This is a genomic window from Gordonia sp. L191 (genome assembly GCF_030077625.1).
Taxonomy (GTDB): domain Bacteria; phylum Actinomycetota; class Actinomycetes; order Mycobacteriales; family Mycobacteriaceae; genus Gordonia; species Gordonia polyisoprenivorans_A.
Window position 1 is genome coordinate 629,884 of sequence record NZ_CP125996.1, and the last position, 115,023, is coordinate 744,906.

106 protein-coding genes and 1 riboswitch (1 of these 107 only partly in view) are annotated in these 115,023 nt (G+C 67.5%); of the genes, 54 read left to right on the forward strand and 52 right to left on the reverse strand.

Going from position 1 to position 115,023, the window contains the following annotated elements; all coding sequences use genetic code 11:
* Positions 1-333, forward strand: partial view of a molybdenum cofactor biosynthesis protein MoaE gene (locus QNM97_RS02975; RefSeq protein WP_283821522.1) — the 3' portion only. Its footprint begins 114 nt before the window's first position; 333 of the gene's 447 nt are visible here — the last part of the coding sequence; the start codon falls outside the window, past its left edge; it ends in the stop codon at positions 331-333.
* 117 nt (positions 334-450) lie between these two features.
* On the opposite strand, the gene QNM97_RS02980 is transcribed toward QNM97_RS02975, so the two are convergent.
* The 5 genes from QNM97_RS02980 to QNM97_RS03000 form a co-directional block, all read right to left on the reverse strand.
* On the reverse strand, positions 451-1,062 hold the full coding sequence (locus QNM97_RS02980; RefSeq protein ID WP_006367763.1) for a transglycosylase family protein: 612 nt from the start codon (positions 1,060-1,062) through the stop codon (positions 451-453).
* Between the two features lie 7 nt (positions 1,063-1,069).
* Positions 1,070-1,244, reverse strand: a riboswitch (cyclic di-AMP (ydaO/yuaA leader).
* A 261-nt stretch (positions 1,245-1,505) separates the two neighbouring features.
* Complete coding sequence (locus tag QNM97_RS02985) at positions 1,506-1,754, reverse strand: MoaD/ThiS family protein (RefSeq protein WP_208792459.1); 249 nt, start codon at positions 1,752-1,754, stop codon at positions 1,506-1,508.
* A 4-nt stretch (positions 1,755-1,758) separates the two neighbouring features.
* A complete protein-coding gene (gene moaA, locus QNM97_RS02990) occupies positions 1,759-2,874 on the reverse strand; it encodes a GTP 3',8-cyclase MoaA (protein WP_283821523.1) in 1,116 nt (371 codons plus the stop codon).
* A complete protein-coding gene (locus QNM97_RS02995; protein WP_283821524.1) occupies positions 2,871-3,449 on the reverse strand; it encodes a flavin reductase family protein in 579 nt (192 codons plus the stop codon). Before QNM97_RS02995 ends, moaA begins: the two co-directional genes overlap by 4 nt.
* Positions 3,450-3,480: 31 nt before the next feature.
* On the reverse strand, positions 3,481-3,702 hold the full coding sequence (locus tag QNM97_RS03000) for a hypothetical protein (protein WP_208796306.1): 222 nt from the start codon (positions 3,700-3,702) through the stop codon (positions 3,481-3,483).
* Positions 3,703-4,078: 376 nt separating this feature from the next.
* Here QNM97_RS03000 and QNM97_RS03005 point away from each other — a divergent pair, with 376 nt between their 5' ends.
* Entirely contained in the window at positions 4,079-4,492 is a 414-nt protein-coding gene (locus QNM97_RS03005) for a cold-shock protein (protein WP_006367768.1), read from the forward strand.
* Between the two features lie 22 nt (positions 4,493-4,514).
* Here the strand turns inward: QNM97_RS03005 and QNM97_RS03010 are convergent, their stop codons facing one another.
* Positions 4,515-5,042, reverse strand: coding sequence for a DUF2771 family protein (locus QNM97_RS03010; protein WP_283821525.1), 528 nt, complete (start codon positions 5,040-5,042; stop codon positions 4,515-4,517).
* A 3-nt stretch (positions 5,043-5,045) separates the two neighbouring features.
* Positions 5,046-7,040: an MFS transporter gene (locus QNM97_RS03015; RefSeq protein WP_283821526.1), complete on the reverse strand. Its 1,995-nt coding sequence runs from the start codon at positions 7,038-7,040 to the stop codon at positions 5,046-5,048.
* A 119-nt stretch (positions 7,041-7,159) separates the two neighbouring features.
* Between QNM97_RS03015 and QNM97_RS03020 the strand changes: the two genes are divergently transcribed.
* Positions 7,160-8,002, forward strand: a complete 843-nt coding sequence (locus QNM97_RS03020) for a DUF3027 domain-containing protein (RefSeq protein ID WP_283823083.1) — start codon at positions 7,160-7,162, stop codon at positions 8,000-8,002.
* A 26-nt stretch (positions 8,003-8,028) separates the two neighbouring features.
* Entirely contained in the window at positions 8,029-10,839 is a 2,811-nt protein-coding gene (locus tag QNM97_RS03025; protein ID WP_283821527.1) for a sacsin N-terminal ATP-binding-like domain-containing protein, read from the forward strand.
* Between the two features lie 39 nt (positions 10,840-10,878).
* On the opposite strand, the gene QNM97_RS03030 is transcribed toward QNM97_RS03025, so the two are convergent.
* On the reverse strand, positions 10,879-11,484 hold the full coding sequence (locus QNM97_RS03030; RefSeq protein WP_283821528.1) for a TetR/AcrR family transcriptional regulator: 606 nt from the start codon (positions 11,482-11,484) through the stop codon (positions 10,879-10,881).
* Between the two features lie 107 nt (positions 11,485-11,591).
* On the opposite strand from QNM97_RS03030, the gene QNM97_RS03035 reads away from it, so the two are divergent.
* Positions 11,592-12,734: an acyl-CoA dehydrogenase family protein gene (locus QNM97_RS03035; RefSeq protein ID WP_283821529.1), complete on the forward strand. Its 1,143-nt coding sequence runs from the start codon at positions 11,592-11,594 to the stop codon at positions 12,732-12,734.
* A 348-nt stretch (positions 12,735-13,082) separates the two neighbouring features.
* Here QNM97_RS03035 and QNM97_RS03040 read toward each other — a convergent pair whose 3' ends face one another.
* Entirely contained in the window at positions 13,083-14,372 is a 1,290-nt protein-coding gene (locus QNM97_RS03040; RefSeq protein WP_283821530.1) for an HNH endonuclease, read from the reverse strand.
* Positions 14,373-14,996: 624 nt separating this feature from the next.
* On the opposite strand from QNM97_RS03040, the gene QNM97_RS03045 reads away from it, so the two are divergent.
* The 5 genes from QNM97_RS03045 (at position 14,997) to QNM97_RS03065 (ending at position 21,195) form a co-directional block, all read left to right on the forward strand.
* Positions 14,997-15,575 carry a phosphatase PAP2 family protein gene (locus QNM97_RS03045; protein WP_283821531.1) on the forward strand — a complete coding sequence of 193 codons (579 nt, stop codon included), beginning with the start codon at positions 14,997-14,999 and terminating at the stop codon, positions 15,573-15,575.
* Between the two features lie 46 nt (positions 15,576-15,621).
* A complete protein-coding gene (locus QNM97_RS03050; RefSeq protein WP_283821532.1) occupies positions 15,622-18,150 on the forward strand; it encodes an outer membrane protein assembly factor BamB family protein in 2,529 nt (842 codons plus the stop codon).
* 3 nt (positions 18,151-18,153) lie between these two features.
* A complete protein-coding gene (locus tag QNM97_RS03055) occupies positions 18,154-19,275 on the forward strand; it encodes an FAD-dependent monooxygenase (RefSeq protein ID WP_283821533.1) in 1,122 nt (373 codons plus the stop codon).
* A gap of 81 nt (positions 19,276-19,356) precedes the next feature.
* Positions 19,357-20,049 carry a hypothetical protein gene (locus QNM97_RS03060; protein WP_208792448.1) on the forward strand — a complete coding sequence of 231 codons (693 nt, stop codon included), beginning with the start codon at positions 19,357-19,359 and terminating at the stop codon, positions 20,047-20,049.
* 27 nt (positions 20,050-20,076) lie between these two features.
* Positions 20,077-21,195 carry a phosphotransferase family protein gene (locus QNM97_RS03065; RefSeq protein WP_502874982.1) on the forward strand — a complete coding sequence of 373 codons (1,119 nt, stop codon included), beginning with the start codon at positions 20,077-20,079 and terminating at the stop codon, positions 21,193-21,195.
* Positions 21,196-21,220: 25 nt separating this feature from the next.
* On the opposite strand, the gene QNM97_RS03070 is transcribed toward QNM97_RS03065, so the two are convergent.
* The 7 genes from QNM97_RS03070 to QNM97_RS03100 form a co-directional block, all read right to left on the reverse strand.
* Positions 21,221-21,898 carry a TetR/AcrR family transcriptional regulator gene (locus QNM97_RS03070; protein ID WP_283821534.1) on the reverse strand — a complete coding sequence of 226 codons (678 nt, stop codon included), beginning with the start codon at positions 21,896-21,898 and terminating at the stop codon, positions 21,221-21,223.
* A gap of 68 nt (positions 21,899-21,966) precedes the next feature.
* Positions 21,967-23,112: an acyl-CoA dehydrogenase family protein gene (locus QNM97_RS03075; RefSeq protein ID WP_283821535.1), complete on the reverse strand. Its 1,146-nt coding sequence runs from the start codon at positions 23,110-23,112 to the stop codon at positions 21,967-21,969.
* Positions 23,113-23,123: 11 nt separating this feature from the next.
* On the reverse strand, positions 23,124-24,332 hold the full coding sequence (locus QNM97_RS03080; RefSeq protein WP_283821536.1) for an acyl-CoA dehydrogenase family protein: 1,209 nt from the start codon (positions 24,330-24,332) through the stop codon (positions 23,124-23,126).
* Complete coding sequence (locus QNM97_RS03085) at positions 24,329-26,044, reverse strand: class I adenylate-forming enzyme family protein (RefSeq protein WP_283821537.1); 1,716 nt, start codon at positions 26,042-26,044, stop codon at positions 24,329-24,331. Before QNM97_RS03085 ends, QNM97_RS03080 begins: the two co-directional genes overlap by 4 nt.
* A gap of 29 nt (positions 26,045-26,073) precedes the next feature.
* Entirely contained in the window at positions 26,074-26,823 is a 750-nt protein-coding gene (locus QNM97_RS03090; RefSeq protein WP_283821538.1) for an SDR family NAD(P)-dependent oxidoreductase, read from the reverse strand.
* Positions 26,824-26,884: 61 nt separating this feature from the next.
* Positions 26,885-27,679 (reverse strand): enoyl-CoA hydratase-related protein, encoded by a 795-nt coding sequence (locus tag QNM97_RS03095; RefSeq protein WP_283821539.1) that lies wholly within the window; start codon positions 27,677-27,679, stop codon positions 26,885-26,887.
* A 128-nt stretch (positions 27,680-27,807) separates the two neighbouring features.
* Complete coding sequence (locus tag QNM97_RS03100) at positions 27,808-28,056, reverse strand: DUF2530 domain-containing protein (RefSeq protein WP_283821540.1); 249 nt, start codon at positions 28,054-28,056, stop codon at positions 27,808-27,810.
* Positions 28,057-28,079: 23 nt separating this feature from the next.
* On the opposite strand from QNM97_RS03100, the gene QNM97_RS03105 reads away from it, so the two are divergent.
* On the forward strand, positions 28,080-29,627 hold the full coding sequence (locus QNM97_RS03105) for an NCS2 family permease (RefSeq protein ID WP_283821541.1): 1,548 nt from the start codon (positions 28,080-28,082) through the stop codon (positions 29,625-29,627).
* A 264-nt stretch (positions 29,628-29,891) separates the two neighbouring features.
* A complete protein-coding gene (locus QNM97_RS03110; RefSeq protein ID WP_283821542.1) occupies positions 29,892-30,332 on the forward strand; it encodes a MarR family winged helix-turn-helix transcriptional regulator in 441 nt (146 codons plus the stop codon).
* Positions 30,333-30,362: 30 nt separating this feature from the next.
* Here QNM97_RS03110 and QNM97_RS03115 read toward each other — a convergent pair whose 3' ends face one another.
* Positions 30,363-31,604, reverse strand: coding sequence for a GNAT family N-acetyltransferase (locus QNM97_RS03115; RefSeq protein ID WP_283821543.1), 1,242 nt, complete (start codon positions 31,602-31,604; stop codon positions 30,363-30,365).
* Positions 31,605-31,771: 167 nt separating this feature from the next.
* Here QNM97_RS03115 and QNM97_RS03120 point away from each other — a divergent pair, with 167 nt between their 5' ends.
* The gene (locus QNM97_RS03120; protein ID WP_283823085.1) at positions 31,772-32,638 is read left to right on the forward strand and encodes a TrmH family RNA methyltransferase; all 867 of its coding nucleotides are present in this window, start codon (positions 31,772-31,774) and stop codon (positions 32,636-32,638) included.
* Positions 32,635-33,021, forward strand: a complete 387-nt coding sequence (locus QNM97_RS03125; RefSeq protein WP_283821544.1) for a DUF2537 domain-containing protein — start codon at positions 32,635-32,637, stop codon at positions 33,019-33,021. The genes QNM97_RS03120 and QNM97_RS03125 overlap by 4 nt, the downstream gene beginning before the upstream one ends.
* Before the next feature lie 50 nt (positions 33,022-33,071).
* Here the strand turns inward: QNM97_RS03125 and QNM97_RS03130 are convergent, their stop codons facing one another.
* From QNM97_RS03130 to QNM97_RS03150, 5 genes are all read right to left on the reverse strand, one after another.
* The gene (locus QNM97_RS03130; protein WP_283821545.1) at positions 33,072-33,857 is read right to left on the reverse strand and encodes a DUF6928 family protein; all 786 of its coding nucleotides are present in this window, start codon (positions 33,855-33,857) and stop codon (positions 33,072-33,074) included.
* Between the two features lie 8 nt (positions 33,858-33,865).
* Positions 33,866-34,936, reverse strand: a complete 1,071-nt coding sequence (gene sepH, locus QNM97_RS03135; protein ID WP_283821546.1) for a septation protein SepH — start codon at positions 34,934-34,936, stop codon at positions 33,866-33,868.
* A 199-nt stretch (positions 34,937-35,135) separates the two neighbouring features.
* Positions 35,136-35,903, reverse strand: coding sequence for a class I SAM-dependent methyltransferase (locus QNM97_RS03140; RefSeq protein ID WP_283821547.1), 768 nt, complete (start codon positions 35,901-35,903; stop codon positions 35,136-35,138).
* A gap of 23 nt (positions 35,904-35,926) precedes the next feature.
* Positions 35,927-37,069 (reverse strand): phosphoserine transaminase, encoded by a 1,143-nt coding sequence (serC, locus tag QNM97_RS03145; protein ID WP_283821548.1) that lies wholly within the window; start codon positions 37,067-37,069, stop codon positions 35,927-35,929.
* Positions 37,070-37,158: 89 nt separating this feature from the next.
* Positions 37,159-37,512, reverse strand: a complete 354-nt coding sequence (locus QNM97_RS03150; RefSeq protein WP_283821549.1) for a hypothetical protein — start codon at positions 37,510-37,512, stop codon at positions 37,159-37,161.
* 300 nt (positions 37,513-37,812) lie between these two features.
* On the opposite strand from QNM97_RS03150, the gene QNM97_RS03155 reads away from it, so the two are divergent.
* From QNM97_RS03155 to QNM97_RS03165, 3 genes are read left to right on the forward strand one after another with little or no spacing between them, the layout of a single operon-like run.
* A complete protein-coding gene (locus tag QNM97_RS03155; RefSeq protein ID WP_283821550.1) occupies positions 37,813-38,496 on the forward strand; it encodes a TetR/AcrR family transcriptional regulator in 684 nt (227 codons plus the stop codon).
* Entirely contained in the window at positions 38,493-39,431 is a 939-nt protein-coding gene (locus QNM97_RS03160) for an ABC transporter ATP-binding protein (protein WP_283821551.1), read from the forward strand. Before QNM97_RS03155 ends, QNM97_RS03160 begins: the two co-directional genes overlap by 4 nt.
* Positions 39,428-41,014 carry an ABC transporter permease gene (locus tag QNM97_RS03165; protein ID WP_283821552.1) on the forward strand — a complete coding sequence of 529 codons (1,587 nt, stop codon included), beginning with the start codon at positions 39,428-39,430 and terminating at the stop codon, positions 41,012-41,014. The genes QNM97_RS03160 and QNM97_RS03165 overlap by 4 nt, the downstream gene beginning before the upstream one ends.
* Positions 41,015-41,034: 20 nt before the next feature.
* Here QNM97_RS03165 and QNM97_RS03170 read toward each other — a convergent pair whose 3' ends face one another.
* The gene (locus tag QNM97_RS03170; RefSeq protein ID WP_043456694.1) at positions 41,035-41,280 is read right to left on the reverse strand and encodes a hypothetical protein; all 246 of its coding nucleotides are present in this window, start codon (positions 41,278-41,280) and stop codon (positions 41,035-41,037) included.
* Positions 41,281-41,346: 66 nt separating this feature from the next.
* On the opposite strand from QNM97_RS03170, the gene QNM97_RS03175 reads away from it, so the two are divergent.
* A complete protein-coding gene (locus tag QNM97_RS03175) occupies positions 41,347-43,404 on the forward strand; it encodes a LuxR C-terminal-related transcriptional regulator (RefSeq protein ID WP_283821553.1) in 2,058 nt (685 codons plus the stop codon).
* Here QNM97_RS03175 and QNM97_RS03180 read toward each other — a convergent pair.
* The 3 genes from QNM97_RS03180 to QNM97_RS03190 form a co-directional block, all read right to left on the reverse strand.
* Entirely contained in the window at positions 43,385-44,005 is a 621-nt protein-coding gene (locus tag QNM97_RS03180) for a hypothetical protein (RefSeq protein ID WP_283821554.1), read from the reverse strand. The genes QNM97_RS03175 and QNM97_RS03180 overlap by 20 nt on opposite strands.
* Positions 44,006-44,038: 33 nt before the next feature.
* The gene (locus QNM97_RS03185; RefSeq protein ID WP_283821555.1) at positions 44,039-45,298 is read right to left on the reverse strand and encodes a pentapeptide repeat-containing protein; all 1,260 of its coding nucleotides are present in this window, start codon (positions 45,296-45,298) and stop codon (positions 44,039-44,041) included.
* Between the two features lie 287 nt (positions 45,299-45,585).
* Positions 45,586-46,713 carry a citrate synthase 2 gene (locus QNM97_RS03190; RefSeq protein ID WP_006368225.1) on the reverse strand — a complete coding sequence of 376 codons (1,128 nt, stop codon included), beginning with the start codon at positions 46,711-46,713 and terminating at the stop codon, positions 45,586-45,588.
* 213 nt (positions 46,714-46,926) lie between these two features.
* On the opposite strand from QNM97_RS03190, the gene pdxH reads away from it, so the two are divergent.
* From pdxH to QNM97_RS03220, 6 genes are all read left to right on the forward strand, one after another.
* Positions 46,927-47,622, forward strand: a complete 696-nt coding sequence (gene pdxH, locus QNM97_RS03195; protein WP_283823086.1) for a pyridoxamine 5'-phosphate oxidase — start codon at positions 46,927-46,929, stop codon at positions 47,620-47,622.
* Positions 47,619-48,248 (forward strand): PadR family transcriptional regulator, encoded by a 630-nt coding sequence (locus tag QNM97_RS03200; RefSeq protein ID WP_283821556.1) that lies wholly within the window; start codon positions 47,619-47,621, stop codon positions 48,246-48,248. Before pdxH ends, QNM97_RS03200 begins: the two co-directional genes overlap by 4 nt.
* A gap of 9 nt (positions 48,249-48,257) precedes the next feature.
* Positions 48,258-49,526: an MFS transporter gene (locus tag QNM97_RS03205; RefSeq protein WP_283821557.1), complete on the forward strand. Its 1,269-nt coding sequence runs from the start codon at positions 48,258-48,260 to the stop codon at positions 49,524-49,526.
* A gap of 46 nt (positions 49,527-49,572) precedes the next feature.
* The gene (locus QNM97_RS03210) at positions 49,573-50,658 is read left to right on the forward strand and encodes an isopenicillin N synthase family dioxygenase (RefSeq protein ID WP_283821558.1); all 1,086 of its coding nucleotides are present in this window, start codon (positions 49,573-49,575) and stop codon (positions 50,656-50,658) included.
* Positions 50,659-50,945: 287 nt separating this feature from the next.
* A complete protein-coding gene (locus tag QNM97_RS03215) occupies positions 50,946-51,119 on the forward strand; it encodes a hypothetical protein (RefSeq protein ID WP_283821559.1) in 174 nt (57 codons plus the stop codon).
* Positions 51,120-51,307: 188 nt separating this feature from the next.
* Positions 51,308-52,894, forward strand: coding sequence for an HNH endonuclease signature motif containing protein (locus tag QNM97_RS03220; protein ID WP_283821560.1), 1,587 nt, complete (start codon positions 51,308-51,310; stop codon positions 52,892-52,894).
* A gap of 213 nt (positions 52,895-53,107) precedes the next feature.
* Here QNM97_RS03220 and QNM97_RS03225 read toward each other — a convergent pair whose 3' ends face one another.
* Positions 53,108-54,106 carry an oxygenase MpaB family protein gene (locus tag QNM97_RS03225; protein ID WP_283821561.1) on the reverse strand — a complete coding sequence of 333 codons (999 nt, stop codon included), beginning with the start codon at positions 54,104-54,106 and terminating at the stop codon, positions 53,108-53,110.
* Positions 54,107-54,297: 191 nt separating this feature from the next.
* On the opposite strand from QNM97_RS03225, the gene QNM97_RS03230 reads away from it, so the two are divergent.
* Positions 54,298-54,774, forward strand: a complete 477-nt coding sequence (locus QNM97_RS03230) for a hypothetical protein (RefSeq protein ID WP_283821562.1) — start codon at positions 54,298-54,300, stop codon at positions 54,772-54,774.
* A 24-nt stretch (positions 54,775-54,798) separates the two neighbouring features.
* On the opposite strand, the gene QNM97_RS03235 is transcribed toward QNM97_RS03230, so the two are convergent.
* Positions 54,799-55,671, reverse strand: a complete 873-nt coding sequence (locus QNM97_RS03235; RefSeq protein ID WP_283821563.1) for a 5-oxoprolinase subunit C family protein — start codon at positions 55,669-55,671, stop codon at positions 54,799-54,801.
* On the reverse strand, positions 55,668-56,333 hold the full coding sequence (locus tag QNM97_RS03240) for a 5-oxoprolinase subunit B family protein (RefSeq protein WP_283821564.1): 666 nt from the start codon (positions 56,331-56,333) through the stop codon (positions 55,668-55,670). The genes QNM97_RS03235 and QNM97_RS03240 overlap by 4 nt, the downstream gene beginning before the upstream one ends.
* 135 nt (positions 56,334-56,468) lie before the next feature.
* Here QNM97_RS03240 and QNM97_RS03245 point away from each other — a divergent pair, with 135 nt between their 5' ends.
* The 4 genes from QNM97_RS03245 (at position 56,469) to QNM97_RS03260 (ending at position 60,622) form a co-directional block, all read left to right on the forward strand.
* A complete protein-coding gene (locus QNM97_RS03245) occupies positions 56,469-57,413 on the forward strand; it encodes a carbohydrate kinase family protein (RefSeq protein ID WP_283821565.1) in 945 nt (314 codons plus the stop codon).
* 67 nt (positions 57,414-57,480) lie between these two features.
* Positions 57,481-58,803 (forward strand): citrate synthase, encoded by a 1,323-nt coding sequence (locus tag QNM97_RS03250; protein ID WP_079929088.1) that lies wholly within the window; start codon positions 57,481-57,483, stop codon positions 58,801-58,803.
* Between the two features lie 82 nt (positions 58,804-58,885).
* Positions 58,886-59,254, forward strand: coding sequence for an FKBP-type peptidyl-prolyl cis-trans isomerase (locus QNM97_RS03255; protein ID WP_283821566.1), 369 nt, complete (start codon positions 58,886-58,888; stop codon positions 59,252-59,254).
* 78 nt (positions 59,255-59,332) lie between these two features.
* On the forward strand, positions 59,333-60,622 hold the full coding sequence (locus QNM97_RS03260; RefSeq protein WP_283821567.1) for a cryptochrome/photolyase family protein: 1,290 nt from the start codon (positions 59,333-59,335) through the stop codon (positions 60,620-60,622).
* On the opposite strand, the gene QNM97_RS03265 is transcribed toward QNM97_RS03260, so the two are convergent.
* The gene (locus tag QNM97_RS03265; RefSeq protein ID WP_283821568.1) at positions 60,574-61,638 is read right to left on the reverse strand and encodes an AsnC family transcriptional regulator; all 1,065 of its coding nucleotides are present in this window, start codon (positions 61,636-61,638) and stop codon (positions 60,574-60,576) included. The two genes, QNM97_RS03260 and QNM97_RS03265, sit on opposite strands and share 49 nt — an antisense overlap.
* A 66-nt stretch (positions 61,639-61,704) precedes the next feature.
* Between QNM97_RS03265 and QNM97_RS03270 the strand changes: the two genes are divergently transcribed.
* Positions 61,705-63,147 (forward strand): MFS transporter, encoded by a 1,443-nt coding sequence (locus tag QNM97_RS03270; RefSeq protein WP_283821569.1) that lies wholly within the window; start codon positions 61,705-61,707, stop codon positions 63,145-63,147.
* A 19-nt stretch (positions 63,148-63,166) separates the two neighbouring features.
* Here the strand turns inward: QNM97_RS03270 and QNM97_RS03275 are convergent, their stop codons facing one another.
* The 4 genes from QNM97_RS03275 to QNM97_RS03290 are packed head-to-tail and all read right to left on the reverse strand — an operon-like array spanning position 63,167 to position 66,172.
* Positions 63,167-64,396, reverse strand: coding sequence for an ABC transporter permease (locus QNM97_RS03275; protein WP_283821570.1), 1,230 nt, complete (start codon positions 64,394-64,396; stop codon positions 63,167-63,169).
* The gene (locus tag QNM97_RS03280) at positions 64,393-65,289 is read right to left on the reverse strand and encodes an ABC transporter ATP-binding protein (RefSeq protein ID WP_014361232.1); all 897 of its coding nucleotides are present in this window, start codon (positions 65,287-65,289) and stop codon (positions 64,393-64,395) included. Before QNM97_RS03280 ends, QNM97_RS03275 begins: the two co-directional genes overlap by 4 nt.
* Positions 65,286-65,888 carry a hypothetical protein gene (locus QNM97_RS03285; protein WP_283821571.1) on the reverse strand — a complete coding sequence of 201 codons (603 nt, stop codon included), beginning with the start codon at positions 65,886-65,888 and terminating at the stop codon, positions 65,286-65,288. The genes QNM97_RS03280 and QNM97_RS03285 overlap by 4 nt, the downstream gene beginning before the upstream one ends.
* Complete coding sequence (locus QNM97_RS03290; protein ID WP_006368244.1) at positions 65,888-66,172, reverse strand: helix-turn-helix transcriptional regulator; 285 nt, start codon at positions 66,170-66,172, stop codon at positions 65,888-65,890. The genes QNM97_RS03285 and QNM97_RS03290 overlap by 1 nt, the downstream gene beginning before the upstream one ends.
* Before the next feature lie 206 nt (positions 66,173-66,378).
* Between QNM97_RS03290 and QNM97_RS03295 the strand changes: the two genes are divergently transcribed.
* Positions 66,379-66,846, forward strand: a complete 468-nt coding sequence (locus QNM97_RS03295; RefSeq protein ID WP_283821572.1) for a hypothetical protein — start codon at positions 66,379-66,381, stop codon at positions 66,844-66,846.
* Positions 66,847-66,856: 10 nt separating this feature from the next.
* Here the strand turns inward: QNM97_RS03295 and QNM97_RS03300 are convergent, their stop codons facing one another.
* Entirely contained in the window at positions 66,857-67,996 is a 1,140-nt protein-coding gene (locus QNM97_RS03300; protein WP_283821573.1) for an NAD(P)-binding domain-containing protein, read from the reverse strand.
* Positions 67,997-68,073: 77 nt separating this feature from the next.
* Between QNM97_RS03300 and QNM97_RS03305 the strand changes: the two genes are divergently transcribed.
* Both QNM97_RS03305 and QNM97_RS03310 read left to right on the forward strand, forming a co-directional pair.
* Entirely contained in the window at positions 68,074-68,805 is a 732-nt protein-coding gene (locus QNM97_RS03305; protein ID WP_208792412.1) for an enoyl-CoA hydratase, read from the forward strand.
* A gap of 141 nt (positions 68,806-68,946) precedes the next feature.
* Entirely contained in the window at positions 68,947-70,785 is a 1,839-nt protein-coding gene (locus tag QNM97_RS03310; RefSeq protein ID WP_208792411.1) for a purine-cytosine permease family protein, read from the forward strand.
* On the opposite strand, the gene QNM97_RS03315 is transcribed toward QNM97_RS03310, so the two are convergent.
* The 4 genes from QNM97_RS03315 to QNM97_RS03330 form a co-directional block, all read right to left on the reverse strand.
* Positions 70,759-71,838, reverse strand: a complete 1,080-nt coding sequence (locus QNM97_RS03315; RefSeq protein ID WP_283821574.1) for an XdhC family protein — start codon at positions 71,836-71,838, stop codon at positions 70,759-70,761. The genes QNM97_RS03310 and QNM97_RS03315 overlap by 27 nt on opposite strands.
* A 202-nt stretch (positions 71,839-72,040) precedes the next feature.
* Entirely contained in the window at positions 72,041-73,360 is a 1,320-nt protein-coding gene (locus QNM97_RS03320; protein ID WP_502874983.1) for a D-arabinono-1,4-lactone oxidase, read from the reverse strand.
* Positions 73,348-74,607, reverse strand: a complete 1,260-nt coding sequence (locus tag QNM97_RS03325) for an alanine racemase (RefSeq protein WP_283821575.1) — start codon at positions 74,605-74,607, stop codon at positions 73,348-73,350. Before QNM97_RS03325 ends, QNM97_RS03320 begins: the two co-directional genes overlap by 13 nt.
* Entirely contained in the window at positions 74,604-75,230 is a 627-nt protein-coding gene (locus tag QNM97_RS03330; protein ID WP_283821576.1) for a TetR/AcrR family transcriptional regulator, read from the reverse strand. The genes QNM97_RS03325 and QNM97_RS03330 overlap by 4 nt, the downstream gene beginning before the upstream one ends.
* A 142-nt stretch (positions 75,231-75,372) precedes the next feature.
* Here QNM97_RS03330 and QNM97_RS03335 point away from each other — a divergent pair, with 142 nt between their 5' ends.
* The 3 genes from QNM97_RS03335 (at position 75,373) to QNM97_RS03345 (ending at position 79,401) form a co-directional block, all read left to right on the forward strand.
* Complete coding sequence (locus QNM97_RS03335) at positions 75,373-76,554, forward strand: MBL fold metallo-hydrolase (RefSeq protein WP_283821577.1); 1,182 nt, start codon at positions 75,373-75,375, stop codon at positions 76,552-76,554.
* On the forward strand, positions 76,551-79,064 hold the full coding sequence (locus QNM97_RS03340; RefSeq protein ID WP_283821578.1) for an HAD-IC family P-type ATPase: 2,514 nt from the start codon (positions 76,551-76,553) through the stop codon (positions 79,062-79,064). The genes QNM97_RS03335 and QNM97_RS03340 overlap by 4 nt, the downstream gene beginning before the upstream one ends.
* An 88-nt stretch (positions 79,065-79,152) precedes the next feature.
* Positions 79,153-79,401 (forward strand): antitoxin, encoded by a 249-nt coding sequence (locus QNM97_RS03345; protein ID WP_283821579.1) that lies wholly within the window; start codon positions 79,153-79,155, stop codon positions 79,399-79,401.
* Here QNM97_RS03345 and QNM97_RS03350 read toward each other — a convergent pair.
* The gene (locus QNM97_RS03350) at positions 79,398-80,051 is read right to left on the reverse strand and encodes a DNA-3-methyladenine glycosylase (RefSeq protein WP_502874984.1); all 654 of its coding nucleotides are present in this window, start codon (positions 80,049-80,051) and stop codon (positions 79,398-79,400) included. The genes QNM97_RS03345 and QNM97_RS03350 overlap by 4 nt on opposite strands.
* A 21-nt stretch (positions 80,052-80,072) precedes the next feature.
* On the opposite strand from QNM97_RS03350, the gene QNM97_RS03355 reads away from it, so the two are divergent.
* The 5 genes from QNM97_RS03355 (at position 80,073) to QNM97_RS03375 (ending at position 85,453) form a co-directional block, all read left to right on the forward strand.
* The gene (locus QNM97_RS03355) at positions 80,073-80,510 is read left to right on the forward strand and encodes a type II toxin-antitoxin system Rv0910 family toxin (protein WP_208792403.1); all 438 of its coding nucleotides are present in this window, start codon (positions 80,073-80,075) and stop codon (positions 80,508-80,510) included.
* Between the two features lie 73 nt (positions 80,511-80,583).
* Entirely contained in the window at positions 80,584-82,314 is a 1,731-nt protein-coding gene (locus QNM97_RS03360; RefSeq protein ID WP_283821581.1) for a substrate-binding domain-containing protein, read from the forward strand.
* Between the two features lie 109 nt (positions 82,315-82,423).
* A complete protein-coding gene (locus tag QNM97_RS03365) occupies positions 82,424-82,924 on the forward strand; it encodes an FMN-binding protein (protein ID WP_208792401.1) in 501 nt (166 codons plus the stop codon).
* Positions 82,925-82,928: 4 nt separating this feature from the next.
* On the forward strand, positions 82,929-83,870 hold the full coding sequence (locus QNM97_RS03370; protein ID WP_283821583.1) for an FAD:protein FMN transferase: 942 nt from the start codon (positions 82,929-82,931) through the stop codon (positions 83,868-83,870).
* A complete protein-coding gene (locus QNM97_RS03375) occupies positions 83,867-85,453 on the forward strand; it encodes a ferredoxin--NADP reductase (RefSeq protein ID WP_283821584.1) in 1,587 nt (528 codons plus the stop codon). Before QNM97_RS03370 ends, QNM97_RS03375 begins: the two co-directional genes overlap by 4 nt.
* A 16-nt stretch (positions 85,454-85,469) precedes the next feature.
* Here QNM97_RS03375 and QNM97_RS03380 read toward each other — a convergent pair whose 3' ends face one another.
* Positions 85,470-86,360, reverse strand: coding sequence for a LysR substrate-binding domain-containing protein (locus tag QNM97_RS03380; RefSeq protein ID WP_283821585.1), 891 nt, complete (start codon positions 86,358-86,360; stop codon positions 85,470-85,472).
* A gap of 93 nt (positions 86,361-86,453) precedes the next feature.
* On the opposite strand from QNM97_RS03380, the gene QNM97_RS03385 reads away from it, so the two are divergent.
* Genes QNM97_RS03385 through QNM97_RS03400 form a run of 4 tightly spaced genes read left to right on the forward strand, consistent with a single transcriptional unit; the run spans position 86,454 to position 89,998 of the window.
* A complete protein-coding gene (locus QNM97_RS03385; RefSeq protein WP_283821586.1) occupies positions 86,454-87,695 on the forward strand; it encodes an acetyl-CoA C-acetyltransferase in 1,242 nt (413 codons plus the stop codon).
* Positions 87,692-88,468 (forward strand): 3-oxoadipate enol-lactonase, encoded by a 777-nt coding sequence (gene pcaD, locus QNM97_RS03390; RefSeq protein WP_283821587.1) that lies wholly within the window; start codon positions 87,692-87,694, stop codon positions 88,466-88,468. The genes QNM97_RS03385 and pcaD overlap by 4 nt, the downstream gene beginning before the upstream one ends.
* Positions 88,465-89,247, forward strand: coding sequence for a CoA transferase subunit A (locus tag QNM97_RS03395; RefSeq protein WP_208792395.1), 783 nt, complete (start codon positions 88,465-88,467; stop codon positions 89,245-89,247). The genes pcaD and QNM97_RS03395 overlap by 4 nt, the downstream gene beginning before the upstream one ends.
* A 52-nt stretch (positions 89,248-89,299) precedes the next feature.
* Positions 89,300-89,998: a CoA transferase subunit B gene (locus QNM97_RS03400; RefSeq protein WP_283821588.1), complete on the forward strand. Its 699-nt coding sequence runs from the start codon at positions 89,300-89,302 to the stop codon at positions 89,996-89,998.
* Here the strand turns inward: QNM97_RS03400 and QNM97_RS03405 are convergent.
* The 5 genes from QNM97_RS03405 to benA form a co-directional block, all read right to left on the reverse strand.
* Complete coding sequence (locus tag QNM97_RS03405; protein ID WP_283821589.1) at positions 89,944-92,466, reverse strand: helix-turn-helix transcriptional regulator; 2,523 nt, start codon at positions 92,464-92,466, stop codon at positions 89,944-89,946. The genes QNM97_RS03400 and QNM97_RS03405 overlap by 55 nt on opposite strands.
* A gap of 283 nt (positions 92,467-92,749) precedes the next feature.
* Positions 92,750-94,333 carry an HNH endonuclease signature motif containing protein gene (locus QNM97_RS03410; protein WP_283821590.1) on the reverse strand — a complete coding sequence of 528 codons (1,584 nt, stop codon included), beginning with the start codon at positions 94,331-94,333 and terminating at the stop codon, positions 92,750-92,752.
* 438 nt (positions 94,334-94,771) lie between these two features.
* Entirely contained in the window at positions 94,772-97,576 is a 2,805-nt protein-coding gene (gene benC, locus QNM97_RS03415; protein WP_283821591.1) for a benzoate 1,2-dioxygenase electron transfer component BenC, read from the reverse strand.
* A 16-nt stretch (positions 97,577-97,592) separates the two neighbouring features.
* Positions 97,593-98,135, reverse strand: a complete 543-nt coding sequence (gene benB, locus QNM97_RS03420) for a benzoate 1,2-dioxygenase small subunit (RefSeq protein WP_283821592.1) — start codon at positions 98,133-98,135, stop codon at positions 97,593-97,595.
* A gap of 50 nt (positions 98,136-98,185) precedes the next feature.
* Positions 98,186-99,610, reverse strand: coding sequence for a benzoate 1,2-dioxygenase large subunit (gene benA / locus QNM97_RS03425; protein WP_283821593.1), 1,425 nt, complete (start codon positions 99,608-99,610; stop codon positions 98,186-98,188).
* Positions 99,611-99,844: 234 nt separating this feature from the next.
* Between benA and QNM97_RS03430 the strand changes: the two genes are divergently transcribed.
* The 6 genes from QNM97_RS03430 to QNM97_RS03455 all read left to right on the forward strand — a co-directional run bounded on the left by QNM97_RS03430 (position 99,845) and on the right by QNM97_RS03455 (position 105,311).
* A complete protein-coding gene (locus tag QNM97_RS03430; protein ID WP_208792388.1) occupies positions 99,845-100,768 on the forward strand; it encodes a LysR substrate-binding domain-containing protein in 924 nt (307 codons plus the stop codon).
* Positions 100,765-101,868 carry a mandelate racemase/muconate lactonizing enzyme family protein gene (locus QNM97_RS03435; protein ID WP_283821594.1) on the forward strand — a complete coding sequence of 368 codons (1,104 nt, stop codon included), beginning with the start codon at positions 100,765-100,767 and terminating at the stop codon, positions 101,866-101,868. The genes QNM97_RS03430 and QNM97_RS03435 overlap by 4 nt, the downstream gene beginning before the upstream one ends.
* A gap of 9 nt (positions 101,869-101,877) precedes the next feature.
* A complete protein-coding gene (gene catC / locus QNM97_RS03440; protein ID WP_283821595.1) occupies positions 101,878-102,162 on the forward strand; it encodes a muconolactone Delta-isomerase in 285 nt (94 codons plus the stop codon).
* A 70-nt stretch (positions 102,163-102,232) separates the two neighbouring features.
* Positions 102,233-103,108 (forward strand): catechol 1,2-dioxygenase, encoded by an 876-nt coding sequence (gene catA / locus QNM97_RS03445; protein WP_208792385.1) that lies wholly within the window; start codon positions 102,233-102,235, stop codon positions 103,106-103,108.
* 45 nt (positions 103,109-103,153) lie between these two features.
* Positions 103,154-104,737, forward strand: a complete 1,584-nt coding sequence (locus QNM97_RS03450) for an AAA family ATPase (RefSeq protein ID WP_283821596.1) — start codon at positions 103,154-103,156, stop codon at positions 104,735-104,737.
* Between the two features lie 31 nt (positions 104,738-104,768).
* Positions 104,769-105,311 (forward strand): molybdenum cofactor biosysynthesis protein, encoded by a 543-nt coding sequence (locus tag QNM97_RS03455; RefSeq protein WP_283821597.1) that lies wholly within the window; start codon positions 104,769-104,771, stop codon positions 105,309-105,311.
* A gap of 15 nt (positions 105,312-105,326) precedes the next feature.
* Here the strand turns inward: QNM97_RS03455 and QNM97_RS03460 are convergent, their stop codons facing one another.
* The 6 genes from QNM97_RS03460 to QNM97_RS03485 all read right to left on the reverse strand — a co-directional run bounded on the left by QNM97_RS03460 (position 105,327) and on the right by QNM97_RS03485 (position 111,915).
* Positions 105,327-106,289: a proline dehydrogenase family protein gene (locus QNM97_RS03460; protein WP_283821598.1), complete on the reverse strand. Its 963-nt coding sequence runs from the start codon at positions 106,287-106,289 to the stop codon at positions 105,327-105,329.
* Positions 106,290-107,921, reverse strand: coding sequence for an L-glutamate gamma-semialdehyde dehydrogenase (gene pruA, locus QNM97_RS03465; protein WP_283821599.1), 1,632 nt, complete (start codon positions 107,919-107,921; stop codon positions 106,290-106,292).
* An 88-nt stretch (positions 107,922-108,009) separates the two neighbouring features.
* Positions 108,010-108,807 (reverse strand): ABC transporter permease, encoded by a 798-nt coding sequence (locus QNM97_RS03470; RefSeq protein WP_283821600.1) that lies wholly within the window; start codon positions 108,805-108,807, stop codon positions 108,010-108,012.
* 3 nt (positions 108,808-108,810) lie between these two features.
* Positions 108,811-109,695: a 2-aminoethylphosphonate ABC transporter permease subunit gene (locus QNM97_RS03475; RefSeq protein ID WP_208792379.1), complete on the reverse strand. Its 885-nt coding sequence runs from the start codon at positions 109,693-109,695 to the stop codon at positions 108,811-108,813.
* Positions 109,692-110,870 (reverse strand): ABC transporter ATP-binding protein, encoded by a 1,179-nt coding sequence (locus QNM97_RS03480; RefSeq protein ID WP_283821601.1) that lies wholly within the window; start codon positions 110,868-110,870, stop codon positions 109,692-109,694. Before QNM97_RS03480 ends, QNM97_RS03475 begins: the two co-directional genes overlap by 4 nt.
* 1 nt (position 110,871) lies before the next feature.
* Positions 110,872-111,915, reverse strand: coding sequence for a 2-aminoethylphosphonate ABC transporter substrate-binding protein (locus QNM97_RS03485; protein ID WP_283821602.1), 1,044 nt, complete (start codon positions 111,913-111,915; stop codon positions 110,872-110,874).
* 125 nt (positions 111,916-112,040) lie between these two features.
* Here QNM97_RS03485 and QNM97_RS03490 point away from each other — a divergent pair, with 125 nt between their 5' ends.
* The 3 genes from QNM97_RS03490 (at position 112,041) to QNM97_RS03500 (ending at position 114,856) form a co-directional block, all read left to right on the forward strand.
* On the forward strand, positions 112,041-112,616 hold the full coding sequence (locus QNM97_RS03490; protein ID WP_283821603.1) for an HD domain-containing protein: 576 nt from the start codon (positions 112,041-112,043) through the stop codon (positions 112,614-112,616).
* The gene (locus tag QNM97_RS03495) at positions 112,600-113,298 is read left to right on the forward strand and encodes a GntR family transcriptional regulator (RefSeq protein ID WP_283821604.1); all 699 of its coding nucleotides are present in this window, start codon (positions 112,600-112,602) and stop codon (positions 113,296-113,298) included. The genes QNM97_RS03490 and QNM97_RS03495 overlap by 17 nt, the downstream gene beginning before the upstream one ends.
* Positions 113,299-113,506: 208 nt before the next feature.
* Positions 113,507-114,856 (forward strand): HNH endonuclease signature motif containing protein, encoded by a 1,350-nt coding sequence (locus QNM97_RS03500; RefSeq protein ID WP_283821605.1) that lies wholly within the window; start codon positions 113,507-113,509, stop codon positions 114,854-114,856.
* Positions 114,857-115,023: the final 167 nt, after the last annotated feature.

The following is a 115,023-nucleotide window of genomic DNA, read 5'->3' on the forward strand; positions in this document are numbered from 1 at the left end:
GTGGGGTTCGTCGGCGCGGTCCGCGACCACGACGGCGGCCGCGCGGTGACGAGCCTGTCGTATTCGGCGCATCCGGACGCCCCGCGCGTGCTCACCGAGGTGGTCACCGAGGTCTGTGCGGCCGCCGACGGCGTCCGGGCGGTCGCGGTCTCCCATCGGGTGGGTGACCTGTCGGTCGGCGACGTCGCCTTCGTCGTCGCCGTAGCCGCCGATCACCGGGCCGAGGCGTTCGCGTTGTGCGCGCGACTCGTCGATGAGGTCAAGGCGCGCATACCGGTGTGGAAACACCAGTTCTTCGGCGACGGAACCGACGAGTGGGTCGGGTCGGCCTGATCACGGTCACCACCTGATACCGGTCACCACCGACACAGCCCCCCGACAATTGGAAAAGGGCCCCGCACGGCGTCGAGCAACGTGCGGGGCCCTTCGTCAGGGCTGAACCGATCGGGTTCAGGGGAGCGGGACGAGTCCCTTGTTCTCGTTGAACAGACGCAGCTGATCCGGGGTGAGCTGGTAGCCGCTGTCCTTGGCGGCCTTGAGCAGGTTCTGCACCTCCGGGCTGACTCCGGCCTGGCTGACCTGATCGATCGCCTGGTCGGTGCTGGTGGCATTCGGGGTGTTCGCGAGACCCTTGGCGGGCGCCTGGGGCGCATCCAGGCGCGGGGTGTCGGCGGGAGCGGTGCGCGGGGTGGCGCCCGACAACCCGGTGCCGCAGACCGGCCATGCGCCCTTGCCCTGGGTGGCCAGGACACGCTCGGCGACGGTGATCTGCTGCTCCTTGGAGGCCTGGTCGGCGCTCGGCGCGAACTGGGTGCCACCGTTGGCGGCCCACGTGCTCGGGCTGAACTGGAGTCCGCCCTGGTAGCCGTTGCCGGTGTTGATGGCCCAGTTGCCACCGGACTCGCACTGGGCGACCTGATCCCACTCGGAATCGGAGGCGGCATGTGCCGAGCCGGTGCCCAGCAGGGCCGCGCCGCCGCCGAGAACGGCTCCGGTCAGCGCGATCTTCGCGAAGGTCTTGGTTGCGGTGGTGGTCGACGGCTTGCGGTGACGTCCGGACATAAGTCGAATTACCTCTCTCCACGCGCCTGCGAGGTCAGCTGTCGGGTTCGAGCGAGAGGTGCTCGGTCACGATCGCCGTGCGGCGACCGGACTTAACCCCAAGGGCGTCTGTCGACGTCCGTTCTTCCTTGCGGAAGAGGGTGGGTCCCCCGTCCTCGTTCCAAGATGTGTGCTCGTCATTCCACCGGAGGAACGAGGCTCGGCGCGACCGGTGGAAATCTTGGTGTGTTGTTTGCTGTGCTGTGACCTTCTGTGAAGGACGCTTCGTACAGTACGACGTCTGAGAGCGGGAATCACCCCGTCCTGACAACCCATTTTCGGCGTGCCGGTGGGCCTTTGGGCCCTGTTTCGGTGTCCGTGCAGTTCACGGGCGTGACGCCCGGTTCGTGTCCATCTCGTTATTGACTCGTGATGTGAGCAAGGTCACAAGCGGGTCAGGTGTGTCAACCCCCGGCGAACGGGGGGAGAACGTCGATCGTGTGCGTCGGACCGAGGCGCCGCGTGCGGTCGCACAGCGCGATCTCGTCGCGCAGATACGAGCACCGCTCCAGCACCCGCGCCAACTCCGGATTGTCGGCTGCCAGAATGTGTTCGAGCTCACCGAGGGTGATGTTCTCGGCAATGTCCAGCACGTCGGATTCGGTCTTCGCGGCGGCGGACGCGGCAGCGAAATAACGGACCGTCACACGCATCCGCTCAGCCCCCGATCGCCGACATCGGACGGTCCGGCTGGCGGAATCCGGCGGTGTTGACCGCGTGCCCGGCGCGCTTGGCCCAGGTGTTCTCCCGCCACAATTGCGCGATCCGACGATCGACATCGCGCTCGTCGTCACCACCGCCCCGCAGCACGGGCATCAGCGAGGTCTCGGCGTCGGCGAACAGGCAGTTGCGCAGCGCCCCGTCCGCGGTCAGCCGGGTCCGGTCGCAGTCACCACAGAACGGACGCGTCACCGACGCGATGACGCCGATGCGCGCAGGTGCTCCGCGGGCGTCGGTGTGGCCATCGACGAGGAAGGTCTCCGCAGGCGCACCTCCACGCGGCACGGTGTCGGGACGCAACCGGAGATGCGCCGACAGCACGTCGAGGATCTCCGTCGCGGTGACCATCCGCGACCGATCCCACCGATGTCCGGCGTCGAGCGGCATCTGCTCGATGATCCGCAGCTGATATCCGGCGTCGAGGCAGAACCGGGCGAGGTCGACCAGTCCGTCCAGGTCCCGACGATCGGGGACGACCGCGTTCACCTTGATCGGATACAACCCCGCGCGACGCGCGGCGTCGAGGCCGGCGAGGACGTCGGGCAGCCGGTCACGTCGGGTGATCTCGGCGAACCGGGCGGGATCGACGGTGTCCAGCGAGACATTGATGCGCGTCAGCCCGGCCTCGACCAGACCGGCGGCACGGCGCGTCAACCCGAGGCCGTTGGTCGTCATCGCGATCTCCGGGCGCTGCGGCAGCGAGGTGACGGCAGCGATGATGTCCTCGAGATCACGGCGCAGCAGCGGCTCGCCGCCGGTGAACCGGACGGTGCGGATGCCGAGGTCGGCCACCGCGATCCGCAACACCCGGATGAACTCGGCGGTGGTCATCACCGACGCGGTCGGCAACCAATCGAGGCCCTCGGCGGGCATGCAGTAGTCGCAGCGTAGATTGCAGCGGTCGGTCACCGACACCCGCAGGTCGGTGGCCACCCGTCCGAACGTGTCACGCAGCGGCCCGGACGTGGGTGCGGTCGACGCCCCGGACCGCGACTCGTCGGCGGAGCGTGTCAGCACCGACGGGAGTGGTAGGCCCAGGTCGACGACGGTCATCGCCGCGTGGGGTCGTCGTCGGGTATCCGTGCCTGCAGAGCACGAAAAGTGCTGGCGTGGAACACGAGTGGCTCGACCTCCGGGTCGGCGTCGAGGCGCCGGATGCGCAGCAGCACCAGCAGGTGATCGCCGGCGGGGATCTCACTTTCGATCGTGCACGACAGGTGAGCGGCCGCGCCCGGGATGAACAGGGCTCCGTCGTCGGAGCCGAGCGGCTCGATACCGTCGAACCGTCGCGGTGCCGGACCGGCGAGCTGGCGGCACAACTGCGCCTGGTCGTGGGCGAACACGCTGACACCGACGGTCCCGGCATCACGCAGCCGCGGCCACGTCGTCGAGGTGTTCTGCACGCACACGCTCACCAGCGGCGGATCCAGCGACACCGACGTGAACGCGCTCGCGGCCATCCCGACCAGTTCCGGGCCGGCCGAGTCGGTGGGCTCGTGGGACTCGGAGGACTCGGGCGCGCAACGATGGCAGCAGACCGCGACCACCCCGGACGGAAAACAGCTGTACGCCCGTTTCAGCGCACCCTCGTCCGATGCCGGCGCGAGAGCGGCGTGGGTAGCGATCACCGAGGGTCGATCGACGGAAGCCGACACACGATCACCGGGCCCCGCGGCCCGACCGCAACGCATAGACCACGCCCAGCAAGAAACCCAGCGGGGCGCACATCGTCAACAGATACACCGCGGTCGGGGCGGTCTCGCCGTGATCGGCCACGGGGGTGACGAACAGCGCGATGATCGCGAGTACCCCGATCACAAAGACCACACCCGCCACCTGCAGCAGCCGCGAAGGCGACGACCCGCCTACTCCCGGCGTCAGCGAGCGACGGGCGCCGCGTGCATCCGGCCCGCTCGCTTCGCTCCCGGCGCCGACCACACCCGGCCCGCTCGCTTCGCTCCCGGCGCCGACCACACCCGGCCCGCTCGCTTCGCTCCCGGCGCCGACCACACCCGGCCCGCTCGCTTCGCTCCCGGCGCCGTGCTTCCTCTCCATGGTTTCCACGGTAGAGCACCCCGGGCGAACATGACGGTGTCGTGCCCGGTCAGAGCGGGCCTCACGCTGCCTCGAGAAACCGTTTTGCCCATTGGTTAGACTGGCATCACCAGGCGCCTTGCTCATTGTCGTGGGTCAGGGCGCCCTTTCATGTGGTGGATCGACCACATGCAACAACGACGTTCGAGTGAAGGTGAGCACAGTGCCGAGCGGCAAGGTGAAGTGGTACGACGCCGAGAAGGGCTTCGGTTTTCTCGCACAAGAGGGCGGCGAGGACGTGTACGTGCGTTCGTCGGCGCTGCCCGACGGCGTCGAGGCGCTCAAGCCCGGCCAGCGGGTGGAGTTCGGGATGGCCGCCGGCCGTCGGGGCCCGCAGGCGTTGACCGTCACCGTGCTCGAACCCGCGCCCAGCGTCACCAAGAACACCCGCGAAGCCGCGCGCAAAGAGGTCAAGCGGCACAGCCCTGACGAACTGCACGGCATGGTCGCCGACCTCATCACTCTTCTCGAGGGCAAGGTGCAGCCGGATCTGCGCAAGGGCCGCTACCCGGATCGCAAGACCGCACAACGCATTTCCGAGGTCGTGCGCGCCGTCGCCCGCGAGCTCGACAGCTAGGGCATGTCTCCCTGGCTCACCCTCACTTGGGCGGAGCCGTGTCGGCGGCGATGATCCCGCGCGCGATGTCGGTCGACCCGTCCGGGTTGGTCGCCACCGCCGATGCCGCGGTGATCGTCACGCCGAGCAGCACCCGGTCCGGGCGCGACCGCAGGGCGACCGTGTAGGTGGTGTTCGACGCCTGCGGTGATTCCTCCTCCACCAGGCCCTGCGGGGTCCAGTAGAGGGTCGTGAGATTCCACGGCGCCTTGGCGACCGTCTCCGACACCGACAGCAGCGCCGTCGAGTTCAGGGGGATCGGTACCCGCGGGGTCGTGCGTTGCGGCTGATCCCGCGGCGGGGTGCACTCGCGCACGAACACATCACACCAACGGGCCGGTTGCACCGTGTGGAGGTCGCCGCCGACGGCGAGCTGGATGTATGCGTCGTCCTTGTCCTTGCCGGTGTTGCCGGCCACCAGGATGCCGACACCTGCTGCGACGACGACCACGAACGCGACGGCCACTGCGACGATGATCGCGATCGCCTTCTTCTCACCGGGGTTGACCACGCTCTAGTGATATCCCATCCGCTTGGTGGGCTGAGCACCCGGTCCGGAAGCGTCGCGGGACGACGGACCCCGCGCCGGGCCCGCCGGCCGGTGCGGGCGGGCCGGCGCCGACCCCGGATCCGCCGGTGGGCCTCCCGGATGACCGTCCGGGCGATCCGGACGGACCGCCGCATGTCGCTGCGTCGGATGGCTGTAGGCCGGTGTACCGAGATCGGCGAACGACATGGTCGGCTCGGCGTGCTCGGGACGCTCACCGCCGAGGCCGGGGACCAGGGAGCGTCCGCGGTCGGTCATCACCGTCTGCGCGAGTCCGAGCCCGAGGAGCACCGAGACGACGGTGAACCCCACCCACAGCGTCGTCGGCAACAGCACACCCAGAGCGGCGCCGAGGACCCAGCACAGCTGCAGCACCGTCTCCGACCGGCCGAACGCCGACGCCCGCGACTGCTCGGGCAGATCGTCCTGGATCGACGAATCGAGGCACACCTTGCCGATCGCGCTGGTGCCGGAGGCGACCAGTGCGGTCGCCGTCGCCAGCACGATGTTGCCGAACACCGCCGCAAGTACGGCCATCACAAAACATGCGGCCGTCGAATACAGCACGATCTTCGACGGGTCGCGCAACTGCAGACGCGTGCCGACCCCGTTGCCGATGGCGTTGCCCACCCCCGCCGCCGCACCGACCGCGCCGATCGTCGCGAGCTGCTTCCAATCGGAGTGCACGCCCTGCTGGGACTTGGCATAGAAGGCGATGTAGAGCGTCAGGAAGCCGGTGAGGATGCGGATGGTGCCGTTACCCCACAGCGCGGCGACCACCTTGCGTCCGAGGGGCTGGCGCATCTTCGCGGCCAGCGCCTTGGCCCCGCCGCGCACGCCCGCCCGTCCCGGCGCCGCGGTTGCGTTGTGCGGGGCGTGATAGGTCAACGTCGCCGGGATCTCGCCCTCGGTGACCTCTACCCACGAGGGGATACGCATGCACAGGTACGCGCCGAATGCGGCGATGACCGCCAGCCAGAGCATGGCGCCGGGCAGGTGCCACGGCAGCGCCTTCGCCAACAACACCTCGAACAGTGCGGCCACCGCGCCGCCGACGATGGTGCCGCCGACCAGCCCGAACATCGTCAGCCGGGAGTTCACCCGTGGCAGGTCGATCGTCGGGGGCACCACCCGTGGGGTGACCGCCGACTTGAGCACCCCGAACGATTTGGACAGCACGAGCAGACCCAGCGCGCAGGGATAGAGGACCCACGGGTCGTAATTGAGCTGATCGGCAACCGGATCCCAGCTGACATTGGTCATGATCAGCAGGGCCAGCACCACCCGGGCACCGAAGGTGGTGGCCATCGCGATCCGACGCCCCTGCTGCAGTCGGTCGAGCAACGGCCCGATCAACGGCGCGATCAGCGCGAACGGTGCGATGGTGAGCGCCAGATACAGCGCCACCGACACCTTGGACTGTCCGGTGGCCGCCGAGAAGAAGAGGGTGTTGGCCAACGCGACCGCCATCGCCGCGTCGACGGCGAAGTTCACGATCACCGGCAGGGTCAGCGCGGTCAGCCCGGACTGATCGGCGCCGTCGGCGGTGGCCGCCTGATGGATCTTGCCGAGCCCCTTCGCGGTCAGCTGCCTGCTGCGCATCGCGGCCACCCGCGCGACCGTGATCTTCTTCGGGGCCTCCGGCGTCGGATCGGTCGGCAGGGCCTGCGTCCGATGACCGCCCGCACCCGACGCGTGGTGGGGATCGGTCGGCGCGTCGTCGAGGGGCGGCAGGTGCGGATTATGGGTCCGCGGCGGCAGATACGCCTCGCCGCGATTGCCGCCCGGCGGATTGCCGTGCGACGGGATTCGCGTCGGGGTGGCTCGGCGGCGGGCGCCGTCGGCCGGATAATTCGCGGCCCCGGGGTGGTCGACAGGGTCGCGTCGGGTACGCGCGGCGGCCGCAGGGCCCGTGGTGCCCGCGGGCGCGGCGGCGCTGTCCTTCGACTTCCGTCCGATCACGCGTCAATTGTTCCTCATCGGCGGACCGGCCCGCCGTATGTGTCGTTCGGAAGTGTCGCGCGCAGCCGCTGTGACCCGCGGTCCCCGGGTGAGGCACACTGGAGGGCGTGACTGGAGTAATGGACGGCCCGCGGTTGCTCGACGCCGTCGAGGTCGCCCGTGCCGCGCTCGTCGAGGACGGGCATGAGCCGGGTGCCCACCGTCAGGCGATCGCCGAAGGTGAGTGGGCTGCAGCGCACTACTTCGACGCCGATCTCACCGGATATCGCGGCTGGCAGTGGTGCGTGGTGGTTGCCGGGGCGCCCGGAACCGACGCGGTCACCGTCAGCGAGGTGGTCCTCCTGCCGGGCGAAGGTGCGCTGCTCGCGCCCGAATGGGTGCCGTGGAGCGAACGCGTCGCGCCCGGCGATCTGACGGCAGGCGACATGCTCGCCGCCGACGCCGACGATCCGCGGCTCGTGCCCAACCATGTCGACACCACGAGTGCCCTGCTCTCCGCGACCGCTGTGCCGGAGGTGGCCGACGACTATCCGGCCGACGACGTCGAGGCATCGGCCCCGGACCCCGAGGACCTGGCCGAGGTGGCCGGCGTACTCGGACTCGGACGTAAGCGGCTGCTCAGCCGGGAGGGCCGCGACGTGGCCGCCCAGCGCTGGTACGACGGCGAGCACGGGCCCGGCGCAGAGATGGCGGTGGCGTCCCCTTTTCCGTGTTGCACCTGCGGTTTCTACATCCCGCTGTCGGGTGCGTTACGGGTGGCTTTCGGCGCGTGCGCCAACGAGTATTCCGCCGACGGCCAGGTGGTCTCGGCCGAATACGGATGCGGGGCGCACTCCGACGTCGTCGCCCCGAGCGGTGAGGGATCACCGGCGTACGACGCCTTCGATGACGGCGTGCTCGAGATCGTTGCGGTCGGCGCCGGTATCGCCGGTGCCGACGGTGAGCCGGACGCGCGGGCCTGACGCCGGAGTTGCCCGGCCCCGATCCGGTGAACACCGATCCCTTCGGTACCGCTGACCTCGCTGCGGCGACGCTGTCGGCGTGGCGGGACTCACCGACCCGTCTGGCCGAAGACGTTGCCGCCGAAGATGATCTGGCCAGTGTCGGCTACCGCGACCGCCTGTTCGTCGAACTCGTCACCAACGCTGCCGATGCGGCCCGCCTCGGAGGGGTGGACGGCGAGGTCGCGATCTGGTCGGATGCCGACGGCTTGCACGTTGCCAATACCGGTGCGCCGCTGACCGAAGCGGGGGTGCGGTCGCTGCTGGCGCTACGTGTCTCGGCCAAACGGCCCGACGACACCGGAGGCGTCATCGGCCGGTTCGGGGTGGGATTCAGCGCCACCGCTGCCGTCGCGCACACCGTCGAGATCCGCTCGACGAGCGGGACGATCCGCTTCGATCGTGCACGCACCGCTGCGGCAGTTGCCGACGCGGGAATCGTTGACGCACAGCGGGTTCCGCTGCTGCGGCTGGCATGGCCGGACGAAGGCGTGCCCCGTGCCGGATTCACGACCGAGATCGTACTCGGCCTGGTCGAGGGACTCGACCCGCAAGCGATCCTCGACGCAGCTGCCGCGCAGGCCCCCGATCTGCTTCTGGCGCTGACCGCGCTGCGGTTGATCACCGTGGAGGACAACGCTTTCGAGATCGGCCGAACCGAACTCGCCGACGACGAACTGTCCTCCGGTTCCCGAGTTCGTCGGCTCACGGTGACCGTGACGGGCCGGGACGATCGGCGGAGTTGGGACTTCGCCGAAATCGAGCACGGGCCGTCACGATGGTTGCGCGCCGACGATGGTCGGCCGGTCAGTGCCGGGGCGGACGCGTCGGCGGCCGATGTTCTCTGGGCGCCGACGCCGACGGACATCGAACTGTCGTTGCCGTGTCGGCTCATCGCCCGTCTCCCGCTCACCCAGGATCGTCGCCACGTGCACCCCGATGCCGACATCGCCGCGGCCGCAGCGGGTTACGTGGACGTGTTGCGTCTTGCCGAGCCCGGCGACGGCGTGGCACTCGTTCCTCGCGCGCATCGCGCGCGTAACGGTGACGATGCCCGGTTGATCGACGCGGTACTCGACGAACTGCGCCGTACCGCATGGCTTCCCGGTATCGCGGGGACTCCGCTGGTGCCGGATCGCGCGGCGGTGCTGATCGGGCTCGGTCCCGATCTCGCGGAGGTTCTCGGTGAGTTGCTCGCCGATCTCGTCCATCCGGATCTGTCTCTCGCACATCAACTGCCGGTGCTCGAATCGCTCGGGGTCACCCGGATCGGGTTGGCGTCGTTGGCGGAGCGGCTGACCGGTGTGGAACGTGACGCGGCGTGGTGGGGGCGGTTGTACGCGGCGCTCGCACCGCTGGTGTCGACGGCCCTCGATGCCGAAGAACTTGCCGTGCTGCCCATCCCGCGTTCGGATGGTCGGATGAACATCGGTGCGCGCGGATTGTTCACCGCGCACGCCGTGCAGACGCCCCTGCGCTGGATTCGTACCGTCGCGGCCGAAGCCGACCATCCACTCCTGGAACGACTCGGTGTGCAACGGCTTTCGATCACCGATGCGCTCGCCGATCCGGCGCTACGCATGCTCGTCGAGGAGGCTGCAGACCTCGTCGAGGACGGTGCGGGTGAGGAGGTCGACGCCACCGGTTTGGCCGAGGAGGTGCTCGCGCTGCTCGGCGCAGACACGGAAGCCGATGTGCCCGAATGGCTGTCGCGGCTTCCGCTACTCGCCGACGATGGTGAGTTACGCAGTGCCGACGAGTTACTGCTCGCCGATTCGCCGTTGGCCGCGGTGCTCGTCGAGGACCATCCCTTCGGTCTGCTCGACGGCGCCGTCGCCGAGCGACACGGGGTCGCGGCGCTTCGCCGGCTCGGGGTGGGATGGTCGTTCGCGGTGATCGGCGACGACCTGCCGACGGGGCCCGATCATGATCTCCCCGACGAGGAGCAGTGGTGGGAGACCTTGCCGGATGCCCCGGAACGTCTGTGCGCCATCCGCGATCTCGACCTCGTCGATCCCGACCGGTGGGCGCAGGCCCTGACGTTGATCGTCGAGAACGAGGAGACGGCACGAGCGCTCGACGATCGCGAGGGGTACACCGCCTGGTGGTTGCGCCACTTCGCCGAGGTCGACGGTTTACTGGTCGGTGAATACCGCGCGCCGTCGGATCACTCGCTCGTCGGTGTGCTCGATCCGCTGGTGCATCCGCACGCGGACGCACTGGCTCCTGCGCTCGCAGCGCTACCGCCCGAATCCGCCACGGAGGCATCGTTGTTGCTGGCCAGACTGGGCGATCGGGTGAGAACGATCTCGCCCGGTGTCGCTCGCGGGATCTACTCCTCGGTGGTCGAGGTCTGCCGGTCGGGGAGGCTTGTCTGGTCGGAGATCGATGCACCCGACGCCGTGCGGGTCGCCTCGGGTGCCGCGGTATCCACCGATGACGAGCGCGGGCCCGTCGTCCTCGACGACCCGTGGTGGGCGCAGGCCGTCGATCCCGGATTACTCGTGATCGGTCCGGACAGTCCCGAGGGCGCAACGCTTCTGGCCGACATCCTGGATCTCCCGCAGGTCTCGGAGGAGTTCACCGCCGCACCGATCGGTGCGGGGGAGTACACGACGGCCGACGCCACCGCCGCGGTGTTGTTCACTTCCGAGACCGGCCGGCCGGTACCCGGCGAGGTGCGTGTGCATGACAACCTGCGGATGGCGTTGTCGCGCAAGGGTGGTGGCGCATCGAGTGAGGTTCGGGTGCGGTGGTGGGTCGACGATCGGGGCGTCACGCATCTGTCCCACCGCTGATGGCGGCGATGATAACGGGTGCTGCGGCGACTCCGACAGTCAGCGCTGGGCGTCGATGCCGGTGGTGAGGATCGCGGCGAGCTGCCGGTAGGCGGCCGCGTCGTCCAGTCCCGTGGTCGCCGAGACCTCCCGCCGCTGAATGCGGCTCATCATCGTCGCGGCGACATCGGCGGCGAATGCGGCGTTGACATCGCGGAACTCGCCGTCGCGAACTCCGGCATCGATCAGTTCGCGCACCCGGCGAGCGGCTGCGGCGGTGTTCTGTTCATACAGGTCGCGGGTCGGGCCGAAGGCATGGAGGTCGGCCATGAACACCTCGGAGGCGGGAGAGAGTTCCTCGCCGACGGCGATGAGGTAATCGATCACCGCGTCCCGTGCCGACGGCGCAGCCGTGACCCGCGCCTCGACATGCTCGGTGGCGACGCGGAAGAAATGCGTCACGGTCTTGGTGACCAGTTGCTCCTTGCTGTCGGCGAGGGTGTAGATCGTCGTCTTGGAGCAGCGCAATCGGCCGGCAAGGTCGGCGACGGACAGATGTGCGAAACCTTCGGCGAGCAGTAGGGCGAGGAGATCGTCGAACAGCGCTGCGCGTCTCCGGGTGCCGAAGTCTTTGACGCCCGCACTCGCACTGACCTCTCGGGTCATGATCGCTCCTCACAGTCGGGCCGCCCGGACTGCGGTGGCCTTCCGGCGTTCGAAATAGTACTGTCGAGCGTACCTGAGTACTGTCTATAGCCCGAAAGGCTCGCCACATGGCTGTTGATCGTCTGCTCCCCAATGATGAGGCGCGCGACCTGATCGCCCTGACCCGCGATATCGCCGACAAGCGTCTGGCACCGATCGTCGACGAGCACGAGAAAGCCGAAACGTATCCGGAAGGGCTTTTCGCCGAGCTCGGTGAGGCGGGACTCCTCGGGCTGCCGTATCCGGTGGAGTGGGACGGCGGAGGTCAACCGTACGAGGTGTACCTCCAGGTGCTCGAAGAACTCGCGGCACGGTGGGCGGCAGTCGCCGTGGCGACCAGCGTGCACGGGCTGGCGTGTCACCCGCTCTTCAATTTCGGCACCGAAGAGCAGAAGCAGCGTTGGCTCCCGGATTTGTTGAACGGCAAACTCATCGGCGCCTACAGTTTGTCCGAGCCGCAGGCCGGCTCGGATGCGGCGGCACTGAACTGCCGCGCCAAGGCCGCCGACGACGGCTTTCACGTGACCGGTACGAAAGCATGGATCACTCACGGCGGCATTGCCGACGTCTACAACCTGTTCGCCCGCACCGGTGAGGGGTCGAAGGGGATTTCCTGCTTCCTGGTTGCGCTCGACACCGACGGCCTCACCTTCGGTAAGCCCGAGGAGAAGATGGGGCTGCACGCCGTCCCGACCACTGCCGCCACCTATGACGACGCTGTCGTCGACGCGGACCGGCTGATCGGCGCCGAGGGCCAGGGACTGCCGATTGCCTTCTCCGCGCTGGATTCCGGACGATTGGGAATCGCAGCCTGTGCCACCGGATTGGCGCAGTCGGCGCTCGACGCTGCGGTCGAGTACGCACAGGAGCGAACCACCTTCGGCCGCAAGATCATCGACCACCAGGGCTTGGGTTTCTTCCTCGCCGACATGGCCGCCGCCGTCGACTCGGCACGCGCAACCTACCTCGACGCCGCTCGCCGACGGGACGCCGGACAGCCCTATTCACGTGCGGCCGCCACGGCCAAGCTCATCGCGACCGACGCCGCGATGAAGGTCACCACGGACGCGGTACAGGTCCTCGGCGGCAACGGTTACACCCGTGACTTCCGGGTGGAGCGCTACATGCGCGAAGCCAAGATCACCCAGATCTTCGAGGGCACCAACCAGATTCAGCGACTCGTGATCAGCCGCGCACTCGCTGCAGGCTGACACCCCGTTCCTTCTCGGAGAGGTTTTCCGGGCCAGGTGATTCGAATCCAGCGCCGGCGCTGGTGGTCTCGAGGCTCGCCGCACGCGGCTCACACCTCGACCAGCGGGGGGTGACGATGCATCGAAGGATGCTTAGCCCTTCCCACCCGGCGACCCTTCCCATCCCGGTGGTCGAGGTGCCGAGGAGCGCCAGCGACGAGCCTCGAGACCCCTTGTGCCGACGGAATTCCGGGCCACGGACACTCGAACACCTCGACCACCGGGTGGGTTTCTCTATGGAGTTTTCAAAGATCAGATGCGGTCCCGGCCAGGCCGGGTGCGGGGATTCAGGTAGTGGGGCAGGGTAGGTCAGGCTGCTGCGTCGTCGAGTCGCATGGTGCGGCGGTGATAGGACGGCACTGGTTGTCGTTGCGGGTCGATGCTGGCGGGTGGGATGAGCCAGGGGTGTCGGTCGAATCCGATGATGATGTCCCAGCCGTGGTGGTGGACGTCGTCGTGGCAGCTGGTGCACAGGAGGCAGCCGTTGTCGAGGTCGGTGGGCCCGCCATCGCTCCAGTGGTGCACGTGGTGTGCTTGGCAGCGTCCGGCGTGGGCACCGCATGTGATGCACCCGCGGTCCCGGACGAGTAAGGCTTTGCGTTGCCCGGGGGTGAAGAAGCGTTTCTCTTCACCAACACTGAGCGGTACACCGTTGGGGTCGAGCACGATTTTGGTGATGGTGGTGTCACAGGACAGCAGTTTGGCGGTGGCTTCGGTGATGGCACCCATATTCTGTAACTCGCCGCCGAGTGCCGGGTTGTCGGCTGACCAGGTCCACAACAACCCGTTGGTCGGTTTGGCGGAGAAGGTGGTGTCCGCTAGTCCTTGTGCCGCCAACTCCACGATGGTTTCGAACGCGGCAGCGCAGATCTGTTCGGGTGTCCGCGGATCCGGGGACCCATCGGGTTGAGGCTTGGGCGCCGACAAGGTTTCCATCAGGGTGCGGGTCTTTTCGCCGGCGATGATGTCGAGGTTCGCCGAGATTTCCAGCCGTCCGTCGTCGGTGATGCGGTCGGTGTAGGAGTTGATCGTCTTGTCTTCGGCGGCTGGTAACCCGCCAGGTGTGTCGGCCGCCAACTCGTTACCCAACTGCCGGGCGTAGAGAATGATCTCGGCGGGGGTGAAGCCGGCGAAATAGTGCGACAGCAGTTTCCGCAGAAACTCGCACCGTTGGACGGTGTCCATAGGTTCGGGAGAGCGGGTGTCGATGTGGCCCAGTCCGCGGACGATGGCGTCGGTGTGTTCGGACGAGATGGACCCGTCCGCGGCATGCGCCAACAACAGATCGACATCGCTGGTGGCCGAGATCCGCACGTACCGACCTGCGACCGAGGTCGCGAAACCCATGCTGATCAACAGTTCCCGCAGCCGGGTGGTTTTGTGGTCGGCCACGCCCAGTCGGTCCAGTTCGCCGGTGAGGGTGGTGGCGTGGTGATCAACCAGGTTCCGCAACAACAGGACTTGTTTCATCGCACCGAAAGCTTGGGGGCCGGTCATGTCCGGATTCCATTGCAGGTCGCTGAGTTGGGTGACGATGGCGGCGAAAACTTCCGCGGCGTCAACATCTTTGACGTCAAGAATTGTGGAGGTGTCGATCATGGGCCCCTCCCCGGTGGCTGATCGGTGTGATGGGTCCAGTCTACCTCGCCAGGGTGTTCGACGCAAGGGGTGTTTTGGTGAATTCTGGTTGTGGACAACGTGTTTCGGCGCCAGTTTTCTGTCGGTGGGGTGTGGTAGGGGGTGCGGGTTTCGTTTGTGTTGCTGTCGATGTGGTTGGGGGGCTTGTTGTCTCGCCGGGTCTCGAGGCTCGCAGCACGCGGCTCGCACCTCGACCATCGAGGGGGAACAGTTCTCGACCATCGAGGGGGAACAGTTCTCGACCATCGAGGAGAATGGCGCTCGAGCATCGGCGGAGAGGGGTGCTCGACCATCGGGGGGAGGGCGCCTGGACTGTCATGAGTGATGTGTCCGCGGCTCCACTATGCAGACGCGGCTGGTGCAGCGGGGGCGTCTGCACATTCGGCTCGCGTTCAGGTCGTGCGACGGTGGATATGGTTGGGAGGCTGTTGTTCTCGCCAGGTCTCGAGGCTCGCCGCACGCGGCTCGCACCTCGACCATCGAGGGGAGAAGTCCGCGATCATCCGGAGCAAGCACCTCGACCATCGAGGGGAGGGTTCGCGATCATCCGGAGGAACCGTGACAGCCGATCAGTAAGGTGGCGTCATGACGGCCACGCTTGCCTTCGAACGGCTTCGGATCGACGACGATGTCACCAACTGGATGGTCGAGGGCAGGTCGCAGCCGTGGATCGGGGTGGCGCATGTCGTCACCTTCTTCGGGAACTCGCTGACGATGACGGTCATCTGCACGGTGGTGGTCGTCTGGCTGATGATTCGACGCCACGTGGACGAGGCGGTGCTGCTGACCGTCGGGTCATTGGTCGGCGCGGCGGTGATGGTGACGTTCAAACACGTTGTCGCGCGGAGTCGTCCGCCGGTCACCGACCGGCTGTTGCACATCGAGAGTTATTCGTTTCCGAGTGGGCACGCGATGATGTCGATGGTCGTCTTCTGCCTGCTCGCCGTCGTCGCCTACCGCCTCAGTCCGTGGGTCAGGGGCCACCGGTGGGTGTTGCTCGCCGCGCCCGCGTTGTCGTTCGCGATCGGCGTGACCCGGGTGTACCTCGGCGTGCACTGGACCACCGATGTGCTCGCCGGCTGGGCGTGCGGCGCCTTGTGGGTACTGCTGTGCGTATGGGCCTCGACACGGGTCACGGTGCGCAGAAATGGTCCGATCGGATGACAGTCGACGCTGCAACGTCGAGGTCCAACTCGGCTTAACTGAAACGATGTCCGACTCGGATGAACTCGCCGGCGACAACGCCTCGGACGCGACGGAGTTCATCGCGCGTCCCGCGCCGCCCACGACGCTGGGCCCTCAGTCTCCGGTACCGCCACCGCCTCCACCGGTCACCGGGCCGCAGGCGGCGTATCAGCCGACCATGGCGCGACCGATGCCGCCGGCGGGCGCCGGATATTTCGGCCCGCCGTCGGGCCCGTATTCCGGACCACCTCCCGGGGTGCCATCGGGGATGCCGCCCGGATATCCGAGCGGCGGATTCCCGGCCCGGCCTCCCGGCATGACGCCACCCCGTCGGCGCCGTGCGCTGCCGTGGATTCTGACCGCTGTCGCCCTCGTCTGCGTGGCCGGATTGGTCGCCGGCGGACTCGTCTGGTGGACCAGCCGCCACGACGACTCGAGCCACGCCGCCCCGCTCGACGGGCAACTCACCGGCACGTTCCCGACCGCGCCGACGGCGAAGTGGCAGGTCGGCGCCTCGCAACTGGGTGGTGAGCAGTTCGTCTCGCCCGACCCGAGCAGGGCCCAGTACCTTTCGCTCGGTGCGGTCCACGACGAGCACACGCTGGTGACCTTCGTCAGTGACCCGTCCTCGTCGGGCCGCACGCTGGCCGGCGTCGACACCGAGACCGGCAAGCACTGGACATCGTCGCGAACCGTCCAGGGCTGCTCGGACACGATCGTCAACGGCCGGATCGCTTGCTATGACCAGTCGACCATCACCTTCTTCGACACCTCGACCGGCTCCGTCGTTGCCACCGCCGACAACCCGTCGCCCGGGGCCTACGAGATCGCACTCAACACCGACGGCGCCTACCTGCGATCGTTCACCGATGGTGGGTTGTCCATCATGAAGGTGGACAACAGCGCGCACGCGGTGTGGACCAAGTCCTACCCGCTCGGCGACAGCACCCCCGGCGGGGATGCGTCCAGCTTCACTGCCACGTCGTCGCTGGTGGCCAGCGGTCAGACCTCGGTGCTCGTCGTGTCGGCCGCCGACGGCCGAGAACTTCTCAACCGCGCCGGATACGCCGTCACCGAGCCGTTGGCCGATGGTTCCATCGCGGTCATCTCGGCCTCGGGTTCGGGAGGGCTGGCCACCAACGCGGGCCCCGTGGTCGTCGTACGACCCGACGGCACCACCGTCGAGATCCCCGGCACGTCGGTGTCGGTGCCCACGGTGGCCTCGCCGAATCAGCGAGGCCACCTTCTCGTCGACGGTAAGTGGACCTCGGTGGCCGACAAGTCCAGTACCTGGACGACCTCGGTCGGCGGACCCGACTCGCCTTACGGCGCCACCACCGCTGTCCTCGCCGACGATCGCGAGGTGGTCATCGCGCAAGGTGAGAACCTGACCGTGGCCGATACCGCGACGGGGCAGACCCGCTGGACACAGAAGGTAGCCAGTTCTTACACAACGGGTTTCCCGGTCACAGACGGACAGCGGTTGATCGCTGCCGACCCCACGGGTGGGATCACGGCGCTGTCATTGGCCGACGGCAGCAACGCCTGGTCGCTGCCCGTGTCCACCGTGGGCGGCGCCTCATCGGACTCGTCGCCGGCCGCGCAGACCTTCGCCGTCGGATCGACTCTGGTGACCTTGACGGGCACGACGATCACCGGCTTCGCACCCACCGGCGGCCCGGCGGGCCCGCCGGGCATCGCGCCGGCCCAGACGCGGACAGCCGCCGAGGGCACGGTCACCCACTGTGCGACCGCACCGACGTTCACGCCGCAGCAGTTCCGCACGACCCCGGCCGGCCTGGTCGCGACGATGAAGGTCGTCGCCACATGTGCCGACGGAGATGTCATGTCGGGCACCGGAACCCGCATCTCGATCGCGGATTCGGGATCGCTCGTCGCCTCCGGGCGATTCGACTTCTCCCGGGCGCCGGCCGCCATCCCGCCGAGCGACGTCGGCGAGGGCATCACCATGGAATTGACCTACCCGCCCGGCTCCTTCTATCGGACGCCCGACACCCTCGGGCAGGCCAACGGCACGGCCGCGGGAACGTTCACCGTGGACTGCGACCCCGGGCCCCAAACCACGACATCGCTACCGAAGCCGGAAGGCGGTTCGGCCGCGCCACCCCAGGTCTCCACGGGTCCGGAGCTGCCGCCGGGCGTCGACCTCGGTTCGACCACCGGTGATGCGCTTCGTAGACAGGCGAATTCGGATCGTACCTTCATCCTCTCCACTCTCAACAACCGGTGGGTGGCGCAACTGAGCTCCAAACGGCCCGGCCTGTTCGCCGACGGCAAGACCTGGGACAACCAGGCCATCCTCGACGAATTCCTGGCACTGAGATTGCGGTTCAACGATGTTCGGCTGCTGTACTCCGACGAATGGAGCGTCTTCAGTCAGTCCGGCTGGTGGGTGACGGTGGCCGCGGCGACCTTCCCCGGGCCGGACCAGGCCAACGCATGGTGTGCGGCACAGGGATTCGACGGTGAACACTGCTTCGCCAAGCTCGTGTCGACCACGGCGCCGCCGGACGGGTCCACGCGCTACCGTTGAGCGATGCGGGTCATCGTGGTGGGTGCGGGCATCGGCGGTCTCGCGATCGCGGTGGGACTCCGGCAGGCCGGCGTCGACGTTCAACTCCTGGAGCGTGCCGACCGAGTGCGTGCGCACGGTTCCGGATTGTCGTTGTTCGGCAACGGGTTCCGTGCGCTCGACGCGATCGGGATCGGAGACCAGGTGCGCGCTGCCGCCGGTCCCGCGGGTGTGGTCGATCGATCCGGAACACGCAGGCCTGACGGCTCCTGGTTGACGCGGATGGCGTCGACCCATGATGTGCGGGTGATCGACCGCGCCGACCTGTATCGCATTCTGCTGGCCGCGGTCCCGGCCGGATCGATACGCGCAGGCGCGCGGGTCGTCGAGGTCGGCGACACCTCCGTGGTCCTCGACACCGGCGAGCACCGCAGTGCCGATGTGATCGTCGGCGCCGACGGGCTGCGGAGCGCGGTGCGCTCCAGTGCTTTCGACGACCCTGGAGTACGCGACAGCGGATACGGTGCGTGGCGCGCGATCACCACCCGACCGGTGGCGACCGACGCCGCGGGTGAATCCGTCGGCAGAGGTGAGCGGTTCGGGATCGCCCCGCTGGCCGACGGCCGGATCTACTGGTTCGCCTGTGTATCCGCATCGCTCGGCCGATGTGCGGGCGGACTCGATGAGGTCGCCTGCCGCTTCGGTCACTGGCACCCGCCGATCGAGGAGATCCTCGACGCCACCGACCCGGCATCGGTCTCGTCGCTGCCGATCGAGGAGTTGGCCGCGCCCCTGGCCTCGTTCGTGTCGGGCCGGCGGGTGTTGATCGGGGATGCCGCACACGCGATGACCCCCAACCTGGGTCAGGGAGCCAACCTGGCGATCGAGGACGCGGCCACCCTCGCCACCCTGCTCGTCGCCGCGAAGCACGGCGACGAGGTGCCGGCCGTCCTCGCCCGCTACGACACTCTGCGCCGAGGACGCGCACAACGCATCGCGCGCCAGGCCCGGGCGCTCGGGGCGGTGATGCAGGCGAGCCATCCGGTCACCTCGACACTGCGCGACCTGGCCATGCGGTGGGTTCCGGCCCGCGTGGTGGACTCCCGGGTCCGCGCGGTCACGCGCTGGTCCCCGCCGACACCGTGACGCTCTTGACGTAACGCACGTCACCTGTCTAGATTCATATTTCATATTTGATGTTGCGTGCGAGCCGTTCGGGGGGTCGGTGTGAGTGGTCTCGTGGTGGCGGGAATCGCGGTCGGGGCGGTTCTCGCCATCACTCTTCTCGGTGTGATCGCGCTCGTCATCGCCTACGGCCTCGCCACCCGACCCGATCGCTTCGCGGTGCGAGAGGTGGCGCTTGGCGACGTCGATCGCTACATCACGAAGCGGGCGGCCTTCGCCATCAGCCTCGAATACACGACGCCGCTGTCGCGGCGTGAGGTCTGGGAGCGGCTCGCCCAGGCCCACTATCTGAGCTCGCTCCCGTTTCTGCGGGGGCCGATCTGGACCCACGCCGGTGCGTCGGAGGGGAACGCACCGGCGGGTCCGGTGGTCGGCGATGGGCGGACGATGTCGGGAACCTTCCTCTCGGTGGCCCAGCGCGCCACGGAGGTGATCGACGGCGAGCGGATCACCCTGACCGGCACGGGCGTCTCGGTTCCGTTGGCCATCAAGGACTTCGCGGAGCGGTTCACCATCTCCGACGGCCCACGACCGCGCACGCTGACGGTGCGTTGGGAGATCGCCGGATCGCCGCGATGGGTGGCCTTCTTGCCGTGGCGGTGGGGCGTTCCGCTGGTGAGGCCGGTTCTTGCATTCGTGCTGCGGCACATCCTGCGGCTCAAGCCGTTTCGGCGTCCGCGCGACACGGGGGACCCCGACGAGCGCCACACCAACGGCGCCTCGGTCCCGAGCTGATCGAACCGCCCCATCCGAGGGGGTGTGATGGTTACCCTCGACCGAGACGGGAACGACGAGGAGGCCGGACAAGTGGGACTGCAGGTGGAGGGTGCGCGTGAGGTGCGTGCCGAGGACAGCTTCGATGTCGGCAAGGTCGCCGAATGGCTGCGGGAGCACGCGCAGGACACGACCGGGCTCGACGCCGAGCCGCAGGTCCGTCAGTTCTCCGGCGGTGCCAGCAATCTCACCTACCTGCTGTCGTATCCGGGCCGGGACCTCATCCTGCGTCGCGCGCCGTCGGGCACCAAGGCCAAGGGTGCCCACGACATGGGCCGCGAGTACCGCATCCAGTCGCGGCTCGCGCCGGTCTTGCCCTATATCGCCCCGATGGTGGCCCACTGCGACGACGCCGACCTGATCGACGCCGAGTTTTATGTGATGGGTCGCCTGGAGGGGATCATCGCCGGCCGGGACTGGCCGTCGGACGTGCCGTTGTCGCCGGAGTCGGCACGACGGTTGTGTCACAACTTCATCGACGTGCTGGCCGAGCTGCATTCGGTCGATCCGGGCGCCGCCGGACTCACCGATCTCGGCAAGGGATTCGGGTATGTGCAGCGTCAGGTCGACGGGTGGTCGGCACGATTCCGCAACGCCCGCACGCCCGACGTTCCCGACTACGAGTCGACGATGGCATGGCTCGCGGAGAATCAGCCCGACGACGTCGCGAACTGCGTGATCCACAACGACTTCAAACTCGACAACGTCGTGCTGTCGGCCGACGACCCGACCCGGGTGATCGGCATCCTGGACTGGGAGATGGCCACCCTGGGGGACCCGCTGATGGATGTCGCGGGGTCGATGGCCTACTGGGTGCAGGCCGACGACGACGAGCAGGTCAAGGCGATGCGTCGGGTGCCGACGACGATGCCGGGAATGATCACGCGCGCCGAGTTCGTCGAACGCTACTGCGCGGCAATGGGGTTCGATATGTCGCCGGAACGCTGGCGGTGGTATGAGGTGTTCGGGTTGTTCCGGTTCGCGGCGATCGCCCAGCAGATCTACTACCGCTACTACCACGGCCAGACCACCAACGAGGTGTTCGCCCTGATCGGCCAGTCCGTGGGAATGGTCGAGAAACGACTCGATGCCCTGATCGGCGGCTGACGCCCGAGATCGCAGGCCGCCGAGCTCACAGTGCGGACAGGTACCGCTCGAGTCGGTCGTGGGTCACCAACGCACGCAACGTGATCCGCAACTGGGTGGTGACGTATCCGTCGAGGTCGAAGGCGGGCGCGAAATGCCAGTGTTTGAGCGCCCAGCCGTGCGCGAGCATCATCAGGTCGAACACCGCCAGATCGGCGTCGACGTCGTCATACACCAACCCGGCGGCGATCGCGGCGGTGATGGCCTCGCGCATCGGTGCGGAGGTCTGCACCTCGAGCTGTTTGATCCGCTCGCGTCCGTCGGCGTCGAGGGTGCGGCTCTCGCGGTAGGTCAGGACCACCGCGTCACGGTTGGCGTCGACGATCGCGACGTACTCCCGGAACCCGGCCATCAGTTGCTCGACCGGGTCGTCACCGGCGAGTTCCATCGCGGGGGCGAGCTGATCGCGGAACTTCTCGAGGATGTCGACGATGGCCGCGAGGAGGATCTCCTCCTTGCCGCCGAAGTACTTGTAGAACAGGCCGACGCTGACACCGGCCTCCTCGGCGAGCGCCTGCATCGACATCTGGTGGAATCCGGTGCGCTCCATCACCGCCACCGCGGCATCGAGCAGCTGCCGGCGACGCGAGGACACCCGCACAGCGCGGACCGCCTCTTCCACCGCGGTGTCGGTCGCCGACCGTGCCGCCGCTGTCTTGGCCACCGCAACCCTCCTCGTTCACAGGTGGTGAACTGGAGTTCACCACCACGCCGTCACCGTAGGGTAGTCGATCAGATGCCGAGGTCCTTGGCGATGATCGTCTTCATGATCTCGGTGGTGCCGCCGTAGATCGACTGGATGCGCGCGTCGAGGAAGGCCTGCGAGACCGAGTATTCGCGCATGTAGCCGTACCCGCCGTGCAGTTGCAGGCACCGGTTGGCCGTGCGGAACTGCAACTCGGTGGCCCACCACTTGAGTTTGGCGGCGCGGGCCGCCGTCAGCTCACCGGCGACGTGTTCGGCAAGGCAGTCGTCGAGATAGGTGCGTGCGATGTCGAGTTCGGTGGCGATCTCGGCGAGCACGAATTGCGTGTTCTGGAAGGAGCTGATCGGCGAGCCGAACGCGGTGCGGTCGGTGACGTAATCCATCGTCCGCGCGAAGGTTCCCTCCGCGGCGGCGACCGCGCCGATGGCGAGCGAGAGCCGCTCCTGCGGCAGGTTGTGCACCAGCTGGTAGAAGCCCGCGCCCTCCGCACCGAGGCGGTTACGCACCGGAACCCGCATGTCGACGAACGAGAGTTCGCTGGTGTCCTGCGCATGCAGGCCGATCTTGTCGAGCTTGCGGCCCCGTCGGAAACCCTCGGTGTCGGCCTCGACCACCAGCAGCGTCAGTCCCTTGTGCTTCTCGGGCCCGGTGCGCACCGCGACGACGAACAGATCACCGTTGCGCCCGTTGGAGATGAAGGTCTTGGACCCGTTGACGACGTAGTGGTCGCCGTCGCGGACCGCGGTGGTGCGGATGCCGGTGAGATCGCTGCCCGCACCGGGTTCGGTCATCGCGATGCCCAGCACGGTCTCCCCGGAGACGACACCGGGCAGCCAGCGCGCCTTCTGCTCGTCGTCGGCCATCTCGGTCAGATACGGCAGCACGACGTCGTTCTGCAGGGAGAAGGCGATGGCCTCGGCCGCCGCGCCGGTCCGGGCGGTCTCCTCGATGACGATGGCGTGATAGCGGAAGTCGTCGACGCCGGGCCCGCCGAAGTCGTCGGGCACGCTGAAGCCGAGTAGTCCGTTCTTGCCCGCCTCGGTGAACAGGCTGCGATCCCAGAGCCCCGCCCGCTCCCAGTCGTCGTGGTGTGGCGTGATCTGTTCGGCGACGAATTTGGTGACGGTCTCGCGGAATTGCCGGTGTTCGAGGTCGTGGGTCAGTGCGCTCATGTCGATTCCTCTCAGCGGAAGGCGTTTTGGCCGGTGAAGGCCTGACCGAGGACCAGCTGATGCATCTCGGGGGTGCCCTCGTAGGTCAGCACCGACTCCAGGTTCACCATGTGTCGGATGATCGGGTACTCCAGCGAGATCCCGTTGCCGCCCAAGATGGTTCGCGCGGTGCGACAGATCGCGATGGCCTCGCGGGTGTTGTTGAGCTTGCCGAAGCTGACCTGGTCGGGACGCAGGCCCACCGAGTCCTTCAGCCGGCCCAGGTGCTGGGCGAGCAGCTGGCCCTTCTGCAGTTCCAGGGCCATGTCGGCGATCTTGGCCTGCGTCAGTTGGAAGCCGGCGATGGGTTTGCCGAATTGCGTTCGTTGCGTGGCATAGTCGACGGCCGCCTGCCATGCGGTCCGGGCCGCGCCGATCGAACCCCAGATGATGCCGTACCGCGCTTCGGTGAGGCTCGACAACGGGGCCTTGATGCCCTGGCCCTTGTGCAGATCGTCATTGCCGGGCATCAACGCGTCGGCGGGAAGGCGCACGTTGTCCAGGACGATCTCACCGGTCGTCGACGCCCGCAGTGACAGTTTGTGTTTGATCTCCGGGGTGGACACCCCGGGGGTGTCGGTGGGCACGATGAAGCCGCGGACGCCCTCCTCGGTCCGGGCCCACACGACCGCCACATCGGCGATGGGGGAGTTGGTGATCCACATCTTGCGGCCGTCGAGAATCCAGTCGTCACCGTCGCGGCGGGCCCGGGTCTTCATCGACGCCGGGTCCGAGCCGGCGTCGGGTTCGGTCAGCCCGAAGCACCCGACGGTGGTGCCCTCGGCCATCGACGGCAGCCAGCGGTTCTTCTGCTCCTCGCTACCGTTGTTGTAAATGGAGAACATCGCCAGCGAACCCTGCACCGACACCATCGACCGGATGCCGGAGTCGCAGGCCTCCAGTTCGAGACTGGCCAGGCCGTAGTGCACCGATGACGCTCCGCCGCAACCGTATCCGTCGAGGTGCATGCCGAGTACGCCGAGCTGACCGAACTGCTTGAACAGATCCCGCGCGATCGGGATCGAGCCCGCCTCGAACCAGTCGGCGATATGCGGGGTGACGTGCTCGGCGAGGAACCCGCGTACCGAATCACGCACGGCCAGTTCGTCGTCGGAGTAACCGAGGTCGAGATTCAGCGGGTCGATCGCGGAGAACTTCGGGGTGGAGGTGGTGGCGCTCACGGAGTCGCTCCTTGTTCTTGAGCCTGGGGTTCTTGGATGTGGGGGGTGGGTTCGGGGGTGGCGAATTCTCCTGCGGCCATCTCCGATGCCGCCGACGTGGTGGCCTTGTAGTGCAACTTCTTCCCGGTCGCCGAGACCGGGAGTGCGTCGATGATCCGGTAGGCGCGGGGCCGTTTGAACTGCGAGAGCATCGGGTGGGTACGGCAGTAGGCGTCGAGTTCGTCGGCGGTCGGGTGGGCGCCCTCGGCGGGCACGACGTAGGCGACGACGAGTTGGCCCCAACGATCGTCGGGGACCCCGACGACGAGCGAATCGGCAACGGCCGGATGCCCGTTGAGCGCCTCCTCGACCTGCACCGGGTGCACGTTCTCGCCGCCGGAGATCAGCATGTCGTCCTTGCGGCCGACGATCGTGACGAATTCGTCGGCATCCCAGGTCGCCAGATCGCCGATGTGCAGCCAGCTGCCGTTGTACTTGGCCTTCTCCTGCTGTGGGGAATCGAAGTAGGCGGCAGCGCATTTGGGCGAGCGGATGATCACCTCACCGACCTCGACGCCGTCGCGGGCGACCACCTCGTCGGGGCCCGCGAGCAGGCCGTCGTCGTGGACCCGGACCACGCGCACGTCGTCGTCGATGCAGGCGCGCCCGGCCGTGCCGGCGTGTGCGGGTAGATCGGTGGGACGCAGGAAGGTGTTCCAGAATCCCTCGGTGCTGCCGTATCCGTTGAACACCCGGGGCGTCAGGATCTCCTGATATCGCAGGGCCGCTTCGCGTTCCAGCGGTGCTCCCATGGTGACGATCCCACGCAGGCTCGACAGGTCACGCGGGCGGGCCTGCTGCGCGGTGGCCAGCATCGCGAGATTCGTCGGAGCGCCGATCAGGAAGGTCAGGCGATACCGTTCCACCCAGTCCAGGGTCGTCTCGGCATCGAAGGCGCGCATCGGTACCAGCGACGATCCCAAATAGAACGTCGGATTGGGGCCCGCGCAATAGAGTCCGCCGCGATGGAACCACGGTGACATGTTGAGCGTGCGGTCCTCCGGCGTCAGCGGGAAGTGCATGATCACGTCGTGAGCGGAGAAGATCTCGATCGTGCTGTTCATCGGCACCGCCTTGGGCATGCCGGTGGTTCCCGAGGTGTAGAGGCGGGTGGTCTCGTCGAAGACGGTGCGAGTGACCCGTGGTGGCGCCGACTCGGTCGGGAGGTCGTCGAAGCGCAACGACGTCGGGCCGTCGACGAGTGCGCCGGTACCCACGCCGATCAGGATTTCCGGCGTATGGTCTGCCAGGGCGATCGCCTCGGTGACCATCGGCGTCAGGTCGGTGTCGTAGACATACACCTTCGGGGTGCTGACGTCGAGGATGACCGCGGTCTCGCCGGCGGCGAGCCGGAAGTTGACCGGCGAACCGACGGCGCCCGCGGCTTGAGTGGCGAGGTAGAGCTGGGCGAACTCGGGGCCGTTGAACAGTTGGTAGGCAACCACGTCCCCGTCGGCGACGCCGCGGTGGGCCAGTCCGGCGGCCAGTGCGTCGACGGCCGCCCCGAGTTGTGCGTAGGTCCACTGTGTGTCGGTGACGGGGTCGATCATCGCGACCGCGCCGGCATATCGGGAGACGTTGCGGCGGAAGCCGTTCAGATAGGTGAATTCGTTCTCGAAGAACGAACGGTACTGATGTGCGTCGTAGACGTGGGGCGCGGTGCTGGTGCTCATGTCAGATCTTTCGGTGCTCGGTGAATTCCTCAGCCGGCCATGGTCAATCCGCCGCTGACGCTGATCACCTGGCCGGTGATGAACGACGCTGCGGGGGAGGCGAAGAACAGCACTGGTGCGGCGACCTCTTCGGGGCGCGCGAGCCGGCGGAACGGAATCGCCTTGATCAGTGCGGCTTTGAGTTTCTCGTCCTGTGCCTGGAACAGTGGGGTGTCGGTGGGTCCGGGGCAGACCGCGTTGACGGTGATCCGATGTCGGGCCATCTCGCGGGCCAGTGACTTGCTGAGCGCGATGACCCCACCCTTGGCGCCGGCGTAGATGGATTCTCCGGAACTGCCGACTCGCCCGGCGTCGGACGCCAGGTTGATCACACGCCCGCCGGCCCAGTCGTCCGACGCCGACGCCTCGACCATGCCGGGCAGGAAGGCGCTGGCCATGTGCACCGGTCCGAGATAGTTGATGGCCACCACCTTCTCGGCGAATTCCGGTGTGGCATTGAGGAATTGATCGGTGCGGTCCCAGCCCGCGGCATTGACGAGGATGTCCGGGACGCCGACCTCGGCGTTGACCGCCTCGCGGAGTGCGTCCACCTGCGCGCGATCGGAGACGTCGACACTCATCGGCACGATGGCGGGGTTCTGCGCGGCCGTCTGCTTGGCGGCGTCGAGATTGACGTCGGCGGCGATGACGGTCGTGCCCTGTTCGGCAAAGGCCAGGGCGATGGCCTTGCCGATACCCGAGGCGGCGCCGGTGACGACCGCGATGTTGGTGCTGCTCATGAGGTGTGCGTCCTTCGTGGGGAGTCGAGTGCGGGAAGTCGAGGCGGAGTCGGCTGCGGGCTCAGATGGCGGCGAATTTGTTGAATTCGGGCATGCGCTTCTCGGCGAAAGCCGCGGCGCCCTCGGCACCTTCCTCGGTGTGGTGGGTGAACAGATCGAGAGCGCTCATCGCCATGTTCGACAGTCCCGCCTGGTGATCGGTGTCGGCGTTGAAGCTCTGCTTGAGGACCCGGATCGCGGTGGGTGACTTCTCGGCGATCTCGCCGGCGATCTTCTTGGCCTCGTCGAGGAGGTCGGCAGCCGGGACGACCCAGTTGACCAGTCCCCAGCGTTCGGCGGTCTGTGCGTCGTACTGGCGGCACAGGTACCAGATCTCGCGGGCCCGCTTCTCCCCGACGACGCGGGCGAGGAAGGCCGATCCGAAGCCGGCGTCGAAGGACCCGACCTTGGGGCCGGACTGGCCGAAGCGCGCGGTGTCGGCGGCGATGGTGAGGTCGCACAGGACGTGCAGCACGTGGCCGCCGCCGATGGCGAGGCCGTTGACGGCGGCGATGACCGGCTTGGGGATGTCACGAATCGTCTTGTGCAGGTTGCCGATCTCGAACATCCCGCTCTCCGACGGGCCGTAGTCGCCGGTCTCGGCGCGCTGCTTGACGTCGCCGCCGGTGCAGAACGCCTTGTCGCCGGCACCGGTGAGGATGACGGCCTGCACGGAGGAATCCGCCCAGGCGCGGCGGAAGGCGTTGATCATCTCCTCCACGGTCTTGGCGCGAAAGGCGTTGTAGCGCTTGGGTCGGTTCATCGTGATGATCGCGGCCGGTCCCTCGACGGTGTACTCGATGTCCTCGTGGTTCATGGCGGATGCTCCTCGTCGAATCGTCGGTGGTGATCGGGTGATCACCCCTTCATGGTGAATGAACATACATTCACTGCGACGGACGTGTCAAGGGTCACATCGAAACGAGATCGGGAGGGGTCTTGCGGTCAGTCGAGTCCGCGCTGCGCGGTCTTCTCGCCGCGGCGCGATGCCCTGCGCTGGATCAGGAAGATCAGCGTCCCCAGCACACCCACACCGAGACCGGTGAGGCAGACGGCGAGCGTTCGTCCGCCGCCCCATCCGGACACGCCGACGACGATCGTGGCGATCAACCACGCCAGCATCCCGACGATGATCACCGGCTCGGGCGCGCGCAGTGCACGGGGCAGTTCGGGCACGGTTGCTGCGTCGGACATGGGCTTCAGGGTAGCTTTCCGGTGTGTCCACCGATTCCTCGAGTCAGCCCCCGAAACCGACTCCCGCCCAGTCGACGGAATCCAGTGCCCGGTCGACGGAATCGGGCGCCCGATCGACGCAGGGGAGCGCCCGGTCGGCGGGCGCACTCGACCGTTTCTTCAAGATCTCCGAGCGCGGGTCGACGTTGGGGCGGGAGTTCCGCGGCGGCCTGGTCACCTTCTTCACGATGGCCTACATCGTGGTGCTCAACCCGATCATCATCGGCGGCATCCCCGGCGAGCCGCACAACGCCGACGCGCTCGGGCACGTGTTGCCGATCGCCCAGGTCGCCGCTGTCACCGCGCTCGTCGCCGGCGTCATGTCGATCATCTTCGGTCTGGTCGCCAACTATCCGTTCGCGATCGCCACCGGACTCGGGATCAACAGCCTGCTCGCGGTGACCATCGCGCCACAGATGACGTGGCCCGAGGCGATGGGTCTGGTTGTCATCGACGGCATCATCATCGTGCTGCTCGCGGTCACCGGGTTCCGCACCGCGGTCTTCAATGCCGTTCCGGCGGAACTGAAAGCGGCGATCGCCGCGGGTATCGGCGCCTTCATCGCGTTCGTCGGCTTCGTCGATGCCGGCTTCGTCCGGCGCATCCCCGACGCCGCCGGGACGACGGTGCCGGTGCAACTGGGCACCGGCAACTCGATCACCACCATCCCCACGCTCGTGTTCGTACTCGGCGTGCTGCTGATGGGCGTGCTGGTGGTCCGACGGGTCCCTGGCGGACTGCTCATCGGTATTGCGGTGACCGCGGTCGCCTCGCTCATCCTGGAGTCGGTGCTGCACCTCGGATCGGGTGCCACCAAGCCCGGCGGCTGGGGATTGTCGGTGCCTGAGATCCCGCACTCACTCGGTGGACTGCCGAATCTGAGCCTTGTCGGCGACGTCGACCTGTTCGGCGCCTTCACCCGCGTCGGTGTGCTCGCCGCGTGCGTGCTCGTGTTCGCGCTGGTGCTGTCGAACTTCTTCGACGCGATGGGCACGATGACCGGCCTCGGCAAGGAGGCCGGACTGGCCGACGCCAAGGGAAACCTGCCCGGCATCGGACGGGCACTGGTGGTGGAGGGCACCGGCGCGATCGCCGGTGGTGTCGCGTCGTCGTCGTCGAACACCGTCTTCGTCGAATCGGCGTCGGGTATCGCCGAGGGAGCGCGGACCGGTCTGGCCAACATCGTCACCGGCGTGCTGTTCCTCGCGGCGATGTTCTTCACCCCGGTCTACGAGGTCATCCCGAGTGAGGCCGTCGCGCCGGCGCTGGTGATCGTCGGCGGACTGATGATCGCGCAGGTGCGCAGCATCGACTTCACGAACTTCGCGATCGCGCTGCCGACCTTCCTGACCATCGTCACCATGCCGTTCACCTACTCGATCGCCAATGGCATCGGCGTCGGCTTCATCAGCTGGGTGGTGATGGCGACCGCGGCGGGCAAGGCGCGCACCGTGCATCCGCTGATGTGGCTGGTGGCCATCGTCTTCGTCGCCTACTTCGCGCGGCAGCCGATCTCCGATCTCCTCGGCTGAGGACCGCACTCGTGCGCGCACTGCCTCGTTTCTGATCGGCTCGTACGACCCACGAAGAGTAGGGGAAGAGTGTTCTTCCCCTCTCCTTCGTTCTTCCCCGCGAAATTTCTTGCGGAGGAAGGGATTGCTTGGGGAAGAATCGGGGAAGCACCACGTGTCCCTCGCGACGGGACTCGCGCACATGTGAGGACCTCTGTGGTCCGTAGGAGCGACATTCTCGCCACGGTGCTGCGGAATTCCTGAGAAGAACATAATATTTGCGCCGTGGAGCTTGTTGTTGAGGGTGACGAACGGCTGGCCGGGTCGCTGTCGCTCGCGATCGTACGTATGGCCCGGCGGCTGCGACTGCGCCGCGACAACGAACTCGTGTCGTTGACGCAGCTCTCGGCGCTGAACACCCTCTATCACGAGGGGTCGATGTCGCCGGGTGCGCTCGCCGCGGCCGAACGCGTCAAACCGCCGTCGATGACGCGGGTCATCGCCTCTCTCGCCGATTTGGGCATGATCAAGCGTGAGGCGCACCCCACCGACGGTCGGCAGGCCATCGTGACCTTGGCGCCGGCCGGGGAGCGGGTCATCGCCAACGAGGTGGCCGCCCGCAAGGCCTGGCTCAACGACCGGCTCGAGGAGCTCTCCGACGAGGAACGCGCGACGCTGGGCGCCGCCGTGCCGATCCTCGAACGGATCATCGCCGGCGACAGCTGATCCCGCTCGGTCGCGGGTCTGGGGCCGGGGTCAGAAGAAGGTGCCGGCGAATGGTGCTCGGGTCGTCGCGAACGCCCGGTCCAGAGCGTCGAGTGTCGCCGGGGAATCGGTCCACAGGCGTCCCGCCGCGGCGAACTCGTGCGCGGAGATCCCGCCGAGGTAGAGGCTGGAGAGCACCGAGGTGTCCAGTCGCACAGTCGGTTGCGCCTCGGTGTGCACCACGACCGCGGCACCGCCACGCACGGTGAGGGCAAAGGTTCCGCCGCGCCCGGCGAAGCGATCGGCCACCTCGAGCACCACGTCGAGATCGGCGCCGTATCGGCGCGCGCCGAGCGCTGCGGGTACGTCGAGGATGCGCAACCACATCTTGTCGACGAGACCGGTCACCTCGACCGAACGCAGGTTCAGCAGCTTGCGCGGAAGGGGATCGTCGACGGGGATGGACGCGTGCAGGGTCGGGATGAGGTCGAGGGAGATCAACACCCGCCACAGATCGGTGTGGGCGTCTTCGGTGACCGCCACGACCTCCTCGACCTCGGCGTGCACCTCGCCGTCGGCGACGCCCTTGAACACCCGGTAGCTCGCGTACCCGTCGTCGTGCAGCAGGTAGTGCAACCCGCTCGCGGCCGGCGGGCGTTCGGAGTCGCGGTCGGCCAGGATCGGCGCCCACCACTGCTCGGTGCGTGCGAGGGCGCCCGGTCGGGTCGCGGTCCACCGGTGATGGATGTCGGCGACGGCGGCCGCCACCTCGTCGGGGTCGGCGAAGCGCACCGTGGCGTGGGCCGGCTGCTCGGCCCGCATCCGTGCCGATGACCCGATGCGGATCGAGTGCGCGAAGCAGGCAGGCCCGAAGCCGAAGCGCTCGTAGATGGTGCCCTCCGATGCGGTGAGGATGGCGAAGGTCTGGCCTTCGTCGATCCACTGGCCGGTCAAGTCGGTGAGCATCCGCCGCAAAATGCCGCGACGACGATGGGTCGCGGCCACCGACACCCACGACAGTCCGGCCGCATCGGCGACGGTCCCGCCGGGCAGCGTCATCGACATCCGGTAGAACATCGACACCCCGACCAACGGCACCGACGGCACCTCGGTATCCCGGACGACGATGACGTCGGAATCGGAGACCTTGGCGCGCAGGTCATTTCGCTCGTCGTCGGGAATGGGGTTGCGCATCGCGAACGCCCGGGCGTCGGCGGCGATGATGTCGTCCCAGTCGTCGTCGGTGGCGCGGTTCAGGCTCAGATGGTCGATCGTGGCATCGGCACTGTTCACGACTCCACGTTGTCATACCGGACTCGTCACCGGGCCCGTCGGGTTCGAATCGGCGAGTGCCCCCGGCTGCGGCTTTGGCAGACTGACTGGTTGTGTCCGACGCGCCTTCCTCTTCCGTGCCCCCCAACCCTGTCCACTCGAGCCCCGCGCCGACCGACCGCCTGCCGGTGCGGGTGATCGACATCGACGATCCCGCCGACGAGCGGGTCGACGACTTCCGCGACCTCAACTCGGTCGACCGGCGCCCGGATCTGCCCGCCCTGCCCGGCGGCCGGCGAGGCCGGGGTCTCGTCATCGCCGAGGGCGTCCTCGTTGCCCAACGGATGATCGCCTCCCGCTTCACCCCGCACGCCTTCCTCGGGGTTTCGCGGCGACTCGACGAACTCGCCGACGACGTGCGGGTGGTCGGGCCGGATGACACTGGGGCAGGGAACACCGACCCCGCCGTCCCGTTCTACCGGGCGACTGCCGAGGTGATGGCCGAGGTCGTCGGTTTCCACCTCAATCGCGGTGTCCTGGGTGTGGCCCGACGGCCGCCGGTCCTGCAGGTCGATGAGGTGCTCGCCGGCGCGCGGACGGTCGCGATCCTCGAAGGCGTCAACGACCACGAGAACATCGGGTCGATCTTCCGCAATGCCGCGGGGCTCGGTGTCGACGCAGTCCTGTTCGGGTCGGGTTGTGCCGATCCGCTCTATCGGCGCAGCGTGCGGGTGTCGATGGGGCACGCCCTGCTGGTGCCGTCCGCGCAGTTCGACCAGTGGCCCGCGGGGCTCGACGACGTGCACCGGCACGGTTTCACCACGGTGTCGCTGACCCCGGACCCGCAGGCCGCGGTGCTGGCCGAGGTGGTGGACGCCGAGCGCGTCGCGTTCCTCGTCGGCGCCGAGGGCCCGGGACTGGCCAGGGCCACCATGCGCGCCACCCACGTGCAGGCCCGGATCCCGATGAGTCGGGGCACCGACTCACTCAATGTCGCCACCGCGGCGGCGATTGCCTTCTACGAGCGCGTCCGGTCGGGCACGATGGGGCAATGAGCGATTCGGGTGAGCGCACCACCGACCGCACCCCCGCGTGGACGATGTACATCCCGGAGGCGCAGCGGGTGATCGCTGGGTCGGCCGACGGCGCCGACCTCGAGCCGTGGCGCCGCCACGAGCCGACGCCGTGGACACTCGGGCTGCTCGCCAGCGCGGTGGCCGTGGCCTTCTGCTCCCTGGTGACCGTCGGGGTCTACAGTCTGGCCGAGTCGCTCGCGCACGGCGTCGGTCTCGTCGCGATCTTCGTGTTGGCCCCGGCGAGTGCGTGGACGCTGTGGGACTTCAGGTTTCGCCCGGTGTGGCGGTGGATCGTGTGGGGTGCGCTCACCGGACTGCTCGCCGGGTTCGGTTCGGGTATCGCCCTGTTCGCCATGTCGTAGCGACTCGCCATGTCGTGGCGACAGCGAAAGCCGTTGCGGTGACCGAGATGTCAGGAGCCGCCGAAACCGAAGTATCGAGCCAGACGACCACGGCCGCGCTTCGGTTCACCGACGGCCTGCTCGTCGGGCGTCGGGGATGGTGTTACCCGCGCACGAGACGCGGCGTGGTAGCGCTCGATGTCCTCGCTCGTCGGTTGGTAGTCTGCCGGATGAATGGCGAACGCGGTCACCGGGATTCGGGCCGGATCGGAGTCGGTCGGCGCGAGGGGATGGGTGAAGCGGAAGCCGAGCCAGGCCCGGTTGGATTCCTCGGCGAGTTGCTGCGGGTGAAACGGCAGGGCCAGCGGATCGGGGGCCACCCCGTCGGCGTAGCGCAGCGGATGTTCGCCGCCCCAGAACGGTCCCTCGAATCCGAAGGGGACGCCCTCGTCCTCGAAGTAGTCCACCGGGGTCGCCGAGAACGAGCGACGCAGTTCGCCGTTCTCCCACCGGGCGAAGGCGCCGGTACCGGTGGCCGGATCGGTGTAGAGCACCGTGGCCGCGGCACTGCGCTGGATCGACGCAATCGTCCGCGTGAGTGTGCTGGGCCGCTCGGTGGCGAACAACGAGCACGACAACACGGTCAGCGGTCCGTAATAACCGGCGTAGACGTGCGAGTCCGTCGCACCCATCGCCGACGCCAGGTCGGTGTCGACCATCGGCAGCAGGACGCTGTCGCCGTAGATCGCCGACGCCAGGCGCCCGGCAGCGGTCACGTCGTTGGTGACTCCGTCACGAATCACTCGCGCGGGATCATCGGTATCGATGAACCAGAGTGTGACTGCGCGCGCCGACATCGTCCCCCTCAGCTGTTCGGATTGCTACGGACACCCAGCAGGACGTCCTCCCAGGCAGGTACCGGTGGTTTGCGTGACTTGCGCCGACGCTGCGCATTGACCGGGGTCGGCGCGGGCGGTGCGTCCTCGGTGTCGTGCGCCGAGTCGTCGGTGCTGTCGGCGTCGTCGGCGTGGCTGTCGGCGTCCTCGGCCGTCGCGACGTCGCCGGGGGTCTCCGAGGGTTCGGTGCCGACCTCGACGTCGCCGCGATGACGGCCGTGCGGTTCGGTGCCGTTTGGATCGCTGCCGTGCGGATCTGCGGAGTCGAAGTCCAGTGCGTAGGTGCCGTGCTCGTCGAAGGGGGCGTGCGCGGGATCGTGGCGGCTGCGTTGGGCACCGATGATCGAGTCGGCGTCGAGGGTGACCTGCTCGCGGCCCGCATCGTCGACGTCGACGACGGGCGCGGGAACCGGCGTGATGACCGGGGTCGCCACGGGTGTCAGGCGCCGGCGCGGCTCGATCAGTTCCGGGTGGGTCAGTTCCTCGGCGAGGTCGTCGAGCGGGTCGGCGGTTCCGCCGTGCGCACCGGGGTGATACCGCCAGTGCGCACGATGCTCGGTGTGGCCGACCTGCCAGGCGATCTGCACCGCCCAATAGCCGTCCTCGCCCTTCCAGGCGTCCCACGTCGCCTCCGACGGATTCTGTCCGAATGCGACGAGCCCCTCGGTGGTGACGTCGCCGAGGGTGAGTTCCGAGGGTCCGTCGTGACGCAGGGGATGTGCCAGCGCGGCGAGTTCGGCGGCCCGGCTGCGTTCGAGCAGTACCGGGTGGGCGAATCGTTCGATCTTGTCGGTGCTCACCCCGGCGATGGCGGCGACCTCGGCGACGGTGGCGCCGGCCCGGATGCGGGACTGGATCTCGCGCGGTCGCAGTGAGCTGGTCATCTCGATCTCGATCTGTCCGAGGCGGGACAGGTCGCCGCGGGCGGCGGCGCGGAGGCGTTCATCGGCGGCGATGGAGAACTTCTCACCCGACTCGACGTCTTGGCAGATGACTCGGGAGCCGCCGGCGTCCACACCGACCACTCGAAGTTCACGCATCTGCTCCTCCTCCGGTTGACCACGAGTGCGGGCATTGTGGCCAGGTTAGACCACCGAACGTCGCGGATCGGGCCGGACACGCGGGCCGGAGTCGCTCGGCGGTACGGCGGAAACGCGCAGTTCAGCCCGACAGTGGCGGACGTGACCCATGCGTCGGATGGGACGTATGTGCTCCAGCGTAGCGTGTGGGTCCGCTCGGTCAGGCCGTCACCGGTGCTCGGCACACGAGCGCCACGGTGCTGTTGCGCACGCGCACCCCATCGGGGCCGAGGAACTCGGTGAGGCGGGAGCGCAACCGCGCCGCGGTGTCCGCATCGAGGGTGAGCTGGCGCGAATAGGTGAACGCCAGGTTCACGTAATCCTCGGTGCTCAGGTGGGTCTCCACGGCGAATCGATCGATCGCCGGCGTGAGTCCGGCGCTCGTCAGCAACTCGTGCGCGCGGTCCTCGGCGCGCGATGCCTCCCGGGTGGTCGGCACCGCGTCCGCGCCGCACACCTCCCGGTAGATCTCGCGGATCCGTGCCTCCGAGGGCTCAACGGCCGCAGCCCGGTTCCACAGCAGGGCCAGGCGGCCGTCGGGATTGAGCAGCGAGGGGATGCGGGCGAGTGCGACCTTCGGATCGACCCAGTGGAACGACCGGGCGAAGACCACGAGATCGAAGGTGCGTCCGCGCGCGTCCCATGCCTCGAAGGTGGCCTCCTCGACGACGATCCCCTTCGCGCGGGCCCTTTCGGCCATCAGCGGGTCGGGTTCGACGGCGATCACGCTCGCGCCCGCCGCGGCCATCGGCGCCGAGACCATGCCGGTGCCCGCGCCGACGTCGAGCACCGTCATGCCCGGGACGGGCAGGAGTCGCTCGATGACCTCGGGCGGGAACGGTGGCCGGTAGCGGTCGTAGGCGTCGGCGACCGGACCGAAGGATTCGGCTCGCCGGCGATCGAGATGACTGGGCTGGCTGGTGGTCACCTCATCGAGTATGCGCTCGTCGGTTACAAGCGCTCGACGATGTAGTCGATGCTCGCGGTGAGCTTGCTGACGTCGTCGGGGTCGATTGCCGGAAACATCCCGATTCGCAACTGGTTTCGGCCCAACTTGCGGTACGGCTCGGTGTCGACGACGCCGTTGGCGCGCAGCGTCTTGGCGACGGCGGCCGCATCGATCTCGTCGTCGAAGTCGATGGTGCCGACCACCTGGCTGCGCAGCGCCGGATCGGTGACGAACGGCGTTGCGAATTCCGACTTCTCGGCCCAGGAGTACAGGCGCGAACTCGAATCTGCGGTACGCGAGACGCACCAGTCCAGGCCGCCGTTGCCGAGCATCCACTGGATCTGGTTGTCCAGCAACAGCAATGTCGACAGTGCCGGGGTGTTGTAGGTCTGGTTCTTGCGACTGTTGTCGACCGCGGTCGGCAGCGACAGGAATTCCGGGCACCAGCGGTCGGTGCCGGCGATCTGCTCGATGCGCGAGAGGGCTGCCGGGCTCATCGCCGCCAGCCAGATGCCGCCGTCGGCGGCGAAGCACTTCTGCGGGGCGAAGTAGTAGACGTCGGTTGCGGCGATGTCGACGGGCAGTCCGCCGGCGCCGGAGGTCGCGTCGATGGCGATCAGCGCGTCGTCGGCGCCGTCGGGGCGGGTGACCGGCACCGCGACACCCGTGGAGGTCTCGTTGTGGGCCCAGCCGATCAGGTCGACGCCACCGAAGTCGTCGGCGGTCAGCGCGGCCGGGTCGGGTGCGGTACCGGGGTCGGTCGAGATCACCGCGGGGGAATCGAGGAACGGTGCCTTCTTGGCGACGGTGGCGAACTTCGACGAGAACTCACCGTAGGTCAGGTGCAGGGAGCGGCGCTTGATCAGGCCGAACGACGCGGCATCCCAGAAGGCGGTGGTGCCGCCGTTGGACAGCACGATCTCGTAGCCGTCGGGGAGGGCGAACAGCTGCGACAGTCCTTCGCGCACCGAGCCCACCACGTTCTTCACCGGGGCCTGACGGTGGCTGGTGCCGATCACCGAGGCACCGATGTCGACGAGGGACTGCAACTGCTCCGGTCGCACCTTGGACGGTCCACAACCGAAACGCCCGTCGGCGGGCAGCAGGTCGGCGGGCAGGGTGATCGGGGTGGCGGCGTCGCTCATGGGCGCAATTCTAGGGCTGTGGCCCTCGCCACTGCGGTCTGCCCCGTCCGTGACTTGTCATCGCGGACGCCCTGCGACCCGCACACGCGTCATCGGCATGCGATGGTCAGGCCCGTACCCCAGCCCGGTGCGCGGCAATGTGTGGGGAGGCCGGGGATGTCGGTGCCGTCGGCCGCGAGGATGCCTGCCGTGGCGAGCAGCCAGGCCACCATAGAGTTGGAATTCCACATCTCGGCAGTCCCCGAAGGCCGTCGCCCCCACGTGAGTGCCGGCACGTCGGCTACTGCCGCCACGATGAGCGCCGCGACGTCGTCGGCCACGGCGACAACGTGGTCGGCGAGCGCAGAGCCGAGATCGTCGATGACCCTGGCGCGCCAACACCGCACTTCGTAGCGGAAGAGCGTCGAGCGTCCAAGTGATCGGAGTCCGACGGGACCGTTCACGACCACTCCGCGGTCCCCGGGACCGTTTCCCCATGGGGGTGCCTGTTCGACGACCCACCGCTCGCCGTCGTGGTCGACGGTGAGCGCCGCGTGAACGAGTTGTCGGCGTGGACAACGATGCCGGTGTGCGTACAGGAGCTCATAGAGCCTGCCCGACCGGGCGACGACCCGCCCGCCTGCACCCAGAGGGATCCAATGCACCGAAACGGCCACGAGGTAAGTGAACCGTATCTCGGCGGCGGTCGCCCCGGTCCCCTGAGCCCTTGACGCGGCACTGAACACACGTTTAACATGCTGAACATGCGTTTAGCGTCGGGTGGTGTCGACGGGGATGCGGACGACCGCACAACCCGCGCCCGTCTGCGCGACACCGCGATCGAGGTATTCGCGCGGTCCGGCTTCGGGGCCCCGGTGCGTGCGATCGCCGAGGCCGCGGGAGTCAGTCCGGGTCTGGTGATCCACCATTTCGGGAGCAAGGACGCGTTGCGCCGCGAATGTGACGCCCACGTGCTGCGCCAGACCCGTGAGGCGAATCGGGAGAGCCTCGAGAGATCGCCGGGTGCACCGGCTTTCGCGTCGATCCTGGCCCAGATGGACACGCTCGAGGAGCAGGGGCCGCGCATGGTCTACCTCATCCGGAGCCTGCAGGCCGGGGGAGGGATGGCGCGCGAGCTGCTCGAACAGCTCGCCGCCGATGCCGAGGTCACCCTTCGGGCCGGCGTCGCCGACGGGACGATCAGACCCTCCCGCGACGAGGCGGCCCGAGCGCGCTATCTCCTCGCCCAGTCCCTCGGCGCGCTGCTGGTCGACCTCGTGATGAATCCGCCGGAGGACTGGTCGGATGCCGGGGCGATCCTGCGTTCGCACACCGACCGGGTGGTGATCCCGGCGACCGAACTCGCGGTCCACGGCGTCATGGCCGACGACTCACTACTCGACGTCGTGCTGCGTCATCAGGACGACAAACCAGGAGGACGACGATGACCGATGCACCTGAGGGCCGAGTCGGCTCGCCCGACCCGGTGATCGATGTTGCCGGGCTGACAAAGCATTTCGGCTCTTTCCGGGTTCTCGACGGACTGGACCTGACGGTGCGCCCCGGTGAGGTCGCGGGTTTTCTCGGACCCAACGGCGCCGGGAAGTCGACCACCATCCGGGTGCTGCTCGGACTTTACCGATACGACGGCGGCACGGTGCGCGTGTTCGGCGCCGACCCGCACGCCGACGCCGTCGCGATCCATGCGCGTCTTGCCTACGTACCCGGGGATGTGAACCTCTGGCCGCAGCTGACCGGCGGTCAATGTATCGATCTGCTGTTGTCGCTGCGGGGTATCCGAGCCGAATCGGCATCTCGCCGAGCCGAACTCATCGATCGCTTCGACCTCGATCCGACGAAGAAGGCGTCCACCTACTCCAAGGGCAATCGACAGAAGGTGGCCCTGATCGCCGCGCTGGCCGCCGACACGGAGTTGCTCATCCTCGACGAGCCCACGTCGGGACTCGATCCGCTGATGACCCATCAGTTCACCGAATGCGTACGGGAGTGTGCTGCACAGGGATCGGCGGTACTGATGTCGAGTCACATTCTCGCCGAGGTCGAACAACTCTGCGACACCGTGACCATCATCCGGGATGGCCGCACTGTCCAGTCCGGGGCGCTGCGCGAGTTGCGGCACCTGCGGCGCTCCCGGGTGACCGCGACCGTCGCCGGCGACTCCGCCGACCTGGCCGCGGTGGCCGGTGTCCACGACTTCGAGCAGCGCGCCGACGGCGAGGTCACCTTCACCGTCGATGACACCGGATTGGTCGCGGTGACAAGGGAACTGGCCGACCGCGGCGTGCGTACGCTGGCGGTGACCCCGCCGAGCCTGGAGGAACTGTTCCTGCATGCCTACGGTGAACGTCTGGAAGCCCGGTGATCACCGGCTACCGGCTGCTGTTGGGGCTGGCACTGCGGCGCGAACGGATACTGGCGCCGGTCACTGTGGTCATCTTCGTGTTGGTCAACCTGGCGACGGCGGCCTCGATCGCCTCGGCCTACGTAACGCCGGAGAAACGACGCATGCTGGCGGCCGGTCCGGGGGCCAACGCCGCCTTCCGTTTCCTGCTCGGCGACACCGTGCACATCCAGTCCGTCGCCTCGGCAACCGTCTGGCGCGCAGGACTTTTCATGATCGCCGCGCTCGGCGTGTGCACGGTGTTGATGGTGGTGCGCCAGACCCGCCGGGAGGAAGAGCTCGGTCGTGCCGAACTGATCCGGTCCGGCGTGGTCGGGCCGCTCGCGCCGACCGCGGCGGCGGCCAGTGTGGCGTCGCTGTTCGGGATCGCGGTGGCGGCGCCGATGTCGTTGATGCTCTTCGGTTTTGGCGCCGACGCCGCGTCGGTCGGCATCGTCTTCGCCCAGTACTCCGGCACCGCGCTCGCCGCCGTCGGCGTGGGACTGCTGACCGCGCAGGTGGCCGCGACCGGGCACATCGGCAATCTCGTCGGTGCCTCGGTCGTCCTCATCGGCTATCTGCTGCGCGGAATCCCGGACGCCACCGGCGACCTGCGGTGGCTGCGCTGGATCAGCCCGGTCGGCTGGGCGCAGGTGATGGACCCGTTCGGCGCCAACAATGTGTGGCCGCTGCTGGCGGACCTCGCGGTGCTGGCCTGCTGTGGTGCCGCTGCGGGCTGGGTGGCCGGCTATCGCGATCTCGCCGGCGGGCTCATCGCCCCTCGACCCGGCCCCGCGGGCACCGACCGGCTGCCGAACGTGGAGGCAATGGTCGCGCAGACCTCGACGCCGCTGCTCCGGTCATGGCTCGGCGGACTCGGTGTCTACGCACTCGTCATCGGCTTCATGGGACCGTCGGTCAATCAACTGGCACAAGGGAATCAACTGGTCACCGACGTACTCTCGGCACGTCTGGGCGGCATTGGGCTGAGCACCGTGTTCGCGGTGACGATGACCTCGATCCTCGCCGTCGCGGCCGGCGCGTGGGCGGTCACCCTCGCCGAACGGATGCGCACCGAGGAGGCCTCGGGCCGCGCCGAAGCCGTGCTCGCGACCCCGACGGCGCGTGGTCGGTACTTCGTGGCCTACGCGCTCGTCGCCGGTGGCGGGCTGGTGGCGGCGATGGTCGTCACCGCGGTGTGCATCGTCGTCGGCAACGGCATCGCCGGCGGTGGTTGGGCCACGCCCGCCGCGCATCAGGCGCAGATCGCCGCGGTCCAGCTACCGGCGATGTTCGTCATCGGCGCGCTGGTGGTGGCGCTCTATGCGGTGGCGCCCGTGCTGGTGCACCTGGGGTGGCCGGTGGTGGTCGTCGCCCTGCTCCTCGGTCCGCTGTCGGGGATGTTCAACCTGCCGCAGTGGGTCGACGACCTCTCGCCGTTCACCCACGTCCCGCTCGTCCCGGTGGAGCCGATGCGATGGCTGCCGGTCGTGGTGATGCTGTGCGTCGCCGGTGGACTCGTGCTGGTCGGATGGATCTCGTTCCGACGCCGCGACATCGGCTGAGCAGCGTCAGCTCGGCGAAGTCAGCCCGCGAGACCCTTCGCGGTGCCGACGGCGATGTCCTTGGCCTCGATCGCCTTGTCCTTGACCTCGATACCCAGGCGCGCCACGACGGCGGCCTTCGCCGCGGGATCGAGCTCGTCGATCGTCTCCTCGATCTTCGCGGTGGCCGCGTCCACGAGGGTCTTCTCCCGCCGCAGGAACACCAGTAGCGCCACGATCAGCCCGAGGCCGACGATGGTGAGAGCGATCTTCGCGTTCTTCGACACGTCGATGGGTCCTTTCGCTGGAGGTGGCCCGCGGCCGTCGCGGGTCCCGTCCCCAGTCTGCCTCACATGGTGAGGCGCGACGGAGAGTTCACGATCGCCGCGCGGACCTCACGACTGTCCGACGCGGCGTTGGCCGTGCTGCGCGCGGCGAGTGTGTTGGGCTGGACCTGGTCTCCGCTGGCGCTCGTCTCGGCGGTCGCCGAGGTGGGTGAGCGGACCAGAGCCGTCAAAGAGTTGCGCGCGGCCGAACTGATCGATCTGCGACGGTGGGACGAACCGTTGCACGTGCGTCCGTCCCACGCGCTGATCCGCGCCGCAGTGTACCAGCAGACGCAGCTGCGTGCGCTCCACCTGCGTGCGGCACCTCTCGTGACGTCTCGGTCGATGGCGCTGCAGCACCGGCGCGCAGCGGCCACGCAATACGACGACGGTCTCGCCGACGAGCTCGAGGCGTATGCGCACGAGCTGTACGGCCGACGGTCGTTCCGGCGGGCTGCGGACCACCTCCGCTGGGCCGCGGCGCTGATGGCCGATCCTGCGGTACACGAACGACGTTGGCTCGAATCGCTGTACAACGTGGTGCTGAATTACGACTTCGCGACCGTGCGCGCCGAACTCGACGCCATCCGGACGGCCGGCGACGCGATCTGGAGGGCCTTGGTCCTGGGTCGTTACGCAATCCAGGAAAGGCGGTACCGCGACGCCGTCGCCGAGCTCGAACCGATCACTGCCGAATCGATCACCTCTGGGCCGATCGCCGGTGACTCGGCGCAGGTCGACCGGGCGCGGCTGCGCTACCGCGCCGAGGTGCTGCTCGCGTGGGCTCGCGCGTGCCTGGGCCATCCGATCGACCTCATCGCCGACGGGATCGACCGCGCCGAGATGGTTCGGCCCGACGACACCGATGACGGGGCGATCCGTGGAATCGAGCTGGTCGTCGCCGGCCAGGTATCGATTCGTCGCTTCGGGATAAGTGCTGTGCTCGCGCAGCTGTCCGGTCTCCCGGCAGCGGTGGCGGTGCCGTTGACGGCGACAGGCGCACTTGCCTTTCGGGGCTCACTGCGGGCGACGATGGGTCTGACGCGTGCGGCCTCCGACGACCTGACCGAGGCCACGCGCCGCATCGAGGGCTCGACGGATTTCGGTGCCGGGTCGTTTCACGCGCAGCTCGGGTTCGTCCAATGGCTGTCCGGTGATTGGGGTCGGGCTGCTCTCACCTCCCGCAAGGCCCTCGACCTCGCCGGCACCGTGGTGCACCAGTTGACCGCGGCCATCGCGCCGCTGGTCGACAGTGGTGCGGGCCGGTTCGCCGAAGCCGATGACCTGATCGAGTCGGCCCGCGAGCTGCTGACCGAATCGCCATGGGAGCCGGCGTGCCTGCAGTTCGTGAACACGCTGCTGGTCCGCGCCCCCGCCGGCGGTTCGGCCGCCGAGCAGGCCACGGCGCTCGCCGAATTGCGTGGCACCCCGTTCGAGATCACCGACATCTCCCGTGCCGGGCCGGCCCTGCTGCTCACCTACATACCCGCCCTGATCTGGGCCAAGCGACTCGATGAAGCACATGCCGCGATCGGTCGACTTACCGGCGCCGAACCGGCCGCGGACTGGGCACCGGCAGTGGCCTCGTGGTTCCGCGGGCTGATCCACGAGGCCCGAGGTGAGGGACCGCAAGCGCTGGCGCCGCTGACCACGGCCGTCGCCATGGATCTCGATCTCCCGCTGTACCGGGCGCATGTGCTGGCAGATCATGCACGGCTGGCCAGGCTGTTGGGGCAGCATCGCGAGGCCGGTGATTCGCTGCGGCAGGCGGAGTCCATCTACGACCGACTCGGCGCAGCGCCGTTCGTGGAACGCATCCGGGAGATCCTCTCCGAGCCCGCACCGTCGGTGCAGGCGCTCGCCGGCGGGGTCGTTCTGACCGACCGTGAGCACGACGTCCTGACGCTGTTGCTCAGCGGGATGAGCTATGCCCAGATCGCACGCGAGCTCTTCATCACGCAGAGCACCGTCGGCTATCACCTCGGCAACATCTACGGCAAGGCAGGCGTGAAATCGCGGCACGAGCTCAGCGACATGGCGCGAGAGAATCCCCGGCTCTTCGGGATCACCGTCGCTCGGGCGTGACCGGCGCCGTCCGTCCGCCCGCGTGGGTGCTCAGCTCGCGAGTCTGCCTGACCGCGAACAGGATCAGGCCGATCGGCAGCACCCAGTTCAGGATGAGATCGACCGGTCGGAAACCCGGGACCGGTTGTGTCGCGGGATCGAGCAGACCGGCCAGCAGGTGACCCACCCCCATCACCGCGACCACACCGGCCCACATCGCGCTGATCTTGCGGTTGACCGAGCGGAACACCGGTGACGTCCAGTACTCGCGGGGTACCGATTCCCGGGCGTACTGCTCGGTGAATGGCACGGTGAACACCGAACCGAGCATGATCGCCGCCAGGACGAGGGTGGCCGATCCGCGTCCGTAATCGGCGATCCAGTCGGTCGCCGGCGACCCGCCCGAGAAGAAGCCGACGACCGCGAACGCGCCGAACGTCGCGACGCCGGTGACGTCGAGTACCTTCACGCCGGTCTCCTGCATGCTCTTGATCAGCAGGACCAGCGACACCGCGGCCGCGAGGAGGGCGGCGACGGCGGCGGCGTCGGCACCCCGGCGATTGATGAGCACACTGAACAGCACCCACGGGATGAGACTCACGAACATCTTCTTGGAATCCATGACGAAACTCCTTCGTACAGTGCGGGTATGGGTTTACGGGCAGCCGGTTCTACTGGGGTTCTTGACCGTTCCGTCCGGCATGAAGGTGTTGCAGAAGGTGGCGCCGGCCATGTTCGCGGTGGTGAGATCAGCGCCGAGGAAGTTGGCCCCGGAGAGGTTGGCCCCGGTCAGGTTCGCTCCGGTGAACGAGCCCTGGCTCAGGTTGGCGCCGGTGAGGTTGGCTCCCCGCAGGTCGGCACCGGTGAACGAGGCGAGTCTGCCGTCGGCTCCGACGAAGGATGCGCCGACCAGGTCGGCACCGATGAGATTGGTGAGAGTCAATCCGGCGTGGTCGAACCTCGCGCCGTTCATGCCGGCGTTGACCGCTGCATTGCCACCGAGCTGGATCTGGCTGAAGTCGGCCTGATCGGCGTGACCGAAGGCGATGCTGCCCAGGTAGAAGTTGCTCCCGGACAGGTCGGCCTTGTCGAGCGTGGCGTAACCGAGGAATCCGCCCTGCAGGTTGGCCTTGGTGAGATTCGCTCCGGGGCACTTGGTGAACGCCGCGATCGCGCACCCGTTGACCTTGCTGCCCGCACTCAGTTGGATTCCGTTGATCAGCGCGTTGACCGCGCCGTAGAAGGGGCTGCTCGCCGGCACCGGGATGGGGTTACCGGCCGCCGACGGCGGGGTCTGGCCCGGGCAGAGTCCCTTGTGAGGGTTCTTCACGCTGCCGTCGGGCATGAGCGTGTTGCAGTACGTCACGCCGGTGAGGTTGGCGCCGGTGAGATTCGAGCCGGTCAGGTCGCCGTTGGAGAGATTCACGTTCGTCAGGTTGGCGCCGGCCAGATCGTCACCGTTGAAATCGGTGTCGGACAGGTTGGCGCCGCTCAGATCGGCTTTGCTCAGGTTCGAGCCGACCACCGCACCGAAGTTCGCGTCGAGCCCGGCCAGATTCGCTCCGGGTAGGTACGAATTGTCGATGCTGCCGAGATGCAGCTTCGAGTTCTTCAGCGACAGCCCGGGCGCGTACATCTCGTTGAGTGACACCCCGGTCAGCGTCGTGTTACTCAGATCCGCATCGGCCATCGATGAGTAGGTGAACCCGGCGAACGCGACCGCAGCTCCGGACAGGTTGGCGCCGGTCAGGTCCGCGTAGTGAAACGACGCTCCGCGCAGTACTGCGCCGCTCAGATCGGCGTTCGCACACGAGGTGCTCGGCTTCACGACGCAACCGTTCACGTCCTGGCCGTACTTGACGGTCGGCTGCGTTCCCTCGACCAGCAACGTGTAGTACGGATTGTCCGGGGGCACCAGGATGGTGCCCCGGGGACCCTGGGTGCGGAACTGCCTCCGGCGGCGTGCGACGACCCTGCTTGCGAGGAGTTCTCGGCGGTGGAACACCCCGCCAGCGCGGTCAACGCCGTCGCGACGACCCCCACCGTGAGAAGGCGGAATTTCACATTCATGACGGGCTCCGATCCAGATGTGACCTGCGAAAAGGTCCTTCATCTCGTTCTGAAGCCCGCCGCCCCGACACCCTGGTGACAATTGGCAGTCTTCGTCACCGAGCCGCCGGGCCGGCGTCGCGGATTCGCCGACTAAAGGCCGGGTTTGACCACGTCGCCCCAGCCTTCGACGTCCTCGGGCCGCCGCGGTGCGGCGCCGGTGTAGAGCGCGGCCGGGCGGACGAGTTTGCCGAGCTGCTTCTGCTCGAGGATGTGCGCACACCAGCCCGCGGTCCGGCCGCAGGTGAACATGGCGGGCATCATGTGCGTGGGCACCTCGGCGTAGTCGAGGATGACCGCCGCCCAGAACTCGACGTTGGTCTCGATCGCGCGGTCCGGGCGGCGTTCGCGCAGTTCGGTGAGTGCGGCCTGCTCCAGTGCCGCGGCCACCTCGTAGCGGGGCACCCCGAGTTGTTGGGCGGTGCGGCGCAGGACGCGGGCTCGCGGGTCCTCGGCACGATAGACCCGGTGGCCGAACCCCATCAGCTTCTCCTTGCGGTCGAGGATGCCCTTGACCAGCGCCCGCGCGTCGCCGGTGCGCTCGACCTCCTCGATCATCGGCAGCACCCGTGCCGGTGCGCCACCGTGCAGCGGCCCCGACATCGCGCCGATCGCCCCGGACAGCGCCGCTGCCACATCGGCTCCGGTACTGGCGATCACCCGGGCGGTGAACGTCGATGCGTTGAGTCCGTGTTCGGCCGCTCCGACCCAGTAGGCGTCGATCGCGGCGATGTGCTTCGGGTCCGGATCGCCCTTCCAGCGGGTCATGAATCGTGCTGTGACGGTGTCACATTCGTCGATGATGCGCTGGGGCACGGCCGGTTGGTGAATGCCACGCGCCGACTGCGCGACGTAGGACAGCGCCATCACCGACGCGCGCGCCAGGTTCGCGCGGGCGGTGGCGTCGTCGATGTCGAGCAGCGGCCGGTATCCCCAGATCGGGGCGAGCATCGCCAGCGCGGCCTGCACGTCGACGCGGACGTCGCCGGTGTGGATGGGCAGCGGGAAGGGTTCCGCGGGTGGCAGACCGTCGCCGAACCGGCCGTCGACGAGCAGCGCCCACACGTCGGCGAAGGTGACCTTGTTCTCGACGAGGTCCTCGATGTCGACACCGCGGTAGCGCAGGTTGCCGCCGTTCTTGTCCGGCTCGGCGATCTCGGTGGTGAAGGCGACGACGCCCTCGAGGCCGGGGACGAAGTCGTCGGGGATCTTGTTCGTCATGTCTGCGACCACCTTCTGTTCCGCACGGCGCTGTGCCGGGGATGCCGGGCTGGGGCATCCTCTGTGTGCACTGTAGGACAGACCGCAGTCGCCGTCATACCGGGGAGTAACCGGCCCGCCACGCTGGTCACGGTGCCCGCCCGGAGTAGCGTCAGGACGGTGAGCGAATCCATCGACGGTGCGCCCCGGCGACCCGGAATCGACCTGCCCAACATGCGTGTCGGGTACGGCGGCGGCATCCCGCCCAACGTCGGCGACGGAGATCGCGCGGCCGGGGCCGACGGGGTGCGCGACAACCTCGATCCGAGCTGGCTGCGCGGCGATCCGCCATGGCTCGATCTGTTCGAGGTGTGGTTGCACGAGGCCCTCGACGCGCGGATACCCGAGCCGAATGCGATGGTCCTCGGCACCGTCGACGCCCATGGGTTGCCGGCCACGCGGACCGTGCTGTGCAAGGGTGCCGACGCCGCGGGAATCGTGTTCTTCACCGGTTACGACTCCGACAAGGGCCGTGACCTGGCCGCCAATCCCGTTGCGTCGGTGACTTTCCCGTGGATCGCACTGGAGCGCCAGGTGCACTTCCGGGGTGCGGTGGTCCGAGTGAGTCCCGAAGAGACGCAAGACTATTGGTCCAAGCGGCCGCGGGGTTCGCAGCTCTCGGCGCTCGCCTCCGAGCAGTCCCGTCCCATCGGCAGCCGGGCCGAGCTGGAGGCGAAGGCGGCTGACGTCGCGGCGCGGTGTGGCGGCGTCGACGGCGACACCCCGGTCCCGGTGCCCCCGCAGTGGGGCGGCTATCGCCTGGAGCCCGCGTGCGTCGAATTCTGGCAGGGCCGCGCCAACCGGCTGCACAATCGGATACGTCTCACGATGGTCGACGGGGTCTGGGAAGTCCTGCGGCTGCAGCCGTGAGCCTGCGACACGCACTGTTGGCCCTGCTCAGCGCCGGGCCGGCGACCGGATACGACGCCGCGAAGCGGTTCAGCGGTTCGGTCGGCCACGTCTGGTCGGCGCCGGACTCGCAGATCTATCCCGAACTCAAGCGGATGCAGGTCGACGGACTCGTGGAGAGCAGCGCCGTCCGCTGGGGTCCGCGCAGTACCAAGACCCAGTACACGATCACCGACGCCGGACTCGAGGAGCTGATCGACTGGGCCGGCAGGGCGCTGCCGTATTCGCCGCCGCGCGACACCCATCACCTGCAGGCCGCCTACCTCGAATGGACCGATATCGCGGGCGCGCGGCGCTTCTTCGAGGACCACATTGACCATCACACCGAGCAGCGGCAGCTACTGCTCGCGGTGCACGCGGGAATCGTCGCGCGCACCGATCCGATGATCACGCGCAGGCTCTCACGTTTTCCCGACTCCGATCACGAGCGGATCGTGGCCTTCAAGGCCCACACCTATGCCGGGATGGTCGCCCGGAGCGAGGCGGAGATCGCCTGGGCACGCGAGGGTCTGGCGATGCTCGACACCCTGGCCGCCGACGGCGGGGTAGGTGGGGGAGCGGCCGGGGAGAATTCTTCGATCCCCTAAGCTGTTTCGGTGCGTCGTCTCCTGGCCGACACCCGGCCGCTGTCCAATCGCTATTTCCGGAGACTGTGGTGGGCCAACATCGTCACGGTCATCGGCGCGCAGCTCACCGTGGTGGCGGTGCCTGCGCAGATCTACGAGATCACCGGCAGCTCAGCCTATGTCGGACTCACCGGAGTTTTCGGTTTGGTCCCTTTGGTCGTTTTCGGCCTCTGGGGCGGGGCGCTCGCCGACGTCATGGATCGCCGGCTCATCCTGGTCGTCACCACTGTCGGACTCATCGGCACCAGTGCGCTGTTCTGGGTGCAGTCGGCGATGGGCTGGAACAACGTCTGGATCATCCTGTCGCTCTTCACCGTTCAGCAGGCCTTCTTCGCGGTCAACCAGCCGACACGGACAGCGGTGCTTCCGCGGTTGCTGCCCGCGTCCGAACTGCCGGCGGCGCTGTCGCTGAACATGACGGTGATGCAGGCGGGCGCGATCGCCGGACCGCTCGTCGGCGGTGCGTTGATCCCGGTGCTGGGCTATTCGGTGTTGTACCTGATCGACACGATCTTCCTGTTTGCCACGCTGTGGGCGGTGATCCTGCTGCCTGCGCTGCGTCCGGAGAGCGAGCACGCACCGAAGGTCGCGGGGTTGCGGTCGGTGATCGACGGGTTGACCTACCTCGCCCGCCACAAGGTGCTGATGGCGTCCTTCCTCGTCGATCTGATCGCGATGATCTTCGGCATGCCGCGGGCGCTGTTCCCGCAGATGGCGCACGAGAACTTCGGTGGGCCGTCCGGCGGTGGCCTCGCCTTTGCGCTGTTGTTCGTCGCGATCTCGGCGGGCGCCGTCGTCGGCGGGGTGTTCTCCGGGTGGGTCAGTCGTGTTCAGCGTCAGGGACTCGCGGTGATCATGTGCATCCTCATCTGGGGTGTGGCCATCGCGCTGTCGGGTGTGGCGGTGGGGTTCGCCGGCGGGTTGGCACTACCGTGGCTGCCGGTCGTCCTGGTGTTGTTGATGATCGGTGGCGCCGCAGACATGGCGTCGGCGGCCTTCCGTCAGTCGATCCTGCTGGCCGCGGCCAACGACGAGGTGCGTGGGCGACTGCAGGGCGTGTTCATCGTGGTGGTTGCCGGTGGTCCGCGTATCGCCGACGTCGCGCACGGCTCGGCGGCTGCGGTCGTCGGTGTCGCGGCGACCACGGCGTTCGGCGGAGCGGCCGTGGTGGTGCTGACCATCGTTGCCGCACTGCTCATTCCGGCTTTCGTCCGCTACCGCGTCGGGCAACACGCCTGACCGCGGCGGTCGCGCTGATCAGCGGATCTTCTCGATCGGTGTCACCATGGTGGCCATGACTGCGACCGTCGACGAGTCAGTGGACTCCTTCCGCGTTCCGATCATCGACATCTCTGCCTACATCGACGGAGGTAGCGCCGCCGACCGCGCGGTGGTCGCGGCGCAGATCGACGACGCAGCGAGTTCGGTCGGATTCATGCAGATCGTCGGCCACCAGATCCCCTCCGCGGTGATCGAGGAGTTCACCGCTGTTATGGACGACTTCTTTGCGTTGCCGCTCGACGAGAAGAAGGCCTACCGGACGCCGCCGGAGATCAACCGTGGATATGCACCTCCGAAATCCGAGTCGCTCTCGCTGAGTCTCGGCGTGGAGTCGGCGGGGCGGATGAATGATTTCTTCGAGGCATTCAACGTGGGCGTCGAGGCGAAGCAGTATCCCGGCCTCGAGCTGCCCGCCGATCACTACGCCGACAACACCTGGCCCGCGGTCAGTCATTTCCAGGCTGCGGTGTCGACGTATTTCGTCGAGGCCCGGCGGGTCGCGCACGTGTTGACGCGCATCTTCGCCGATGCCCTCGACCTCCCGCCGGATTTCTTCGACGGCTACACCGACCATTCCCTCGACGTGCTGCGGATGAACAACTATGCGCTGCCGCCCGGCGAGATCGAACTCGACGGTGAATTGACCGGCATGGGCGAGCACACCGACTACGGCATCGTGACCGTGCTCTGGGCCGATCAGGTGCGCGGTTTACAGGTGCTCGACCACCACGGGGTGTGGCACGACGTCGCCCCGACCGACGGTGCCCTCCTCATCAATCTCGGTGACCTGATGGCGCGCTGGACCAACGAACGCTGGATGTCGACACTGCATCGCGTCAAGCCGCCCATCGTCGACGGCACCATCGAACGCCGCAGGTCTGCCGCCTACTTCCACGACGGCAACATCGACGCCACCATCTCCACACTGCCCTCCTGCGTGGGTGCCGGCAGCCGCTACTCGCCGATCACCGTCGGCGAGCACATCGGTGCCAAACTCGCGGGTTCGCGTGCCGGACAAGCCAATCCGTACGCAAAGCGTGAGGCCGCCCGCGTCCAGCGCGCAATGCAGCGAGGCCTCGGCCAGCAGTAGCGTCCCGGGTAGACATCCTCTGCTCGATGGCCGTAGGCTTCCTTCCCTCCGCTGGTCCCCGCCCGGTGGTCGAGGTGCGAGCCGCGTGCGGCGAGCCTCGAGACCGCTTGTGCCGGTGCTGGTTCGGTTTGACGGGTGGTGCGGATACCTGTCGGCGAGCGGGGTCTCGAGGCTCGTCGCTATCGCTCCTCGGCACCTCGACCATCGGATGGAAGAGTCCGGAGTAGAACGACGGAGCGTTTCCTGACCGACGCTCGGCCCTTCCTCGATGCTTGACCGTCCCCCCGGTGGTCGAGCCGCGTGCGGCGAGCCTCGAGACCGCTTGTGCCGGTGCTGGTTCGGTTCGGCGGGTGGTGCGGATGTCTGTCGGTGAGCGGGGTCTCGAGGCCTCGTCGCTGGCGCTCCTCGGCACCTCGACCATCGGAGTAGAACGGCTCCTTCCCCCGGTGGTCGAGGTGTGAGCCGCGTGCGGCGAGCCTCGAGACCCTGGTGAGATGACAAGTATCGCAACCACATCGACGCCCTCTCGACGAGTGGAAAAATGGTTGTCCACAGATTTCTCCGGTCTGGCGTTCGTCGGGCCGGTTTTGTCGGTACCCCTTCGTACACTTGTTCTCATCAAGTCCGACCGCGGGAGGGGAGGTTTCGGATGTCGACGACTTTGACGTTCACCGATCCGGATGCCGATGCTGCCGCGATCGCATCGATGTCGCGCGATGAGCTCACCGAGACCGGCCCTGAGTTGTTGCGTCAATCGCGTAAGTACGAGGCCCGGACGGTGCTGGCTGCTGCCGCGTTGGCGGAGCGGGTGTTTGGTGAGCATCTGGCGGGGCGGCCTGAGACCGGTGTGTGGGGGTCGGTGGTCGAGCATGCCGAGAGACTCGGCCGGGCCGAGGTGTCGTTGCAGTTCAAGGTTTCCCGCAGCAAAGCCGGGAGCTGGGTGGCATTGGCTGACCTCTTGGAGAAGTTCCCGCTGATCCGTGCCGCCTATCTGAATGGGGAACTCTCGACGAATCGGGTCTCGATCATGGCGCGGGCCGCCCAACGTGGCGAGAACATCGACACCACCGACACCGACACCGACGGTGACGAGGCCGGTGACAACGAGGAGATGACGTTCGAAGAGATCGTCCTGGACTACGGGTCCCGGGCCACCACCGATCCGGTGCTGTCCCAACAGCTTGATGCCGCGCTGATTTCGATGAACCCCGACAGTGTGATCGAGGACCGCGACACCATCACCGACCTGGTGGGAAACGTCACCATCACCCCCGATGTCGCCGGACACTCCGCTCTGGGTGCGGTCGTCCCCGCGCATTACGGGGTGTTCCTCACCGCCCAGATCGACGCCCTGGTCGGTGAACGGACCTGCCGCAAAGACCCGCGCCGCGTGGGATCGCTGCGGGTGATCGCCCTCGGAGAGATCACCGGCGTCCCGGGAGCGCACCTCGACTGCGCATGCGGACAAGATGATTGCCCGAAACGAGGTAGCGGCACCGACAGCAACGGGTCGGCCGAAACACCCGCCGACGCCGACGACGCCGCAGCGTGGGACGACCTGTTCCCCGAACCTATCGACGCCGACGCTCCCGACGTCGAGTTGATCGAGCCGGTCGCCGAACCCGAAATCCCCGACCCCATGAATTCATCCACCCCGGATGAGGTGCCGGTGGCGTTCGGACGGGCCTTGGTCGTGCCCGGCGCACCCGTACTGACCGTGTTGAAGGACCCCGACGGCATTCTCGTACCCCGATTGCAGGGATACGGACCCATCGACCCCGACTACGCCACCACCCTCGCCGAGATAGCGAAAACCGTCCACTACCCCGAATCCGTACGCACGGCTGGGCCGTTGATCCCGCAGATCTCCGACCGACCCCAAGCCCCGCCCGCCGATCCGACCGGACACGGCGGGTTTACCGTGCCACCACCTGGGGCATTGACGTATGCACCCAGCGCGACCTTGCGCGCTGAGGTGTTGGCGAACGACGCCTGGTGCCGATACCCCTACTGTGGGATGCCGTCACACCTGTGCGACCTCGATCATTGGCGGCCCTTCAACCACACCGACCCCGAGGCCGGAGGATGGACAGTGCTCGGTGACCTGATCCCGTTGTGTCGGGCCGATCACCAACGCAAACACCTCGCCGAGTGGCTGCCGACGCTCTTTCTGGATCGGCGGGTTCAGTGGCGGAACCGACGGACGGGGCAGGTCATCGTTACTTTCCCGCGGTGACGGGTTCGCTGTGGGGTGGAACCAGCTGTGGCTCAACGGGTCTCGAGGCTCGGCGCACGCGCCTCGCACCTCGACCATCGGGGGAAAGTCCTCGACCATCGGGGGGGGGGGAGGAAGTCCTCGACCATCGGGGGGAAAGTCCTCGACCACCCAGGGGGAAGGGCGCCTCGACCATCGGGGGGTGAACCTCGACCATCGGGAGAAGAGCGTCGGTCAGAGTGATGCGTGGACGTGCGTTGGATAGTCGGCGGTGCGGGCGGCATGCACGGGGCAGTAGTGGATCGGGTTGTCGCGCTCGGCTTCTGGTGGCAGGTTGCGGGCGGGAGTCTCGACCAGGGGTGCAGAGCGCGGAACGCGTCCGCGGACGCGGTCCCATGCGTCACGCGGGCGGGGATGCCGGAGATAGCGTTTCGGCGTGAGCCGGTGCATGGCGAGGTTGATCACCCTGCCCAGCAACCGGAATCGGCGTTCGTCGCTCTCGCTCCACGGGAGGTTCATCATCTCTCGGATGGGCTCGTCGTAGAAGCCGGTGGTCAGCCACACGAAGAAGCGCGCGTTCCGCGGTGCGATGTGACGACGCCACAAGCCCTCCGGGATGAACGACAGAAACGGCGGGGGTGGCAGCGAGCCGATGTCGAGGACGGTGCGTACCGACTCGTGATCGCGGAGTACATTGCGGCACATGTGGTCCCAGTACTCGAGGAAGTCCTCGTAGGTCTCGGGAACAGGTCGCATCGACACGCCGTACTGCGCGTACCAGACCTTGGACTCCTCGAACAACTGGCGTTTCTGGGCTTCGGTGAGCCAGGGTCCGAATCGCTCGCAGAGCCGAACGTTGCCGTACCAGAAGGTGGCGTGCGCCCAGTAGAAAACATCGGGATCGAGTGCGTGATAACGCGATCCGTCCGGCATCGTGCCCTTGATGGTGCGGTGATAGTCGCGGACCTCGTGGCCGGTCGCGGCCGCACCATCGGTGGCCACCGGATCGAAGACGACGCCGCTGATCGGATACAACGACCGCAGCAGACGCTGCCATCGCTCTCCGAAGAAGTCCGAGTGATCCCAGACGGCCTGCCCCAACTTGGGATGCATGTTCTGCATCGATCCCGCCCACAGGCCCTGGAACATGCCGGTCCACGTCCCCCAGATCTGCCAGGTCAACGAGTCCGGGCCAAGCACTGCGGTGTCGGGTGGGGACGCAACCTGGGTCATGAGACGAAAGACTAGAAGCGTCTCACGTCGGAGTCAAGGCTCCCCCGATCGGGGGAGGCATGGTTCCTCCGGTGAATCGGCTGGTCAGGTGAAGAGGCGAGCCGCTCGTCGACGGCAGAGTCATGGGTGTCAGAAACACCACGGCCCGCCGGCCACACACCCGGCGGGCCACGGACGCAAGGGAGACCCCCATGAACACGATCATCACAGCCCGCCGCTTCCGTAACCGCGCACTCATCGGCCTCGCCGGCATCGGGGTCGGCACCGGACTGGTGCTCGGCGGAGCGGGTCTGGCCACCGCCGGTACCGTGCCGATCACCCATCCCGGTGAGCCGACCGTGGCCATGACGATCACCAACCACACCAACCGCACCGAGTTCCTGCAGGGCGCCACTCCCGGGGCGGGGCAGTGGGTGCAGTCCCCGCGGGCGCAGCTGGCTCCCGGCGCCACCGAGATCATCGTCTCCAACGCACCGCACAGCTCATCGGAGAACGTCATGGTCACCTACCGGATCGGCGCATTCGGCCCCAAGGCGGTCTACAACATCGAGAACGCCAGGGGTGCAGTCAATCTGAACGCCACCGGAACCACCAGCGGCAACTACTGGATCAACGCACACATCGACACCGGCTACCCGACCGTCAATGTCGGCTACGACCTGTGGTGACCGGTGCCGGTTGGTCGCCGGCACTTACCGAGAGCGGAAACGCACCCGGTTGCCGGCGACCAGCTGAGCCGCTCGCGCCAGCGCCCCAGCGGTGAGTACCGCGACGACCGGATAGCCGCCGGTCACCGGATGATCGGCGAGAAACAGTACCGGCTGCCCATTGGGTGGGACCTGGACCGCCCCGTGGGCAACGCCTTCCGACGCGAGTTCGCCGACATCGGCACGATGGTGCAACAACGGATGATCCGACTCGTCGGGCCGCACCAGCCGCACCCCGACCCGGTCGGCGTCGGCGCTCACCACCCACTCGCCGACCATCAGATCCCCGACCCGGTGCAGGTGCCCGGAACGCGGACCTGCGCTCACATCGAGTTCGACGACCGGCGGTGGTGTTGCCTCGACCGGCGCATGCGTCACCGCAGGCCACGCTCCGCTCTCGACGCCGACCTCGAGCAGATCACCTGCCGACAACGGCGGCGGCCCAAGCCCCGACAACGTGTCGGTGGACCGCGAACCGAGGACTGCGCCGACGTCGATTCCGCCCCGCACCGCAACGTAATTGCGACAACCCCAGGTCGGCGCCGACACGGCCAGTTCCGAGCCCGCGGTCACGGTGACGGTCACACCGAGGCCGACCGGCACATCGTCGACGAGTACCTGCGCACCCGCCCCGGTCACCGCGATCAGCAGCCCGCGCAGCGCCCGAATCCGTATCCCGCCCAACGTCGCCTCGATGACGGCCGCTGATTCCCGGTTTCCGACAAGACGATTGGCGAGTGTCATCGACACCAGGTCGGCAGCACCCGACCGGGGGACGCCGAGGTGGGCCAGCCCGGGCCGACCCAGATCCTGGATCGTCGCGAACGGGCCGGGGTGGATCACCTCGATTGCGCTCACCGTGACTCTCCGGCGTCACTGCGGGCGGCGTCGATGAATCGCACCAGCGTCCCCGGAGCCAGCAACGACGGCGGATTCGCTGTTTCGTCCCACAGGTGGATATCGGTGCGGCCCAACAGATGCCATCCTCCGGGGCTCGTCCGCGGATAGATCGCACTGTATCCGGCGGCGACGGCCACTGCGCCGGCGGGCACCCGGGTGCGCGGCTGCGCGCGCCGGCCGATCCGGAGAAGCGGGTTGTCGGCATCCTCGGGGACGAGGTAGCCGAATCCCGGTGCGAAACCCATGAACTGGACGCGCCACCTCGTCGCGGTGTGCGCGGCGACCACATCACCGACCCCGCACCCCAGGGTGGTGGCGACCGCGTCGAGATCGGCGCCGTCGTAATGCACTTCGATCGTCACCTCGTCGTCGGTGTCCGGCGTCGTGTCGTCGTCGGTGACCGCACCGCGCAACACCCGGTGGATGCCCAGGGAGTCCGCGCCGACGCCGAGCTCGAACTGGACGAGGACGGTCGATGCGCTGGGCACGATCTCGGTGACACCGATCAGGTCGCCCGCCTCGCTCGCCGCACGCAGTGCCCGCTGCGCCCGACGCACCGCGACCGGGTCGTCGTCGAAGTCGAGGAGCACCGCATCGCGTCCCGCGGGCAACTCGTTCATATCCGTCGAATCTACCCGCCCACTGCTGTTTTGGTCTCGTCGTCGTTTCGCCCATAGCCGACATCGACGCCACCGGCGATGGCAGACTGATGCCGTGAAGACGGGATGGACGTGCACAGTCGTCGGGATCGGTCGATGAGGGAGATCGTCGTGTGCGGCGAGGCGCTGGTGGACGTGGTGGCCACAGCTCCGCCAACTGTCGGTGGAGCGCAACTGCCGCCGCTGCAGCCGGCCCTGGGCGGGGGACCGTTCAACGTCGCGATCACCTTGGGGCGGCTGGGAAGTGCGGTCTCGTTCTGTTCGGCGGTGTCGACCGACGACTACGGCGAGGTCATCATGTCGGCGTTGCGGCACAGCGGCGTCGGCACCACCCTGGTCCAACGACGTTCCGAGCCCACCTCGCTGGCCCTGGCGACCATCGGCGCCGACGGTGCCGCCCACTACTCGTTCTACGTCGAGGGCACCGCCGACCGCCTCGTCGCCGACCCCGGGCCGTTCGCGCCGACGGTCGCGGCGCTCGGCTTCGGCACGCTGTCACTGGTTCTCGAGCCCGGTGCGAGCGTGTACGAATCGACGATGCGTCGCTGCCACGAGGAGGGGCGGCTCGTGCTCTGCGACCCCAACATCCGGGCGGCCGTCATCGCCGACGCCGACGCCTACCGCGCCCGCTTCGCGTCGTGGATGAACGCCGTCGACGTGGTCAAGCTCTCCGACGAGGACGCCGAGTGGCTCGGACGCGGACCGAACGGTTCGCGTCCTGCCGACTGGCTCGAGGCCGGGGTCTGCGCGGTGCTCGTGACCGCGGGCGCCGACGGTATCGACGTCGTCACCGCGTCGGGTACGAGTCGTATCCCGGCGCCGCGGGTGACCGTTGCCGACACCATCGGCGCTGGTGACAGCATCATGGGCGCGATCCTCCACCAACTCGACCGTGCCGGTGCACTGTCGTCGGCCGCGGTGCGTGACCTCGACGACGAGCAGTGGCGCGAGGTGGCGCGGTTCGCCGTGAAGGTGGCGGGGATCACCGTCTCGCGTCCGGGGGCGGACCCTCCGTGGGCGAGCGAGCTCGGGGGAGACTAGGTTAGGTTCTCAAGAGCCCGTAATGGGCGAAGAGGAAAATCTCGCACCTGAGTAAAGGGGTCCACGAGTGTCCGCTGAAACAGTCCCGGCCGACGGCACAACCGATGCGGCTTCGGCAACATTCACTTATCCCGGTGGGCAACTCGAGCTCCCGATCCTGAAGGCCACCGAGGGCAGCGATTCGGTCGAACTGGGCAAGTTCCTGTCCGAGACCGGATTGACCACGTTCGACGGTGGTTTCGTCAACACCGCATCCACCAAGTCGTCGATCACCTACATCGACGGCGACGCGGGCATCCTGCGCTACCGCGGTATCCCGATCGACCAGCTGGCCGAGAAGTCGACCTTCATCGAGGTCAGCTACCTGCTGATCTACGGCGAGCTGCCGACCCCGACCGAGCTCGAGGAGTTCACCAACAAGATCCAGCGGCACACCCTGCTGCACGAGGATCTCAAGCGGTTCTTCGACGGATTCCCGCGCAACGCCCACCCGATGCCGGTGCTCTCCAGCGCCGTCAACGCGTTGTCGGCGTACTACCAGGATTCGTTGGACCCCAAGGATCCCGAGCAGGTCGAACTGTCGACGATCCGTTTGCTGGCCAAGCTGCCGACGATCGCGGCCTACGCCTACAAGAAGTCGGCGGGCCAGCCGTTCCTCTACCCGGACAACTCGCTGAGCCTGGTGGAGAACTTCCTGCGGATGACCTTCGGCTTCCCGGCCGAGCCGTACGAGGTCGATCCCGAGGTCGCCAAGGCCCTCGACATGCTGTTCATCCTGCACGCCGACCACGAGCAGAACTGCTCGACGTCGACGGTCCGGCTGGTCGGCTCGTCGCAGGCCAACCTGTTCACCTCGATCTCCGGCGGCATCAACGCCCTGTGGGGCCCGCTGCACGGTGGCGCCAACCAGGCCGTGCTCGAGATGCTCGAGGACATCAAGAACTCCGGCGGCGACACCCAGGCGTTCATGACCAAGGTCAAGAACAAGGAAGCCGGCGTGAAGCTGATGGGCTTCGGACACCGCGTGTACAAGAACTACGACCCGCGCGCGGCGATCGTGAAGAAGACCGCCGATCAGATCCTCACCTCCCTCGGCGTGCAGGACGACCTGCTCGACATCGCCAAGGGCCTCGAAGAGGTCGCGCTCAACGACGACTACTTCATCGAGCGCAAGCTCTACCCGAACGTCGACTTCTACACCGGCGTCATCTACCGCGCCATGGGCTTCCCGACCCGGATGTTCACCGTGCTGTTCGCACTCGGCCGGCTGCCCGGCTGGATCGCGCACTGGCGGGAGATGAACACCGATCCGACCGGCAAGATCGGGCGCCCGCGCCAGCTCTACACCGGTTACACCGAGCGCGACTACATCGCACGCGGGGATCGCTGAGGCGCTCGCCCACCCCGACGGGCACTCTCGTCCATGAGGGACCCGAGCCACCAGAGAACCGATGACTCAAAGGAGAGTCCCGATGACCAGTGCCGAAAAGCCAGAAGTCGAATTCCCGGAGGGCCCGGCCCCCGCCGAACTCGAGGTCGTCGATCTCGTCGAGGGTGACGGAGCGCAGGCCCAGCGCGGTGACGTCGTCGATGTCCACTACGTGGGTGTCGATTTCGAGTCGGGCGAGGAGTTCGACTCGTCGTGGGATCGCGGTCAGTCCGCGCACTTCCCGCTCGAGCGGCTGATCCCGGGCTGGCAAGAGGGAATCCCGGGAATGAAGGTCGGCGGACGCCGGCGTCTGACCGTGCCGCCGAGCCTGGCCTATGGTCCGCCCGGTGGAGGACACCGACTTTCGGGCCGCACCCTGGTGTTTGTCATCGATCTGCTGGGCGTGGGATAGATCTCCGCCGCCAAGCGCACCCGAGGCGGGTCGGCCGCGTCGACGTCGGAGACGCCGACCGGTACGGCTCTGCTGTGGTTGCGCCGTGATCTGCGTCTGGGAGATCTGCCGGCGCTCGCCGACGCGCTCGACGCCGCCGATCGCGTCCTGATCTGCTTCGTCCTCGACCCCCGGCTCGAGAAGTCCGCCGGCGACCGGCGTCTGGCGTTCCTCTTCGATTCGCTCCGCGAGCTCGATGGGCGCCTCGACGGTCGACTCCTTGTCGTGCGGGGTCGTCCCGACGAGGAGATCCCCCGGCTGGTCGAGGCCGTCGGCGCGTCGTCGGTGCATGTCTCCGAGGACTTCTCGCCGTTCGGGCGTCGTCGCGACGAGGCCGTGATCGCGGCGCTCGACGATGCCGGTGACGTGTCGTGGGAGGCGGTCGGATCGCCGTACCTGGTGTCGCCCGGTCGCGTCACCAAGGCCGACGGCAGCCCCTACAAGGTCTTCACGCCGTTCCACCGGCAGTGGCGTGATCACGGGTGGCGCAAGCCCGCGTCGACGTCGGTCACCGCCGGTGATCTCCTCGACCCGTCCGATCTCACCCGCTCTGGTCGCATCCGAATCCCCAAGGCGCCCACGACGACCGACATCCCAGCCGGCGAGACGGCCGCCCTGGCACGGTGGGCCGAGTTCGTCGCCGAGGATCTCGCCGGTTACGACGACGACCGCAACCGGCCCGATCTCGATGTGACGAGCCGGATGTCGGCGTACCTGAAGTTCGGCAACATCCACCCGCGCACCCTGGCCGCGGACCTGACCGGCACCGGCAACGGCGCGCAGGCGTACCTTCGCGAGTTGGCATTTCGCGACTTCTACGCCGATGTCCTCCATCACTGGCCGGAGTCGGCGTGGCACAACTGGAATCGCCAGTTCGACGGCATCGAGCTCGACACCGACGCCGCCGCCGGCCGGCGATTCGACGCGTGGAAGCAGGGGCGCACCGGTTTTCCGCTCGTCGATGCCGGCATGCGCCAGCTCGCGCAGACCGGATTCATGCACAACCGGGTGCGGATGGTCACCGCGTCCTTCCTCGTCAAGGATCTACACCTGCCGTGGTGGTGGGGTGCGGAGTGGTTCCTCGATCAGCTCCTCGACGGCGACATGGCGTCCAACCAGCACGGCTGGCAGTGGGCGGCCGGCACGGGAACCGATGCGGCGCCGTACTTTCGGGTGTTCAACCCGGAGGCGCAGGCGAAGAAGTTCGACCCCGACGGCGCCTACGTCGCTCAGTGGGTGCCCGAGTACGGTACCGACGACTATCCGGAGCCGATCGTCGATCACAAGGCTGAACGGGAAGAGGCCCTGCGCCGGTTCGGTGAGATCTGAGGCGGCGCGAGTTTGTCGCCGTGCACGAGCGCGCCCGCATGTTTGACCCGGCGCAGCAGCGGGACGAGTTCGTAACCGGTGATCCCGTCCAGCCGTGCAAGGTCTTCGGTGACAAAGGAATAGAGGTCGTCGCGGCCAGCGCCGATCACATTCGCGGTCAGATTGGCCCGTCCGGTGACCGCGGCGGCGAACGGGATACGGGTATCGGTACCCAACGCCTGCCCCACCGAGGCCAGTGATCGGGGCACAACCGTGAGCCATAACGCGGTGCTGCGCAACCCGATTGCCGCGGTAGCCAGATCCACATGGAAGTAGGCCAGCCCGGAACCGATGAGACGCTCCACACGACGCGTCACCTTCCCGGGCGTACTGCCCGCAGTGCGCGCCAGCGTCGAATACGACACCCGCCCGTCCCGGCCGAGCTCGTCGATCAGGAGACGATCGATGTCGTCGAGTTCCGCCCGAACACCGCTCGACGACACCACCGGTGGCGTTGTCGCCCGCAACGCCGCGGTCTGCGCGGACGTGAGCACGTCGCTCCACGTGTCCTGATGCTCGCCCGCCCCGCCGATGTAGGTGTGCAGGATCTCGGCGGGTGCGACGTCGAGCACCGGCGCGGACCTCGGCAACATCTCGTGCAGCAACTCGTGCGCCTCGACGTCGGCGGGGGCTCGGAGATTGAAATCGACCTCCCAGCCGGCCCCGTAGATCGACACCCACGACACGTCGTCGCGTGCCGCGATCGCCCGGGCGATCGCGTCGGCGCCCTCCGGTCGGCACCGCACGCGTACGAGCCAGTTGGCGCCGCCGGTGCCGTGCAGATCGGCGGTCATCGTGACCCGCAGGTATCCGTCGCGGCGCATCCGCCGGTAGCGTCGGGCCACCGTCTGCTCGGCCACATCGAGGATCTCGGCGAGTTCGGCGAAGGCCACCCGCGGCGAGATCTGCAGCGCCCGGGTGATCTGCGCATCCAGGGTGTCGAGGGTGGAGGATTCCAACGCTATCCGAGCACTCATGGGTGGAATCCTACGTCTGCTCGGACCGAGGGCGACGATGGTCGTTCGGGTCGCCAGACTTGGACCATGGCAAAGAAATGGTGGACGCTGGTCGTCGTCTGCGCGGCGACATTCATGTTGCTGCTCGACGTCACGATCGTCGTCGTCGCGCTTCCCGACATCGAACGCGCGCTCGGCGCGAGTTTCTCCCAGCTCCAATGGGTGACCGACGCCTACGCGCTGGCGCTGGCCTCGTTGCTGCTGACCTCCGGATCGATCTCCGACAAATTCGGCCGGCGCCGCATCTTCTCGATCGGCCTGGTCATCTTCACCCTCGGTTCGCTCCTGTGCGGGGTGGCGCAGGACCCGACGATGCTCATCGTGTCCCGGGCACTGCAGGGCATCGGCGGGGCGATGCTCTTCGCGACGTCGCTGGCGTTGCTGGCCGCGACCTTCCACGGCCGCGAACGTGGAGTGGCCTTCGGCGCATGGGGTGCGGTCACCGGTATCGCGACGGCTCTCGGACCGATCCTCGGTGGTGTCCTGACCACCGGGATCACCTGGCGGGCGATCTTCCTGGTGAATCTACCCATCGGCATCGTCGCCCTGTACCTGACGCTGCGGATGGTCGACGAGTCGCGCTCGCCGCACGCGCGGCGCATCGACTGGCCGGGAGTGCTCACCTTCACCGCAGGGCTGCTCGTCGGCGTCTACGGCCTCACCGAGGCGGGGCAGCGGTCGTGGACCGACGGCCTGGTGCTGGGGTGTTTCGCGGCGGCCGCGGTGCTCCTGGTGGCCTTCGTGATCGTCGAACTGCGCGTCGCCCAGCCGATGTTCGATCTGGGGTTGCTGCGCATCCCGACCTTCGGTGGTGGTCTGATCGCGGCCTTCGCCATGAACGGATCGCTGTTCGCGATGCTGCTCTATCTTGTTCTGTACCTACAGAATTCGCTGGGATTCTCTGCCCTGCAGACCGGTCTGCGGCTGCTGGTGATGTCGGGTTGCACGATGATCTTCGCGACGATCGCCGGCCGTCTGTCCGAGCACATGCCGGTGCGATGGCTGATCGGCCCCGGGCTGGTGCTGGTGGGCGGCGGCCTGTTTGCGATGGCCGGGCTCGATGCCGGCTCGTCGTGGACCCATCTGGTCCCCGGGCTCGTGGTCGCCGGCATCGGCAGCGGCCTGGTCAATCCGCCGCTGGCCGCCACCGCGGTCGGCGTGGTGCCGGTGCACCGGTCCGGGATGGCCTCCGGCATCAACACCACCTTCCGTCAGATCGGCATCGCGGTGGGCATCGCCGTGTACGGATCGCTGTTCAGCTCGCGGATGACCAGTTCGATGCACGACCACCCGGCCGGTGGCGTCCACGCCGCCTACACCGACGGGCTGAACCTGCTGTTCTGGGTCAGCGGTGTGGTTGCCGTGCTCGGTGGGGTGTGCGCACTGGTGATGATCCGGTCCAAGGACTTCGTGCCGCACGGACCCGCGCCGGTCGCCGACGACGAACCGGAGCAGGTCCCCGCGAGGTGAGTCACCGGGTCGTGGGATGTCACCGGGTCATCGACAGCGCCTCGGACCACTTCACCCGGCTGCCGGTCCGCAGGATCGAACGCTGGTAGATCCGCGCCGCGATCCAGGTGGCCACCGCGCAGGCCGCGATCATCAGGACGAGGGTGATGACGATCTGCATGGGATCGGTGTCACCGGTCGCGATCCGGATGGGCACCAGCACCGCGGAGAACGGCGGAATCCAGGTCAGCACTTGGATGAAGGTGGAGTCGAGGGCCTGGATTCCGAAGATCCCCGCGTACATCACCGCCATCGACAGCACGGTCAGCGGCATGATGGTCGACCCGAGTTCCTCCTGACGGGACACCAGCGCACCGGCGGCGGCGTAGAGCGTCGCGAAGAAGACGAATCCGAGGAGAAACCAGATGAGGGTGGCCGCGAACATCCCCACCGCGGTACCGGCGATGGTGAGCATTCCGGTTGCCGCCCCGGCGATCAGGGCTGTCGCGCCGAGCACCACCACCTGACCGAGCGCGACGACGCCGATGCCGAGGATCTTGCCCCACATCAGGTGCAGCGGTTTCACGGTGGCCAGCAGCAGCTCGACGATGCGTGAGGTCTTCTCCTCGACGACGCCGACAGCGATCATGTTGCCGCCGAGCATGATCGCCATGATCAGCAGCATCGCCCCGACGATGGCGATGATGATCCGCTGGCCGTTGTCGGGCTTGGCCGGCTGGGTCTGATCCTCGGCGATCGTGGCGCGCGGCAGGTCGGCCGCGTCGACACCGCGTTCGGCGAGTCCGGTGGCGAGGGTGGTCTGGGAGATCGATGTACGCAGCACGCCCGAGAGCGTGTCGGAGAGTCCGTTCTTGCTGATCAACGTGAACGACCCGGACGGTCCGACGACGATGGCGCCGTCGAGATCACCGCTGTCGACCTGGGAACGGGCCTGGGCCGGGGAGTCGACGGTCCGCACGGAGACGGGGGTGCCGGCAGCCTTGCCGACCTCGGTGACCGTCGTCGAGAGCGACGTGTCGGCGCCGACGATGCCGACCTTGTCGGTGTCGGTGCCACCGCCGCTGAACGCCTTCCAGACGATCAGCCCGATCACGATGACGAGCATCAACGCGATCGTGCTCCACAGGAACGACTTGGTGCGGGCGCGGGTGGAGATCTCGCGCTCGGCGATGAGCCACACCGACGTCATCGCGCCGGCACCGCCATCGGGTGCGGGGGTCGGGGGCAGGGTCTGGGTCGGGGTGCTCATGCCGATACCACCTCTCGGAACATGTCGGTCAATGACGGTGTGGATCTGGTGAAGCGGTGTACCGGCCCGGTGTGCAGGGCCGCGGCGAGCACCTGCTGGTCATCGACGGAGTCGGGGTCGATGCGCAGCAGCGTGGTCGGTCCGTAGTCGGCGTCGAGGACCCCGGGAATGCCGTCGGCCCAAGCGGTTCCGATGCCGGGGCCCTCGACCTCGAGGGTCACCCCGCCGCGGGCGCGCAGGCTCTCGACGCTGCCCAGCGCGCGCATCTGTCCCTTGACGACGATGCCCACGCGGTCGCACAGGCGCTGCACGAGGTCGAGTTGGTGTGAGGAGAAGATCACCGGGATACCCTCGGCCGCTTTCTCTTTGAGGACATCGCTCATGACGTCGACGGCGACCGGGTCGAGGCCGGAGAACGGCTCGTCGAGAACGAGGACCGCGGGGTCGGCGATGAGCGCGGCCGCCAGCTGGACACGCTGCTGGTTGCCCAACGACAGATCGGCCACGTTGTCGCCGAAACGTGTTGCCACGCCCAGACGTTCGGTCCAGCGGTGCGCCGACTCGTCGGCTTGGGCCGCCGACATCCCGTGCAGCCGGGCGAGGAAGCGCAACTGGTCGCCGACCTTCATCTTGGGATAGAGCCCGCGCTCCTCGGGCATGTAGCCGATACGGCGACGGGTGGGCAGGTCGATCGGGCGGTCGCCGAGTGCGACGGTGCCCGAGTCGGCGGCCAGCACGCCCAAGATGATCCGCATGGTCGTGGACTTGCCGGCGCCGTTGCTGCCGACGAAGCCGAAGATCTCCCCGGGTTGGACGGTGAAGGTCATGTCGTGCAGGGCGACGACGTCACCGTATTTCTTGTGCAGGCCGTCGATGATCAACGGGTCGCTCATCGGAGCTCTCCCTTCCAGGTGGACGATTCGGGTTCGGCATAGTCTTCGGGGTCGGAGTCGGCCATCCACCACGCGGTGAGCATCGACGGCAGCACTCCGGCGGCGAGCACCAGCGAGATCAGCAGAATGGCCACCCCGTAGATCGCCTGACGGTCGATGTGGTCGGGGATCGACATCGCGATCAGGATGAAGTACGGGATGAACATCAGCGAGAAGAGCACGATGAAAGCGATCGAGCGCGCCGAATTACGTTGGGCGAGCTGGATTTCGTCGAGGGCGCTGACCGGCGCGTCGCCGACCGAGCCGGTGATGATGCGCAGGAGCCGCTGAGCGGTGATCGTGACGACCGCGCCGAGTATCCACGGCGGGAGAAACCAGACGTCGGAGAAGAACCCGATGACGGCACCCACGGTCATCAGGGCGATGGCGAGCGCCTGGGCGACGACCACGCGCCGGTAGGCGCGGCGGTTGCGCCAGCGGGGCAGTCGATGCGCGTGGCGCGCGGTGAAACGGCGGTGTCGCTCACCGCGCCACTCGTCATAGCGCCGCCACAGTTCTGGCTGTGCGTCCTCGGGGATGGCGGAATTCTGGTCGTACATCAGGCACCTGTCCCTTCGTTGGATCGGCGGGAGTACAGCTCGGCCGACATCGCGCCGAATTCGGTGCGACTGAACACCGCTTCGACGGGGAGCTCGAACACATCGCAGATACGGAAGGCGAGGTCGAGGCTCGGATAGTGATCACCGCGTTCGAGAGCGCCGACGGTCTGCACGTTGATCCCGACGAGCGCCGCCAGCGCGGCCCGAGACATCCGACGCTCGGCGCGTAGGACGCCGATGCGGTTGAAGATCGGGAGCTTTTCTCCCCGTCTGACCGGGCTCATAGAACCAAGTGTTGGGAAAACCCAACAATCTGTCAAGTCTGTATGCGGAACTGTCGTCCGTTCGTGTGCTCTTCGGGTGAAGGGCCGCGGGTTCGGTCGGGCCCGTGACACGGTGAGGACGTTCGTGTCCCGAGGGGTGGGTGGTAACGAGTTCGGGGGAGAACAGAAGGTCTCCGATGGCCCGATCGATACCCGGTGGCGCCCGGGTGAACGCCCCAGTCCTGGTCACCGCCGCCGTGGTTGCCGCGTCGTCCACGCTGGGCGTCGCACCGGCGCAGGCCGCGCCGGCCACGCGACTCTGCGCGATGACCTATGTGAACCCGAATCTCGCCGATCTGGGAGTACTGAGATCGACGAGCTCGGTCACGGTGGCCTCGGCCGGCTCGGGCATCGTGTCACTGACGGTGACGACGCCGCCACCGCTGCTCGGATTCGATCAGCGCGTACGCGTGTCGTGGACGAACACCGCTCCGGGTGGTGGTTCCGGCGCCGACCATGGCACCGCCGCGTCCGGGTGGACCCGCATCGGCGCCTTCGGCGGATCGAACACCGTGGCGCGCATCGAGACGGGTTCGGGCCGAGTGGCTTTCGACGTCACCGTCGACACCCTCGGTGCCCTCGTGCGCTACACGAGCTCCGGCGCGTGCCGTGGTGAGCTGTCGGTGACCGGCTGAGCAGGGCTGATCAGGCGGCGTCGAGCAGGTCGGCGATCACGCGTGCGGCCTCCCGGCCGGCCCGATTCGCCCCGATCGTCGACGCCGACGGTCCGTACCCGAGCAACTGGACGCGGGGATCGGCGGCCACCGTCGTGGCGAGTCGGCCGGTCATGGTGATCCCGCCACCCGGCGCGCGCAGGTGCAGGGGCGCGAGATGGTCCAGCGCACTGCGGAATCCGGTGTTCCAGAACAGCACGTCGACGTCGAGTTCGGTGCCGCCCCCGAGATCGCCGACCCCGAGATCGCCACCACCGCAATCCCAGCACACCCCGGTCTCGGTGATCCGGGTGAACATCGGTCGCCACTGCAGAATCCCGTCGTGTCGGGCCGCGGCGATGGCCGGTGTCAGCGACAGGCCCGTCACCGACACCACCGAGGTCGGCGGCAGGCCGGCACGCACCCGTTCCTCGACACGGGCGACCGCCGCCCGGCCCTCCTCGGGGGTGAAGGGTCCGTCGCGGAAGTGCGGCTCGGTGCGCGAACACCAGAACGTGGTGACCTCGGGGGCGTTGCGGGCGATCTCGATGAGGAGTTGGATCGCGGAGATCCCGGCGCCGACCACCAGGACGCGTTGTCCGGCGAATTCCTCGGGGCCGGTGTAGTCGTGGGTGTGCAGTTGCCGTCCCCGGAAGTCGCCGATACCCGGGATGTGCGGGATGAACGGCCGATCCCAGGTGCCGGTCGCGTTGATCAGCGTCCGCGTCGTCACCTCGGATTCCCGGTGTTCGCCGGACTCGTCGGGCGTCACGATCGACGCCCGGAAGGCGTCGCCGTCGCGATGGACCGCCCGCACGTGGACCGGTCGGGCCACCGTCAGCCCGAACTTCTCCTCGTACCGACCGAAATAGTCGGGGACCGCCGTGGCCGCCGGGAACTGATCACACTCGACGCCGAGCGCCTCGACGAGACCGTATCCGGGCAGGTCGTGGACATGATTGGCGCCGGCGAGGGTCAGCGTCGGCCATCGATACTGCCATGCGCCCCCGGGATGGGGTGAATGGTCGAGGAGCCGATAGCGCCCGTGTAGTCCGAACCGTTCCAAGAAGTAGGCCGCCGACAATCCCGCTTGACCCCCGCCGATGACGAGGACGTCGGTGTCGGTGTGCACGATGTCAGCCTGTCATGTCCATGTGAGCGGCATGTACCGGCCTCCGGTGGGCCGTCGGCTGGGTAGGCTCTGCGTTCATGATTGCAACGAGTGCAGATGGTGCGGTGACGACAATCGAACTCGACCGCCCCGACAAGCGCAATGCTCTCAACGGAGAGGTCATCGAGGCTCTCGGCGCGGCCTTCACCGCCGCGGTCGATGCGGGTGCCCGGGCGATCGTGCTGACCGGGCGTGGCAGTGCGTTCTCCGCCGGCGCCGACCTCTCCGGTCCGGTGTATGACCCCGGCTTCCTCGACCACCTCGTCGCCACATTGCAGCAGATCGAGTCGACCCCGGTCCCGGTGATCGCCGCGGTCAACGGTGCGGCGCTCGGCGCCGGACTCCAGCTGACCATGGCCGCCGACCTGCGAGTCATGGCCCCCGATGCGATCGCCGGCATCCCGGCCGCCAGAATCGGTGTCGCCGTGGACGAGTGGACCATCCGCCGTCTGGTCTCGCTCGTCGGCGCCGGACAGGCCGCCGGGATGCTGATCGGTTGCGATCCACTCTCGGCCGATCGGGCCCACGACCTCGGATTCGCCAATCGCATCGGCGATCTGGCCGACGCCCAGCATTGGGCGGCGACCATCGCCGACCTCGCGCCGCTGACCCTGCAGCACTACAAACTCGTCCTCAACGGCGACGGCGCCCGGGACGTGGCACCGGAGGAACGGCATGCGGCGATGATGCGCGCCTGGCACAGCGACGATCTCGCCGAGGGCCGCGCTGCGCGCGCCGAGCGACGCGCCCCGCGCTTTTCCGGAAAGTAGTTCCGGGACATCGGGTTCGCGACGCGAATGAGCATATTGACCGTTTTGCCGAGCGTGTAACGTTCTCGAAACATGTAGGGGCCCCTCTCAGAAACGCATCAGCCCTAGCGTGATCGCAGTTCATTCCTGGAAGGGGACTGCGTGTCCAAGAAACATCACGGAGCTGACGATCTCTCCGCAGGGGTCGGCGAGATCGAGAATGCCGAACACAGCATCATCGCCACCGGTGCGCAGGCAGCCGCCGCGCGTGAGTCCTTGGAGGACTACACACTTCGGTTCGCGCCGCGCAGCTATCGCAAGTGGGGCCCCGGGGTCGTCGCGATCTCGGCGCTCGGCGGTATCGCCTACCTGGCTGACTTCGCGATCGGCGCCAACATCGGCATCGCCAACGGCACGGGAAATGCCTTGTGGGGCATCCTGTTCTTCGCCGTGGTGATCGTGCTGACCGGGTATCCACTGGCCTACTACGCCGCGCGATACAACATCGACCTCGACCTCATCACCCGCGGAAGCGGATTCGGGTACTACGGCTCGGTGCTGACCAACGTCATCTTCGCGTCGTTCACCTTCATCTTCTTCGCACTCGAGGGCTCGATCATGGCGCAGGGTCTGCAGCTGGGCCTGCACATCCCGCTGTGGATCGGCTATCTGCTGTCCTCGGTGCTGATCATCCCGCTGGTCATCTACGGCATGAACACCCTGGCCAAACTGCAGGTGTGGACCACCCCGTTGTGGCTGGTCATGATGGTGCTCCCGTTCCTGTACCTGGTGATCAAGCATCCGTCGGCGATCGGTGACTTCTTCGCGTTCAGCGGTGTCGACTCGGCGGGCAATCCGCTGGGCAAGGGCGTCAGCTTCGCCGGCACCATGCTGGCCGCAGGTGTGTGTCTGTCGCTGATCGCGCAGATCGCCGAGCAGATCGACTACCTGCGTTTCATGCCGCCGCGCACCCCGGAGAACAAGCGCAAGTGGTGGATCGCGACCCTCACCGCAGGCCCGGGCTGGGTGTTCTTCGGTGCCATCAAGCAGGTCGTCGGCCTGTTCCTGGCCGTGTACCTCATCGGTATCAGCATCGACAACGCCGGAATCGCCAATCAGCCGGTGCACCAGTTCGTCGAGATCTATCAGGACTTCCTGCCGCATTGGCTCGCACTGACCCTCGCGGTGATCCTGGTGGTCATCAGCCAGGTGAAGATCAACGTCACCAACGCGTACTCGGGATCGCTGGCCTGGACCAACGCCTTCACCCGCGTCACCAAGACCTACCCGGGTCGTCTGGTGTTCCTGTTCTTCAACGTCTTCATCGCCATCGTGTTGATGGAAGCCGACATGTTCAGCTTCCTGAACAACCTGCTCAACTTCTACGCCAACTGCGGTATCGCCTGGATCGCCGTCGTGGCCTCCGACATCGCGATCAACAAGTACCTGCTCGGCATCTCGCCCAAGCAGCCCGAGTTCCGGCGCGGCATGATCCACAACGTGAACCCCGTCGGGTTCGGATCGCTGATCGTGTCGGCGGGAGCCTCGATCCTGGTGTACTTCCACGTCTTCGGTGATGCGATCCAGCCGTACTCGCCGCTGGTCGCGCTGGTACTCGCCGTCGTGCTGCCGCCGATCCTGGCGCTGGCCACCAAGGGCAAGTACTACCTGCGTCGTCACGACGACGGCATCGACATCCCGATGTACGACGAGCACGGCAACCCGACCGATGCGCGCCTGCTGTGCTGTGTCACCGGCATCGAGTTCGAACGCCCGGACATGATCGCCTCGGCGGTCCCCGGCCCGAACGGTGAGAAGCAGTACATCAGCTCGCTGGCGCTGTCCTGCGACCGCACCGGTGAGCATGTGCTTCCGGCACAGGACATGTCGGCCGCGCCGACGTCGTCGGTCACCTCCGACATCGCCGTCGATTCCACCACCGGCGAACCGGCGGCGGAGTCGCCGGCCTCGGGGTCACCGGTGGATGGGTCCACTCCGTAGCGTCAACGACATCCCCGAGGCGTCGTGCCGGTCGGCGATCAGTTGAGCGGCGATCGACACGGCGACCTCGGCCGGGGTGTGTGCCCCGAGATCCAAACCCAGCGGAGAACGTAACCGCGCCAACTGATCTGCCGTGACGCCCGCCTCGACGAGGCGGGCGTTTCGGTCGGCGACGGTCCGTCGGGAACCGAGCGCGCCGATGAATCCCACCCGGTCGCAACCCAACGCCGTGCGCAGCACCGGCACATCGAACTTGGCGTCGTGGGTCATCACGCACACGCAGGTCGACCTGTCGGTGCGGTGCTCGGCGATCTCGCGGGCGAGATAGCGATGAGGCCAGTCGACGATCACCTCGTCGGCGTCGGGGAACCGCGCGCGGGTTGCGAACACTGCACGGGCATCGACGACGGTCACGTGATAGCCGAGCGTCGACCCCAGCGTGGCGAGCGCGCGGACGAAATCGTTGGCGCCCACCAGGATCAGACGTGAGCGCGGGGCGAAGGTCTGCACGAACGTGCGGGGCCGGTCACCCCGCGGGCCGGTCTCACAGTCATCGACGCCGATGATGCCGCTGCGTCCGGTGGCGAGCAGGTCGGCGATGTCGGCGTCGAGGTGGCGCCACGGTCGCTGGTCCTCGGGAGTGACCACGTGCCACGTCGGGCTTGCGCCCAGGGTGGCGGCCACCGCGATCGGTGTACCCGCGGCCACCGCCGCGGCGAGCCGTCGCACCGCGCCCAGGTGCCCGGCGCCAAGCCGCTCAACGAGCACTTCCATCTCTCCACCGCAGGTCAAACCGATCGCGATGCCGTCGGGGTCGGCGAGCCCGAAGTGCTCGATGGTCGCGGTCTCGTCGCTCAACGCCTGTGCCGCACTGTCGATGATCGCCGACTCCACGCACCCGCCCGACAACGATCCGATGATCTCCCCGTCATCGGTGATCAGCATGGCCGACCCGACATCGCGCGGCGATGCGCCGGTCGTCGAGATCACCCGGGCCAGGGCGACCGGACCGCGTTCCAGGTGCCGTACCAGGGCGGGGAGAACATCACGCATACTCTCCAGTGTCGGTGACCTGGCCCGCGCGCGCCACTCGGCTGCGGCCGGTCTCGAGGCCTCCTCGCTGCGCTCGTCGGCACCTCGACCATCGGAAGGGGGAGCCGCCCCATCCCGGTGGTCGAGGTGTGAGGAGCGTTAGCGACGAGCCTCGAGACCGCTTGTGCCGGTGCTGGTTCGGCAACCAAGATGAGCGGAACAGTCAGGAACCGAGCACCTGGTGCAGGTAGGGGTTGGTGAACACCCGATTCGGGTCGAACCGGTCTCGGACGGCGAGGAATTCGTCGAAGCGCGGGTAGGCCGACCGGAGATACCCGGCGTCGCGTGTGTGCATCTTGCCCCAATGCGGGCGACCGCCGTGATCGGTCATGATCGCCTCGGCATCGGCAAAATATGCGGCGGAGTCGGTGGGATCGTCGTGGTGGTATCGATGCACGGCGATGTACCCCCGGGGTCCACCGGATGCGGTCGAAAGCATCAGATCGTCGCCTGCGGCGGCGCGGACCTCGACGGGGAAGCTGACCCGATAGCGCTTGCGGTCGATCATCTTTCGCAGCTCGTGCAGTGCCGACGGCGTCGCCTCCAGCGGTACCGCGTACTCCATCTCCCGGAAGTGGACCGTGCGGGAGGAGATGAACACCTTGTCCGATCGGTCGGTGAACGTCCGGGCCGACAGCACCCGCCCCGACAGCTGACTCATCGCGGGAACCACCGCGGGTAGGCGGGAGCCGAGGGCGCACACGGCTCCGTACACGCGGTTGGAGAGGATCTCGTCATCGATGTAGCGGCGTACCGCGCCGGTCCCCGACGGCTCGACCAGGCCGCCGAGTCGGGTGTTGGTCTTCGCCAGTGCGCAGTTGGTGTGCGGGAACCAGTAGAACTCGTGATGATCCTGTGTCGCAACGCGTTCGAGGAAGCCGTCGATGGCGTCGTCGGCGTCGAGCGGGTACTCCTCGGCCCGGATGGAGAACGCGGGGACGCACTGGATGGTCAGGTCGACGAGGATGCCGAGCGCGCCGAGGCCCAACGCGACGGCGGCGAGGTCGGGATCGTCCTCGGACACTGTGACGACCTCACCGGTCCCCGACACGAGGGTCGCACCGACGATCTGGGTGCTGATGCCGCCGAAAGCGATTCCGGTGCCGTGGGTTCCGGTGGAGGTGGCCCCGGAGATGGTCTGCCGGTCCACGTCGCCGAGGTTGGTCATGGCCAGGCCGTGCTCACCGAGCAGGGCGGGCAGCTCATGCAGATGGGTGCCCGCACGCAGCGTGACGCGCCCGGCGGCGGCGTCGACGTCGACGAGTCCCCGTAATCCGGACATGTCCAGTTGATGCTGCGGCGCCACAGCGATGGGGGAGAAGCTGTGGCCCGCCCCGACGGCCTTGACCGTCGAATGTGTTTGCGCCGCACGCTCGACCACCGCGACGACCTCGTCGATCCGGGCGGGGGAGTGCACGGCGTCCGGTGTGCACTGCGCCGTCCCGCCCCAGTTGCGCCAACTCGCGACGGTCACAGAAAACACTTCCCTTCTCCACGGTAGGTGGGCAGCAGCTCGTCGACCCGGGCCGTCCCGTCGGCGGTCCGCGCGATCCGCGCGACTCGCGACGACCGTTCGCACACCTCGCCGGACTTGGTGTGGCGGAACCAGACCCGATCCCCGATCCGCAGGCCCTCGGTTCCCGATCCGTGCAGCGGCGTCTGCACCTCGCCGGCCGCTTCGGTCGCCACATAGTGGAGATCGCGGGGCCATACCGGGCGGGGCAGGCGATCGGGTGCCGGTGGTCCCGAGGCGATCCATCCGCCACCGGCGCAGGTGACGAATCCCGGAGCGGGGATGCGCACCACGTCGAGCCCGAACGCGAGCGCCGGTGCGGGCCGGAAGCGGTGATAGGTGTCGAACAGGTGGCCGCCGAAAAACCCGCTGCCGGCCGCGATGTCGGTCACGGAGGTGTCCCGCGAGGTGGCCTCCAGGGAGCCGGTTCCGCCGGCGTTGACGATCTCCAGTGGTGCGATGTCGCGCAGGGCTGCGACGACTCGTCCACGGCGACGGCGGATCTCGGCCATGGAGGCGCGCTGCATCAGACGCACGGCCCCGTTCTTCGCGTGTTTGCCGGGCACGTCGTCACCGACCCCGGCGACCTGTGCCTCATACGACATCACGCCGACCAGGTCGAAGCCGGGACGCTCGATGATCGAGCGACCGAGGGCCAGTGCGGCGTCGAGATCGTGGATGGGTGAGCGCCGCACGCCGAGATGCACTCGTCCGCCCAGCAGGCGCAGCGACGCGTCGAGGTCGATGGCGACACGGACGGCCGGACGGGAGCCGGGGGCCGCGATCGCGTCGATCGCGTCGAGATGCGCCACGGAATCGACGAGTAACGTCACCCGCGTGGTGGCGATGTCGTCGGCGAGGAATTCGCCGATGGCGCTCGCGCGTACCGTCGGGTATCCCATCAACACGTCGGTGATACCGGATTCGGTTGCCAGCCAGCGTGCTTCGTCGAGGTCATACGCCAGTACCCCGGCGAATCCCGGGCGGGCGACGAGGTCGGCGATGACCGAGCGGACCCGCAACGACTTGCTGGCTAACCGGATGGGTACGCCGCCGGCGCGGCGCAGCAGGTCGGCCACATTGTGTTCGAGTGCGGAGGTGTCGAGGACGAGGGCGGGACTGTCGACCCCGGCTGCGGTGAGTGCCTCGGTGAAGCCCGCCCAATACCGGCGCGGGTCGCGCTCCCAGAGTCCCATGGGGGTGGCCGACGGTGTCATGAAGTCTCGTCATCCGCGACGACCGCCGACATCGTCTGTCGGACAAGCGATTCCATGAGGGTATTGACCACGGCGTCGTCGGCGGTGCTCAGATAGATCAAGGTGATCGAGATCAACGCGCCGATCATCGCGGGCGCGATCTCGGTGGACGGGGCGACGAATCGAACACCGCAGCGCGCGGCCCCGGCATCGAGGCCCGCGGCGGCGACGCCGTAGAGATCCTCGTACATCTTCTTGCCGTGCCGCTGCAGTTCGGGATGGTTGTGCGCGTAGATGCCGAGCGAGATCGTGGCCTGTAGCCGACCCGGATCGGCCTTGAGCATGGCGTAGAACGCATCGAGCTGGCGACGCATGTTCGTTTCCATCGCCTCCACCGCCGACCCGGCGACGAGGTCGTCCTCGGCCTGGATCGTGTGCAGCATCTGATTGATGTCGGTGGGAACCGCCGTCTCCATCACCGCGCACAACAGAGCGGTCCGGGATTCGAAGGCGTAGTGGAAGCTCGCGAGTGGCATGTCGGCGTGTGCACAGATCCGGCGGGTCGTCGCGCCCTCGACGCCGTGGTCGGCGATGACCCGATATGCGGCCTCGACGAGCGCTGCGCGCCGATCCGTGACGGACATCCGTGCCAACGAAATTTCACTTCCCGACCAGCATGTGAACTCCGCACACGCGTGAACTTGGTTGCAGGCGAGAATGCTACCAAGCCGTGTCCCCCTTTTCCGGTACCACGACTTTCCGGCGGGCACGGTTACGCTGAGAATCGTGACGACGCCCATCGAAAGGACGCCCACCGACGTGTTGGGGCGGGTGAAGAGTTCGGTCAGCACGCTCGGCGTGCGTGCGGCAGGCGCGGCCGTCGACTCCTTGGCCTCGGCGGGACTGCCCGCGGCACGGGCGATCGGCGCCGACCCGGAATCGATCTGGCGGCACGTCGCGGGTTCTCCGAACCTGGTGGGCCGGACCTTCACCAACCCCGAACCGCCGTCGGCCGGGGCGGCGCCCGATCTGCGCGTCGCGCTCGACATGGCCCGTCGACCCGGACGCCCGTCGACTCCCATCCGGGTCGAGCGCCCGACGTTTCCCGACGAGGCACGGGCACTGGCGGTCACCTGGCTCGGGCATGCCTCAGCCCTCGTGGAGATCGACGGGGTGCGGGTGCTCACCGACCCGGTGTTCTCCCAGCGGTGTTCGCCGTCGCAGGTCATCGGGCCCGCCCGGATGCACCGCGCCCCGCTGCCGGCCGCCGACCTCCCACCCCTCGACGTGGTGTTGATCAGCCATGACCACTACGACCATCTGGACATGGCGACCGTGCGCACGATCGCCGACACCCAGCCCGAGGTCACCTTCGTGACCCCGCTCGGGGTCGCCGCACACCTGCTGTCGTGGGGCGTTCCGGCCGAACGCATCCGGCAGGCCGATCTCTGGGAGACCGTGGAGGTCACCGGTCGGACCGGTCACCTGAGCTTCACGTGCGGGCCGGCCCGGCATTTCTCGGGCCGCATGTTCGATCGCGACCTCACCCAGTGGGCGAGCTGGGCGATCGTGGGACCGACACATCGTGCGTTCTTCTCCGGCGACACCGGCTACTCCGAACGCTTCGACGACCTCGGCGCACGACTCGGTCCGTTCGATCTCACGCTCATCGCGGTCGGCGCCTACGACACCCTGTGGCCCGACGTCCACGTCGACCCCGAGGAGGCCGTCGCGATCCACCGGATGGTCTCCGGGTCGGCGGGCACCGACGCCGTCCTCATCCCCATCCACTGGGGCACGTTCTCCCTCGCCCGCCACCCGTGGGCCGAGCCGATCGCGCGACTGCTGCCCAGCGCCGGCCGCAACGCGACCACGGTGATGGTCCCGCAGCCCGGCGGCACCATCGACCTCACCCGTCGGGCGGGGACCGGTCTCACCGATCCGCAGTGGTGGGAAGCCTCGGCGTGAGCGGACTGATCGACACCGGAGCCACCAATCCCGGACTGACCGCCGACGAGGTGGCCGAACGGGTCGCCGCCGGGCAGGTCAACTCGATGCCCGACCGGTCCGGGCGAACCGTCGCCGACATCATCCGCGCCAACGTGTTCACCCGGATCAACGCGATCCTTGGTGTGCTGTTCGCGATCGTCGCGTTCACCGGCTCGTTCATCAACGGCCTCTTCGGTCTGCTCATCGTGGCCAACAGCGGCATCGGCATCATCCAGGAGATCCGCGCCAAACGCACCCTCGACCGGCTGGCCATCGTCGGTCAGACCCGGCCCCGGGTACGCCGCGACGGGCAGGTGCACGAGCTGCCGCCCGCCGAGGTCGTCATCGACGACATCATCGAGGTCGGCGCGGGCGATCAGATCGTCGTCGACGGTGAGGTCGTCGAATCGCTGGTTCTCGACGTCGACGAATCGCTGCTCACCGGTGAGGCCGACGCCGTCGACAAGGCCGCGGGCGACAAGATCCTCTCCGGCAGCTTCGTGGTGTCGGGGTCCGGCGCGTACCGGGCGACCAAGGTGGGCGCCGACGCCTACGCCTCGCAGCTGGCCGCCGAGGCGTCGAAGTTCACGCTGGTGTCCTCGGAGCTGATGTCCGGGATCAACGAGATCCTCAAGGTCATCACGTGGCTGCTCATCCCGGCCGGTGTCCTGACGATCGTCAATCAGCTGTTCATCAGCGGAAACGGCCTGCGTGCGTCGCTGTTGGGCATGGTCGCCGCGCTGGTGCCGATGGTGCCCGAGGGACTGGTCCTGATGACCTCGATCGCGTTCGCCGTCGGCGTGGTCCGGCTCGGGCGCCGCCAATGTCTGGTCAACGAACTGCCCGCGATCGAGGGCCTCGCCCGCGTCAACGTCGTCTGCGCCGACAAGACCGGCACGCTCACCGAGAACGGCATGCGCCTGTCGGAGGTGCGTGGTGTGGGCGACGCCGCCGACACCATCTCGGTCGACGACGTCCTCGCCGCGCTCGCCGCCAACGACCGCAGCCCCAACGCGAGCGTGCTCGCGCTGGCCGAGGCCTACCCGCAGGCCCCGGATTGGCACCTCACCGCCATCGAGCCGTTCACCTCCGCCAAGAAGTGGAGCGGCATGTCGTTCGCCGATGCCTCCGGTTCCGATCGCGGCAATTGGATTCTCGGTGCCCCCGACGTGCTCCTCGACCCCGACTCCGAGCCCGCCACGCTGGCCTCCGACATCGGCGCCAACGGGCTGCGGGTGTTGTTGCTCGGGCACACCGACGTCCCGGTCGACACCGACCCCGATGCCGCGCCCACCGAGAGCCGTTCGGCGACAACCGTTCCCGGGACGCTGACGCCGGTCGCGCTCGTCGTCCTCGAACAGCGGGTGCGTGACGACGCCCGCGACACCCTCGACTATTTCGCCTCCCAGCACGTCGAGGTGAAGGTGATCTCCGGCGACAACGCGCGCTCGGTGGGCGCGGTGGCCCAGTCGTTGGGCCTCGGTTCGCCCGAGTCGGCCGTCGATGCGCGCACCCTGCCCGACGATCCCGCCGAACTCGCCGACGTCGTCTCCGACGGCGTCATCTTCGGCCGGGTGCGTCCCGACCAGAAGCGTGCGATGGTCGCGGCGCTGCAGTCGCGCGAGGACACCGTGGCGATGACCGGTGACGGCGTCAACGACGTCCTGGCCCTCAAGGACGCCGACATCGGCGTGGCCATGGGGTCGGGGAGTTCGGCGGCCCGTGCGGTCGCGCAGATCGTGTTGTTGGACAACAAATTCGCGACGTTGCCGTATGTGGTCGGCGAAGGCCGGCGGGTGATCGGCAACATCGAGCGCGTATCGAACCTGTTTCTCACCAAGACCGTGTACGCGGTGCTGCTCGCGCTGTTCGTCGGCGTCGCCGGGGTGGCCGGCAAGATCTTCGGATTCGCCTCGCTCAGTTACCCTTTCCAGCCCATCCACGTCACCATCTCGGCATGGTTCACCATCGGTGTGCCGGCGTTCATCCTCTCCCTCGCCCCGAACAACGAGCGTGCCCGGACCGGCTTCGTCCGTCGGGTGCTGACCCAGGCGGTACCCAACGGCATCATCGTCGGGCTCGCCGCGTTCATCACCTACGTCATCGTCAATCCCGGCGGGACCGGGGTGGCGTTGGGTGGTGACAGCGTCGATCTCCCGCCCGCGCAGACCCAGGCGGCCACGGCCACCCTGATCTGTCTGATCGCCGTCGCCCTGTACGTCCTGGCCGTCGTCGCGCGGCCGTACACGTGGTGGAAGATCGTGCTGCTGGTCGCTTCCGTCGGCGCCTACGTGATCATCTTCGCCTGGCCGTGGACGCAGCACATGTTCAAACTGGATTCGTCGAACTGGGACATGAACGTGGTCGCGTTCATCGCCGCGGCCTGCGGCATCGTGGGTGTCGAGATCGTGTCGCGGCTGTTGCCGCGTCTGGTCGGGGACCGCGACTCGGGGCACATCGACGGCGCCGAGCGAGAATCGCTGGCATGAGCTCGATGCGGCACCTACACTCGGGGACCGCTTCGCCCGATCTGTACACCGTGACAGACGGTCATCACCCCACCACGAGGAGTTGGTCATGGATCTCAAGGGATTGGTCGACAAGGCCAAGGCCGCACTGCAGAAGAACCCGAGTCTGATCGACAAGGGCGGCGACGCCATCGACAAGGCGACCGGCGGCAAATACGCCTCGCAGGTCGACAAGGCGCAGGACGCGGCCCGCAAGGCCGTCGGGGCCCAGAATCCGGAAACACAGAATCCGGAAGCCCAGAATCCGGAAGCCCAGAAGCCGGATACACCCAACCAGCCGCCGCAGAATCCCGCTTAATTTCCCACTGCGGCCCGCGGGTGTCGGCGATATGCCGACACCGTCGGGTCGTCGGTGAGCCAGAACCGCCACGCGAGATCGGCATTGCGTCGCACACCCACCCGTGGGCCGGCGCTGATCGCTGCGCGGTCGACCTGATGGTCCGCGGGTAGCAGGGTGAGCGAGGTGCCGTCGCCGAGGTCGGCGCCCAGATCGTCCATCGTGATCCCCACTGCGCGGGTCAGGTTGCCCGGACCACGCGCCAGCGCCGACTCGGCGACCGGTGCCGCCCGAACGGCCGCTCGTCGACGATGTGCGCGTGCCGATCCGTCGAGTACCTCACCGGCGCGCAGCAGCACCGCCGAGGCCAACCCGTCGGGCCCGGTCACCACATTGGCGCAGAAATGGCCGTGGATGCGGTACACGTAGAGCCGGTCGGGTGGGCCGTACATGATCTCCGAACGCGCAGTGCGCACGAAGGCGTGTGACGCGGGATCCCGCGGTCCCGCATAGGCCTCGACCTCGGTGATCCGCAGGGTCACGTCGTGCCCGACGAGGACCGCACCGAGCAGGGCTCGGGCCCCGACGGTGGTATCGGGATCGGCGATCGCCGCGGTCAGCCGGTCGCGCCCGGTCGGGCAAGGCTCGGGTCGTCGTCTGTGCACCTGCATCACCGGTTAGGCTTCCACACCATGGCGAAGACGAGCGACTCCATCGACCTCGAGCTGTCACCTGCCGACACCTGGACCGCGGCGTCGGATCTGTCGCGTTTCGACGAGTGGTTGGTGCTGCACGGTGGATGGCGTAGCCCGGTGCCGCAGCCGCACGAATTGCGCAAGGGCCTCAAGGTGACCTCGATCGTCAAGGTCAAGGGCAACCCCGTGCGCATCGACTGGGTCGTCGACAAGTATGTCGAGGGCAGCGAGGTGCGGTTGAAGGGTTCGGGCAAGGGCGGGATCAAGGTCAAGCTCGATCTGTCGGTGGAGCCCAGGTCCTCGGGATCGACGATCACGTTCCTCGTCGACCTCGGTGGTCTGCCGTTAATGGGGCCGATCGGGATGGCGACGGCCAAGGTGATCCACGGTGACCTGCACACATCGCTGACGACCTTCCAGCAGAAGTTCGGCTGAGTTCGACACCAGCCGGATTCAACAACGCCGGATTCAACAACGTCGGGTTCAACAACACAGGGGGAGTGCGCACATGGGGCGGCACAGCAACGAGCCCGCGGACTCCGGGCGCGCGCCCGGCCGACCGGTTGACGGTCAATCCGGCGCTGCCACCGACGACTTCGGTTTCGAGCACCGCAAGGTGCGGTCGTCGCGCCGCGGCGCCCTGCTGTGGGGACTCGGCGCCTTGGTGGTCGTCGCCGCTCTCGTCACCGGATTCGTGGTGTGGCGCACCGTCGATTCGGGGGCCTGTCACGGCGACCGGACGAGCGTGACCGTCGCCGCCGACCCGACGATCGCCTCGGCATTGCGGGATTCCGCGGCCACGGTCTCGGCCAACAGTTGTTACGACTACTCGGTCGACTCGGTGGCCGGCTCTGCCGCCCCGGGTCTGTTGACCAGTGGTGATCAGCGCCCCGATCTGTGGGTGCCGGATTCGCAATTGCAGGCTCGCCGCGTCATCACCCAGGTCCGTCAGGAACTCGATCTCACCTCACCGTCGTTGGTGTCCACCCCCACCGTCGTCGTCGGCAAGAACGTGCCGCAGCTGACCAGTTGGGAGCAGGTCATGAAGCTGCCCGATCTGCGCGCGGGCAGCCCGGTGGACACCAGCAGCGGCGACGCACCGATCGTCGGCGCACTCGCCGAGGTCAATGCCAACAAGCTCACCGAGGATCAACTACTCGAGGGCATGACGGTACTTGCGGTGCAGCAGAACAACGTTCGTCTGACCAATGACAGCGAGGGCACGCGCCTCAATCTGGCGAACGCCTCCGAGGTGCCGGCGGTGACGACCGAACAGCAGTACGTGATGTTCATGCGCACCCATCCGGGATCGCAGCTGAAGTTCGCGATTCCCGCCGACGGCACTGTGCTGCTGGACTACCCGTTGGTGAACACCGCCGGTTCGGCGCGCAAGGGCGACGCCGACGACGCGGGCAAGGCGCTGGCCGCCGGTATCGCGGGCGATGCCGCACAACCGTTGGCCGACGCGGCATTTCGCCTCCCGAACGGAAAGCCCGCCGGCGGGGAGCACCCGTACGGCACGGGTCAGCCGGTGCAGGTGCTCACCCTGCGTGATCCCGCGGAGGTCGACAAGGCGTTGCGACAGTGGCAGGTGCTCGGCGTGCCGATCCGCACGCTCGTCGTCGAGGACACCTCGGGATCGATGCAACAGCGCGTGGGGTCCGAGACCCGGGCGCAGCTGTTGATCGACGCGTCGCTACAGGGACTGAAACTCTTCCCGAACAACGCCGAGATCGGCGGTTGGGCGTTCAGTCAGAACCGCGGCCCGGGCGGCCAGGACTGGGTGTCGCTGGCCGACATCCGTCGCCTCGACGCGCCCGCGGCCAACGGAAAGACCCACCGCGACGAACTCGCCGCCGCGGTGACGCAGGGGCTGGCGCCGCAGAACCTCGGCGGGGCGACGGGTCTGTACGACACCACCCTCGCCGCGTTCAAGCAGGTCCAGAGCACCTACGACCCGACCTACTCCAACAGTGTCATCATCATGACCGACGGCGAGAACGAGGACCCCGGCAGCATCAGCCTCGACGAACTGATCACCGAGCTCAAGAAGCTCGAGGATCCGGCGCGGCCGGTACTCGTGCTCACCATCGGCATCTCCTCCGACGCCGACACCGACGCGTTGAAGCAGATCGCCGACGCGACCGGCGGGACCTCGTACGTCGCCAAGACCGCCGACGACATCTCGTCGGTGTTCGTCAACGCCATCCAGGCTCGCGTGGCGGCCGCCGGCCGCTGATCCGCCGGTGCGCGAAACCGGCAGGTCCCTGCGAGGTTTCTTGGGATACCCTAAGACATCGGCCTCGGGGGAGGCGCCGGACGGTGATCGTGCCCCAGAATGGGGAACCATGACCCGATCAATCCGGACCATGGTCCGCAAAGATGAGTTCGTGACCGTGACCCGCGCGACCGGGGTGGTTGCCGCCGTTGCCGCGCTCGGCCTGGCGACCGCCGCATGCGGTTCCGACGACGCGACCGCCTCCGACACCACCCAGAGCACCGGTGCGGCGGCCTCGGGCACCTCGGCGACCAGTGCCGCCGGCGGCTCCGGCGAGTACAAGAACGGAACCTTCAGCGCCACCGGTCACTACGTCTCCCCGGGCGGCCCGCAGCAGATCGGTGTGACCGTCACGCTCGATGATTCGACGATCACCAAGGTCGATCTGGATCGCAGCCAGACCCGCGGAACGTCGGCCGAGTTCCAGGCGAAGTTCGCCAGCGGGATCAACTCCGAAGTGGTCGGCAAGAACATCGACGATCTCGACGTGCACAAGGTGTCCGGATCGTCACTGACCTCCGGTGGCTTCAATGACGCCATCGCCCAGATCAAGTCGCAGGCGCGCGCCTGATCCGGTGCGTACCGACCCGGTGAGTAGCGACTGGACGTTCGAGGCGCTCGGCACGGTCTGGGCGATCACCACCGACCGGCCGCTCTCGGACTGTGCGCGTGCCGCGGTGGGTGCCGAACTCGATCGCATCGACCGGTTCTGGTCACGCTTCCGTCCGGACTCGACGGTCGCCGAGATGTCCCGCACGGCCGGTCGGTACCGCCTCGCCCGCGAGGATCGATATCTGCTGGAGTGGTATCGCGAGCTCTACGACGCCACCGGTGGTGCCCTCACCCCGCTGGTCGGGCAGATCCTCGACGACGCCGGATACGACGCCGACTACTCGTTGACGCCCGATCGCACCGTTCCCGCGCCCGCGTGGGACGACGTCATCGACTGGGACGGAACCGAATTGGTGGTCCACACCCCTGTCCTGCTCGACGTCGGGGCGGCCGGCAAGGGCTTCGCCGTCGACCGGGTGGCGTCGATCGTCGCCGACCACGCCAAGCGCTACCTCGTCGACGCCGGCGGGGACATGGTGATCTCACCGCGCGACGAACCGGTACGGATCGCGCTCGAACACCCCCTCGACCCGACCAAGGCGATCGGACTCGTCGAATTGACCGGGGGTGCACTGTGCGCGTCTGCGGCCAACCGTCGCGTATGGGGCGACTGGCACCACATCGTCGACCCGACGACGGCCGCCCCCGCCCGTGAGGTCATGGCCACCTGGGTGTACGCGGCCGACGCGATGACCGCCGACGGCCTGGCCACCGCACTGTTCTTCACGGCGGCAACGGAATTGATCGGCCTCGGTGCGCGTCACGGGCCGACGTCGGCACTGTCGGTCGGCTCCGACATCGCCGGGTTCCGGTTCGCCGGCACCGACCTACCCGACCATGTGACGATTCGCGGCAACGGAGTCGTCGAGCACACCTCGATCCCCGGATTGGAGCTGTTCGTATGACGAGTCCGTCACTGCGCAGCAGTCTGTCACCGCGATGGCTGACCATGCATCGCGCGGCGCTGCTCGCGCTGCTCGCACTGGCCGTCGTGTCGTTCATTGTCGCCGCCGTCGACAACGATTTCGCCTACACCCCAGAACAATTGCTGGTGTCTCTGGTGATCGCACTGGCCGTCACGGGCGCCGGAACCTACCTGTGTGCGGCGCTGGTGCGGGTACCGCCGGGAGCGGATTCGTGGGCGATCACGGCGTTGATCCTATTCTTCCTCATGCCCGGTGTCTCGGATGCGCCCTCGGCGGTGTCGATGGTGATCGCCGCGGGCGCCGCGGCGATCAGCAAGTACGTGGTGGTGTGGCGTCGCCGGTTGATCCTCAACCCGGCCGTCGTCGGGGCGATCGCCGCGTACGCGGTCGCCTATGCCGGGGTGAGTATCGGTGGGGTGCCGCTGAGTTCGCCGTTCTGGTGGGTGGCCGCGGAGCCGCTGTTCTATCCGATGCTCATCATCGGCGTCCTGCTGGTGACCGCGTTGCGCGAATGGTGGCTCGTCACGGTCTTCGTGCTGGCGACGCTGGCCACCGTCGGTGTGTTGCAGGTGACGCAGGGCGGTCAGGATCTGCAGTTCGTGTTCGTCTCGTCGCCCACACTGTTCCTCGCGGCCGTCATGCTGCCCGAGCCGTTGACCTCGCCGACCACGCGTATCCACCGGGCGGTGTACGCGATCATCGTTGCGGTGTTGATGAATTGGCAGCAGACCTTCGAGATCACCGACACCTATTCGCTGGAGTTCGTGCCGCAGATCGCGCTCGGCGTCGGATGTGTCTACGCCTTCGTGGTCCGGTTGGTCGCCCAGCGCGGTGCGGGGCGGGCGGTGCTCGACACCCGTGTCGACCGGATCGCCGAGAACACCTATCGGGTTCGCGCGCACACGACCTCGCCGTTGCGGTTCGCGCCCGGCCAGTGGGCGATGGTGTCGGCGCCGCGGTGGTCGGCGCCGTTGTGGCAGCGCACCCGTCGCGTGTTCTCCTACGCCGAGGCGCCGGGGGAGAACCCGGTCGAGTTCGCGTTCACCGTGCCATCGGCGCAGGTGTCCGCCTTCAAGTCCGATCTCGTCGAATCCCGGCGGAGCAGGCTGTATCTCGACGCGACCGGCGGCGATTTCACCCTCGAGCGCCGGGTCGGCCGGCACCCACTGGTGTTACTGGCCGCGGGGATCGGTATCACCCCGTACCGATCGATGCTGCGCACACTGACGCTCGGTGACGGCCGCCCCGACCTGTCGTGGCTGACTGTCGTCCACGTCGTCGGTGCCGCCGAGCGGTCGGTGTACGACGACGATCTCGACATCCTGCGGGCCGCCGGCGCGCGGGTCGAGATCATCGCCGACGCAGGGCTGGCCGCGGGTATCGCCGAACCCGCGGCGCTGGTCGACCTTGTCGGGCGTGCGGTGCACTCCGGGGATGCGCACTACCTCGTGTCGGGCAATCCCGCGTTCGTGCGCACCACCGCCGCCACCATTCGCCGCACTGACACCACAACCCGCTGGGCGTTCTGGCGGATTCGCACCGACGCGTTCCTGGGTTATTGACGGGCCCGGGTAGCGCTCATCCCGGCGCCTGCGCCAGGCGATGCAGCACCGTCACCACCTGGTCGACCACCGGTGAGTGCACCTGGGCGGGTCGTGCGGCGACGAGTTCGACGCTGGTGTGCGGGATGAGGTCGGCGTAGCGCACGCCGGCGATGTCGAGGGCGGCGGTGGGTGCGGGCACGATCGCCACCCCCAACCCGGCGGCCACGAGTGTGACCAGCGTCGAGGTTTCGGCGACCTCGTGGCGGATACGTGGCACGAACTCCGCGTCGGCCCACAGACCCGAGATCACCGAGTTCATCACCGAGCGGCCGTGTCCGGCGTGGGCGATGAGATCGTCGGTCGCCAGGTCGGCGACGGACAGTTCTGTGCGGTCGGCGAGTCGGTGGCTGTCGGGGAGCGCGACGATCAGCCGGTCGGAACGGATCGGTTCGATCACCGCGTCGGTCCCGGTGACGGGCGGTCGTAGCAGCGCGAGGTCGATCCGTCGCTCTTCCAGCGCGGAGAGCAGTTCGGGCGCCAGCATCTCGCCGCGGACCGCGACCTCCACCCCGGGGAGTTCGTCGCGCAGTGTGCGGACGAGTTGCGGGAGCAGCGAGTAGGTGGCCGAGCCGACACACCCGATCGTCAGGTGTCCTTCCTGGCCTTCGGCGATGCGTCGCGCCTGGGCACCGGCGGATTCGACGGCGTCGAGAATCGCGATGACCTGCGTCAGATATGCGGTCCCGGCGGGGGTCAGTTCGACGCGGCGGGTCGAGCGAGTCAGCAGTTCGACGCCGAGTTCGGCCTCGAGCTGCCGGATCTGTGCCGACAGCGGTGGCTGGGCGATGTGGAGTCGTTGCGCGGCCCGGCCGAAGTGCAACTCCTCGGCGACTGCGCGGAAGTACCGCAGGTGACGCAGTTCCATGGGCGCTAGTCTACGACTGTTGATACTTTGCAACTTTCAATAGCCGCTATTTCGGTACTTCAGAATATGAGCGGCGCGGCCTAGCCTCGGAGTATGAGTTCTGGCACCTCACGCACTTCCGCCACCGATGTGGTCATCTGCTCCCCGCTGCGCACCCCGGTGGGCCGGATGGGTGGCGCGCTGGCGCCGCTGACCGTCACCGACCTGGCGACGACACTGCTACGCGAACTCGCCACGCGGACCGGCCTCGGCGAGGGCGATGTCGACGACGTCATCCTCGGACAGGGCTATGCCAACGGCGAGTCACCCGCGATCGGACGCATGGCCGCCCTCGACGCCGGTCTCGGTATCGGCGTGCCCGGCATGCAGGTGGACCGCCGATGTGGGTCGGGACTGCAGGCCGTCCTCAATGGTGCCGCCCAGATCGCCTCCGGGGGAGCCGAATTGGTCGTCGCCGGCGGAGCCGAATCGATGTCGAACGTCGAGCACTATGCGCTCGGCCTGCGGACCGGGGTCCGTCAGGGCGGCGTCGAGCTGATGGACCGCCTCGATCGGGGTCGCCTCACCGCGGGCGGACAATCGCACCCCGTGCCCGGTGGGATGATCGAGACCGCCGAGAACCTGCGCAAGAAATACTCGCTGAGCCGCACCGAGCAGGACGAACTCGCGGTGCGCTCCCACGAAAGAGCCATCGCCGCACACGACGCCGGGCGCTTCGCCGACGAACTCGTGTCCGTCACCATCCCAGGGCGCCGCGGGAAACCCGATACCGTCGTCGACCGTGACGAGCACCCGCGTGCCGACGTCGACCTCGCGAGCCTGTCGAAGCTGCGCGCCATCCGCTCCCGCATCGACCCCGAGTCGACGGTCACCGCCGGTAACGCGTCCGGCCAGAACGACGGTGCGGCGATGTGCGTCGTCACCACCCGCGCCGGTGCCGAAAAGCGCGGTCTCGAACCGCTTCTGGCACTGCGTTCCTGGGCCGTCACCGGATGCGCCCCCGAGGAGATGGGGATCGGACCGGTCGGCGCCACCGCAGCGGCATTGGGCCGCGCCGGCCTGACCCTCGCCGACATGGATCTGATCGAGCTCAACGAGGCCTTCGCCGCACAGGTGCTCGCCGTCCTCGCCGAATGGGAGATCGACCCGACCGACGAACGCCTGAACCCCAACGGTTCCGGGATCTCGTTGGGGCATCCGATCGGCGCGACCGGCGCCCGCATCCTGGCCACCGCGGCGTATGAGGCGCGACGTCGAGACGCCCGCCACGTCCTGGAAACCATGTGCATCGGCGGCGGTCAGGGACTGGCCGCGGTGTTCGAGGTGATCCGATGAGCGCGGTCGAGGTCGCATCGTATGTGAGTGGGCCCGCCGACGCGCCGGTTGTCGTGTTGTCGAACTCGCTGGGCTCCGACCATCGGATGTGGGATGCGCAGGTCCCCGAACTCGAGAAGACCTTCCGGGTGGTGCGCTATGACACCCGGGGTCACGGGGCGTCGCCGGTTCCGCAGGGGCCGTACGGGATCGACGACCTCGCCGACGATCTCGTCGCCCTGCTCGACCGCCTGGGCGTCGAGCAGGCCGCCATCGTGGGTCTCTCCCTCGGCGGGATGACCGCGATGCGGGTCGCCGTGCGTAACCCGGGTCGTGTGCGCAGCCTCGGATTGCTGTGTACCTCACCGTATCTGGGACCGGCGGCCGGGTGGACCGACCGCGCCGCGGCGGTACGCGACGGTGGATCGGTCGCCGTCGCCGACGGCGTACTCAGCCGCTGGTTCAGCCCGGGATTCCTTGCCGACGAGTCGAATTCGGATCGACTGGCCTATTACCGGGACATGATCGCCGCCACCCTGGCCGAAGGGTATGCGGGATGTTGCGAAGCCATCGCCGCGATGGATCAACGCGACGAGATCTCCGCGATCACCGTGCCGACCCTCGCGATCGCCGGCGCCGATGACCCGGCCACCCCGCCGCAGATGCTCGCCGACATCGTCGACGCCGTTGCCGACGGCACGCTGCTCGTCGTCGACGACGCGGCGCACCTGGCCAACGTCGAACAGCCCGCCACCATCACTGCCGCCCTCATCGAACATCTGGAGAAGTCATGAGTATCAACAAGGTTGCCGCGTCTGCGGCCGAGGCCGTCGCCGACATTCCCGACGGCGCGAGTCTCGCGGTCGGCGGATTCGGGCTCTCCGGAATCCCCAGGTTCCTCATCGACGCGCTACTCGCCCAGGGTGCCGGAAACCTCACCATCGTCAGCAACAACTGTGGCGTCGACGGCGCGGGTCTCGGACTCCTGTTGGAGGCCAGGCGAATCGACAAGGTGATCGCCTCCTACATCGGCGAGAACAAGGAGTTCGGCCGTCAGTTCCTCGCCGGTGAGGTGACCGTCGAGCTCACCCCGCAGGGGACGCTGGCCGAACGGATGCGGGCCGGCGGCAGCGGAATCGGCGCGTTCTTCACCCCGACCGGCGTCGGCACCCTCGTCGCCGACGGTGGTCTGCCGTGGCGATACAACTCCGACGGTTCGGTCGCGCTGGCGTCACCGGCCAAGGAGGTCCGCACCTTCAACGGCCAGGAGATGGTGCTCGAGGAGTCCATCGTCACCGACTACGCCCTGGTGCGTGCCGCCGTCGTCGACACGGCGGGCAACTGCTGCTTCCACGCCGCTGCCCGCAACTTTAATCCGCCTGCCGCGATGTCGGGGCGCATCACCATCGTCGAAGCCGAGAAGGTGGTGCAAGTCGGTGAACTCGGCCCCGATCAGATCCACCTGCCGGGGATCTTCGTCAAACGGATCGTCGAGCTCACCCCGGAACAGGCCGCCGACAAGGGAATCGAGCACCGCACCATCCGTGAGCGGCCTGCGGCCGTCTCGGCGTGATCTCCCGAACCGCCCGATCGACTGCCACCCTTTACTTTTCGAGGAGAACATCATGACCTGGACCCGCACCGAGATGGCTGCCCGCGCGGCACGTGAGTTGCGTCCCGGCGACTACGTCAATCTGGGGATCGGGCTGCCGACGCTCATCCCCGATCACATGCCCGCCGATTCCGACATCGTGCTGCACGCCGAGAACGGCATCCTCGGGGTGGGGCCGTTCCCGTACGACGACGAGGTCGACCCTGATCTGATCAACGCGGGCAAGCAAACCGTGTCGGTGCTGCCCGGTGCGTCGTATTTCGATTCCGCCACCAGCTTCTCGATGATCCGCGGCGGTCACGTCGACGTCGCGGTCCTCGGTGGCATGCAGGTGTCGGCGAACGGTGATCTGGCCAACTGGATGGTGCCCGGGGCCATGGTCAAGGGCATCGGCGGTGCCATGGATCTTGTCAACGGCGCCGGACAGGTCATCGTGCTGATGGAGCACGTCAGCAAGAAGGGCGACCCGAAGCTCGTCGCGGAGTGTTCGTTGCCGCTGACCGGCAAGGCCGTGGTGAGCAGGGTGATCACCGATCTCGGTGTCTTCGACGTCACCGGAACGGGTTTCGACGTCGTCGAATTGGCCCCGGGGGTGGAGTTCTCCGATGTGGAGGCCAAGACCGGTGCGCCCGTGGTCGACAAGACCGACACCAATGGTCAGGATCGCGACGCCGCCAACTCCGACCTCGACCGCAGTCCGAGCTTGGCGTAGATGCGGGTGAGGTGGTACTGCACGGTCTTGGGTGAAATGTACAGTTCGGCAGCCACTTCCCGGTTCGACAGTCCGCGCGCGACGAGGGTCGCGACGGCCTCTTCCTGAGGGGTCAGGTCGGTGACGTCACGCTCGGCGCGGTGGGAGGCGCCGGCATGGCCGGTGTGCACCCCGCCCGCCTTCAGCTCCCGATCACACCTCTCGACATACGTTGTCGCACCGAGGGAATGGTAGATCTCGCGCGCGGTGGCCATGACGGTGTCGGCGGCTCGGCGTTTGCCTGCACGTCGTAGCGTCTGGCCGTAGGCGAAGTTCACGCGCGCGAGGTCGTAACGCAACGGCAGGCCCTCCAACAGCTCCAGTGACCGCTCAAATGTCCTTCGAGCGCCGTGGATGTCGCCGGTGGAACCGAGGAGCCGGGCCCGGGCATAGCCGAGTCGTGCTGCCGCCGAACGGTGGCCGCGCGCAGCGGTACGTTCCTCGAACGGTGTGAGCAGGGCGTCGGCCTCGTCGAGTTGGCCGTCGACGACGAGTGCGTTGGCGAGGACGTCGACCCACGGCCACCATCCGGGCTCGACGAGAGCGGGGGTGTCTTTGGCCATCTGCCGCAGAGGTTCGAGGGTGCGGATCACCTTGCCGTAATCGGCGGCGGCCTCGGCGAGTTGCGCTCGCGCGAGCAGCGTCGGTATCCGCATGACCTCGTAGTCGCCGGCCGGTGCCGCCGCCCGGTCGGCTGCGTCGTGGGCCGATGACCAGTCTCCGCGGAGCGAATGAATTTGCGCCGCAGTCCAGTTCAGCAGGGGTGTGGCCAGCTCGATGCCCCCGCGGTCGGCGAGTTCGCGCCCCCGCTCCAGGGTGACGAGCGCGGTGTCCCAGTCGCCGGTGAGGAATTCGACGCGAGCGAGCCACGCCAACGACCAGAGAGAGATCCGGTTGGAGCCGCCGAGAGCGGCCATGGAGACCGCGGTCTCCAGATGGCTTCGGGCGCTGCCGATGTCGTCGATGCCGAGTTCGAGCCAGCCACGCCCCATGGAGACGCGCTGCGCCTGAGGCCCGAAGCGCACGCGTTCGGCGAGGTCGGTGTACGAGGCGACGGCGCCGGTGGTATCTCCCGACCACGCCTGTCCGAGACCACGGATGACCGCGGCCTCGATTCCGGCGGGGGAGTTGTCGCCGGCCATCTCGATGGCGCGATCGGCCCAGTCGACGAGTTCGTCCCCGCGGCAGCGAACGAGATTGTGCAGGACGAAGCGCTGCGCGATCAGTGCAGCAACGTCGGGTTCGCGCTCGAAACTGACTATTCCCCAAGCGCGTTCGAGTCGGAGGTGCGCGTCAGCAGACCGGCCACGCAGGATGGCGAGATATGCCAGGGTGGCGTTGCGCAGCGCGGTCTCTCGCAGGCTCTCCACGATCGGCACATACGACGCCGCGCTCACACAGTCACCTGCGGCCAGCAATGCATCCACCGACAGGGTGGTGCGTTGGTCACTGCGAAGCCGATCCGAGGTCAGACGACCGGCTTGTCGATAGAGTTCGGCGGCCGCAGCCCACTCTCCGTCGGTGGCGCGGGCCTGGGCGAGCGCGTCGAGTTCGTCGGCGAGCGCGGCGTCGGGGACCGGGGTCGCGGCGACACGGTGATTGAGCCGGTGCACCGGATCGGTCACCAGATCGGCGGCGCGGCGATGCATCTCGCCGACGCGACGGATTCCCATCACCTCGAGCACCGCGGCCTGCATCAGCGGTCCGGCGATCCGGGGATGCGCGTCGGCCGGTACCAGAGCGGCCGGAGCCTGGACGAGCCCGGTGCGCAGGGCGTCGTCGAGTGCACCGAGCGGATCGGTGATATCTGCCAATTCGATTGCCACGCCCAGGGACTCGTTCTCGTGGAGGACGCACAGCGCTTCGATGAGTCGGCGGGCGGGCGTGGGGCACGCGTCGAGTTCTTCGCGGACCGAGCTGACGACGTAGCTGGGCGCGGGTAGCGCGATGCCCGCCTGCGACCAGGCTCGTCCCGGTAGCTCGTCCAGCAGGCTCAGTATGTCGCGCGGATTGCCCGCGGTGTGGTGGGTGAGCCTGTCGACAACCGTCGGATGAACCGCTCGTGCGCGGGCCGTGGCCAGTGCGGCCACGGCGTCGCGGTCCAGCCCGGCGAGTGGCATCACATCGGGCAGGAGAGACATCAGTGCTGGCGATTCGTGTGTGGCAGCGAGGAGCAAGAGGTGCGTCTCGTGCTCTTCGCCGATGACTTCGGTGAGTTCCGCCGTGTCGAGGTCGTCGGCGTCGTCGATGGTGCGAATCGACAGGTCCTGCTGCGCAGCGAGTTGCGCGACGCGACGCAGCAGCGTGCTCTTGCCGATGCCGGACGCGCCGGTGACCAGGAGGTAGGACGTCTGCGTCAGCTGAGCTGCGCGCTCGAGGATCTCGCCGACCTCGCGATCACGACCGATACAACCGGCCTCGATGATCATCTCCACATCCTAGTTGCGTCCCCTCCGGGGGAGCGGATGTTTCACCCAAGGGCCGTGGCACCCTTTCCCCGACGACCGGGCCGCCCTTCCCCCCGATGGTCGAGGCTTTACTCCCGGCGGTCGAGGACCTCACCCTGGGTGCTCGAGAGCCCTTCCCCCCGATGGTCGAGGTGTCTTTTCCTGGTGGTCGAGGTGTCCCCCCGATGGTCGAGGTGTGAGGCGCGTGCGCCGAGCCTCGAGACCCGTTGAGCCACAGCTGGTTCCACCCCACAGCAAAACCCCGTCACCGCGGGTAGGTGACAATCACCTGCCCCGTCCGTCGGTTCCGCCACTCCACCCGCCGATCCAGGAGGAGCGTCGGCACCCACTCGGCAAGATGCTTGCGTTGGTGATCGGCCCGACACAGCGGGATGAGGTCGCCGAGCACCGTCCAGCCTCCGGCTTCGGGGTCGGTGTGGTTGAAGGGTCGCCAGTGGTCGAGGTCGCACTGGTGTGACGGCATGCCACAGTAGGGGTATCGGCACCAGGCGTCGTTGGCGAGCACCTCAGCGCGCAGTGTGGCGCTGGGTGCATACGTCAATGCCCCAGGGGGTGGCACGGTGTGACCACCGTGCCCGGTCGGATCCGCGGGCGGGGCCTGTGCGCGGTCGGAGATCTGCGGGATCAACGGCCCAGCCGTGCGTACGGATTCGGGGTAGTGGATGGTCTTCGCTACATCGGCGAGGGTCGTGGCGTAGTCGGGGTCGATCGGCCCGTATCCCTGCAACCGCGGCACGAGAATCCCGTCCGGGTCCTTCAACACCGTCAACACAGGTGCGCCGGGCACGACCAAGGCCCGTCCGAACGCCACCGGCACCTCATCCGGCGTCGGTGGATTCATCGGGTCGGCGATCCCGGGTTCGGCGACCGGCTCCACCAACTCGACGTCGGGAGCGTCGGCGTCGATAGGTTCGGGGAGCAGGTCGTCCCACGCTGCGGCGTCGTCGGCGTCGGCGGGTGTTTCGGCCGACCCGTTGCTGTCGGTGCCGCTACCTCGTTTCGGGCAATCATCTTGTCCGCATGCGCAGTCGAGGTGCGCTCCGGGCACGCCGGTGATCTCTCCGAGGGCGATCACCCGCAGCGATCCCACGCGGCGCGGGTCTTTGCGGCAGGTCCGTTCATCGACCAGGGCGTTGATCTGGGTGGTGAGGAACACCCCGTAGTGCGCGGGGACGACTGCATCCAGAGCGGAGTGTCCGGCGACATCGGGGGTGATGGTGACGTTTCCCACCAGGTCGGTGATGGTGTCGCGGTCCTCGATCACGCTGTCGGGGTTCATCGAAATCAGTGCGGCGTCGAGTTGCTGCGAGAGCACAGGGTCGGTGGTGGCCCGGGACCCGTAGTCCAGGACGATCTCCTCGAACGACATCCCGGACTCGTCACCGCCGTTGCTGTCGCTGTCGGTGTCGGTGGTGTCGATGTTCTGGCCGCGTTGGGCGGCGCGCGCCATGATCGAGGCCCGATTCGTCGAGAGTTCCCCGTTCAGGTAGGCGGCGCGGATCAGGGGAAACTTCTCTAACAGATCCGCCAGCGCTATCCAGCTCCCGGCTTTGCTGCGGGAGACCGTGAACTGCAACGACACCTCGGCGCGGCCGAGTCTCTCGGCATGTTCGATCACCGGCCCCCACACACCGGTCTCGGGCCGCCCGGCCAGATGCTCACGAAACACCCGCTCCGCCAACGCGGCGGCAGCCAGGACCGTCCGGGCCTCGTACTTACGCGATTGACGCAACAACTCAGGGCCGGTCTCGGTGAGCTCATCGCGCGACATCGATGCGATCGCGGCAGCGTCGGCATCCGGATCGGTGAACGTCAAAGTCGTCGACATCCGAAACCTCCCCTCCCGCGGTCGGACTTGATGAGAACAAGTGTACGAAGGGGTACCGACAAAACCGGCCCGACGAACGCCAGACCGGAGAAATCTGTGGACAACCATTTTTCCACTCGTCGAGAGGGCGTCGATGTGCTTGCGATACTTGTCATCTCACCAGGGTCTCGAGGCTCGCCGCATGCGGCTCACACCTCGACCACCGGGGGAAGGAGCCGTTCTACTCCGATGGTCGAGGTGCCGAGGAGCGCCAGCGACGAGGCCTCGAGACCCCGCTCGCCGATGAGTATCCGCATCCCCTGTCGAGCCGAACCAGCACCGGCGCAAGCGGTCTCGAGGCTCGCCGCACGCGGCTCGCACCTCGACCACCGGGGGAAAGGATGAACGCCGGACGGTGGAAGGGCTCGATGACCCGGGGGAGGTCTCGACCCGGCGGGGCTACCCCTGATCTCCGCCGGCGACCGGCAGGACCGATCCGGTGATGTAGGAGGCTTCGTCGGAGGCGAGAAAGCAGATGGCGGCGGCCTGCTCGTCGAGGGTGCCGTACCGTTTCAGCAGCGACGAGGAGATTGTCTGCTCGATGTGAGCGTCGAACCACTGTTGCTGTGTCTCGCTCTGCGGGGTGGGCGTGCCACGGGAGATCCGCCGCGGCGGGGCCTCGGTGCCACCAGGAGCGGTGGCAACCACACGAATACCGTTGTCGGCGTATTCCATTGCCAGCGATGCGGTGATCGCGTTGATGCCGCCTTTGGCTGCCGAGTACGGGATGCGATGGATGCCGCGGGTCGCCGCCGACGACACGTTGACGATCACACCCGATCCGTGGGCCACCATCGAAGGCAGAGCTGCTCGGCACGCGTAGAGCGTCGTCATCAGGGACCGATCGATCTCGGCGCGGATCTGTTCGTCGGTGAACTCGACGAACGGTTTGAAGTTGATCGCACCGCCCACGTTGTTGATCAACACATCGACCCGGCCGTATGTCTCGATCGCGGTGGCGACGACAGATGCTGCGCCGTCGTAGGTTTCGAGATCAGCAATACTTCCGACGGCCTGGCCGCCGAGATCGGTGACGTCGGAGACGAGTTCGTCCACGAGTTCCGATCGGTCGACACAGACGACGCGACCGCCCTCGGCGCCGATGCGCCGTGCGGTGTGTGCACCGATACCCTGCGCGGCGCCGGTCACGATCACCACCTTGCCGGCGAAACGACCCGGGGTGATGAAACGTGGCCGCCGCGAGGCCATCTCGTCGGCCATGGCGCGTCGCATCGTCTGCTTGGACCGCTCGGCATGTGCGGAGATCAATCCGCGGGCCCGGTCGCGGTTGCCCGACGCGAACGCCTCGACGATGTCGATGTGGTCCTGCGCGCACAACGGATGACACCACGTCGCATTGCGCAGCACCTCGCCCATCCGGCCCTTGACGCCGAGCGCCTGGTAGGCGGCGAGCAGATGATCGTTGCCGGTGAGTCCGAACAGGTAATCGTGGAACGCGGCGTTGGTCTCGGTGTATTCTGCGGCGTCGACGAACGAATCCCCCTTGACGTAGGGCAATGTCGCCTCGGCGAGCAGCCGGTAGCCGGCCAGCTGGCGACTGGTCATCCTGCCGAGAGTCAGCTCCAGCGCACCGAGTTCGAGCGCCGCGCGCGCCTCGAACAGCGCATCGGATTCGTGGATACCCGGGTGTTCCTCGCCGATTTCGTAGCCCTGCTCGGTGACGGTGGGCACGGTCTCGACGACGGGTTCCGTCTCGGCCACCGTTTCCGTCTTGTCAACCGGCACAGCCTCGGTCAGCGGCGCGGTCTCGGCCTCCGCGAAGACCGTCTGTCCGGCGATGCCCCGAGCCTCGCTCGCGGCGAGCAGGTCACCGCCGTCCGGGTCGAGATCGTCGCCGGCGCCGTGCGCAGTCCACACCTGCTGACCGGCGATACGTGCGATGGCGCCGTCGTCGACGAGCGGGGCGGCATGTTGTTCGTGAGGGCCGATGTCGCGCGGTGCGAGCGCCTGCTGCCCGGCGATGCCACGGGCGTCACGGGCGGGGATCACCGGGTCCTCGTCGACAACCACAGCGATCGACGAGATGTCCTGCACTGCAGAGTCATCGCCGCCATCGATGGAGATGCTCTCCTTCGCGGCTGCGGGTACCGCAAGCGCGAACTTCTCGTAGTAGAAGCCGACCGGCTCGATAACCGCGTCGGCCACATGGGCGCGGACGGACTCGACCATCGGCGGCGGTCCGCACAGGTAGATCGCGACATCCCCGTCGTAGAGATGCTCGGGTCGGATCAGGGTCATCACATAGCCCTTGTTCACCGCCGAGCTGTTCGGGTCGGAAACACAATGGTCCCAGGTGAATCCCGACAGTTCTCGCGAGAAGTACTCGATCTCGTCGCGCGCGACCAGGTCGGTGTCGGTGGAGACGCCGTAGATGAGATGCACCTTGCGGGCGCTGTTGTCGTCGTGCATCTTTCGCAGCATCGACAGGATCGGCGCGAGACCGGTGCCGCCGGCGAGCAGAAGTACCGGCCGGGTGGCCTCACGCAGGAAGAACGAGCCGTGTGGGCCGGTGAAGCTGATCTCGTCGCCACGCTGCGCCCGATCGGTCAGATAGTCCGACATCGCGCCGCCGGGCGTGAGCTTCACCATGAAGATCAGCCGTTCCTCGTGCGGCCCATTGGCAAACGAATAGGACCTCCGCAGTGGCTGACCGGTCCCATTGCCATCGGCGTCGAGTGCCTCGGTGCCCGGTACGGCAATGTTGACGTACTGTCCCGGCAGGAATGCGAGATCGCCGCGGTTACCGATCCCGATGCCCACGCGCATCGTCGATTCCGACAACCGCTCGAGGCTGACGATGGTGCCGGTGAAGTCGCCCGCGGCCGTCTTCGCGATGTCGGAGGTCGCGGCGATCTGCAGGACGAGATCGGACTGTGGCTTCATGCAGCACGGCAGCGCATAGCCGTCCGCGCTCTCGGCCGCCGACAGCGCATCGTCGATGTAGGTGCCGCCGTCGTACTCGCCGGATTCGCAGAATGCCTTGCAGGTTCCGCATGCCCCGTCGCGGCAGTCGAGTGGGATGTTGATCCGTTGACGGTAGGAGGCGTCGGCGACGGTCTGATCCTCGCGGCAGGTGACGAACCGGGTGACCCCGTCCTCGAAGGTCAGTGCCACCTGGTGAGTGGGAGCCTGGGCGCCGGTCGGAGGACTCGCCGACGTCGGCTGGTCAGTGGTGAGAGTCATTCTGGCACCCGCCTTCTCAGAAGTGGTAGACGTCCACCACGTGGTGGATGTAATCGTTCTTGAGTACGACGGTCTTCCGACGGATCAGCGGTGACTCCCCGGAGAAGTCGATGGTGTAGAACGAGGTGCCGTAATACGGGTCGACCGTGTGATACCGGAAATACATCGTGTGCCAATTGAATCGGACGTCGACGAGATCGCCGCGCCGTTCGATGACCTCGACGTTGCTGATGTTGTGACTGGTGCGCGGCTCGGGAAGTGAAGTCGCCGAGGAGCGTTCGGTGCGAATCCGGAACACCCGATCCTCGAGGCCGCCCTTGTTGGCGTAGTAGATGAGTGAGATGTCGCGCTGAGGGTTCTCGACCAGACGGTCATCGTCGTCCCACGCCGGCATCCAGTAGACGACGTCGTCGGCGTAACACTCGAGCCACTTCTCGAACTCGCGGTCATCGAGGTAGCGGGCCTCGCGGTAGAGGAACTGCTCGATCATGTTCTGGGTGATCAGCGTGGTGCCAGGCTGGGTGGATGGAGACGGGGTGGACAGGGATTCGGTGGTCATTGGGATCTGCCTTCTGCGAACGAAAGTGGGCTGGGAGGTCGGCTCGTCGCTCACGCCTGACGCGTGGCGGCCTCTTCTTCGGCGACGGCGGCACGCATGGTCTCCAGCCAGTAGCCGTGCTGGACGGGATAGAGCCCCTCGTCCTCGTTCTTCTTTCCCGCCGAGACGATCTTGGTCATGCCCAGGCTCTGCGCCACCGGGTCGGGGCCCGAGAGCCAGTGTTGCGCACCGCGGCTCATGTCGTTCCACGGTGCGGCAGTGGCGCGGAAGGTCAACTGGCAGGAGCGGAACTCCTCGAGATCGTCCGGGGTCGCCATACCGGAGGCGTTGAAGAAGTCCTCGTACTGACGGATGCGGTGTGCGCGGGCGGTGTCGCTCTCACCCTTGGGTGCGATGCAGTAGATCGTCACCTCGGTCTTGTCCGGCGCGATCGGCCGGAAGTGGCGGATCTGCGTCGAGAACTGGTCCATCAGATACACATTCGGGTACAGGCACAGATTGCGCGACCCCTTCACCATGAACTCGCCCTTGGCGTCGCCGAACTTCGCCTTGAGCTCGTCCATCTTGTCCCACAGCGGACGGTCCTGCGGGTTGGCCGCCCACGTCCACAGGCACAGGTGTCCGTGCGGGAACGACCAGTACCCGCCGCCGGACTTGCCCCACCCGCCCGCGTCGAGGGCCTTGGTGTCGTTCTTGGATTCGCCGGTGTTGCGCCGTGAGGTCGTCGCCGCGTAGTTCCAGTGGGTCGCCGTCACGTGATAGCCGTCGGCGCCGTTCTCCGCCTGCACCTTCCAGTTGCCGTCGTAGGTGTAGGTCGACGAGCCGCGCAGCACCTCGAGGCCCTCGGGTGACTGGTCGACGAGCATGTCGATGACGGTGCGCGTGTCGCCGAGATGCTCCTCGAGTGGCAGTACGTCGGGATTGAGGCTACCGAACAGGAATCCGCGATAGTTGCCGAACTTCGCCACCGTGGTCAGATTGTGAGAACCGTTGACGTTGAACGTGTCCGGGTAGCCGGCGCCGTCGGGATCCTTCACCTTCAGCAGGGTGCCGTCGTTGCGGAAGGTCCACCCGTGAAACGGGCAGGTCAGCGTCATCCGATTGTCGGTCTTGCGGCGGCAGATCATCGCCCCGCGGTGTGCGCACGCGTTGATCAGGCAGTGCAGCTCGCCGTCCTTGCCGCGGGTGATCATCACCGGTTGGCGACCGATGTAGGTGGTGAAGTAGTCGCCGGGGTTGGCGACCTGGCTCTCGTGGGCCAGATAGATCCAGTTGCCCTCGAAGATGTGGCGCATCTCGAGCTCGAAGATCTCTTCGTCGGTGAAGATGCGTCGGTTCGCCCGGTAGATGCCGGCGTCGCGATCGTCGATGACGGCCTCGGACAGTACCGAGCGGACGTGCTCCGACGGTGCCGCGGGAACGACGGTCGAGAACGCCTCGGGAGTCGAGTGGTCGGGCCGATCGGTGACGGTCATGGCTACCTCCTGGGTGTGGGCTGTGTTTCGACTCTCGCAGCACGTGTCACCCATCACACCGGCATTAACCCCAGTCCTGACCCGGCATCCGATTGATAAACAGATCAGCTCAATCGACGGAATACGTGTCCTTGTCTCGTATGGATCGCGGATCTACCGTGATTGATACGTGGTGTCGATCACATAAGCCCGATTGATCAGGTTCGTTCACTCGAGACAGGGAAGGAGGACGACATGGAGCTCCGTCACCTCAGGTATTTCGCCGCTGTCGCCGAGACCTGCCACTTCGGTCAGGCAGCCGCGATGCTGCACGTCGCCCAGCCGGCGCTGTCGTATGCGATCCGCCAGCTCGAATCCGAGCTCGATGTCACCCTCTTCGCCCGCACCACACGGCAGGTCGCGCTGACCCCGGCAGGGGAGTACCTGCAGGGCGAGGCCGCACGCATCCTCGACGACGTCGACGCGGCCATGGAAGGCGTACGGCGGATCGCAGCTGGGCGCAGCGGGCTGGTGCGACTGGGACTCACCGGCATCGCCGCCTTCTCACACCTGCCGCGGATCGCACGCGCGGTCAAACAGGCCCTGCCGGATGTGGAACTGCAGATCTCCTCCGACATGCTCACCCCGATGCAATGCGCGGCGCTGCAGTCGGGCGAGATCGACCTCGGTGTGTTGCGCCCACCGGTGGTCGGTGACGGCATCGAACTGCGCACCATCGACGTCGAGTCGGTGGTCCTGGTGGTCTCCGCCGATCACCGCCTCGCCGTCGAACCCGTCATCGCCACCACCGATCTGCGCAACGAGCCGTTCGTGATGTACGACAGCCGTGATTCCGCGGTCAACGACGCGACGCTGCGCGCTTGCCGCCGAGCCGGTTTCGTGCCGCAACGTGCGCATGAGGCGTCGGGCACCCCGGTCCTGCTCGCGCTGGTCGCGGCGGGTCTCGGAGTCGCCGTGCTGCCGGCCTCGGTCCGCGCACTTCCCATGGAGGGCTTGGTGATCCGCGACCTCGCCGACGCCGGCAGCACCGAGGTCGCCCTGGCCTGGAACGCCGGAGAGACCAACCCCGTCGTCGAATCGGTGGCACGGGTCATCAGCAACGCCTTCGACCTGTCCGCCGTGCTTCCCTCGTCCGCCCCGCTGGGAGAACAACTGTGAAAATCATCGAGATCGAGGCGATTCCGTTCGCCATTCCCTACCGCAAACCCTTGCGGTTCGCCTCCGGCGAGGTGTCGGTCGCCGAGCACGTCCTGGTTCGCGTCCACACCGACGACGGGATCGTCGGCGTCGCCGAGGCACCCCCGCGTCCGTTCACCTACGGCGAGACCCAGCGCGGGATCGTCGCCGTCATCGAGACCGTGTTCGCCCCGCAATTGGCCGGGCTTACGCTGCTCGACCGCGAGATGATGGTCGCCCGTCTCAACCGGACCATCGGCAATCCCACCGCGAAAGCCGCTGTGGACATGGCGATCTGGGACGCCCTGGGCAAGACCCTGCAGATGCCGGTGACCGACCTGCTCGGCCGCTACACCGATCGCCTGCGGGTCAGTCACATGCTCGGCTTCGACGAGCCGGCCACCATGGTCGCCGAGGCGGAGAAAATGCGCGAGAACTACGGGATCGCGACCTTCAAAGTCAAGGTCGGGCGCCGACCGATCGGCCTCGACACCGCCGTGGTGCGCGCATTGCGTGAGCGATTCGGCGACGAGATCGAACTCTACGTCGACGGCAACCGCGGCTGGTCGTCGTCGGAGTCGTTGCGCGCCATGAAGGACATGGCCGACCTCGATCTGCTCTTCGCCGAGGAACTGTGCCCCGCCGACGACGTCGTCGGCCGGCGTTGGCTCGTCGAGCACCTCGACGTGCCGTTCATCGCCGACGAGTCGGTGCCCACCGCCGCCGACGTCACCCGCGAGATCCTCGGCGGCTCGGCCACCGCGATCAGCATCAAGACCGCCCGCACCGGCTTCACGTGGTCACGGCGGGTACATCACCTCGCCGAGGGACTCGGCATCGACGTGGTGATGGGCAATCAGATCGACGGTCAGGTCGGCACCGCTTGTACCTTGGCGTTCGGCGCGGCCCACGAACTGACCTCCCGCTACGCCGGTGAACTGTCGAACTTCCTGGACATGAGCGACGACCTGCTCGCCGAACCCCTACAGATCCGGGACGGCTACCTGCACACCAGCCCGAACGCCGGCATCGGCATCGAGATCGACCCCGACAAACTCGCCCGCTACCGAGTCGACCGATAGGAGACGCGCATGCTCTATCACGTCCGGATGGACGTCAACATCCCCCACGATCTCGACCCCGAGGTGCGGGCCGACACCGTGGCGCGTGAAAAGGCGTATTCACAAGAGCTGCAACGCTCGGGCAAGTGGCCGCACATCTGGCGGGTCGTCGGCGAGTACTCCAACTACTCGATCTTCGACGTGGCCGACCACGACGAGTTGCACACGATCTTGTCCGGACTCCCGCTGTTCGCCTACATGGACATCTCGGTGACCCCGCTGGCCACCCACCCTTCCGACATCAACGCGGGTTGATCCCGTAAACCCAACAATCCCCACACCATCGAGCCCCATCAACCCAGCCCGTCAACAAGGAGTACCCATCATGACCGACACCAGCTTCGACACCGAGGTCAACGCCAAGGCCGCCGAATCCGGCGCGAACGCGTCGGCGCGTTTCGCCGAGCGTATGGCCACCGCGGGCGGCCGCGCCGGCGTCATCGACACCGCACGCGTGAATTATCTTGCCAGCAAGGTGATCAAGGGAATCAACGACATCGTCCTCGAGGACAAGGTGTCCTACGAGGAGTACAACGCGCTCAAGGCGTGGCTGATCAAGGTCGGCGCCGACGGCGAGTGGCCGCTGTTCCTCGATGTGTGGCTCGAGCACTCGGTGGAAGAGGTCGCCAACGAGCACCGCGAGGGCAGCAAGGGCACCATCGAGGGCCCCTATTACATTGAGGGATCGCCCGAGTTGCCGTGGAACGGAACCATTCCCATGCGCGACGACGAGCCCGGCGATCCCTTGGTGTTCGCCGGGCAGGTGCGCGCGGTCGACGGCGCCCCGCTCGCCGGTGCGCGCCTGGAGCTGTGGCACGCCGATGATCTCGGTTTCTACTCGCAGTTCGCCCCGGGCCTGCCCGAGTGGAACCTGCGTGGCACCTGGATCGCCAACGAGGACGGGCGTTTCGAGATCCACACGCTGCGTCCGGCGCCGTACATGATCCCCACCGACGGTGCATGCGGCCAGCTCATCGCCGCCGCCGGCTGGCACGCCTGGCGTCCGGCTCACCTGCACTTCAAGGTCAGCGCGCCCGGCCATCAGCTGATCACCTCGCAGCTGTACTTCCCCGGCGACCCGCACAACGGAGACGACATCGCCTCGGCGGTCAAGCCCGAGCTGATGCTCGACGTCAAGGACAACCCGAACGGCGAGGGCTACGTCACCGAATACGATTTCGTCCTCGATCCCGAGGCCTGATCGCAGGCAATAAGACCGATCTCACCAGAAGCGAAGGAGTCCACCGTGCTCGTCGCACCCACCGCCGTTGTCGCGGCCACCTCGTCACCGGACCTCACAGCGGTACGCGCACAAGCGGGTTCGTGGCGTTCGGCCGAGATCGGGATCACCGACCGCGATCTCACCGACGCGGCGCTCGCCGATCTCGTCGACACCGCCGGTGGTGCGGGCGAGGACTCCTTCGCCAGGGCGGTCACCGCGATCATCTCGGCCCGCGCCGGTAGCTTCCCGCGCATCCCGCACATCGACGCGGCGACCGAGATCTTCCGAACCTTCCTGCGCCACGACCTCATCGACGGCTGGCTCTACGTCCGTGAATCCGACGGATATCTGCATCCGTACCTCGTCATGGACCTGACGCTCGAACACGCCGACCGCACCCACGGTCCGCGGATCAAGTTCACCATGGAGGCCGACAACGCCACGGTGAAGCGTCCGTCGCGTAAACCCAAGGTGCTCTACTTCGAGGAGACCGAGGTGATCGGTAAGACCCCTGGTGACGTCCTGGCGGCCGGCGGCGCCTACAAGGAAACCCCGGAACTCAAGGCGGAGTACCGGACTCGTCGTGAGCAGTATCAGCGGATCATCGACGACGGGTTCGGTAAGCAGTACCGCTACACCGGCCGGGTGATCCGCACCGACGACTACCGGGCGCCCAACAAGCGGGAGAACCGCAAGGTGGTCCACGACGTCGCACCGAGCGAGATCGCGGCGCTGCGCATGGTGGCGTCGTCGATCCTGTTCGGTCCCGACGAGTACGGGCCGGTCCCGGTGATCACCGCGGTCCGCGTGTTCGATTTGGGCGCACAGGATTTCCTCGACGTCAACACCGGCGACCTCGTCGACTACGCCTACGATGCGCATCTGCAGGACAAGCTGGTGCTGCCCGACGATCAGCGAGAACTCCTCAACATCCTCACCACCGACATCTCGGTGTTCACCGGCGACATCATCGACGGGAAATCGGCGGGCAACGTGATCCTGGCCAAGGGGCGCCCCGGCGTCGGCAAGACGCTGACCGCCGAGGTGTACGCCGAGGTCACCGCACGTCCGCTGTACTCGATCCACTCCGGATCACTGGGTGTGACGCCGGAATTGGTGCGCAAGAACCTCGAGGTGATCTTCGACCGCGCCAAACGGTGGGATGCGGTGCTGCTGCTCGATGAGGCCGACGTCTTCGTCATGGAACGCGGAATGGACCTGTCGCAGAACGCGATCGTCGCCGAGTTCCTGCGCACCCTCGAGTACTTCGACGGACTGCTGTTCCTCACCACCAACCGGATCGACGGCGTCGACGAGGCGATCCTCGCCCGGTGTGCCGCGGTCATCGAATACCAGCCACCCGGACCCAAGGACGCCCGCCAGGTGTGGCAGATCCTCGCCGCGGGCAACGACGTCATCCTCGGGGAGGAACTACTCGACGACCTCCTCGGCGGCTTCCCCGACATCACCCCGCGCGACATCAAGATGCTGTTGCGACTCGCGTTGCGGATGGCCAGACATCGCGGGGTCGATCTCGATGCCTCGGTGTTCGCCGGCAGCGCGGTGTTCCGCGGGTTGCACTACATTCCGCCGGAGGATCGGCGGTAGCGCATACCTCGGTGCGCCTACGCTGGGTGAGGTGCGGTATGACGTCGAGATCGAGTCGCTGGTCGTGTCACCCCGACACGCCTACTTCGGCCGGCCCAAGGACGGTCCCGCCGACGACGTGGCGACCCACACCCCCGATCACGTCGATGTAGTCGCCGACAAGGGGATTCGCGGCGACCGGTTCTTCGGCGTGCGCGCCCACACCGAGGCCGCGGTGACGTTCCTCGCGATCGAGGCCTGGCAGGCCGCGGCCGGTGACGCCGACCCGGTGCTGGCCCGGCGCAACATCGTCGTGCGCGGTCTCGAACTCGATCCGCTACGCGGCGTCGAATTCGAGGTCGACACCGGCGACGGCCCCATCCGGTTCCGCGGTGGCCGGCCGGCACATCCGTGTTCCTGGATGGACACCATGGCCGGCGACGGCGTGCGCAAGGCCCTCATCGGGCGCGGCGGACTGCGCGCCCAGCCGCTGACCTCGGGGGTCCTGCGGGTTGGGCCGGCGGTGATCACTGCCGACGTCGACCTCGACGCGGCCCGCGCCGCCGATCAGGTCCGGCGCGCGCAGCCGCTCTGAGTCGCGGGCCGGTGATTACCCCGCGAGCGCCCGCAGGAAGAACCCGAGGTTGGCCGGCCTCTCGGCGAGACGCCGGACGAAGTAGCCGTACCATTCCTGGCCGTAGGGGATGTAGACGCGCACCCGCGCCCCCTGGGCGGCGAGACGATGCTGCTCATCGGCGCGAATCCCGTAGAGCATCTGGTGTTCCCAGCTGTCGGGGGCGCGGCCGACCTCGGCGGCAAGGTGGCGGGCCGCTGCGATCATCGTCGGATCGTGGCTGGCGACCATCGGATACCCGTTGCCCTTCATCAGGATTCGCAGACACCGCAGGTAGGCCTCGTCGATCTGGGAGCGGTCGGGATAGGCGAGAGCCGCCGGCTCGGCGTAGGCGCCCTTGCACAACCGGATTCGCGCGCCGGAGGCCGCGAACTCGGTGCAGTCGTCCTCGGTGCGACGCAGATACGCCTGCAGGACGGTGCCGAGTTCGGGGAATTCACCGCGCAACGAGCGGACGATCTGCAACCGTTCGTCGACGGTGGCGTGGTCCTCGGCGTCGACGGTGACCAGCACCCCGGCCCGCCGCGCCGCGGCACAGATCGTGTGTGCATTCTCCTCGGCGATCTTGCGGCCATGTCGGGGCAGTGATTGGCCGAGCGCGGTGAGCTTGAGCGACACCTCGAGCCTGCCGGGCTCGACGTCTTGCGTCGACATTTCTTGCGTCGACATTGCCTGGAGGAGTGCGAGATAGGCGTCGACGGTGGCGCTCGCCTGGCTCTCGTCGGTGGTGTCCTCACCGAGGTGATCGATGGTGACCGAAAGTCCCTCGTCGAGGCCTCCGCGGATCGCGGCGAGTACGTCGTCGAGGGTCTCGCCCGGCACGAACCGGTTCACCACGCGCTCGGTGATCGGCAGCCGCACCGATGCTTCCTTGATCCGTTCGCTGGCAGCGGCTTTCATGATCACCGGCCGCAGAACCGCGTCGAAGACCGTACTCATTCACTGCTCCATGTGGGGGTAGGCGGAAGAGGTGGGCGGCACGAAGGTCTCCTTGATGGTGCGGGTGGAACTCCAGCGCATCAGATTGGCCTTCGACCCGGCCTTGTCGTTGGTGCCCGAGGCTCGGCCGCCACCGAAGGGTTGCTGGCCGACGACGGCACCGGTGGGCTTGTCGTTGATGTAGAAGTTGCCTGCGGCGTTGCGCAGAACATCCGATGCGGTGGCGACCGCGGCGACGTCGGTGGCGATGATCGATCCGGTCAGCGCGTACTTTGCGCTCGAATCGACCATCCGCAGGATGTTCGGATAGTCGGCGTCGGGGTAGACGTGCACGGCGAGAATGGGTCCGAAGTATTCGGTGGAGAACGCCTCGTCGGTCGGGTCGTCGCCGAGAAGAACGGTCGGGCGGACGAAGTAGCCTTCCGAGTCGTCGCAGTGTCCACCGGCGGCCACCGTCATCGTGGGCACGGTCTTGGCGCGATCGATGGCCGCGACGTGCTTGTCGAAGGCGCGCCGATCGATGACGGCACCACCGAAGTTGCCGAGGTCGCGGACGTCGCCGTAGGTCAATTCGTTGGCCTCGGTGAGGAAGTCGTCGCCCATCCGATCCCACACCGAGCGCGGGATGTAGGCGCGGGAGGCGGCCGAGCACTTCTGTCCCTGATACTCGAAGGCGCCGCGGATCAGGGCTGTGCGCAACACATCCGGGTCGGCCGAACGGTGGGCGACGATGAAGTCCTTGCCGCCGGTCTCACCGACGAGACGTGGATAGCTGTGGTAGCGGTCGATATTCGCCCCGACCTCGCGCCACAGATGCTGGAAGGTCGCCGTCGACCCGGTGAAATGGATGCCCGCGAGATGCGGATCGGCAAGGGCGACATCGGAGACGGCGATGCCGTCGCCGTGGACGAGGTTGATGACCCCGTCGGGCATTCCGGCGGCGCGCAGCAGTTCCATGGTCAGGTGTGCGGCGTACGCCTGGGTCGGCGACGGCTTCCACACCACCGTGTTGCCCATCAACATCGGCGCGGTGGGCAGGTTGCCGGCGATGGCGGTGAAGTTGAACGGTGTGATGGCGTAGACGAATCCGTCGAGGGGGCGATGGTCGAGGCGATTCCAGACGCCCGGCGAGGAGAACGGTTGTTCGGCGAGGATCTCGCGGGCGAAGGCCACGTTGAAGCGCCAGAAGTCGATGAGCTCGCAGGGTGCGTCGATCTCGGCCTGCTGCACGGTCTTCGACTGTCCGAGCATGGTGGCCGCGGCGATCCGTTCGCGCCACGGCCCGGAGAGCAGGTCGGCGGCGCGCAGCAGTACCGCGGCACGATCGTCGAAGCTGGTGTGTGCCCAGGCGTCGGCGGCCTCGAGAGCGGCATCGACGGCCGCTCGTGCCTCGTCGTGGCCGGCATTGGTGAAGGTGCCGAGCACCTCGGCGTGGGCGTGCGGTTGCACGACGTCGATGCGGTCACCATCGCCCATCCGGGCACGGCCGCCGATGACGTGGGGGAGGTCCATGGGGTCGGCCTGTGACTGTGCGCGCAGTTCCGCGACGATGCAGGCACGTTCGGGCGTGTCCGGTGCATAGGTGTGAACCGGCTCGTTCGCCGGGCGTGGGGGAAGGGTGATCGCGTCCATACCCGTCAGTCCACCAAGACGCCGACACCTGCGATATGTCCGATCAGCCAATCATCGAGGTTGATGCTTGGCTGATCGGACAAGCAGGTCAGCGGACGACGGCGCGTGACCGGATACATCCGAGGAGGACCAACGCGAGCATCGTGGTGACCAGCAGGATCGTCGTGCAGGCGGCGGCGGAGAAGACGTCGCCGCGGTCGGAGAGCCCGAAGATGGTGACCGGCAGGGTTTTCCACGTCGCCGGATAGACCATCACCGTGGCACCGAGTTCACCCATGGACAGGGCCACCGAGAGTCCTGCGGCGGCGCCGAGCGCGGGGAGGAGCAGCGGCAGGGTGACACGGGTCAGTACCCGCAGCGGTGACGCGCCGAGCGATTCGGCGGCCTGCCGATATGCCGGGTCGAGCCGATCCAGGGCGGCCGAGACCGCACTGAATGCGAAGGCCAGCACCAGCACGGTGTGGGCGACGACGACGATCCACTTGGTGCCGCCGAGCAGCAACGGTCGCGAGTTGAAACCGATCAACAGGCCCAGGCCGATTGCCACCGACGGCACCGCGATCGGCAGATGGAAGACGGCGTCGGTGATCCGGCGCAGCGGTCCCGCGGAATCCCCGATCGCCAGCGCCGCCCACGTGCCGAGTGTCAGGGCGAGGGCACCGGCGATGATCGCGGTCTGCAGGCTCACCGACAACGAGGCGACGTTCTCGCCTGAGAGTGCGTCCCCCATGTGTGTCAGACCCAGATGTGACGGCAGCGGACCGGTCCAGGACCCGGCGAATCCGGCGAGAACGACGGTGGCGATGGGGGCGACGACCACCACCAGCACCACGACGGCGAAGATGGTCCACACGGCAGTGCGGCCGCCACGGCTCCAGAACAGCATGTCTCACAGTCCTTTCCGCTTGCCCGATATCCGGGCGAAGATGAGGCGGTAGATGCCGTAGAGGGCCAATGACAGGGCCACCTGGACGGTGGCGATCACCGCGGCGCCGGCGAGATCGAACGTGACGATGCCACGGGTGTAGATCAGTACCGGCAGCGTGATCACGTCCTTGGCGCCGGTGAACAACACGATGCCGAACTCGTTGAGAGTCAACAGGAGTACCAGGCTGCCGCCGGCCATCAACGCCGGCCACGCCTCGGGCATGATGACCGAGCGCAACACCCGCCACGGGGATGCGCCGAGGCTCGCGGCGACATCGAGTTGATCGGTCGACAGCGTCGCGAACGACGCGAGGAGCGGCCGGACGACGAACGGGGTGAAAAAGGTGATCTCCGCTGCGATCACGCCCCATGGCGTGGCGAGGAAGTTCAGAGGACGGCTGCCGGTGACGTCGGCGATGAGCGCGTTCACCGCACCCGCCGTGCCGTAGAGAAAGGTGAATGCCAGCGTGATCAGAAACGACGGCAAGGCGAGCACGGTGTCGATGAGTCGCGCCACGATCGTGGAGCCGGGGAACGGCACGAAGGCCAGGACGATCGCCAGGAAGGTACCGAGGATCAGCGCGCCGAGTGTCGAGGCGACGGCGACCTGAGCGGTCCGCAGGAGCGCGGTCCGGAAGATCTCGCTGGACAGTACTGCACCCCAGGTGCTTTCACCGGTGCCGCCCGCGGATTCGGTCAGTACCCGCACGAGTGGGTAGACCGCGATGATCAGCACGATCACGAGCGGTGGCCACACCCACAGCGTGCTGCGCGAGCGCAGGGGGCGGTTCGGTTGCGGTGGTGGGGTGGACGTGGCGTCGTCGGTGAGCAGTGCGCCGGTGCTCATCGTGGGGTGCCCTCGGAGGCGACGAGGACGCCGATGGGGTCCGGGAAGCGCACGCCGACAACCGAACCCGGTGCGTAGTCGACGTGACCGACGACGTCGGCGTCGATGAGTTGATCGGGCAGTCCTTCGACGGCCAGGCTGACGCGCGTTGTCGAGCCCCGCCACACCGACCCGTCCACCCGTGCCCACATCGACCCGTGTGCGCCGGCCGGCGCCACCTCGACGTCGTGCGGCCGCACGCAGATCAGCGCCGGGGATCCCGGTGCCCACCGCTGGATGGGTTCGGGGGCGTTGGTGGAGAACATCTTTCCGCCGGCCTCCACCAGCGCGGTGGAGCCGGAGACCCGACCCACGGTGCACGGGATGAGGTTGGCGCCGCCGAGGAATCCGGCAGTGAAATCGGTCGGTGGCCGCGACCACAACTCGTCGGCGGTGCCTAGATCCACCAGGCTCGCGTGCCGCATGACGCCGATTCGGTCGGCCAGGGCGAGCGCCTCGGTCTGATCATGGGTGACGTAGAGCATCGTGGTGTCGGGCAAGCCATCCCGAAGTCGCTGCAACTCGACGACCATCGACGACCGCAATGCGGCGTCGAGGGCGGCGAGCGGCTCGTCGAGCAGCAGGACCTCGGGCCGGATGGCCAGGGCACGGGCGATCGCGACTCGCTGCTGCTGGCCACCGGACAACTCGCGGGGCAGCCGTGAGGCGTACTCGCCCATCGCGACCATCGACAGCGATTCCTCGACACGTTCGGCAATGACCTTGCGCGGCAGGCGTCGTGCCTTCAGTCCGAAGGCGACGTTGTCGGCGACCCGCATGTGCGGGAACAGGGCGTAGGACTGCACGACCACGCCGATTCCGCGTTTGGCGGGCGGCAGATCGGTGATGTCGTCGCCGTTGAGGAAAACCTGACCCGCGCTCGGCCGGACGAAGCCCGCCAGCGCCTTGAGCGCCGTGGACTTGCCGGAACCGCTCGGACCGAGGAGCGCTATGGTCTCGCCACGCCGGGCCCGAAGGGTGAAATCGCGGAGTGCATCGGTCGACTTCTTGCCGCGGCCATAGGTGACCGACACACGATTGAACACGATGCTGTCGGGTGCCTTGACGGCCGTCGTGGTGTCGGTCTCGGTGGCGCGGCCGGCAAGTGCCGAGCGGCGGATCGGTTTGTCGCTCATGTCAGTTCCCGGTGGCCTTCTGGTAGGCGGCGACGTCGGCGTCGAGTGTGCTGAGCACCGCATTCCAATCGGGCCGCCACACGGTGACCCCCTTGATGGCGGCGACGGGGCTGTCGGGGCCGCTCGGCGCGGTCACGTCGGTGCGGACCGGGATACCCAGGGCGTCGGTGGCGACGGTGTTCTGGACGTCCTTGCTGACCAGGTAGGCGAGTAGCTTCTTGGCCTCTTCGGCGTGCGGTGCGCCTTTGGTGACGCCGGCGAAGTAGGGGAGCGAGACGGTGGTGCGGGTCCCGTCGGGCATGGCCGGGAAGAACAGGGAGAACTTCGAGCCGTCGTCGCGGATGGAGGCGAGATTCATCTGCACATCGCCGTTGGCCACCAACAGTTCTCCGTTGCTGACCTTGGGCTGCAGCTTGCCGGTCGAGCTGGACGGGCCGACATTGTTGGTCTGGAGTTTGGCGAGGTAGTCGAGGGCCTGTTGGTTGCCCATCAGGTGCTGCAACAGCAGGAGTACCGCGGTTCCGTCGCCGGCCTGTCCTGGTGTGGAGTACTGGATTTTGCCCTTGTACTGCGATGTGAGCATGTCGTCCCACGTGCGCGGTGCGGGCTGGGCGGAGGGGTTGGCGATGAAGCTCAGTGTGTTGTCGACGATGGCGACGTAGTTGCCGTCGGCGGCATTGTTGCCCTGGGCGATCGCGGCGTCCTGCACGCCGGAAGATTGCAGGAGTTTGTCGGCGTCGGCGCGCTGGATGAATGGCGGCAGCGTGACCAGCAGATCCGCCTGTGGGTTGGACTGTTCCTTCTGGACGCGCGAAACCACTTCGCCGGAACCGGCTTCCACGACATTGACGGCGACGCCGGTCTGCTTCTGATACGCCGCGAACTGGGACTTGTACCAGCTGCCGAGGCCGTCGGCGCTGTACACGGTGAGCGTCGTGGCGCCCGACGACGACTGGGTGCCGGTGCCGCCGCACGCGGCGGTGAGAGTGAGGGCGGCCGCTGCGGTGGCGACCGCAACGGCGCGGGTGAGGTGTCGGACTCGCATGGGTGCTCCTGGTCTGGACAGTTGCGATCGGGGCGTGTGCTCCACCATCTTCACCGTTTGGTCTAGACCAAAGGAGGTCTGCGAGGAAAACGTTCGGTTAACTTTTGGTCTAGACCGAACCCGGTATGCTTGCGGCCATGACTTCACCAGCAGTGATCGTCGCCGAGGTGACCGCTCTGCTCGACTCTCTCCACGGTGTCTACGACGAGCTCGCCGTCGACGAGTTCGAGCACGCGACGCAAGCAGCGTGGCAGGCGCGGGTGAACGGCGCCGACGACGAGCTCGTGCTCGCCGCTGCGCTCCACGACATCGGACACAGTCCGCTGATCGACGACCATGCTCATCACGATCGCGCCGCCTGTGCTTGGCTGGCACCACGATTCGGCGATCGGGTGGCGTGGCTGGCAGGCGCGCATGTGGCGGCCAAGCGGCATCTCGCCGCGACCGAACCGGGATATGCGGAGTCGCTCAGTGATATCTCGGTCGAGTCCCTGGAGCACCAGGGCGGCGCAGACGACGTCGGCATCGAGTGGACGGGCCACCGCTGGTGGTCGGATGCGCTGCGGCTCCGCCGATTCGACGACGCGGCAAAAGTTCCTGGAGCGCAGGCGATCAGCGTCGACGAATTGTGTCGAATCGCCGGATCGGTCGCCGAACGAACAGTGGCGACGCAGGAGGCGCTCGGTGCGCGAAACTCCTAAGTACTACCAAGTGCGCACCGGCCTGGAGGAGAAGCTCGCCGGGCTCGAAGAGGGTGACCCGGTGCCGGCCGAGCGCGCGCTGGCCGAGGAGTTCGCCGTTGCCCGCGAGACCGTTCGGCAAGCCCTGCACGATCTGCTCGTCGAGGGACGGATCGCGCGGCGCGGCCGCGGCACCGTCGTATCGGCGCCGAAGCTGGTGCAGCCGTTGTCATTGCAGTCCTACACCGAGGGCGCGAAGAAGCACGGGCGGACACCGAGTCGTGAACTCGTGCAGTTCATCGAGGTCGATGCCGACGACGCCCTGTGCGACGACCTCGAGTTGGCACACGGCTCGCGAGTGCTGCACCTCGAACGTGTATTGCTCGCGGACGGAGCGAAACTCGGCCTCGAGATCACCTATCTGCCCGTCGATCGCTTCAGTGACTTCTTGACCACCTTCGACCCCGCCACCTCTCTCTACGCGGCAGTGCGTGCGACAGGCGTCGAGTTCGCATCCGCCCACGAGCGGATCGAGACGGCGCTCGCTTCTCCGCGCGAGGCGGCGCTCCTCGAAACGACGACATCCATGCCGATGATCCTGTTGCACAGGCGATCTCTCGACCCCGACGGCCGCCCGATCGAAAAGGTCCGTTCCCTCTACCGCGGCGACCGCATCGCCTTCGAAGCCGTCCTACGGGAGTAGCACGCCGCGCTTTCCTCCGGTGGTGCGGACAATGCTCGGCGAGACCCTGGTGAGATGACAAGTATCGCAACCACATCGGCGCCCAATCGACGCGCTCGAAAATAGTTGTCCACAGATTTCTGGAGCCGCGCGTTCGTCGGACCGTTCTTGTCGGTACCCCTTCGTGCACTTGTTCTCATCAGGTCCGATCGCGGGAGGGGAGGTACTGGTGTCGACGACTTTGACGTTCACCGATCCGGATGCCGACGCTGCCGCGATCGCAGCCATGTCGCGCGATGAGCTCACCGAGACCGGCCCTGAGTTGTTGCGTCAATCGCGTAAGTACGAGGCCCGGACGGTCCTGGCTGCTGCCGCGTTGGCGGAGCGGGTGTTTGGTGAGCATCTGGCGGGGCGGCCTGAGACCGGTGTGTGGGGGTCGGTGATCGAGCATGCCGAGAGACTCGGCCGGGCCGAGGTGTCGTTGCAGTTCAAGGTTTCCCGTAGCAAGGCCGGGAGTTGGGTGGCACTGGCGGACCTCTTGGAGAAGTTCCCGCTCATCCGTACCGCCTACCTGAACGGGGAACTCTCGACGAATCGGGCCTCGATCATGGCGCGCGCCGCCCAACGCGGCCAGAACATCGACACCACCGACAGCGACAGCGACAGCAACGGCGGTGACGAGTCCGGGGACAACGCGGAGATGACGTTCGAAGAGATCGTCCTGGACTACGGGTCCCGCGCCACCACCGATCCGGTGCTGTCCCAACAGCTTGATGCCGCACTGATCTCGATGAACCCCGACAGCGTGATCGAGGACCGCGACACCATCACCGACCTGGTGGGACACGTCACCATCACCCCCGATGTCGCCGGACACTCCGCTCTGGGTGCGGTCGTCCCCGCGCATTACGGGGTGTTCCTCACCGCCCAGATCAACGCCCTGGTCGGTGAACGGACCTGCCGCAAAGACCCGCGCCGCGTGGGATCGCTGCGGGTGATCGCCCTCGGAGAGATCATCGGCGTGCCCGGAGCGCACCTCGACTGCGCATGCGGACAAGATGATTGCCCGAAACGAGGTGGCGGCACCGACAGCAACGGGTCGGCCGAAACACCCGCCGACCCCGACTACGCCACCACCCTCGCCGACGTCGTGAAGCCGATCCACTACCCCGAATCCGCCCGCGCGGCTGGACCGTTGATCCCGCAGATCTCCGACCGGCCCCAAGCCCCGCCCGCCGATCCGACCGGACACGGCGGGTTTACCGTGCCACCACCTGGGGCATTGACCTATGCACCCAGCGCCGCCTTGCGCGCTGAGGTGCTGGCCAACGATGCGTGGTGCCGATACCCCTACTGTGGGATGCCGTCACACCTGTGCGACCTCGATCATTGGCGGCCCTTCAACCACACCGACCCCGAGGTCGGCGGGTGGACGGTGCTCGGCGACCTCATCCCACTGTGTCGGGCCGATCACCAACGCAAGCATCTCGCCGAGTGGGTGCCGACGCTCTTTCTGGATCGGCGGGTGGAGTGGCGAAGCAGGTGGACGGGGCAGGTGATTGTCACCTACCCGCGGTGACGGGGTTTTGCTGTGGGGTGGAACCAGCTGTGGCTCACCGGGTCTCGAGGCTCCTCGCTAGCGCTCGTCGCACCTCGACCACCAGGAAAAGGCTCGGCGCACGCGCCTCACACCTCGACCACCAGGAAAAGGCTCGGCGCACGCGCCTCACACCTCGACCACCAGGA

Excerpts from the sequence above, each read along its gene's own strand:
- QNM97_RS02980 (WP_006367763.1), bottom strand. The coding sequence starts at position 1,062 with ATGTCCGGACGTCACCGCAAGCCGTCGACCACCACCGCAACCAAGACC.
- QNM97_RS02985 (WP_208792459.1), bottom strand. The coding sequence starts at position 1,754 with ATGCGTGTGACGGTCCGTTATTTCGCTGCCGCGTCCGCCGCCGCGAAG.
- moaA (WP_283821523.1), bottom strand. The coding sequence starts at position 2,874 with ATGACCGTCGTCGACCTGGGCCTACCACTCCCGTCGGTGCTGACACGC.
- QNM97_RS03020 (WP_283823083.1), top strand. The coding sequence starts at position 7,160 with ATGGACGGCCCGCGGTTGCTCGACGCCGTCGAGGTCGCCCGTGCCGCG.
- QNM97_RS03030 (WP_283821528.1), bottom strand. The coding sequence starts at position 11,484 with ATGACCCGAGAGGTCAGTGCGAGTGCGGGCGTCAAAGACTTCGGCACC.
- QNM97_RS03035 (WP_283821529.1), top strand. The coding sequence starts at position 11,592 with ATGGCTGTTGATCGTCTGCTCCCCAATGATGAGGCGCGCGACCTGATC.
- QNM97_RS03040 (WP_283821530.1), bottom strand. The coding sequence starts at position 14,372 with ATGATCGACACCTCCACAATTCTTGACGTCAAAGATGTTGACGCCGCG.
- QNM97_RS03045 (WP_283821531.1), top strand. The coding sequence starts at position 14,997 with ATGACGGCCACGCTTGCCTTCGAACGGCTTCGGATCGACGACGATGTC.
- QNM97_RS03050 (WP_283821532.1), top strand. The coding sequence starts at position 15,622 with ATGTCCGACTCGGATGAACTCGCCGGCGACAACGCCTCGGACGCGACG.
- QNM97_RS03055 (WP_283821533.1), top strand. The coding sequence starts at position 18,154 with ATGCGGGTCATCGTGGTGGGTGCGGGCATCGGCGGTCTCGCGATCGCG.
- QNM97_RS03065 (WP_502874982.1), top strand. The coding sequence starts at position 20,077 with ATGGTTACCCTCGACCGAGACGGGAACGACGAGGAGGCCGGACAAGTG.
- QNM97_RS03075 (WP_283821535.1), bottom strand. The coding sequence starts at position 23,112 with ATGAGCGCACTGACCCACGACCTCGAACACCGGCAATTCCGCGAGACC.
- QNM97_RS03085 (WP_283821537.1), bottom strand. The coding sequence starts at position 26,044 with ATGAGCACCAGCACCGCGCCCCACGTCTACGACGCACATCAGTACCGT.
- QNM97_RS03090 (WP_283821538.1), bottom strand. The coding sequence starts at position 26,823 with ATGAGCAGCACCAACATCGCGGTCGTCACCGGCGCCGCCTCGGGTATC.
- QNM97_RS03095 (WP_283821539.1), bottom strand. The coding sequence starts at position 27,679 with ATGAACCACGAGGACATCGAGTACACCGTCGAGGGACCGGCCGCGATC.
- QNM97_RS03100 (WP_283821540.1), bottom strand. The coding sequence starts at position 28,056 with ATGTCCGACGCAGCAACCGTGCCCGAACTGCCCCGTGCACTGCGCGCG.
- QNM97_RS03125 (WP_283821544.1), top strand. The coding sequence starts at position 32,635 with ATGAGCGATTCGGGTGAGCGCACCACCGACCGCACCCCCGCGTGGACG.
- QNM97_RS03130 (WP_283821545.1), bottom strand. The coding sequence starts at position 33,857 with ATGTCGGCGCGCGCAGTCACACTCTGGTTCATCGATACCGATGATCCC.
- sepH (WP_283821546.1), bottom strand. The coding sequence starts at position 34,936 with ATGCGTGAACTTCGAGTGGTCGGTGTGGACGCCGGCGGCTCCCGAGTC.
- serC (WP_283821548.1), bottom strand. The coding sequence starts at position 37,069 with ATGAGCGACGCCGCCACCCCGATCACCCTGCCCGCCGACCTGCTGCCC.
- QNM97_RS03155 (WP_283821550.1), top strand. The coding sequence starts at position 37,813 with ATGCGTTTAGCGTCGGGTGGTGTCGACGGGGATGCGGACGACCGCACA.
- QNM97_RS03160 (WP_283821551.1), top strand. The coding sequence starts at position 38,493 with ATGACCGATGCACCTGAGGGCCGAGTCGGCTCGCCCGACCCGGTGATC.
- QNM97_RS03175 (WP_283821553.1), top strand. The coding sequence starts at position 41,347 with ATGGTGAGGCGCGACGGAGAGTTCACGATCGCCGCGCGGACCTCACGA.
- QNM97_RS03180 (WP_283821554.1), bottom strand. The coding sequence starts at position 44,005 with ATGGATTCCAAGAAGATGTTCGTGAGTCTCATCCCGTGGGTGCTGTTC.
- QNM97_RS03190 (WP_006368225.1), bottom strand. The coding sequence starts at position 46,713 with ATGACGAACAAGATCCCCGACGACTTCGTCCCCGGCCTCGAGGGCGTC.
- pdxH (WP_283823086.1), top strand. The coding sequence starts at position 46,927 with ATGCGTGTCGGGTACGGCGGCGGCATCCCGCCCAACGTCGGCGACGGA.
- QNM97_RS03210 (WP_283821558.1), top strand. The coding sequence starts at position 49,573 with ATGGTGGCCATGACTGCGACCGTCGACGAGTCAGTGGACTCCTTCCGC.
- QNM97_RS03220 (WP_283821560.1), top strand. The coding sequence starts at position 51,308 with ATGTCGACGACTTTGACGTTCACCGATCCGGATGCCGATGCTGCCGCG.
- QNM97_RS03225 (WP_283821561.1), bottom strand. The coding sequence starts at position 54,106 with ATGACCCAGGTTGCGTCCCCACCCGACACCGCAGTGCTTGGCCCGGAC.
- QNM97_RS03230 (WP_283821562.1), top strand. The coding sequence starts at position 54,298 with ATGAACACGATCATCACAGCCCGCCGCTTCCGTAACCGCGCACTCATC.
- QNM97_RS03240 (WP_283821564.1), bottom strand. The coding sequence starts at position 56,333 with ATGAACGAGTTGCCCGCGGGACGCGATGCGGTGCTCCTCGACTTCGAC.
- QNM97_RS03245 (WP_283821565.1), top strand. The coding sequence starts at position 56,469 with ATGAGGGAGATCGTCGTGTGCGGCGAGGCGCTGGTGGACGTGGTGGCC.
- QNM97_RS03255 (WP_283821566.1), top strand. The coding sequence starts at position 58,886 with ATGACCAGTGCCGAAAAGCCAGAAGTCGAATTCCCGGAGGGCCCGGCC.
- QNM97_RS03265 (WP_283821568.1), bottom strand. The coding sequence starts at position 61,638 with ATGAGTGCTCGGATAGCGTTGGAATCCTCCACCCTCGACACCCTGGAT.
- QNM97_RS03270 (WP_283821569.1), top strand. The coding sequence starts at position 61,705 with ATGGCAAAGAAATGGTGGACGCTGGTCGTCGTCTGCGCGGCGACATTC.
- QNM97_RS03275 (WP_283821570.1), bottom strand. The coding sequence starts at position 64,396 with ATGAGCACCCCGACCCAGACCCTGCCCCCGACCCCCGCACCCGATGGC.
- QNM97_RS03280 (WP_014361232.1), bottom strand. The coding sequence starts at position 65,289 with ATGAGCGACCCGTTGATCATCGACGGCCTGCACAAGAAATACGGTGAC.
- QNM97_RS03285 (WP_283821571.1), bottom strand. The coding sequence starts at position 65,888 with ATGTACGACCAGAATTCCGCCATCCCCGAGGACGCACAGCCAGAACTG.
- QNM97_RS03290 (WP_006368244.1), bottom strand. The coding sequence starts at position 66,172 with ATGAGCCCGGTCAGACGGGGAGAAAAGCTCCCGATCTTCAACCGCATC.
- QNM97_RS03305 (WP_208792412.1), top strand. The coding sequence starts at position 68,074 with ATGATTGCAACGAGTGCAGATGGTGCGGTGACGACAATCGAACTCGAC.
- QNM97_RS03315 (WP_283821574.1), bottom strand. The coding sequence starts at position 71,838 with ATGCGTGATGTTCTCCCCGCCCTGGTACGGCACCTGGAACGCGGTCCG.
- QNM97_RS03325 (WP_283821575.1), bottom strand. The coding sequence starts at position 74,607 with ATGACACCGTCGGCCACCCCCATGGGACTCTGGGAGCGCGACCCGCGC.
- QNM97_RS03330 (WP_283821576.1), bottom strand. The coding sequence starts at position 75,230 with ATGTCCGTCACGGATCGGCGCGCAGCGCTCGTCGAGGCCGCATATCGG.
- QNM97_RS03345 (WP_283821579.1), top strand. The coding sequence starts at position 79,153 with ATGGATCTCAAGGGATTGGTCGACAAGGCCAAGGCCGCACTGCAGAAG.
- QNM97_RS03350 (WP_502874984.1), bottom strand. The coding sequence starts at position 80,051 with ATGCAGGTGCACAGACGACGACCCGAGCCTTGCCCGACCGGGCGCGAC.
- QNM97_RS03355 (WP_208792403.1), top strand. The coding sequence starts at position 80,073 with ATGGCGAAGACGAGCGACTCCATCGACCTCGAGCTGTCACCTGCCGAC.
- QNM97_RS03360 (WP_283821581.1), top strand. The coding sequence starts at position 80,584 with ATGGGGCGGCACAGCAACGAGCCCGCGGACTCCGGGCGCGCGCCCGGC.
- QNM97_RS03365 (WP_208792401.1), top strand. The coding sequence starts at position 82,424 with ATGACCCGATCAATCCGGACCATGGTCCGCAAAGATGAGTTCGTGACC.
- QNM97_RS03375 (WP_283821584.1), top strand. The coding sequence starts at position 83,867 with ATGACGAGTCCGTCACTGCGCAGCAGTCTGTCACCGCGATGGCTGACC.
- QNM97_RS03380 (WP_283821585.1), bottom strand. The coding sequence starts at position 86,360 with ATGGAACTGCGTCACCTGCGGTACTTCCGCGCAGTCGCCGAGGAGTTG.
- QNM97_RS03385 (WP_283821586.1), top strand. The coding sequence starts at position 86,454 with ATGAGTTCTGGCACCTCACGCACTTCCGCCACCGATGTGGTCATCTGC.
- pcaD (WP_283821587.1), top strand. The coding sequence starts at position 87,692 with ATGAGCGCGGTCGAGGTCGCATCGTATGTGAGTGGGCCCGCCGACGCG.
- QNM97_RS03395 (WP_208792395.1), top strand. The coding sequence starts at position 88,465 with ATGAGTATCAACAAGGTTGCCGCGTCTGCGGCCGAGGCCGTCGCCGAC.
- QNM97_RS03400 (WP_283821588.1), top strand. The coding sequence starts at position 89,300 with ATGACCTGGACCCGCACCGAGATGGCTGCCCGCGCGGCACGTGAGTTG.
- QNM97_RS03405 (WP_283821589.1), bottom strand. The coding sequence starts at position 92,466 with ATGATCATCGAGGCCGGTTGTATCGGTCGTGATCGCGAGGTCGGCGAG.
- QNM97_RS03410 (WP_283821590.1), bottom strand. The coding sequence starts at position 94,333 with ATGTCGACGACTTTGACGTTCACCGATCCGGATGCCGACGCTGCCGCG.
- benC (WP_283821591.1), bottom strand. The coding sequence starts at position 97,576 with ATGACTCTCACCACTGACCAGCCGACGTCGGCGAGTCCTCCGACCGGC.
- benB (WP_283821592.1), bottom strand. The coding sequence starts at position 98,135 with ATGACCACCGAATCCCTGTCCACCCCGTCTCCATCCACCCAGCCTGGC.
- benA (WP_283821593.1), bottom strand. The coding sequence starts at position 99,610 with ATGACCGTCACCGATCGGCCCGACCACTCGACTCCCGAGGCGTTCTCG.
- QNM97_RS03430 (WP_208792388.1), top strand. The coding sequence starts at position 99,845 with ATGGAGCTCCGTCACCTCAGGTATTTCGCCGCTGTCGCCGAGACCTGC.
- catC (WP_283821595.1), top strand. The coding sequence starts at position 101,878 with ATGCTCTATCACGTCCGGATGGACGTCAACATCCCCCACGATCTCGAC.
- catA (WP_208792385.1), top strand. The coding sequence starts at position 102,233 with ATGACCGACACCAGCTTCGACACCGAGGTCAACGCCAAGGCCGCCGAA.
- QNM97_RS03460 (WP_283821598.1), bottom strand. The coding sequence starts at position 106,289 with ATGAGTACGGTCTTCGACGCGGTTCTGCGGCCGGTGATCATGAAAGCC.
- pruA (WP_283821599.1), bottom strand. The coding sequence starts at position 107,921 with ATGGACGCGATCACCCTTCCCCCACGCCCGGCGAACGAGCCGGTTCAC.
- QNM97_RS03470 (WP_283821600.1), bottom strand. The coding sequence starts at position 108,807 with ATGCTGTTCTGGAGCCGTGGCGGCCGCACTGCCGTGTGGACCATCTTC.
- QNM97_RS03475 (WP_208792379.1), bottom strand. The coding sequence starts at position 109,695 with ATGAGCACCGGCGCACTGCTCACCGACGACGCCACGTCCACCCCACCA.
- QNM97_RS03480 (WP_283821601.1), bottom strand. The coding sequence starts at position 110,870 with ATGAGCGACAAACCGATCCGCCGCTCGGCACTTGCCGGCCGCGCCACC.
- QNM97_RS03485 (WP_283821602.1), bottom strand. The coding sequence starts at position 111,915 with ATGCGAGTCCGACACCTCACCCGCGCCGTTGCGGTCGCCACCGCAGCG.
- QNM97_RS03490 (WP_283821603.1), top strand. The coding sequence starts at position 112,041 with ATGCTTGCGGCCATGACTTCACCAGCAGTGATCGTCGCCGAGGTGACC.